Source organism: Streptococcus suis (assembly GCF_902702775.1).
GTDB lineage: Bacteria > Bacillota > Bacilli > Lactobacillales > Streptococcaceae > Streptococcus > Streptococcus hashimotonensis.
In genome coordinates this window covers 634,385-749,727 of the sequence record NZ_LR738724.1, presented here as the reverse complement: position 1 = coordinate 749,727, position 115,343 = coordinate 634,385, and the positions used below count along the sequence as shown (strand labels likewise).

General features: G+C 41.4%; 93 protein-coding genes, 1 tRNA gene, 2 pseudogenes and 1 CRISPR repeat array (2 of these 97 running past the window's edge). Of the genes and pseudogenes, 25 read left to right on the top strand and 71 right to left on the bottom strand.

Going from position 1 to position 115,343, the window contains the following annotated elements:
- Positions 1 to 1,443: a CRISPR direct-repeat array (repeat unit 36 nt; unit sequence GTTTTGAAACCATTCGAAACAGCACAGCTCTAAAAC) (it extends 243 nt beyond the left edge of the window).
- Between the two features lie 98 nt (positions 1,444 to 1,541).
- The 4 genes from csn2 to cas9 are packed head-to-tail and all read right to left on the bottom strand — an operon-like array spanning position 1,542 to position 7,549.
- Positions 1,542 to 2,207 (bottom strand): type II-A CRISPR-associated protein Csn2, encoded by a 666-nt coding sequence (csn2, locus tag GPW69_RS03760; protein WP_074391451.1) that lies wholly within the window; start codon positions 2,205 to 2,207, stop codon positions 1,542 to 1,544.
- Between the two features lies 1 nt (position 2,208).
- Positions 2,209 to 2,541 carry a CRISPR-associated endonuclease Cas2 gene (gene cas2, locus GPW69_RS03755; RefSeq protein WP_024381495.1) on the bottom strand — a complete coding sequence of 111 codons (333 nt, stop codon included), beginning with the start codon at positions 2,539 to 2,541 and terminating at the stop codon, positions 2,209 to 2,211.
- On the bottom strand, positions 2,538 to 3,404 hold the full coding sequence (cas1, locus tag GPW69_RS03750) for a type II CRISPR-associated endonuclease Cas1 (protein ID WP_074391452.1): 867 nt from the start codon (positions 3,402 to 3,404) through the stop codon (positions 2,538 to 2,540). Before cas1 ends, cas2 begins: the two co-directional genes overlap by 4 nt.
- Positions 3,404 to 7,549, bottom strand: coding sequence for a type II CRISPR RNA-guided endonuclease Cas9 (cas9, locus tag GPW69_RS03745; protein WP_074391585.1), 4,146 nt, complete (start codon positions 7,547 to 7,549; stop codon positions 3,404 to 3,406). The genes cas1 and cas9 overlap by 1 nt, the downstream gene beginning before the upstream one ends.
- A gap of 896 nt (positions 7,550 to 8,445) precedes the next feature.
- Here cas9 and mnmE point away from each other — a divergent pair.
- Positions 8,446 to 9,819 carry a tRNA uridine-5-carboxymethylaminomethyl(34) synthesis GTPase MnmE gene (mnmE, locus tag GPW69_RS03740; RefSeq protein ID WP_074391453.1) on the top strand — a complete coding sequence of 458 codons (1,374 nt, stop codon included), beginning with the start codon at positions 8,446 to 8,448 and terminating at the stop codon, positions 9,817 to 9,819.
- A 203-nt stretch (positions 9,820 to 10,022) separates the two neighbouring features.
- On the top strand, positions 10,023 to 11,099 hold the full coding sequence (locus GPW69_RS03735; protein WP_079848514.1) for a hypothetical protein: 1,077 nt from the start codon (positions 10,023 to 10,025) through the stop codon (positions 11,097 to 11,099).
- 122 nt (positions 11,100 to 11,221) lie between these two features.
- Here GPW69_RS03735 and GPW69_RS10705 read toward each other — a convergent pair whose 3' ends face one another.
- The 14 genes and pseudogenes from GPW69_RS10705 to cdaA form a co-directional block, all read right to left on the bottom strand.
- On the bottom strand, positions 11,222 to 11,530 hold the full coding sequence (locus GPW69_RS10705; protein WP_029186757.1) for a hypothetical protein: 309 nt from the start codon (positions 11,528 to 11,530) through the stop codon (positions 11,222 to 11,224).
- 71 nt (positions 11,531 to 11,601) lie between these two features.
- Entirely contained in the window at positions 11,602 to 13,071 is a 1,470-nt protein-coding gene (locus GPW69_RS03725; protein WP_074391456.1) for a flotillin family protein, read from the bottom strand.
- Positions 13,072 to 13,082: 11 nt separating this feature from the next.
- Complete coding sequence (locus GPW69_RS03720; RefSeq protein ID WP_024413347.1) at positions 13,083 to 13,664, bottom strand: LemA family protein; 582 nt, start codon at positions 13,662 to 13,664, stop codon at positions 13,083 to 13,085.
- A 71-nt stretch (positions 13,665 to 13,735) separates the two neighbouring features.
- The gene (locus tag GPW69_RS03715) at positions 13,736 to 14,521 is read right to left on the bottom strand and encodes a TPM domain-containing protein (RefSeq protein ID WP_074391457.1); all 786 of its coding nucleotides are present in this window, start codon (positions 14,519 to 14,521) and stop codon (positions 13,736 to 13,738) included.
- Positions 14,522 to 14,592: 71 nt separating this feature from the next.
- Positions 14,593 to 15,171 (bottom strand): uracil-DNA glycosylase family protein, encoded by a 579-nt coding sequence (locus tag GPW69_RS03710; protein WP_074391458.1) that lies wholly within the window; start codon positions 15,169 to 15,171, stop codon positions 14,593 to 14,595.
- Positions 15,158 to 15,616, bottom strand: a complete 459-nt coding sequence (locus GPW69_RS03705) for a GNAT family N-acetyltransferase (RefSeq protein ID WP_074391459.1) — start codon at positions 15,614 to 15,616, stop codon at positions 15,158 to 15,160. Before GPW69_RS03705 ends, GPW69_RS03710 begins: the two co-directional genes overlap by 14 nt.
- Positions 15,617 to 15,656: 40 nt before the next feature.
- Complete coding sequence (pepV, locus tag GPW69_RS03700; RefSeq protein WP_074391460.1) at positions 15,657 to 17,057, bottom strand: dipeptidase PepV; 1,401 nt, start codon at positions 17,055 to 17,057, stop codon at positions 15,657 to 15,659.
- Between the two features lie 100 nt (positions 17,058 to 17,157).
- Positions 17,158 to 18,363 (bottom strand): serine/threonine transporter SstT, encoded by a 1,206-nt coding sequence (gene sstT, locus GPW69_RS03695; protein WP_074391461.1) that lies wholly within the window; start codon positions 18,361 to 18,363, stop codon positions 17,158 to 17,160.
- 295 nt (positions 18,364 to 18,658) lie between these two features.
- Positions 18,659 to 19,438, bottom strand: a complete 780-nt coding sequence (locus GPW69_RS03690; protein WP_079396499.1) for a trypsin-like serine peptidase — start codon at positions 19,436 to 19,438, stop codon at positions 18,659 to 18,661.
- Positions 19,439 to 19,611: 173 nt separating this feature from the next.
- Positions 19,612 to 20,274 (bottom strand): annotated as a pseudogene (locus tag GPW69_RS03685) (class I SAM-dependent methyltransferase); the annotation flags it as partial.
- A 393-nt stretch (positions 20,275 to 20,667) separates the two neighbouring features.
- The gene (locus GPW69_RS03680; RefSeq protein ID WP_009910410.1) at positions 20,668 to 22,212 is read right to left on the bottom strand and encodes an ABC-F family ATP-binding cassette domain-containing protein; all 1,545 of its coding nucleotides are present in this window, start codon (positions 22,210 to 22,212) and stop codon (positions 20,668 to 20,670) included.
- A 162-nt stretch (positions 22,213 to 22,374) separates the two neighbouring features.
- Positions 22,375 to 23,724 (bottom strand): phosphoglucosamine mutase, encoded by a 1,350-nt coding sequence (glmM, locus tag GPW69_RS03675; protein ID WP_024385421.1) that lies wholly within the window; start codon positions 23,722 to 23,724, stop codon positions 22,375 to 22,377.
- A gap of 12 nt (positions 23,725 to 23,736) precedes the next feature.
- Positions 23,737 to 24,441 (bottom strand): CdaR family protein, encoded by a 705-nt coding sequence (locus tag GPW69_RS03670; RefSeq protein WP_024399761.1) that lies wholly within the window; start codon positions 24,439 to 24,441, stop codon positions 23,737 to 23,739.
- A complete protein-coding gene (cdaA, locus tag GPW69_RS03665; protein ID WP_024399762.1) occupies positions 24,431 to 25,285 on the bottom strand; it encodes a diadenylate cyclase CdaA in 855 nt (284 codons plus the stop codon). Before cdaA ends, GPW69_RS03670 begins: the two co-directional genes overlap by 11 nt.
- A 181-nt stretch (positions 25,286 to 25,466) precedes the next feature.
- Between cdaA and murT the strand changes: the two genes are divergently transcribed.
- Positions 25,467 to 26,810, top strand: a complete 1,344-nt coding sequence (gene murT, locus GPW69_RS03660) for a lipid II isoglutaminyl synthase subunit MurT (RefSeq protein WP_074391462.1) — start codon at positions 25,467 to 25,469, stop codon at positions 26,808 to 26,810.
- Positions 26,810 to 27,598, top strand: a complete 789-nt coding sequence (gene gatD, locus GPW69_RS03655) for a lipid II isoglutaminyl synthase subunit GatD (RefSeq protein ID WP_074391463.1) — start codon at positions 26,810 to 26,812, stop codon at positions 27,596 to 27,598. The genes murT and gatD overlap by 1 nt, the downstream gene beginning before the upstream one ends.
- 140 nt (positions 27,599 to 27,738) lie before the next feature.
- Here gatD and GPW69_RS03645 read toward each other — a convergent pair whose 3' ends face one another.
- From GPW69_RS03645 to licT, 15 genes are all read right to left on the bottom strand, one after another.
- Positions 27,739 to 28,566 carry a putative RNA methyltransferase gene (locus GPW69_RS03645; protein WP_074391464.1) on the bottom strand — a complete coding sequence of 276 codons (828 nt, stop codon included), beginning with the start codon at positions 28,564 to 28,566 and terminating at the stop codon, positions 27,739 to 27,741.
- 1 nt (position 28,567) lies between these two features.
- On the bottom strand, positions 28,568 to 29,044 hold the full coding sequence (locus tag GPW69_RS03640; RefSeq protein WP_074391465.1) for a helix-turn-helix domain-containing protein: 477 nt from the start codon (positions 29,042 to 29,044) through the stop codon (positions 28,568 to 28,570).
- 198 nt (positions 29,045 to 29,242) lie between these two features.
- On the bottom strand, positions 29,243 to 31,141 hold the full coding sequence (locus tag GPW69_RS03635; RefSeq protein WP_074391466.1) for an ABC-F family ATP-binding cassette domain-containing protein: 1,899 nt from the start codon (positions 31,139 to 31,141) through the stop codon (positions 29,243 to 29,245).
- Between the two features lie 100 nt (positions 31,142 to 31,241).
- Positions 31,242 to 31,607 carry a hypothetical protein gene (locus GPW69_RS03630; RefSeq protein ID WP_014638331.1) on the bottom strand — a complete coding sequence of 122 codons (366 nt, stop codon included), beginning with the start codon at positions 31,605 to 31,607 and terminating at the stop codon, positions 31,242 to 31,244.
- A 10-nt stretch (positions 31,608 to 31,617) separates the two neighbouring features.
- Positions 31,618 to 32,313: a M57 family metalloprotease gene (locus GPW69_RS03625; protein WP_074391467.1), complete on the bottom strand. Its 696-nt coding sequence runs from the start codon at positions 32,311 to 32,313 to the stop codon at positions 31,618 to 31,620.
- A gap of 65 nt (positions 32,314 to 32,378) precedes the next feature.
- Positions 32,379 to 33,155 (bottom strand): alpha/beta hydrolase, encoded by a 777-nt coding sequence (locus GPW69_RS03620; protein WP_024406881.1) that lies wholly within the window; start codon positions 33,153 to 33,155, stop codon positions 32,379 to 32,381.
- A gap of 64 nt (positions 33,156 to 33,219) precedes the next feature.
- Entirely contained in the window at positions 33,220 to 34,881 is a 1,662-nt protein-coding gene (locus GPW69_RS03615; RefSeq protein WP_044678343.1) for a ribonuclease J, read from the bottom strand.
- A gap of 338 nt (positions 34,882 to 35,219) precedes the next feature.
- On the bottom strand, positions 35,220 to 35,624 hold the full coding sequence (locus tag GPW69_RS03610; protein ID WP_024413333.1) for a hypothetical protein: 405 nt from the start codon (positions 35,622 to 35,624) through the stop codon (positions 35,220 to 35,222).
- Between the two features lie 5 nt (positions 35,625 to 35,629).
- Complete coding sequence (locus GPW69_RS03605) at positions 35,630 to 36,115, bottom strand: prolyl-tRNA synthetase associated domain-containing protein (RefSeq protein ID WP_074391468.1); 486 nt, start codon at positions 36,113 to 36,115, stop codon at positions 35,630 to 35,632.
- Positions 36,116 to 36,297: 182 nt separating this feature from the next.
- Positions 36,298 to 37,056: an ABC transporter ATP-binding protein gene (locus tag GPW69_RS03600; RefSeq protein ID WP_002935681.1), complete on the bottom strand. Its 759-nt coding sequence runs from the start codon at positions 37,054 to 37,056 to the stop codon at positions 36,298 to 36,300.
- A complete protein-coding gene (locus GPW69_RS03595; protein WP_074391469.1) occupies positions 37,053 to 37,919 on the bottom strand; it encodes an ABC transporter permease in 867 nt (288 codons plus the stop codon). Before GPW69_RS03595 ends, GPW69_RS03600 begins: the two co-directional genes overlap by 4 nt.
- Before the next feature lie 22 nt (positions 37,920 to 37,941).
- Complete coding sequence (gene trpX, locus GPW69_RS03590; protein ID WP_074391470.1) at positions 37,942 to 38,943, bottom strand: tryptophan ABC transporter substrate-binding protein; 1,002 nt, start codon at positions 38,941 to 38,943, stop codon at positions 37,942 to 37,944.
- A gap of 685 nt (positions 38,944 to 39,628) precedes the next feature.
- On the bottom strand, positions 39,629 to 41,053 hold the full coding sequence (locus GPW69_RS03585) for a glycoside hydrolase family 1 protein (RefSeq protein ID WP_044678341.1): 1,425 nt from the start codon (positions 41,051 to 41,053) through the stop codon (positions 39,629 to 39,631).
- A gap of 14 nt (positions 41,054 to 41,067) precedes the next feature.
- Positions 41,068 to 42,909 carry a beta-glucoside-specific PTS transporter subunit IIABC gene (locus tag GPW69_RS03580; RefSeq protein WP_074391471.1) on the bottom strand — a complete coding sequence of 614 codons (1,842 nt, stop codon included), beginning with the start codon at positions 42,907 to 42,909 and terminating at the stop codon, positions 41,068 to 41,070.
- Between the two features lie 10 nt (positions 42,910 to 42,919).
- Complete coding sequence (gene licT, locus GPW69_RS03575) at positions 42,920 to 43,759, bottom strand: BglG family transcription antiterminator LicT (RefSeq protein ID WP_012775252.1); 840 nt, start codon at positions 43,757 to 43,759, stop codon at positions 42,920 to 42,922.
- Between the two features lie 305 nt (positions 43,760 to 44,064).
- On the opposite strand from licT, the gene GPW69_RS03570 reads away from it, so the two are divergent.
- Positions 44,065 to 45,723, top strand: coding sequence for an Rqc2 family fibronectin-binding protein (locus tag GPW69_RS03570; RefSeq protein ID WP_074391472.1), 1,659 nt, complete (start codon positions 44,065 to 44,067; stop codon positions 45,721 to 45,723).
- Positions 45,724 to 45,748: 25 nt separating this feature from the next.
- On the opposite strand, the gene budA is transcribed toward GPW69_RS03570, so the two are convergent.
- The 3 genes from budA to GPW69_RS03555 are packed head-to-tail and all read right to left on the bottom strand — an operon-like array spanning position 45,749 to position 48,854.
- A complete protein-coding gene (budA, locus tag GPW69_RS03565; RefSeq protein ID WP_024377075.1) occupies positions 45,749 to 46,465 on the bottom strand; it encodes an acetolactate decarboxylase in 717 nt (238 codons plus the stop codon).
- Positions 46,466 to 46,468: 3 nt separating this feature from the next.
- Entirely contained in the window at positions 46,469 to 47,698 is a 1,230-nt protein-coding gene (locus GPW69_RS03560; protein WP_074391473.1) for a tetratricopeptide repeat protein, read from the bottom strand.
- Positions 47,688 to 48,854 carry an AI-2E family transporter gene (locus GPW69_RS03555; protein ID WP_002935690.1) on the bottom strand — a complete coding sequence of 389 codons (1,167 nt, stop codon included), beginning with the start codon at positions 48,852 to 48,854 and terminating at the stop codon, positions 47,688 to 47,690. The genes GPW69_RS03560 and GPW69_RS03555 overlap by 11 nt, the downstream gene beginning before the upstream one ends.
- Before the next feature lie 135 nt (positions 48,855 to 48,989).
- Between GPW69_RS03555 and GPW69_RS03550 the strand changes: the two genes are divergently transcribed.
- Positions 48,990 to 49,994 carry a lactonase family protein gene (locus GPW69_RS03550; protein WP_015647107.1) on the top strand — a complete coding sequence of 335 codons (1,005 nt, stop codon included), beginning with the start codon at positions 48,990 to 48,992 and terminating at the stop codon, positions 49,992 to 49,994.
- 63 nt (positions 49,995 to 50,057) lie between these two features.
- The gene (locus GPW69_RS03545) at positions 50,058 to 50,243 is read left to right on the top strand and encodes a hypothetical protein (RefSeq protein WP_024385441.1); all 186 of its coding nucleotides are present in this window, start codon (positions 50,058 to 50,060) and stop codon (positions 50,241 to 50,243) included.
- A 32-nt stretch (positions 50,244 to 50,275) separates the two neighbouring features.
- Here GPW69_RS03545 and GPW69_RS03540 read toward each other — a convergent pair whose 3' ends face one another.
- Positions 50,276 to 50,917 carry an HAD family hydrolase gene (locus GPW69_RS03540; protein ID WP_074391474.1) on the bottom strand — a complete coding sequence of 214 codons (642 nt, stop codon included), beginning with the start codon at positions 50,915 to 50,917 and terminating at the stop codon, positions 50,276 to 50,278.
- Positions 50,918 to 51,340: 423 nt separating this feature from the next.
- Positions 51,341 to 52,648 (bottom strand): surface-displayed alpha-enolase, encoded by a 1,308-nt coding sequence (gene eno, locus GPW69_RS03535; protein WP_002935704.1) that lies wholly within the window; start codon positions 52,646 to 52,648, stop codon positions 51,341 to 51,343.
- Positions 52,649 to 52,797: 149 nt separating this feature from the next.
- On the opposite strand from eno, the gene GPW69_RS03530 reads away from it, so the two are divergent.
- On the top strand, positions 52,798 to 53,250 hold the full coding sequence (locus GPW69_RS03530; RefSeq protein WP_024393679.1) for a DUF1694 domain-containing protein: 453 nt from the start codon (positions 52,798 to 52,800) through the stop codon (positions 53,248 to 53,250).
- Positions 53,251 to 53,256: 6 nt separating this feature from the next.
- Here GPW69_RS03530 and GPW69_RS03525 read toward each other — a convergent pair whose 3' ends face one another.
- Both GPW69_RS03525 and GPW69_RS03520 read right to left on the bottom strand, forming a co-directional pair.
- On the bottom strand, positions 53,257 to 53,487 hold the full coding sequence (locus GPW69_RS03525; RefSeq protein ID WP_044670086.1) for a hypothetical protein: 231 nt from the start codon (positions 53,485 to 53,487) through the stop codon (positions 53,257 to 53,259).
- Positions 53,478 to 54,605 (bottom strand): glycerate kinase family protein, encoded by a 1,128-nt coding sequence (locus GPW69_RS03520; protein ID WP_074391475.1) that lies wholly within the window; start codon positions 54,603 to 54,605, stop codon positions 53,478 to 53,480. Before GPW69_RS03520 ends, GPW69_RS03525 begins: the two co-directional genes overlap by 10 nt.
- 107 nt (positions 54,606 to 54,712) lie before the next feature.
- Between GPW69_RS03520 and GPW69_RS03515 the strand changes: the two genes are divergently transcribed.
- Entirely contained in the window at positions 54,713 to 55,363 is a 651-nt protein-coding gene (locus GPW69_RS03515) for an HAD family hydrolase (RefSeq protein ID WP_024395074.1), read from the top strand.
- 30 nt (positions 55,364 to 55,393) lie between these two features.
- On the opposite strand, the gene serB is transcribed toward GPW69_RS03515, so the two are convergent.
- From serB to GPW69_RS03475, 8 genes are all read right to left on the bottom strand, one after another.
- Complete coding sequence (gene serB / locus GPW69_RS03510; protein WP_002935723.1) at positions 55,394 to 56,029, bottom strand: phosphoserine phosphatase SerB; 636 nt, start codon at positions 56,027 to 56,029, stop codon at positions 55,394 to 55,396.
- Between the two features lie 51 nt (positions 56,030 to 56,080).
- The gene (gene ezrA / locus GPW69_RS03505) at positions 56,081 to 57,805 is read right to left on the bottom strand and encodes a septation ring formation regulator EzrA (RefSeq protein WP_013730450.1); all 1,725 of its coding nucleotides are present in this window, start codon (positions 57,803 to 57,805) and stop codon (positions 56,081 to 56,083) included.
- Positions 57,806 to 57,893: 88 nt separating this feature from the next.
- Positions 57,894 to 59,846, bottom strand: coding sequence for a DNA topoisomerase (ATP-hydrolyzing) subunit B (gene gyrB / locus GPW69_RS03500; RefSeq protein WP_074391476.1), 1,953 nt, complete (start codon positions 59,844 to 59,846; stop codon positions 57,894 to 57,896).
- Between the two features lie 181 nt (positions 59,847 to 60,027).
- Positions 60,028 to 60,567 (bottom strand): DJ-1 family glyoxalase III, encoded by a 540-nt coding sequence (locus GPW69_RS03495; protein WP_015647132.1) that lies wholly within the window; start codon positions 60,565 to 60,567, stop codon positions 60,028 to 60,030.
- 13 nt (positions 60,568 to 60,580) lie between these two features.
- Positions 60,581 to 61,810, bottom strand: a complete 1,230-nt coding sequence (locus tag GPW69_RS03490; protein ID WP_012027447.1) for an FtsW/RodA/SpoVE family cell cycle protein — start codon at positions 61,808 to 61,810, stop codon at positions 60,581 to 60,583.
- 501 nt (positions 61,811 to 62,311) lie between these two features.
- Positions 62,312 to 62,554 (bottom strand): type B 50S ribosomal protein L31, encoded by a 243-nt coding sequence (locus tag GPW69_RS03485; protein ID WP_012027466.1) that lies wholly within the window; start codon positions 62,552 to 62,554, stop codon positions 62,312 to 62,314.
- A 118-nt stretch (positions 62,555 to 62,672) separates the two neighbouring features.
- Positions 62,673 to 63,701 (bottom strand): FAD:protein FMN transferase, encoded by a 1,029-nt coding sequence (locus GPW69_RS03480; protein WP_074391477.1) that lies wholly within the window; start codon positions 63,699 to 63,701, stop codon positions 62,673 to 62,675.
- Positions 63,688 to 64,632 carry a DHH family phosphoesterase gene (locus GPW69_RS03475; protein WP_074391478.1) on the bottom strand — a complete coding sequence of 315 codons (945 nt, stop codon included), beginning with the start codon at positions 64,630 to 64,632 and terminating at the stop codon, positions 63,688 to 63,690. The genes GPW69_RS03480 and GPW69_RS03475 overlap by 14 nt, the downstream gene beginning before the upstream one ends.
- Before the next feature lie 94 nt (positions 64,633 to 64,726).
- Between GPW69_RS03475 and GPW69_RS03470 the strand changes: the two genes are divergently transcribed.
- The 4 genes from GPW69_RS03470 to GPW69_RS03455 all read left to right on the top strand — a co-directional run bounded on the left by GPW69_RS03470 (position 64,727) and on the right by GPW69_RS03455 (position 67,131).
- Positions 64,727 to 65,188: a flavodoxin gene (locus GPW69_RS03470; RefSeq protein WP_024396312.1), complete on the top strand. Its 462-nt coding sequence runs from the start codon at positions 64,727 to 64,729 to the stop codon at positions 65,186 to 65,188.
- 139 nt (positions 65,189 to 65,327) lie between these two features.
- Complete coding sequence (gene rpsN / locus GPW69_RS03465) at positions 65,328 to 65,597, top strand: 30S ribosomal protein S14 (protein ID WP_002940393.1); 270 nt, start codon at positions 65,328 to 65,330, stop codon at positions 65,595 to 65,597.
- 81 nt (positions 65,598 to 65,678) lie between these two features.
- A complete protein-coding gene (locus GPW69_RS03460; protein WP_074391479.1) occupies positions 65,679 to 65,957 on the top strand; it encodes a chorismate mutase in 279 nt (92 codons plus the stop codon).
- Entirely contained in the window at positions 65,947 to 67,131 is a 1,185-nt protein-coding gene (locus GPW69_RS03455) for a chloride channel protein (RefSeq protein WP_074391480.1), read from the top strand. The genes GPW69_RS03460 and GPW69_RS03455 overlap by 11 nt, the downstream gene beginning before the upstream one ends.
- Positions 67,132 to 67,237: 106 nt before the next feature.
- Here the strand turns inward: GPW69_RS03455 and GPW69_RS03450 are convergent.
- The 11 genes and pseudogenes from GPW69_RS03450 to GPW69_RS03410 all read right to left on the bottom strand — a co-directional run bounded on the left by GPW69_RS03450 (position 67,238) and on the right by GPW69_RS03410 (position 85,010).
- A tRNA-Arg gene (locus GPW69_RS03450) sits at positions 67,238 to 67,309 on the bottom strand.
- A 260-nt stretch (positions 67,310 to 67,569) separates the two neighbouring features.
- On the bottom strand, positions 67,570 to 67,881 hold the full coding sequence (locus GPW69_RS10790) for an LPXTG cell wall anchor domain-containing protein (protein WP_269472410.1): 312 nt from the start codon (positions 67,879 to 67,881) through the stop codon (positions 67,570 to 67,572).
- Positions 67,882 to 67,905: 24 nt separating this feature from the next.
- Positions 67,906 to 70,041: pseudogene (locus GPW69_RS10850) on the bottom strand (DUF445 family protein); the annotation flags it as partial.
- A 438-nt stretch (positions 70,042 to 70,479) separates the two neighbouring features.
- Positions 70,480 to 70,656, bottom strand: a complete 177-nt coding sequence (locus GPW69_RS10780) for a KxYKxGKxW signal peptide domain-containing protein (RefSeq protein WP_269472408.1) — start codon at positions 70,654 to 70,656, stop codon at positions 70,480 to 70,482.
- A gap of 293 nt (positions 70,657 to 70,949) precedes the next feature.
- A complete protein-coding gene (locus GPW69_RS03440) occupies positions 70,950 to 72,974 on the bottom strand; it encodes a surface-anchored 5'-nucleotidase (RefSeq protein ID WP_074391481.1) in 2,025 nt (674 codons plus the stop codon).
- Positions 72,975 to 73,237: 263 nt separating this feature from the next.
- Positions 73,238 to 73,843: a superoxide dismutase SodA gene (gene sodA / locus GPW69_RS03435; RefSeq protein WP_074391482.1), complete on the bottom strand. Its 606-nt coding sequence runs from the start codon at positions 73,841 to 73,843 to the stop codon at positions 73,238 to 73,240.
- Positions 73,844 to 73,955: 112 nt separating this feature from the next.
- Entirely contained in the window at positions 73,956 to 74,987 is a 1,032-nt protein-coding gene (gene holA, locus GPW69_RS03430; protein WP_074391483.1) for a DNA polymerase III subunit delta, read from the bottom strand.
- 358 nt (positions 74,988 to 75,345) lie between these two features.
- The gene (locus tag GPW69_RS03425; RefSeq protein ID WP_074391484.1) at positions 75,346 to 81,144 is read right to left on the bottom strand and encodes a ZmpA/ZmpB/ZmpC family metallo-endopeptidase; all 5,799 of its coding nucleotides are present in this window, start codon (positions 81,142 to 81,144) and stop codon (positions 75,346 to 75,348) included.
- 168 nt (positions 81,145 to 81,312) lie between these two features.
- Positions 81,313 to 83,550 (bottom strand): DNA internalization-related competence protein ComEC/Rec2, encoded by a 2,238-nt coding sequence (locus GPW69_RS03420; RefSeq protein WP_074391485.1) that lies wholly within the window; start codon positions 83,548 to 83,550, stop codon positions 81,313 to 81,315.
- A complete protein-coding gene (locus GPW69_RS03415) occupies positions 83,534 to 84,196 on the bottom strand; it encodes a helix-hairpin-helix domain-containing protein (RefSeq protein ID WP_074391486.1) in 663 nt (220 codons plus the stop codon). Before GPW69_RS03415 ends, GPW69_RS03420 begins: the two co-directional genes overlap by 17 nt.
- Before the next feature lie 67 nt (positions 84,197 to 84,263).
- On the bottom strand, positions 84,264 to 85,010 hold the full coding sequence (locus GPW69_RS03410) for a lysophospholipid acyltransferase family protein (protein WP_074391487.1): 747 nt from the start codon (positions 85,008 to 85,010) through the stop codon (positions 84,264 to 84,266).
- Positions 85,011 to 85,421: 411 nt separating this feature from the next.
- On the opposite strand from GPW69_RS03410, the gene GPW69_RS03405 reads away from it, so the two are divergent.
- The 5 genes from GPW69_RS03405 (at position 85,422) to GPW69_RS03385 (ending at position 90,783) form a co-directional block, all read left to right on the top strand.
- The gene (locus GPW69_RS03405) at positions 85,422 to 86,867 is read left to right on the top strand and encodes a UDP-N-acetylmuramoyl-L-alanyl-D-glutamate--L-lysine ligase (RefSeq protein WP_074391488.1); all 1,446 of its coding nucleotides are present in this window, start codon (positions 85,422 to 85,424) and stop codon (positions 86,865 to 86,867) included.
- A gap of 151 nt (positions 86,868 to 87,018) precedes the next feature.
- Positions 87,019 to 87,804, top strand: a complete 786-nt coding sequence (locus GPW69_RS03400; protein ID WP_074391489.1) for an ABC transporter ATP-binding protein — start codon at positions 87,019 to 87,021, stop codon at positions 87,802 to 87,804.
- 12 nt (positions 87,805 to 87,816) lie between these two features.
- The gene (locus tag GPW69_RS03395) at positions 87,817 to 88,746 is read left to right on the top strand and encodes an ABC transporter substrate-binding protein (RefSeq protein WP_074391490.1); all 930 of its coding nucleotides are present in this window, start codon (positions 87,817 to 87,819) and stop codon (positions 88,744 to 88,746) included.
- Positions 88,747 to 88,759: 13 nt separating this feature from the next.
- The gene (locus GPW69_RS03390) at positions 88,760 to 89,785 is read left to right on the top strand and encodes a FecCD family ABC transporter permease (protein ID WP_074391491.1); all 1,026 of its coding nucleotides are present in this window, start codon (positions 88,760 to 88,762) and stop codon (positions 89,783 to 89,785) included.
- Positions 89,782 to 90,783, top strand: a complete 1,002-nt coding sequence (locus GPW69_RS03385) for a FecCD family ABC transporter permease (protein ID WP_074391492.1) — start codon at positions 89,782 to 89,784, stop codon at positions 90,781 to 90,783. Before GPW69_RS03390 ends, GPW69_RS03385 begins: the two co-directional genes overlap by 4 nt.
- Before the next feature lie 18 nt (positions 90,784 to 90,801).
- On the opposite strand, the gene GPW69_RS03380 is transcribed toward GPW69_RS03385, so the two are convergent.
- Together GPW69_RS03380 and GPW69_RS03375 are read right to left on the bottom strand one after the other, a co-directional pair.
- Positions 90,802 to 91,281 (bottom strand): glutathione peroxidase, encoded by a 480-nt coding sequence (locus tag GPW69_RS03380; RefSeq protein ID WP_074391493.1) that lies wholly within the window; start codon positions 91,279 to 91,281, stop codon positions 90,802 to 90,804.
- A 13-nt stretch (positions 91,282 to 91,294) separates the two neighbouring features.
- Entirely contained in the window at positions 91,295 to 92,011 is a 717-nt protein-coding gene (locus GPW69_RS03375; RefSeq protein WP_074391494.1) for a pseudouridine synthase, read from the bottom strand.
- 131 nt (positions 92,012 to 92,142) lie between these two features.
- Between GPW69_RS03375 and GPW69_RS03370 the strand changes: the two genes are divergently transcribed.
- On the top strand, positions 92,143 to 93,105 hold the full coding sequence (locus tag GPW69_RS03370; RefSeq protein WP_074391495.1) for a glutathione S-transferase family protein: 963 nt from the start codon (positions 92,143 to 92,145) through the stop codon (positions 93,103 to 93,105).
- A 565-nt stretch (positions 93,106 to 93,670) separates the two neighbouring features.
- Positions 93,671 to 94,786 (top strand): low temperature requirement protein A, encoded by a 1,116-nt coding sequence (locus tag GPW69_RS03365; RefSeq protein ID WP_074391496.1) that lies wholly within the window; start codon positions 93,671 to 93,673, stop codon positions 94,784 to 94,786.
- Positions 94,787 to 94,841: 55 nt separating this feature from the next.
- Here GPW69_RS03365 and GPW69_RS03360 read toward each other — a convergent pair whose 3' ends face one another.
- A complete protein-coding gene (locus tag GPW69_RS03360; RefSeq protein WP_074391497.1) occupies positions 94,842 to 95,549 on the bottom strand; it encodes a glucosamine-6-phosphate deaminase in 708 nt (235 codons plus the stop codon).
- A 347-nt stretch (positions 95,550 to 95,896) separates the two neighbouring features.
- Between GPW69_RS03360 and queA the strand changes: the two genes are divergently transcribed.
- From queA to GPW69_RS03335, 5 genes are all read left to right on the top strand, one after another.
- Positions 95,897 to 96,925, top strand: a complete 1,029-nt coding sequence (queA, locus tag GPW69_RS03355; RefSeq protein WP_024400153.1) for a tRNA preQ1(34) S-adenosylmethionine ribosyltransferase-isomerase QueA — start codon at positions 95,897 to 95,899, stop codon at positions 96,923 to 96,925.
- Positions 96,926 to 96,988: 63 nt separating this feature from the next.
- On the top strand, positions 96,989 to 97,462 hold the full coding sequence (locus GPW69_RS03350; RefSeq protein ID WP_024385490.1) for an arginine repressor: 474 nt from the start codon (positions 96,989 to 96,991) through the stop codon (positions 97,460 to 97,462).
- Positions 97,463 to 97,542: 80 nt separating this feature from the next.
- Positions 97,543 to 98,529: a J domain-containing protein gene (locus GPW69_RS03345; RefSeq protein ID WP_074391498.1), complete on the top strand. Its 987-nt coding sequence runs from the start codon at positions 97,543 to 97,545 to the stop codon at positions 98,527 to 98,529.
- Complete coding sequence (locus tag GPW69_RS03340) at positions 98,526 to 100,187, top strand: Hsp70 family protein (RefSeq protein ID WP_074391499.1); 1,662 nt, start codon at positions 98,526 to 98,528, stop codon at positions 100,185 to 100,187. The genes GPW69_RS03345 and GPW69_RS03340 overlap by 4 nt, the downstream gene beginning before the upstream one ends.
- A 3-nt stretch (positions 100,188 to 100,190) precedes the next feature.
- The gene (locus GPW69_RS03335; RefSeq protein WP_074391500.1) at positions 100,191 to 101,711 is read left to right on the top strand and encodes a hypothetical protein; all 1,521 of its coding nucleotides are present in this window, start codon (positions 100,191 to 100,193) and stop codon (positions 101,709 to 101,711) included.
- A 52-nt stretch (positions 101,712 to 101,763) separates the two neighbouring features.
- On the opposite strand, the gene GPW69_RS10775 is transcribed toward GPW69_RS03335, so the two are convergent.
- From GPW69_RS10775 to whiA, 9 genes are all read right to left on the bottom strand, one after another.
- Positions 101,764 to 106,044: a family 16 glycosylhydrolase gene (locus GPW69_RS10775; RefSeq protein WP_074391501.1), complete on the bottom strand. Its 4,281-nt coding sequence runs from the start codon at positions 106,042 to 106,044 to the stop codon at positions 101,764 to 101,766.
- A gap of 369 nt (positions 106,045 to 106,413) precedes the next feature.
- On the bottom strand, positions 106,414 to 107,754 hold the full coding sequence (locus GPW69_RS03325) for a dipeptidase (protein ID WP_074391502.1): 1,341 nt from the start codon (positions 107,752 to 107,754) through the stop codon (positions 106,414 to 106,416).
- Between the two features lie 118 nt (positions 107,755 to 107,872).
- A complete protein-coding gene (locus tag GPW69_RS03320; protein ID WP_074391503.1) occupies positions 107,873 to 109,375 on the bottom strand; it encodes a YfcC family protein in 1,503 nt (500 codons plus the stop codon).
- 342 nt (positions 109,376 to 109,717) lie between these two features.
- The gene (gene arcC, locus GPW69_RS03315; protein WP_074391504.1) at positions 109,718 to 110,665 is read right to left on the bottom strand and encodes a carbamate kinase; all 948 of its coding nucleotides are present in this window, start codon (positions 110,663 to 110,665) and stop codon (positions 109,718 to 109,720) included.
- A 117-nt stretch (positions 110,666 to 110,782) separates the two neighbouring features.
- Positions 110,783 to 111,796, bottom strand: a complete 1,014-nt coding sequence (gene argF, locus GPW69_RS03310) for an ornithine carbamoyltransferase (RefSeq protein ID WP_011922164.1) — start codon at positions 111,794 to 111,796, stop codon at positions 110,783 to 110,785.
- A gap of 18 nt (positions 111,797 to 111,814) precedes the next feature.
- Positions 111,815 to 112,255, bottom strand: coding sequence for a GNAT family N-acetyltransferase (locus tag GPW69_RS03305; RefSeq protein WP_074391505.1), 441 nt, complete (start codon positions 112,253 to 112,255; stop codon positions 111,815 to 111,817).
- Positions 112,255 to 113,484 carry an arginine deiminase gene (arcA, locus tag GPW69_RS03300; protein ID WP_029694042.1) on the bottom strand — a complete coding sequence of 410 codons (1,230 nt, stop codon included), beginning with the start codon at positions 113,482 to 113,484 and terminating at the stop codon, positions 112,255 to 112,257. Before arcA ends, GPW69_RS03305 begins: the two co-directional genes overlap by 1 nt.
- A gap of 260 nt (positions 113,485 to 113,744) precedes the next feature.
- A complete protein-coding gene (locus GPW69_RS03295; protein WP_029171850.1) occupies positions 113,745 to 114,440 on the bottom strand; it encodes a Crp/Fnr family transcriptional regulator in 696 nt (231 codons plus the stop codon).
- 286 nt (positions 114,441 to 114,726) lie between these two features.
- Positions 114,727 to 115,343, bottom strand: partial view of a DNA-binding protein WhiA gene (gene whiA / locus GPW69_RS03290; protein ID WP_074391506.1) — the 3' portion only. It continues 301 nt past the right edge of the window; the window shows 617 of its 918 coding nt (coding positions 302-918); its start codon lies off the right edge, out of view; it ends in the stop codon at positions 114,727 to 114,729.

The window sequence follows — 115,343 nt, the reverse complement described above, 5'->3', positions numbered from 1 at the left end:
CGACTGTATCTTTAAAATGCTGTTTTGAAACCATTCGAAACAGCACAGCTCTAAAACTATCCGGATTTGCAAATAGCGGTATAGATTGTTTTGAAACCATTCGAAACAGCACAGCTCTAAAACGATATCGGACATATTCGTGAAAATGGTGACGTTTTGAAACCATTCGAAACAGCACAGCTCTAAAACTTATCATTGATTTCAGCAACTGCCAATTCAGTTTTGAAACCATTCGAAACAGCACAGCTCTAAAACTTTAAAACCGTGTATCGTTATCCCAAACAAGTTTTGAAACCATTCGAAACAGCACAGCTCTAAAACATGTTACCCCCAGTTTTGATTTTAGGGTTGGTTTTGAAACCATTCGAAACAGCACAGCTCTAAAACTTGAACATTAGTCTGAACACGCGCATACGTGTTTTGAAACCATTCGAAACAGCACAGCTCTAAAACTGTGCCTTTTGCTTCTTGGTCTTGTCATCTGTTTTGAAACCATTCGAAACAGCACAGCTCTAAAACCCATCGGACTGTGTAAATAGTTATATTTACGTTTTGAAACCATTCGAAACAGCACAGCTCTAAAACCGGCTTATACTTTGGGTTAGGGTTGTAAAGGTTTTGAAACCATTCGAAACAGCACAGCTCTAAAACGTAATACCTTCAAGATAATCTGGATCACCTGTTTTGAAACCATTCGAAACAGCACAGCTCTAAAACTTGGACGTTAAACAATGGGAAAAAGATAAAGTTTTGAAACCATTCGAAACAGCACAGCTCTAAAACATCATTACTTGCAGAGGGGCGATTTTATTAGTTTTGAAACCATTCGAAACAGCACAGCTCTAAAACATTTTCGCCTATTTTCGCCTATTTTTCCGGTTTTGAAACCATTCGAAACAGCACAGCTCTAAAACACCGCAAACGGGTATGCCATAATCCACAATAGTTTTGAAACCATTCGAAACAGCACAGCTCTAAAACTCTACGCTTTCAAAATATTCTCTTGATTCAGTTTTGAAACCATTCGAAACAGCACAGCTCTAAAACCGGAAATCCTTGAACACTACGGTGTGAAAGGTTTTGAAACCATTCGAAACAGCACAGCTCTAAAACGTATTTAGCGACTTTGTCTTGCCAGGTTTTGTTTTGAAACCATTCGAAACAGCACAGCTCTAAAACTAGCCCTGCAATACATCTGTGCTCAGCACAGTTTTGAAACCATTCGAAACAGCACAGCTCTAAAACGCGGCGGTACCCATACCTATCATACCCTTAGTTTTGAAACCATTCGAAACAGCACAGCTCTAAAACTGAGGATATCGTACAAGAACAACCTTATCAGTTTTGAAACCATTCGAAACAGCACAGCTCTAAAACTCTTATGCTGCTAGTCCTTTAACTCTTAAGGTTTTGAAACCATTCGAAACAGCACAGCTCTAAAACCTCGTAGACTATTTTTTGTCACAAAATCTCGTAATCGCGCCATTCGTCTCAGCCAGACTTCAGTTTCGAATAGTTTCTAATATTTGTACTATATGTACTTATTTTACCATATTTTCCGATAGTAAGAAATAGTCTTTATCCAAAACATACTGAGGGAAATCTTTTCTTTTTCTCGGTTCTAGAAAAAGAACATCCATATTGGAAAGTTCAATATACTCCCTAGTTTTCTGAATTTCATCCACCGTCAAATAAGATAACACATTGATAAAGACAAGAAATTTCTTCTTATTCAAAAATTGATAAACTTGTAAAATCTCAAAAATTTTATCAAAAATCGTATCACTGATAGTTTCAATTTTGACTCCTAACGCCTTTATCAACTCCAAAACCGTAATCTCATCATACTCCAAATCAAGCTCATTCTCTAGACATTCATAAGAGATTAGTTCAGTAATAGAATTTGCTAATTTTTCAATAATTGATTTTACTTCTGGTTTTTCATTTAATTGATTTTCTAAATCAGCATAGATGAGCTTCAGTATTGGTGCAGCATTAATGTCATATCCTAAAATATCTGTCACCACCATCAGCTCAGAATCTTTAATGGACCTAAATTGTTCGTCGAAAATTTTTAATTCTATTCCATCTTGATATTGATATAAATTCCTAACCAGTCGGGAAAATACTGTCGTATCCTCTACAACAAAAATAGTTGCTTTCTCGACCGTCAGAGCTTCGTCTAGTAACGGAAAGTTCAATTTCATATCAAATCTCCTCTCCTAAAAAGACTATTCGAGAGTCCGTATTTCCTATACAGTCATCTCGCTGACCATGGAGATAAATCATACGAGCAAATTGTTTTTCTGTAACTGTCAGAAGTGTGATATTACCTTTCTTGGGATTATTTGCCTTTAGTCGCTCCAACATAGCATTACTGGCTGAATTGTTCAGGAGTAACTTGCTATAGACTGAAAATTGATGCATAATAAACCCTTCGTTGATTAAAAATTTACGGAATTTACGATATGCCTTTCTTTCATCAACTGTTTCTGTAGGCATATCAAACATCAATAGCATTCTCATATACCGGTAACTCATATCCTAAATTCAGGAACTCCTTTCCCTTTATTATTGAGCGCCTTAATCACTTTCTTCGTATAATCGCTAACAATATTAGTCAGGTACATTTCCTTATTGTTATATTGAAATGTATCTGAGAAAATTGTAAACAATTCACGCTTAATTTTAACAAAACTATAATTTCGATTTTCGTAAACAATCTGATCTATGATAGGCCGAAAAGGTTCCATGATGTCGCTAGCAAGATTGAATTGATTGAATTGGTTAGCGTGTTTTAAACCAAATTGTGTCATGCAGCCAGAAAGAACAACCTCACGCGCAAACATACTAAGTAACAGGGTATAGCCATAATCTAGACTTGCGTTGATATCATTATCAAGTTCTCGATTAAAATCGTTTCCAAACAAAGTATTAAAGTAAATCCTCGCAGAATGTCCTTCACGATTGCTAGGGTCAAAGAGCTCCAAACTATGGTACAAATTCATGACGGATTGAGATTTTTCAATGAATCCACACTTACTGAGATAGATACTTTGGTTTAGTATTTTCTGGGAAATGATATGTGTCCAAACTTCAGCTTTGATTGCTTCTTCCCAGTCAATTTGCCTCGAAAGCTGTAAACTGGAGTCATGCCGAGCATAATAAGGCATCAAGTGTGCTGTTGGTAGTCGCTTATCATCACAAAAAATAACCAGAATGTTTTCATCTACTAATCGCTTGATTAACATCGTAGACAGCACAATATCAGTTGTTTCCAGCAATAAGATGTCAACCTCGGACAGATGAATCATTTCTGTCCGAGTAGCATCTTTAAAAATCAAATGATTATTTTTATATGATAGTTTGGAGTGTGTATTTACAATAACAGTCCGCCAACCCATTAGTCTCCTCCTAATTTGCTCAAATCAATACGTGTTTCATAGAGACCAGTCACAGACTGATGAATGAGGGTAGCCTTGAGAAGTGAGGATGGGGTGTAATCTCTATAGCGTGGGATTTTAGTGCCTAAAAATTCAAAATCAACAGCACTACCTAGGGCAGTTAGATTCAACAAGTTGATGAATGAATTGCAAAGTTCCTCAAGGTTATCAGTATCTTTTCTAGCTGAATATGCTTCTACAATCCGTTTTCCATTAGCTTTAGCTCCAACAATTTTTTCATTGTATTCGAGGATGTATGTCAGTAATTCATCAAAAACATAACGATTAGTTTCCACATATTTCTTATGTCCAGGCTCCAGCGTTCGATTTACTCTCATTGCATGGTAAAGTAAAGTAACAAATTTATCTGGCAGATACATCTCATTGCCCTTATGAATTTCTCCACGTTTATTATTTGTTGACAAGATGCTTGCAAGCATTCGTCTGCTGCCGTTTTCCAGTTCAAAAAGGCTATATTTTGGTAATTTAATAATGGATTTAATATCTTTATATCCAAGATTCAATAAATATTGTTTTGGATTTTTCTCAAAATCCTTCCTAGCTAGAATGGAGATGCCTTGAAACTCTGTTACTTCCGCTTTACTTTTCTTTTTCCCCTTCTCAATAATTCCATTCACTAGAACGGCATAAGAATTTGAAATGCCTGCATAGCCACCGTAACGCTTTGTATCAAAACTTTGTTTGGCAGGAACCAGATTTTCAACACTTCCTTCTTTAGGCCTTGGTGAAAGATTTGCATTATAGAAGCCTTTAGGTTTCCCTCTATCTAGACCATGGTTTTGAACCTCTGTCTTTTTAACAACATTCACTTGCGGATAAGATAAGACTTTTCTAACCGTTCTAAAGTCCGACTTTTTGTCCCAAACAATTTCCCCGGTTTCCTTGTTTACCTCAATAATAGGTCTAATTTTTACCGTCCCTGTTTTAGAAGACTTCACAACTCGCTTGAAAAAGTTCATGATATTAGAATAAAATAAGACCCTCTCGGTTGCCGATTTACGAGATTTATAGCTATTGTATTTTGGATAGTCTCCATAAACAAATTCTGGTGCTAACTGAGGGTACTTTTTCAATAAAGCTGTTGCTACCACTGCATTCAGATAGGCATCATGAGCGTGATGGTAATTGTTGATTTCACGTACTTTATACAATTGATAGTCTTTTCTAAATTGGGATACTAAACTTGATTTTAAGGTAATAATATTGACTTTCGGATCACGAATTCTATTTCCAGCGTCATCCAACTTCGTATTAAAGCGCGTATCCAAAATTCTAGCCACATGCTTTGTGATTTGTCTAGTTTCCACTAATTGTCTCTGGATAAACCTTGCCTTATCCTCATTAGTCAATCCACCTCGCTCCGCTTTGGTCAGATTATCAAATTTACGCTGCGAAATAAGTTGAGAATCTAATAACTGTTTCCAGAAGTTTTTCTTTCTATGAACAATCTCGAGGCTTGGCACATCATCAGACTTGCCTCTGTTTTTAGCAGATTTAGTCAATACCTTATTATCTAGTGAGTCATCTTTAATAAATGCTTGTGGGATAATATGGTCAATATCATATTGACTGAGCTGATCGATATCTAATTCTTCGTCAGTATACATATCCTTCCCATTTTGAAGATAATAGAGAAAAAGTCGATCATTCTGAAGAGCTTGATTATTTGTCGGATATTCTTTAAGAATTTTTGAATTCAAGTTGCTATCCAAATTCTTAATCGCATTCTCTATTTTCTTATAGCGCTGTTGCGAACTACGGCGACCTTGATTCGTAAACTGATTTTCACGCGCCATTTCAACAACGATATGTTCGGGCTCATAGCCCATTACCTCTATCAATTCATCCACAATTTTTAAACTTTGTAGGATTCCTTTTTTTATAGCTGGACTTCCGGCAAGATTTTGCACCTCTGTGCGATAATCTTCCGCTTCTCCAGAACCTTGCGCTAGTCTGATTTCATCTACAAATGATAGAGTATCATCATGAATCAGTTGCATAAAATTACGATTACTGGTTCCGTCATCTATTAGATAATCCAAAATCGTTTTTCTCGTAGTTTTATTTCGAATGCCATTAATTAACTTAGCAGATAATCGACCCCAACCAGTATAATGCCGACGTTCCAGCTTTTTGCGTTGTTCTTCTGTCAATACATCCTTATACTTCTCTAGGCGTTTTCTAATCATTTCTCTATCTTCAAATAGAGTTAAGGTCAGCACAACATTTTCCAAAATATCTTCATTTTCTGGATTATCAAGTAAATCTTTAGATACTATTTTTTTCAAGTCATGGTAAGTACCGAGTGAGGCATTAAAACTCTTATTGTCCTTATCTAAACCCATCAAGTCTACGATGCGGAATTCATCAAATTCCTTACCAAGGAAATCCATTAATTTTTCCTTGGTAACTTTTCGATAAACCTTAAATACGCCATCAAAAATTTCTTGCTTCATACTAGCATCAAAGAAGAATGAATTACCTTGTTCTGTTACATACCTTACCTTAGTCAACTCATTATATACAGCAAACTTTTCGTATAGTAAACTGTGTTTTGGAAGAACCTTTTGATCCGGCAAGTATTGATCATAGTTTGTCATACGAGTGATGAAGTTTTCGGCGGAAGTTTCCTTATCAACCATTTCATCAAAATTCCAAGGCCTAATCTTTTCGTCTGATTTACGATTTAACCAAGCAAACTCACTCTTTCCTCGTGCCAACGGGCCTACATAATAAGGAATACGGAAAGTTAGTATTTTTTCAATCTTATCCTGATTCTCTACTAAAAACGGATAAAACTCGGCCTGTCTACGAATGATAGCATGCATTTCTTGGAGATGAATTTGGTGAGGAATAGAGCCATTATCAAAGGTACGTTGTTTTCTAAGGAAATCTTCTCTATCAATTTTATCAATGAAATAATTACTTCCCTCAATCTTCTCTATTGCTTTTTTTATGAATCTATAAAAATTCTCCTGCGTCGTTTTCCCCTCAATATAACCTGCATAACCATCTTTTAGCTTATCATTGAAAACTTCTTTATAGGAATCGGACAAATTCTGATGAATAAAGTTCTTAAGTAAAGCTAAATCTTTTTGATGCTCCTCATATCTATTAACCATTGAACTAGAAAGCGGAGCCTTTGTTGTAGAATCAGTTGTTGACAAGATACCTGCCAACAATATCCCATCGTATAAGGATTTTGTCGCGATAAACAGGTCAGCATAATCATCCCCAATTTTACCTAATAACTCCTCCAAATCTTCTTCGTACGTTTCTTTAGAAAATTGGATTTTTGCATCTTCAGCCAGCTCGAAATTTGTTTTAAAATTAGGCTGTAGCCCTAGGGCAAGTGCAAGAAAATTACCAAAAAGTCCATTTTTCTTTTCATTTGGAAAATAATGAAGAACATTTTCTAAACGTCTAGACTTACTGACTTTTTCAACTAAAACATCTGCAACATTTGGTAGATTCTCTGATAAATAGCTACCTTCAACAGTTTTGGCGAACATCTCAACAAAGTCATTAAATAAATGTTGAACCTCTTTATTTTCAGATTTTAAATCCCCTTCAAACAGAAAATGCCCTCGATACTTTATAATGTGAGCCAAAGCAAGATAAATTAAACGAATATCTGCTTTTTGAGAAGAATCTGCTAATTGTTTTCTTAAATGATAAATAGTTGGAAACTGTTTATGGTACTCTTTTTCCTCCTGCAAGGTTCCGAAAATTGGATGCTTACTTCCTTGCTTATCCTCAACAATAAGAAAAGAATCATCAAGACGTTGGAAAAAACTGTCATCAATTTTATTGATTTCTTCTGCAAATATTTCTTGCAAGTATAAGATACGATTTCTGCGGCGTGTATAACGTCGACGAGCTGTTCGCTTTAGTCTGCGATTTTCTGCTGTATTGCCCTCATCAAACAGCAAGGTGCCAAGTAAGTTTTTCTTTATGTACCGCTTTTCGGTATTTCCAAATACCTTCATTTTCTTGGAAGGTACTTTGTAGTTCTCTGTATACATAACACAGTGCCCAACGCTGTTCGTACCTATATCTATTCCTATAGCGTAACTTTTCTTCATCATAGTTTTACTCCTTATAATTTGATTATTATATTTTGATGCTTTTGTGAAATTTATGAGATTAATGATTTTTTCAAAAAAACAATCTCCTTAAATATAAATTGATTATATATATTTCAATGGCTTATTTCAAGAAATTAGCTATTTTTAGAACAAAAATTTTATCATTCTTGAAAGATTTGTTATACTTATGGAGATTTATATTTAGTTTTAGCGCTATGTTAGTTTAGAGTGCAACAATTTTTTTATAAAAACTCTTGCAAATATTTGTAAGATGCTATATAATGATTTTGTTGAAACCATTCGAAACAACACAGCGAGTTAAAATAAGGCTTTGTCCGTACTCAATTTTGCGCACCGATTCGGTGCTTTTTTGTTTCTATTGTTATTATATCAAATTTTAAATCGTTTTCAATACATATCTTTGTATCAGCATCTCTAAAATGTGCTTTTTTTATCATTCCATGTTAAACTTATAAGTAAGATTTAAGAACCTGTATTCACAGTTCAGCACTTCCATCTAAGGCTAGTTTATCAGCTATTCATCGTTAGTTTTTTGGGAGTGAGAAAGAACTCGATTGATCTCAAAACGAGTCTCCCTCACTTCCAATACCGTAGGTTCGACTCCTATGGTCACTTTCTAGTTTTAAGGTGACCAGCTGAAACAGTTCCCCAAACTGTTTCACTCCACCGGACTATTTTACTCCCACCCCCGCACAGCTCCAACAGTCAGAGTAGTGACTGTTAAACCCAATCAACCGCTGCGCTGAGATGTTGACACGAACCGCTGGGCTTGAGCCCATCACTCAAAAACCTACCTTGATTAGCGAAAAACTATCTCTTATATTAAAACATTTTACTTGTGAATACAGATTCTTGTTAGAAAGCACATTATTATGATCACCAAAGAATTCGATACAATAACTGCCATTTCAACTCCTCTCGGTGAGGGTGCCATTGGGATTGTCCGCCTGTCTGGGACGGATGCATTTGCCATTGCCAGCAAGGTTTTCAAGGGCAAGGATTTGGCGACTGTTCCTAGCCACAGCCTCAACTACGGCCACATTATTGACCCTGCGACAGGGCAAGTGCTTGACGAGGTCATGCTGGGTGTCATGCGTTCTCCACGTACCTTCACGCGCGAAGATGTCGTTGAGATTAACACCCACGGAGGCATCGCCGTTACCAACGAAATCCTTCAACTCCTGATTCGCCAAGGTGCTCGAATGGCTGAGCCGGGCGAGTTTACCAAGCGTGCCTTTCTCAACGGCCGTGTAGATTTGACCCAGGCCGAGGCCGTCATGGATGTTATCCGTGCCAAGACCGACAAGGCCATGCACAATGCCGTCCGCCAGCTTGACGGCTCCCTCTCACAGCTCATAAACGACACCCGTCAGGAGATTCTCAACACACTGGCACAGGTCGAGGTCAACATCGACTACCCTGAGTATGACGACGTCGAGGAGGCGACGACAGAGCTGGTCCGCGAAAAAACCCTCCAGTTCCAAGCCCTTTTGGAAAATCTCCTTCGTACTGCCCGCCGTGGAAAAATCCTGCGTGAAGGCATCGCTACTGCTATTATCGGTCGTCCCAATGTGGGAAAATCCAGCCTGCTCAATAACCTCCTCCGCGAAGAAAAAGCCATCGTTACAGACATCGCAGGAACAACCCGCGACGTTATCGAAGAATACGTCAACATCAAAGGTGTCCCCCTCAAGCTGATTGATACCGCAGGTATCCGTGAAACAGATGACATCGTTGAAAAAATCGGTGTGGAACGGTCTAAAAAAGCCCTTGAGGAGGCCGACCTCATCCTGCTAGTCCTCAACGCATCCGAGCCACTGACCGAACAAGACCGCAATCTCCTAGCCATTTCCGATTTGGCCAACCGCATCGTCCTGCTCAACAAGACCGACCTGGAAGAGAAGATTGAAGCAGACCAACTGCCCGAGGATGTCATTCGCATTTCCGTCTTGAAAAACCAGAATATCGACCAAATCGAAGAAAAAATCAACCAGCTCTTCTTTGAAAATGCTGGTCTGGTAGAGCAAGATGCCACCTACCTCTCCAATTCTCGTCATATTTCCCTGATTGAGCAAGCCGTCCAAAGCCTGCAAGCTGTCAACGACGGTCTGGAAATGGGCATGCCCGTAGACTTGTTACAGGTGGACCTGACACGCTGTTGGCAGATTTTAGGAGAAATCACAGGCGATGCTGCTCCAGATGAACTCATTACCCAACTCTTTAGCCAATTCTGTCTTGGAAAATAGAAAGAGGCTAGGCAAGTCTTAAAAATAGAAAATAGCTTAGAATTACGTCGTAAGAAACCGTGATTCTAAGCTATTTTTAATGATTCAAATTGTGATTGAAGACGAAAGGTTCAGTTTTTTCACACTTTTTGTATATTAACAGATTAAAACTTGTCCTTCTCTAAAAAATAAACTATACTATGGATAGAAAGGAGGCTTACCCTATGAAAAAAATGATAATTGCTTTACTTGCCGCTTTTTGCCTTATTTTTTCCTTTATCGCTTGGAAATTGGAAACCTATCAGCACGCCAAAGTAGAACTCGATTCAAATGCTGACTTCTATCTCGTTTATCCAGGTAAAATCGAAGCCTTTCAATTATCTAATGACCAGCCAAAGCTCATTCACACTCAAAAAATGAATTCGGACAACTATTTCGGCTCTGGAAAAAACCACATTATAGACAATCAATATTTAGTTTTTGCCAATGACCAGCAGAAATTTACCAATGACAATTTGGTTTCTATTGATTTCAAAACAGGAGAAATTCTTCGTAAGCCAAGCAAATACGCTACCTACATCAGCGGAACTGATGGACAACATTTTTATACAGCAGGTCCTTTCCATGCCTTATCACAGTTCGATAATACGTTCAAATTAAAAAATCAATTAAAACTAGATGATGATTTTTTCCCACTTCCATATGTCTATGCAGATGATACATCCATTTATTTAAACGGCAATCAAATAACCACTGGTCAATCAGATTCTCAAAAAAATGTTCTCTATATCATCGATAAAACAAGCTTTACAAGATCAGATATAGTCGAATATGACAAAAATCTAGTAACTCATGAAGGACTCCTTGCAAAGGATACACTCTATCTTCCAATCACTAGTCACCATGCTTTAGATTACAAGGATATTGAGACTTCCTATGATATTTTGTCCTTCAATACAAAGACACGTACATTTTCCTCCATAACCTTATCACAGCCTACACCAGGAAGCATCCAACCACTCAAGGAAGATAACCTATTATTCATTGAGCACGAAAGCGATTGGCTATCTGCAATCTCTTTCACCATTTATAATACCCAAACAGGTCAAGAGAGCTACCATCGTCTAGACGAGCTTAATCCTCGTCCTTATTATATTGACCATGTCCGCCAACTAGACGGTAATAGATTATTATTGATTCTGGCTGGTAAGGCACTCATCTATGACTGGCAAGCAAAAAAAGTTTTAAGTCAAACCATTCTATCTGAGGATTATGTCAGCGGAGTGTGGGTAAATGACTGATAAACAAAAACGAATCTCAATCAAAGATTGTAAAAGTCCCAAGATTAGTCTTTCTTGGGACTTTCTTATATTCTATCGAAGTTGCACAGCACAATCAATGTACTTACAAATCCTCAGAACCACTATCTAATCGAAGTAAACGCCATTCCCAAAGCAGAACCAAAATAATATTTCCACCTTTCTTGCTCTAAATAGCGCTTAAACATCTTTAATTTATCCGATTGAATCCTATTCAAAGCTAGTTCTTCCGATACACATGGATATATTTTATGGGAAAGATAGCTAATCTTACTACCTTTTTCACACAACTCCATTGCTTCCAACAACTGGAATTTCAATGCTTTGCTCAACTTTAATTCTGAATCAGATAATAGTTCATTTATTTTTTGTATAAACAACTTACTTTTTTTACTGTTTCTAAACATTTTCATTTTTAAAGACAATCATGCGATGGAAATGATGGGGGAAACCTACTCAGTCCCCCATCTCTTCCAACTGCTTATTATTTTTCATTGTCCTCTTCCGCTTCTTTTGTTTCTTGGGCAGTCAGTAAACCTGTTGACATGGCACGACCAGTTAGGGTTGCGCTGATTAAATCACGGACATTGAGGCCTAGACCTTCTGTTGTCTTGTCCATGGTCGTCATCAGGTCTCCTACCATTTTTGAGGCATTCCCTTCGCCGTACATGGTAATCTTATCAACATTTCCAAGTGGTGCTGCAATATTCTTGGCGATTTCTGGAAGGACATTGACCACCATTTCAGTCACGGCTGCATCGTTGAACTTGGCCATGGCATCCGCTTTCTTGCTAAGACCTTCTGCCTCTGCTTCGAGTTTCAAACGGATGGCTTCTGCTTCGGCACGTCCTTTGGCCTCAATACCTGCCGCTTCTTGCTCCGCAGCATACTTGGCAGCTTCTGCACGCGCTTTTTGAGCTTCCGCTTCACGCTGCGTTTCGTAGAGTTCTGCTTCTGCCTTGCGTTGACGTTCAATCAAATCTGCTTCTGCAGCTTGCTGGCGAGCATATTTTTCTGCCTCTGCCTGTTTGCGGATAGTAGCTGAGAGCTCTTGTTCACGGACCTTAACTTCCTCTGCTTTTACTTCTGCTTCTTTTTGTTGCTTGACAATATTGGCTTCAGCAGTTGCACGCTCGATTTCTTTCCGTTGAGCTTGTTCCTCAATGCCATAGGCTGCGTTTGCCTGTGCCAGTTGGACATCTGACTGACGTTTTAGATTAGCTTGCTCAATAGCTAGTTCATTCTGTTTCTTGGCGATTTCTAAGTCTGCAGCGACACGCGCATCATTAGCCGCCTTATCCTCACGGGCACGGACTTCTGCTTGTTCCCGCTCTGCTTTGGCACGAGCATTTGCGGCATCCTTCTGGATGGTCACAATATTGTCAATACCTAGGTTTTTAATGACATCGTTGTCATCTGTGAAAGACTGAACCGTAAATGCGATGATTTCCAGCCCCATTTTAGCCAAGTCAGGAGCTGCGTTGGATTGGACTTTTTCTGCAAAAGCCTGGCGGTTATTGACCATGTCACGCAGTTCCATCTGACCAATGATTTCACGCAGATTTCCTTCCAAGACATCTTGAATAGAGGCAGAAATATCTGCAGTTTTCCAGTTAAGGAAGTTTTGAGCTGCCGCATTGAGCAATTCATCAGATACCCCAACCTTTACTTTTACGACCGCATCAGCTTTTACGTTGATAAAATCAAGAGTCGGTACAAAATCTGTGGTCTGCACATCTGTTGAAAACTGCTCAATAGAGATATAGGAGCGTTTTTCGATAAAGGGAATCATAAAACCAGAACGGCCAATTAAGGTCCGAGGCTTGCCCAAGCCGGTAATGACAATTGCTTCGTTAGGCTTAGCCGACACATAACCACATACAAACAATAAAACAAATAGTACAACAACAATAATTGGTATCATAATCGCCAATATATCAAATCCAAAGTCCATATTTATCTCCTTTATTCCTTATCACTCAAATCAACACTTGGTACAGTCGTCGCCGCATCATTTGTTGCCTGGAAGAGCTCTACTTTTTCATATCCGAATAGACCTGCATAGATGGAGGTCGGGAACCGCTTGATTTTTTTATTGTAGGTAGTTGCCACAGCATTATAGTCTTTACGGGCTACCAGTATCCGATTTTCCGTACCTTCAAGCTCTGTAATCAGGTCAGATACCTGTTGATTGGCTGTCAATTGAGGATAATTCTCAGCCACTACCAACAATCTAGATACTGCAGAATCTAGCTGACTTTGAGCTTGATTATAGTCACTCGTTCCCTGTTGACTGGAACCGATTTTAGCACGCGCTTCTGCAATAGCAGTAAATATTTCTTCCTCGTGTTCCATGGCGCCTTTGACAGCTGCGACTACATTGGGTATCAAGTCATAGCGACGTTGCAACTGTGTGTCTACATTGGCTTGTGCATTTTCAACCTCAGCATAACTGTCAACTAAGCCATTGTATTGCCCAACTGCTCCCATTCCTAAAAACAGCAGAGCTAGGACTGGTATGAGGATGACCAACCATTTCTTTTTCATAAGATTTCCTTTCTAACTACGATTAAATATTCGTAAAAAAGCAAACAACTATCAGAAGCCCTATACGAGCCTTACCATCCAGAAGAGGCTCCGCCACCGCCGCCTCCACCACCTGACCAACTACCTCCACCAAAACTAGACGATGAGGAATTAGACGAGTGATGATTGTGATAATGATGATGGTCATCAACCAACATCCAGAGTAGATTACCTGGTCCGCCACCACCACCACGACTAGATTTGTCAATAATACCAAATAGGATAGCGATCAGAATAACTACGAGAAACAGCCAGAAGCCATCATCCTCCTCACTTGTACCTTCTTCTATAGCAGCTAACTGATTTTTACCGATGCTTGTACCATAAAATCTATCCCCAATGGAGTTGACGATATAGGAAATTCCTCCACTGTAGTCTTCCTGTCGAAAGAATTCCCTTGCATTCTCTAGAATATCCTTGGCTTCTATATCCGTGATGACTGTGGCTGCATTGTCTGAGGTTTCTATCCGAGATGCTCTGTCAGCTATGGCAACCACTAAAAGAACTCCGTTGTCCGTTCCTGCAAAACCGACCTGCCAGTGACGAAAGGTTTCATTAGCCAAACTTTCAATATCACTAGACAGACTTTCTGTTACATAAACACCAACCTGTAAAGCTTGCTCGGTGCTTGCCCAACTTCGATTGAGTTGATCAATTTCTGCAATGGTCTCACTCGAGAGTAACTGCGTCTCATCCACTACCGTTGTACCTGTGGGTCGGTCTGGAATCTGATTTGCTCTAGCTAGTGTGGGTGCAAATAGCAAGCAAACCGTTAGAATAGCGAAACAGCCGATGATAATTTTTTTCCATTTTCTCATCAGAACACCTCCTTCGATGAACAAAGATAAGAAAAATTTATTAGGTATATATATACAATTATATCATATTATCATTTTCCCAACAATATATTTATGTTGTTTTTCAGTAACGGTAGAGTCTGTTCAACAAACCAGGGATGTTTAGCTTGCCAGATATTGTTCCTTGGCGATGGATGAGGTAGGGGAAAATAGGTGGGTAGGTAATCACCTGCATTCTCCACTCTCTCGGTCACAGTCCTATGGGATTCTCCTAAATAATAGTCCTGAGCATACTTACCAATCAACAAGGTCAGCTCAATCTGGGGTAGTTGCTTCATAATGAGCGGGTGCCATTTGGGCGCAAAATCCTTGCGAGGCGGCAAATCCCCAGACTTCCCTTTTCCTGGATAATAGAAATCCATAGGAAGAATAGCAAAATGGCCAGATTCATAGAAGATTTCCCTATCTACTCCCAACCATTTCCGCAGATTCTCTCCACTAGCATCATCAAAGAGGCGACCTTTTTCTTGTGTTTTTAATCCCGGCGCCTGTCCAATAATGAGGATTTTTGCAGTAGACGGTGCTTGGAAAAGTGGCTTTATCCCTTTTTTCGTAAAAGGTTGATTGGTTAAATCCTCCATAATCGCCTGACGAATATCAGCAAGTTCCATGACGTCCTACTTTCTTGAACATCGTCACATCTTCTTCCAGGGCATGAAAACCACATTTTTTATAGAAGGAAAAAGCTGGTACATTGCGTTCGGTTTGCAGGAGAATATGATCAATCTTTCTCTCAATCAACTGCTCCTCAATTCTTTTTAGAAAGGCTTGTCCGATTCCTCGTCCTTGGTAGTTGCGAGCAATACAGAGCTCTTCAATACGGTATTCGGTCCCCTCATACCAGTAGCGAATGTGCCCTAGAGAAAAGGCTATGAGGCTACCTTGGTCAAGCAATCCAAAGCAAAGTGCTCTGGGATGTGACAGCAAATCGCCTAGATAGCGGTCCAGTTGTTCCTCGTCAGACCAATCATCATTCCATGGCTCCTGACTAAATACAGATAAGAAGAGCTGTTTGACCATTTCTATATCTGCAAGTGTGAGTTCTTTCAGTTCCATTTTCCCTCCTAAAAAAGACGGGCGAACCCGTCTTCATGTATTACTTAATTAGTTCGTAGATAGCTTCTGCGTAAATGGCAGCTGCGCGGTAGAGTTGCTCAACTTCGATAAATTCGTTGGCTTGGTGCATGGTATTGACATCGCCTGGGAACATAGCTCCGTAGGCAACACCACGTTTGAGCAAGCGTCCGAATGTTCCGCCACCGATCACTTGTTCGTGACCTTTCAAGCCTGTGTGTTTTTCATAAACAGACAAGAGGGTCGCAACCATTGGGTCATCGATTGGGCAATAATGTGGAGTGTGACCATGCTCAGACAGGCTAACAGCTTCTACGCCAAGTTTTTCCAAACCAGCCTTGATAGCTTCAGGGTTGGTATTTTTTGGATAACGGAAGTTGAGGGCAATGGTGTTGTCAGATGAGGTTTCATCAAACTTGAAGACACCTGCGTTCATAGAAAGAGCTCCCATTTGCTCATCGTAAATGGCTACGCCAAGTTTTTTAGCGTCATGGTCTTCTATAAGGACTTGTCCTGCCAAGTCAAGATAGGCTTTGGCTGCTCCGTCAAAGACGAATTGGCTGAGGAATTTAGCCAAGTAAGTTGCTCCGTTGACACCTTCTTCTGGGGTTGAACCGTGGGCTGATTTTCCGATGACGGTCACTTGTACTTGTCCGTTTTCAAGTTTTTCCGCGTCAGCTTTTAGGCCATAGGCTGCTGTGAAATCTGCCAACTTGCTGTCCAGATCTGCTAGGTCGCCAGAAATAATAGCTGTCGCAGACTCAGGCACCATGTTCTCACGCAAACCGCCTGTGAAGGAATGCAGTTTAGCAGCTCCGCTATTTTCCCCCGCAAAATGAAGATAAGCTGTGATATTGCCCTTTTCGCCATTGATAATCGGGAACTCAGCATCTGGAGAAAATCCGAAATCTGGCAGGGGAAGGCCGACGTGCTCGAAGTAGTAATCCATGTCCGCCCAGCCTGACTCTTCGTCGGTACCGACGATGAAGCGGACTTTTTTCGAAGTCGGAAGGTCCAACTCCTTGATGATTTTCAAGCCGTAGTAGCAAGCCATGGTCGGTCCTTTGTCGTCAGAGGATCCGCGGGCAAAGAGCTTGCCGTCGATGATTTGCGGCTCGTACGGGTCGGTGTTCCAACCACTTCCTGCTGGCACAACGTCCAAGTGACCGAAGATACCGAGGACTTCGTCGCCCTCGCCAAACTCAAAGTGACCTGCATAGTTGTCAACGTTCTTGGTCGGATAGCCGTCACGCTGAGCAATTTCGAGGAACTTGTCCAAGGCACGCACTGGACCAGGTCCAAATGGGTGCTGGGTATCTGCCTGGCTGTCGTCACGCTCAGAATTGATGCGGAGGAGGTCAAAGAGGTCCGCTAGAAACTCGTCTTTGCGTTTGTCAAACTCTGCTCTAAAATTTACTGTCATAATTTCTCCTTTTCAGTATCAAAGTAAGTCTATTTTATCACAAAATGAAAGAGATTTCAGAATTGAAACAACGAAAAAAAGTTGGTCTCCCAACTTCTTTCTATTTTTTCCAAGCAGATCGTTCTGCTACAACTGTAAACAAAACATCGGTTGATGAGTTGAGGGCTGTTTCACAAGAGTCCTGAATCACTCCGACAACAAATCCGACTCCAACTACTTGCATGGCTAACTCATTTGGAATGCCAAAAAGACTACATGCTACTGGGATGAGGAGAAGCGAGCCACCTGCTACCCCAGATGCTCCTGCTGCTGATAGTGATGCAACAACGGATAAAAGAAGAGCTGAGCTGAAATCAACACTGATGCCAAGTGTATGAAGAGCTGCCATTGTTAAAATATTAATCGTAATAGCCGCGCCAGCCATATTAATTGTGGCACCGAGCGGAATGGATACTGAGTATGTATCTGGATCCACTCCTAAACGTTTGCAGAGCTGCATATTGACAGGAATATTAGCTGCTGAACTTCTTGTAAAAAATGCCGTAACCCCACTAACCCGAAGACATTCAAACACCAGCGGGTAAGGATTTTTCTTCATTACAAGAAAAGCGATCAAGGGATTGACAACAAGCGCGACAAAAATCATGCTTCCAACCAAGAGTAAGAGCAGTAAACCATAGTCTTTTAAAGCTGTCAGACCATTATTTGCAATAGTATCGAAAACCAAGCCCATGATACCAAATGGTGCCAGACCAATAATCCAGCCTACAACTTTAGAAGTTACTTCCGCAGCAGATTGCAATAAATCTTTGGTTGTCTTGCTTGCATGACGAAAGGCCAAGCCAAACACTGCCGCCCATGTCAAAACACCAATATAATTAGCCGTTGCAAGTGCATTGATTGGATTGTCAACGACCTTCAACAAGAGGTCTTGGAATACTTCAGCAATCCCTTGTGGAGGAGTAATGTCCGTAGTCGTTGTAGTAGAAAGAACCAATTTAATAGGGAATAAATAGCTTGCTCCTACAGCAATGAAGGCCGCAGCAAAAGTGCCAAATAGATACAAGCAGATAACTGTCCTCATATTCGATTTTTGACCAGCAGGAGCTTGTGATAGAGCATGCGCAACTAGTGTCAGAACCAAAAGAGGGGCTATAGCTTTCAATGCTCCTACAAATAGACTACCAAATAGAGCAATGACCGTTATTTTTGGAGCAATTAAGCCTAGTAACACTCCCAAAACAACACCAATTCCGATTTTTCGGATTAAATTCATTTTTTTCCATACAGATATTATTTTATTCACTCATTTACCTCCAAACAAACATTTTTCAATCATAGCAGAAAAATCCAGTCAGGTCAATAGCCTTCGCTTCTAAAATCTATTGTCTGCATGATGCAATCTATGTGTGGCGCCCATATTTTACGAATAAATATACATCTGTAATCAAAACAAAATACTTTATAAGCTTTATCTACTTACTGCCCAGACCTCAACGATTTACCGCAATCATTTTTTTATGTGCGAAAAATGTGTTAGGATTGCAATTAAAAGCCCTGCCTTATCAGTAAAGCAGGACTTTGATGACTCAAGAATATCACTAGTAAATATCAATATTTTTGATACCATTCTTATCAAATAATTGTGTTTTCATCTCCATAGTCAACGGAGTAATAACGATTTTTGAATTAGAATCAATATTGGATACGACACCAATGATGCGACCATCTACAACAACAGGCGATCCGGATTGCCCCTTAACACCTGTGATATTGGTTTGAAGCAAACCGTCATAACGGACTTCCGTAATGGTTCCATATTCGTATTCCCAACGTCCGTAGAGATTAATGCTGTTGCTGACCATTAGAAATTGGCGGCCAACTAGGTCATAGGTGTTACGGTAAATTCCTAGCCGAGCATTTGCCGTATTGGCTGTCTGTGTTTTTCTGCTAGGAGTGGTGATTTTCACAAGGGCTACGTCACGACTAGCATCCCATGTTCCACCATATCCTGGCATCGGAATGAAGGGATTAAAGGTATTGGTTCTCTTAATTTCTGACAGTTCATAGTATGGTGAAGCATCACCCCAAACAGCATTTCCAGACCAAGTTTGGCTGGTCACACGTCCAGTCCCATCATCAGCCACTACGTGAGCTGCGGTTAATAAAGTATTCGGAGCTATCAGAATGGCTGAACCTTTTTTGGTTTGACCGGAACCAACATTTACTTCCAAATAATGAGATAAATTATATGGATAACTATTGCGTAGAGCTGGATCTGAAACGTGAGTCGTCTGTGCTTCAACCTCTACTATTGTAGGAGGAGCCACCGATAGACCGACACTAAGAAGGGCTACGCCAAGCAGTAATTTCGTTTTCATTTGAAAACCTCCTGTTTTTCTTTCATTATATCAATCCTAATTACAAAATACAAGCGTTTTCAAGTTTTTTATTCAACGATTTAGGCTCATCTCATCCATTGACAATAGCTCAAAAATAGGACTAGTACTTATCTAACTAGCCCTGTTAAAATACTTTCTGTCAGAAGATTTGCCTACCACTTTATCGATAAATTCGCTATATAATCTGAGGCAAATTGAGTCAAGCGATTGCGACTATCTTTGGATTCATAAAAATCAATCATGGCAAAACCAGCTCGTAATTGCCCAGCAATCTGCTCTTCTAAGGTGTGGCTAAATTCATAGCCATATTCTGGGTCAATTGTAATTTGTCCTGTTTCTTCTAATTGTCGTGCATTGAAAGGTAGGCTGTACATTGGAACCAATGCTCTGTCTGGATGCTCCCAAACATCATCAGCATCAAAGACATAAATCCAAGGGTTCATGTAACCAACCATGAGCAGTCCACCTTTTTTCAAAACCCGATAAGACTCCTGCCACATATTTTCCAAGTCTTCGATATAGACATTTGAAACAGGGCAAAAAATGATGGCAAAACTCTCGTCTTCAAAAGGAAAAAGCTGTGTCATATCTGCCTGCACCGTTTGCAAATCCAGATTTTCTCGCTCAGCAACTAGCCTATCCTTGTCCAACTGTTCCTTGGAGAAGTCCATAATGGTCGTTTGGTAACCATGAGCCGCAAACATCGGCCCCTGTTGACCACCACCACAGGCCAGCCCCAACAATTTCTTGCCTTGGGCCTTTTCAAACCAGTCCAGCGGCACAGTCTTTCCAACCGTCAGGGAAACGGGAGTGGGAACTCGACTGGTCAAAAATAGTTCGTCAACAAGTCTTTATTTCTAGTTGTTGAGCTAAAACGGTCTATCCCCAGACCGTTTTACTCCCTCTGGAGAGGCCTAGCCAATATGACCTCGTTCTGTTCTTTTCATATTTTTATACTCATTTAAAATCAAAAATAGCCACCTACCACTCCAAGTGGATATGGAGCGTTTCGATTTTGTTATTTTTTAGAAGAAAACAGCTACTTGAAATCCACAATCCTCAACTCAAACTTATAAATTAAGGTTTCACATGTTATAAGTAGCTTAGACTTGCTATTTTTGATTTTTATTGAGTATTACCTCCTTTACTATGCTCATTCTATTATAGTATAAGCACAAAGAAAAAGCCACCTTTCGGCAGCTAGTTTCTTAAGTCAATTCATTAAAATCCCATACATCGTCCACCCAGCCTTCATAGAAATCAGGTTCGTGACAGACCATGAGAATTGAGCCCTTATAGGCTTGAAGGGCACGTTTGAGTTCATCCTTGGCATCCACATCCAAGTGGTTGGTCGGCTCGTCGAGAACCAGGACATTGTTTTCACGGTTCATAAGCAAACAGAAGCGAACTTTGGCCTGCTCACCACCTGAAAGAACTTGGATCTGGCTTTCGATATGCTTGGAAGTCAGACCACAACGAGCCAAGGCTGCCCGTACTTCCGCCTGGTTAAGGGCTGGAAAGGCATCCCAAACGGCTTCCAGCGGGGTCTGACGATTGCCGCCAGCTACTTCTTGCTCGAAATAGCCTAGTTCCAGATACTCCCCGCGCTCCACAGAACCGCCTAGCGGTGGAATAATCCCCAGCAAACTTTTAAGAAGAGTAGATTTACCGATACCGTTGGCACCGACAATGGCAATCTTCTGGTTGCGTTCAAAGGTCAAATTGAGCGGTTTACGTGTCAATACACGGTCATAACCAATTTCCAAATCAGTCGTTTGGAAAATAAAGCGACTTGGAGTTCGAGCCATTTTGAAATCAAATGACGGCTTTGGTTTCTCTGCTTGAAGCTCAATAATCTCCATCTTGTCCAATTTCTTCTGACGAGACATGGCCATGTTTCGAGTCGCAACTCGGGCCTTGTTACGGTTAACGAAGTCTTGCAAATCTGCGATTTCCTTCTGCTGGCGCTCATAGGCTGCCTCCAACTGAGCCCGCTTCATAGCATGGACTTCTTGGAATTGATAGTAATCGCCCGTGTAGCGAGTCAAAAGCTGATTTTCCACATGGTAGACAATGTTAATCACATCATTCAAGAAAGGAATATCGTGCGAAATCAAGACAAAGGCATTTTCATAATTCTGCAAGTAACGTTTAAGCCAGTCAATATGCTCTGCATCCAAGTAGTTGGTCGGCTCATCCAGAAGCAAGATGTCAGGTTTTTCCAAGAGCAATTTTGCCAAAAGAACCTTAGTCCGTTGTCCACCCGATAACTCCGTCACATCCTTGTCCATACCATAGTCCATGACACCAAGCGCACGCGCTACTTCGTCAATCTTGGCATCAAGCGTATAGAAATCACGGCTTTCCAAACGATCCTGCAGTTCGCCAACCTCTTCCATGAGTGCATCCATATCGGCACCCTCTTCTGCCATAGACATGTAAATATCATTGATACGAGCCTCTGTCTTGAAGAGTTCGTCGAAGGCTGTCCGCAAGACATCACGGACTGATTGACCTTTTTCTAGTTTAGCATGCTGGTCTAAATAACCTGCTGTTACATAACGTGACCATTCAACCTTGCCTTCGTCTGGCTGCAGCTGACCTGTCACGATAGACATAAAGGTCGATTTCCCTTCTCCATTGGCACCGACAAGACCGATATGCTCTCCTTTCAAGAGACGGAAGGAGACATTCTCAAAAATCGCACGGTCACCAAACCCATGACTTAAATTCTTTACTTCTAAAATACTCATAATTTCCTCATAACATCAAAGAACTGGAGTAACAAACCCCAGTTTTTACTTTTATTTTCGCAGTCTTGAGTGGAATTTCTTCGCCTATCAGCTGTGAAATTCCTACTCAACCTTGCGGGGGTTAGACAACGAAATCAAACTCTACGAGTTACTGATTTCTATCTAACTCCCGATTTCCGCACGGACCACATCGGCAATGGTGTCCACGTAGTAATCGACTTCAGCATCCGTTGGCGCTTCTGCCATGACACGCAAGAGGGGCTCAGTACCACTTGGGCGAACCAAGATACGACCGTTGCCAGCCATTTCTGCTTCCATTTTTTCAATGATAGCTGCAATAGCAGGCACTTCCATTGCCTTGTCTTTCATGCTGTTTTCCACACGGATATTGACCAATTTTTGTGGGTAAATGGTCACTTCTGCTGCCAATTCTGACAACTTCTTACCAGTTTCTTTCATGATTTTGGTCAATTGCACAGCGGTCAACTGGCCGTCTCCTGTGGTGTTATAATCCATCAGAATCACATGTCCTGACTGCTCACCACCGACATTGTAGCCTTCCTTGCGCATTTCTTCGACCACATAACGGTCACCAACTGCGGTCACAGCTTTTTCAATACCTTCACGATCCAAAGCCTTATGGAAACCAAGGTTGGACATAACTGTAGTCACAATTGTATTTTTGGCCAATAGACCTCGATCAGCAAGGTATTTACCAACGATGTACATGATACGGTCGCCGTCTACTAAATCACCATTTTCATCGACGGCAATCAAGCGGTCACTGTCACCATCAAAGGCAAGTCCAATTTGACTACCTGTTTCCTTGACCAGTTCTTGCAATTTTTCAGGATGAGTTGAACCAACGCCCTCATTGATATTCAAGCCATCTGGCTTTTCAGCCATTACTGTCAAATCTGCTCCCAAATCTACAAAAATTTGACGCGCAGATGTTGCTGCAGCACCATTGGCTGTATCGAGTGCAACTTTCATACCGTCCAAATCTGTACCAGTTGACACCAAGAATTGCTGGTACTTACGTAGACCTTCTGGATATTCTACCACATCTCCTAAACCTTGAGCGGATGGGCGTGGCAATGTGTCTTCCTCAGCATCAAGAAGAGCCTCAATTTCCGCTTCCAATGCATCATCCAATTTGAAACCATCACCAGCAAAGAATTTGATACCGTTATCTTGCGCTGGGTTATGACTTGCAGAAATCATGACACCTGCACTTGCTTTTTCAGTTTTGACTAGGTGAGCAACACCCGGTGTCGCTAAAACTCCCAATTTATACACATGAATCCCTACTGATAGAAGTCCTGCAATCAAGGCAGCCTCTAACATTTGACCTGAGATACGTGTGTCACGCGCCACAAAGACACGAGGAACATCCGTCTCATGCTGGCTAAGGACATAACCACCAAAACGACCCAATTTGAATGCTAATTCTGGCGTTAATTCTACGTTTGCTTCTCCACGGACACCATCTGTCCCAAAATATTTACCCATTTTCATAACCTCTTATTTTGTTTTTGTAAGTATAATTTGCATATTTGCTTCCGTCTGAGACAGTACAACTGGCAAGACATTGCCATCGCTGTCTACAGCCTGTAATTTAGCTGTGCCACTATAATTCTCAGACAGATTGCTCACATCCATCGCAACAGCTTCGACCCGATCAATCTTAGCCATTGTTTCTTCATCCGTTGTCACTTTAACGGTATCTACGTTGACTGAAACCTTAGACAGACTGTAACCTTCTGCCAATTGATTACTATAGACTCGACCTGCTACTGGGAATGCCTTGCTAACTTTTTTACCAATCTTGACGGTAATCGCATCTGGTGCTAGTGTCGCACTCACTCCTGCCGGCAAATTGGTCAATTGTAGCTTGACAGTTTGTGTCCCATCACTCAACTCTCTCAAATCCGCAGTCACTTGAAAAGTCCGAGTTGACTCATCTGATTCTCTCTGTAGGAGAACACGATTAGAGCCCCTTAATTCAACTGCCACCGTCGAAGAAAATCCGGAAATAAAATACTTATTTGTATCATATTCAATCTCAATCGGTACATTGTTAAGTGTGTGAACATAGGTTTCTGACTCCGTATTCTGTGCAGCTGATTCTGAATTTTTATAGTTGGTGGTTGTTGCATAGAAAAAGAGCAACAATGCTAGGAAAATAGATAGGGCTAAGTGACCTACAGCTTTAAACTTATCGTTCATGTTTGCCACCTCCTAATCGCTTCCAGATGGACTTTTTCTCTACATTTTCAGAAATAAAAGTCGCTCGCAACTCTGCTTCAAACTCATCCAAAGTCAAGTCATGTTTGAATATCCCGTTTCGTGCAATAGAAATACTGCCAGTTTCTTCAGAAACAATAAACACAAACGCATCAGATACCTCCGATAAGCCAATGGCTGCACGGTGTCGTGTTCCAAATTCCTTTGAAATTCCTGCGCTCTCTGACAGGGGCAAATAAGCACAAGCAACCGCTACCTTGTCTTCCTTGACAATTACGGCCCCATCGTGTAGCGGTGTATTCGGGATGAAAATATTTATTAATAATTCCTGAGATATATCCGCATTAAGAGGAATCCCCGTTGCTCTATATTCTTGTAATGTTTGGGCTTGTTCTACTGCCACAAGTGCACCAATTTTACGCGGAGACATATAAGCAACAGATTTGAGAAAAGCAACAATTAGCTTTTCTTCTGCACTCACAGTATTTGCCCCAAAAATCTGAGTTGTCCTGCCGAGTTTTTCAAGCATGGCACGCAACTCTGGTGCAAAAATAACTACTGCTGCAATAACTCCATACGTGATTACTTGATTAATCAGCCAAGCAATCGTCTGCAGACCGAATAAACTAGCTATAATCTGGACAATAATGAAGAGAAAAACCCCTCGAATCAATGTCATAATTTTAGTACCTGCAATAGCCTTACTAAAATTATAAATCAAATAAACAACTATACTAATATCAATTAGGTGCAACAGTGCGGTCCAAGGACTGGCTATCAAACTCGACCAATACCCTGTATCCAGTAACTGGTTTAGGTTTAACATATCATTCTCATACTTTCTAACTCATACATAGTAATGTACTCATTATACCATATTTTTTCCCCTTTTCTTTAGAAAATAGTGACCTTCCTGTTAAAAATATTACAGATTTACTGCAGGAATATATCACATTCCAACACACTCCATTCTAGAAAATCAGTGACCTTTATGATAAAATAGTCCCATGAAAATAAATACAGCTTTGGGTATTCTAGCAGGAAAAAGTTCCCAGTTCATTTTGAAAAAACTAGGACGTGGTACTACCCTGCCTGGAAAAATTGCCCTCAAATTCGATAAACATATTTTAGATAGTTTGGCTAAGGATTATGAAGTCATTGTTGTGACAGGTACTAACGGTAAGACCCTGACCACCGCCCTGACAGTTGGTATCCTCCAAGAAGCCTTTGGAGAAATTACGACCAATACCAGCGGCGCCAATATGATTACAGGGATTACAGCCACCTTTTTATCTGCCAAGAAAAATAAAAATGGCAAGAAGATTGCCGTCTTGGAGATTGATGAGGCCAGCCTGGCCCGTGTCACCGACTTTATCAAGCCTAGCCTGATTGTCTTTACCAATATCTTCCGTGACCAAATGGACCGTTACGGCGAGATTTATACCACCTACCAGATGATTTTGGATGGGGCTGCCAAGGCACCTCAGGCGACCATTCTCGCCAACGGTGACAGCCCGCTTTTCAACTCGACCACCGTTATCAATCCAGTAAAATACTACGGTTTTGCGACGGACGAGCATGAGCCACGTCTGGCCCATTACAATACCGAAGGCGTTCTCTGCCCGCATTGCCACCAGATTATCCAGTACAAGCTCAATACCTACGCTAACTTGGGTAGCTATATCTGTAACAACTGTGGCTTTAGCCGACCTGAGCTGGACTACAAGTTAACAGAGTTGAAGGAAATCACCAATACTTCTTCTACCTTTGCTATTGACGGTCAGGATTACAAAATCAACATCGGTGGGCTTTACAATATCTATAATGCCCTAGCAGCTGTCAGCGTAGCAGAATTTTTCGGCGTATCTCCTGAGAAAATCAAGGCAGGTTTTGACAAGTCTAAGGCTGTCTTTGGTCGCCAAGAAACCTTTAAATTGGGCGATAAGGATTGTACTCTGGTCTTGATTAAAAACCCTGTCGGTGCAACCCAAGCCATTGAAATGATGAAACTGGCTCCTTACGATTTTAGCCTGTCCGTCCTTCTCAATGCCAACTACGCTGACGGAATTGATACCAGCTGGATTTGGGACGCCGACTTTGAACAAATCACCCAAATGGACATTCCTCAAGTCTTTGCAGGTGGTGTTCGTTCGTCTGAAATTGCCCGTCGCCTCCGTGTGACTGGCTATCCAGAGGACCAGATTACTGAAACGCCAAAACTGGAAGACATCATGACCTTGATTGAGCAGTCTAGCAGTCAGCATGCCTATATCCTCGCAACCTATACGGCGATGCTGGAATTCCGTGACTTGCTGGCTCAACGCCAAGCCGTTGGAAAGGAGATGAAATAATGGTCTATACATCATTAAAAAGTCCTGAAAAAGACTACACTTACGATCTCCACATCGCTCACCTCTACGGCGATTTGATGAATACCTACGGTGACAATGGCAATATCCTCATGCTCAAGTATGTGGCTGAAAAGCTCGGTGCTCGTGTCCAGGTGGACATCGTTTCACTGACAGATGAATTTGACAAGGATTTCTACGATATCGCCTTTTTCGGCGGTGGACAGGACTATGAACAATCCATTCTAGCTAAGGATTTACCGACTAAAAAAGACAGCCTAGCAGACTTTATCGAAAACGATGGTGTCATGCTGGCTATCTGCGGTGGCTTCCAATTGCTCGGTCAATACTACATCGAAGCTGGCGGCCGCAAGATTGACGGACTGGGTATCATGGGCCACTACACCCTCAACCAAACCAACAACCGCTACATCGGTGACATCAAGATTCACAATGATGAATTCAACGAAACCTACTATGGTTTTGAAAACCACCAAGGCCGTACCTTCTTAGCTGACAACCAAAAATCGCTGGGCAAGGTTGTCTATGGTAATGGCAACAACAAGGAAGACGGTGGCGAAGGCCTGCACTACAAAAACACCTTCGGCAGCTACTTCCACGGACCAATCCTGTCCCGCAATGCCAACCTAGCCTACCGCCTGGTCACAACTGCCCTCCGCAAAAAATACGGACAAGACATCCAACTTGCTAGCTATGCCGATATCCTCAGCAAAGAAGTCGCTGAAGAATACGGCGATGTAAAAAGTAAGGCAGAATTTGATACTCAATGAAAATCAGAATCAGACTAGGCGACGCAGATGCAGATAGAACTGAAGTTCATCAAATCAAGTCAACAACGTCTGACTTTGATTTTCGAAGAGTATGAGAAATAAAGCAAAACCGCTTCTGAAATCAGAGGCGGTTTCATTTTTTATATCGTTCCAACCAAAAGCACTCCCTCAACCGTAATCTCGGTCAACTGGCTCAAATCCAGCTTGGACTGGTCCACTTGGAAAAAAAGGGGCGTCATGTCTGCTAGGACTTGAGCATAGGCGGCTGTAATCGGCAGGGTCCGGCTGACCAGCACTTGCTCCACCTGCCCCACGTAAGACCTGAAATGGTCCACGATATCTTGGTTATCATAAGACTCCTTGCGGAGTTGGTCCTTGGCTAAATGGCGGAGCTCCTTGAGGTGATTGGGGCCTGGGACCAGCTTGAGGATAGCCCCACCAACTTTCAACACTCTGGCAAACTCCTGATAATTGGCTGGGGAAAAGATGTCCAAGATGCCGTCAATGGTCTTGTCTTGAATAGGCAACTTTGTCAAGTCACCGACAAACCATTTGACCGACTTAGTGCTATCTGTCCTTGCTGCTAAGAGAATGGAATCCTTAGAAATATCAAAAGCAAGAATGTCAAAGTCCATTTTCTCGGCTAACTTACGGGAATAAAAGCCCTCCCCGCAACCGATGTCCAAGACAGACCGCAAGCCTAGCTCTGCTATTTTCCCCTCCAAAGCCTCATAGAGATGATCGTAATAGCCCGCCTCTAAAAAGGCCTGGCGGTTTTCAAAGCTAGACTTGTGGTAGTTGGCAGACTGCTTGACCTGAGGTGCCAGATTGACGTAGCCTTGCTTGGCGATGTCGAAGGTGTGACGGTTGGGACAGCGGAGGCTGTTTAGGTCAAGACCAAGAGCCTGCCCACAATGTGGACAGGCGAAAAATTGGTCGCTATTAAGGAAACGTGGGTGTTTGGTCATCTTAGGTATTTTCTTTTCTAAAGCGGTTCAGGGCTAGTCCTGATAGGAGGGTGGCAAGGGCTCCTGTAAAGACCAGCAGGTAGCCGACTGGGAGCAGGTAGAAGTTTTCATGCAAGATGCCGTTGGCATCGACATATTCGACGGAATTGGCCTTGATAAGAAAGCATACAAGGCCTAAAACCATGAGAAAGCTTCCGATAATGGTAATGGTCAGGTGCATCTGGGTACGACGGCCTTCGCGACCGTCTTTGACAAGTTTTTCTGTCATGTTGTTCATGTCAGTTCCTCCTAAGATAAGTTGATCTAGGGAGATTGAAAAGACAGAGGACATGAGAATCAAGAGTTCCAAGTCGGGTAGGTTTTTGTCATTTTCCCAGTTGGAAACAGCCTGCCGTGTCACATTGAGCTTGAGGGCAAACTGCTCCTGGGTCAAACCTTCCTTCTTCCGTAAGTCCTTGATTTGTTGTCCAAAGTTCATTTCGTTCTCCTCACTAGGCCCTGTCTGGCAGGTCCTAACTTTATCTTAGCTTGTCGGTCGATCTTTGCCAAGAAAGGCTTGCTTGCAAATAAGATTTTTGGCCGCAAGAGAATTTTGCGGCAGAGTTTTTTCATTGCAAGACCTGCTTGCAAGCTTGATTTGATAGCGTTTCTGACAGATTGTCAACTTCCTGTCAACCTACCCCATCTGCTCAGATAATGCTTCCCATTCTTCCATGAGGCTTTCTTGTTGGGCTGTCAGTTGGTCGATTTCTTTCTGGTAATCGGTCAGCTGGCCGATGTCGTTGGTTTCTAGCATGGCTTGGTTGAGCTCGCTCAGGCGGTTTTCGATGTTGTCAATTTCTGCCTCGATTTGCTCGATGCGGCGGGCCAATTTGCGTTGCTCTTTTTGGTTTTCCTTTTGGGCTTGGTAGTCCATAGCTCCGGCTGATTGGCTGGTACTTTCTAGCTGGTCAGGCTGGACTTCTACTTCCAGCTCTGCCTTTTTCTCCAGATAATAATCATAGTCGCCCAAGTAGAGCGTGGAGCCCGTTTCCGAGATTTCCAGCACCTTTGTGGCGACGCGGTTGATGAAATAGCGGTCGTGGCTGACAAAGAGCAGGGTGCCGTCAAAGTCGATGAGGGCATTTTCCAAGACCTCCTTGCTGTCGATATCCAAGTGGTTGGTCGGCTCGTCGAGGATGAGGAAGTTGTTGTTTTCCATGGACAGCTTAGCGAGGAGCAGGCGGGCTTTTTCCCCACCAGATAGCATGGAGACAGACTTTTTGACATCGTCACCTGAGAAAAGGAAAGCTCCAAGGCGGTTGCGGATTTCCACTTCAGGCGTGGTCGAAAAGGCTGACCAGAGCTCCTCCAAGACGGTATTGGAAGGCGTCAGGGCCGACTGGGTCTGGTCATAGTAGCCCACTTCCACATTGGCACCGAGCTTGGCTTCCCCTTTGATAAATGGCAGAGCTCCGATGATGGATTTGAGCAGGGTTGTTTTTCCGATTCCATTCGGACCGACAATGGCAATGGCATCCAGCTTTCGTTGGTCAATGGAAATGGGCTGAGAAAGTATTTCTCCATCGTAGCCCACCGCAGCATTTTCCACTGTCAAGACGATATTTCCTGAAGTCTTGTCTGACTGGAAGGTCATGTTGGCAGACTTCTGACCAGTTGTTGGCTTGTCCAGTTGCTCCATCTTTTCCAGTTTTTTCCGTCGAGCCTGAGCACGCTTGGTGGTCGAAGCACGGACGATATTTTTCTGGACAAAGTCTTCTAGTTTGGCAATTTCCTTCTGCTGCTTTTCATAGTTTTGCAATTCCGTTTGCAACTTCTGTTCTTTGAGCTCGACAAACTGAGAATAATTGCCCACATAACGGTCCAAGGAATGCTTGGTCAAATCCAGTGTCAGTGTCGCCACCTTGTCCAAGAAATAGCGGTCATGGCTGACGATAATCAAGGCTCCCTTGTAATGCACTAGGTAGTTTTCCAGCCAGGCAATCGTGTCAATGTCCAGGTGGTTGGTCGGCTCATCCAGCACCAATAACTCTGGGCTTTCAAGAAGCATTTTTGCCAGTGCAAGTCGAGTGTTCTGACCACCTGATAACTCAGAGATTTTCATGTCCCACATAGTCTGGTCAAACTTAAAACCATTCAAAATGGCACGAATGTCCGCCTCATAGCTAAAACCACCTGCCAGACGAAATTCCTCTGACAAACTATCATAAGTTTTCATCAGCTGGTCAAGTTCATTACCAGACAGACTGCCCATTTGTTCTTCCATAGACCGCAGACGTTTCTCCGTCATCCGCAGGTCGTCAAAGACATGGAGCATTTCATCATAGATAGTATTTTCCGACTCAAAACGGCTGTCCTGTGCCAGATAAGAGAGGGACAAATCACGCTTAGTTGAAATGTCACCGCTGGTCGCTGCTTCTTCTCCGACAAGGATTTTGAGCAGAGTAGACTTGCCTGCCCCATTTTTTCCGACAAGGGCAATCCGATCCCGCTCATCCACTTGAATATTGATATTATTAAATAAAACCTCGCCCGCAAAAGAGCGTTCAATCTTGTTTCCACTTAGAATAATCATAAAAATATTGTACCATAATTTAGGGTAACAGTGCGGAATCCTTTTTCTGATTTCAACAAAAAACAGCGACTTTCCCGTCACTGTCCTTCTCAAAAAATATTTAGACCAAACCGCTAAGCAATTCCCTATTCTGCCAAAGCAGATAAAGACCACCGCCGATAATAATCAGCATGATGACAAACTTAATCAAGCCCTTGACAAAGCGGATGACCAGCATCAAAATCATCGAAACAATCAGCCATCCCCAAGCGGAAGAATTGAGTAAGGTTTGCATACTCTCTAGACTTGCACCTGTCCAGGCCTTGATTGGTTCGGGGATTTTATCAAACCAGTTGCTATCTATACCGATTTGTTCCATGATCGAATGACTGGTAGACTGCATCCATGCAAAAATCCCAGCATTATAGAGAAAGAGCAGAGCTTGCTCAGGATAACGTTTTATTGTGTTTGTAATTGTTCGAAGCATATTTTCCCTTCTATTCTGAATACAAGGCAAGGACCGCATCAATATCTGCCTGCTGAATACCATGATTAGAACCTGCCGATTCCATAACGGAGGTCTGACTATCTTCATGATCTAGGCCAATAGCATGGCCCAACTCATGCTCAGCTGTATGGATAATTCTATCCATATCATAACCATATCGGTCGTTTGATAAATAAAAACTATTCAGACGCACCGTTACAGAGCTATAATAATTGGTTAATAAGTTAGTCGTTGAATTGGCCTCGCCTGCTGCCTGGGTATTTCCATCATTCATTTCTGTTGCAATAATATCGGCCTGACTTGGGTCACTTGTCATCACAAAAGTGAAGGTCCCTGTCGCATTCCAATTGGCAATAGCTGTTTCATAGGCAGCTACAAATGTTGGATTCTGGGTTTCAATGTAAACAGTCGCAGTATTGCTTTCCCATCGACCATGATCAGCTGTATTGACCGTATCCGTCGTCAGGTGCTTAATGGTATTAACACCTTCTTCAATCGTCACTTCAGACTGCCCTTTGACCATCAATTGCACTTCTTGAGCTAGAGTTTGTAACATCTGAGGCGCTGCTTCCTGTTGAAAATAGAATAACAGACCTAGACCACAAGCTAATAACACCAGTGATAACCAAATCAGACCACAAAATGTCCGCCAAATCCACCGTAGAATATTTCCAATAAGTTTCATAGACTATACCTCTTTCTAGAAATAGGTTTTAGTATAGCCATAATTTCTGAAACTTTTCTTAAACACTAGGACAGTCTTTCTTCCAATTTGAAATCAATTGGCAACCAAGCCAATACTTTCTCAATCTGCTGATTCCAGTAGTACCACTCATGTTTACCAGGACCGAAACTCGCTTCGATATCAAAGCCTAGCTCTTTCAGCTCTCCAACTGCCTTTTGATGTCCTTCAAAAAGAAAATCTTCCTCACCACACCAGGCATAAAATTTGGTCTTTTTATCGGATTGTTTAGCAATTTCTAACAAATTATTTGGATTCTGTTTATCAGAAATGTCACCAAATACTCCTCGCCAATACGAAAGACTTCCCAATTCTGCTGCCGCTGGATTATCAAAATCAAAATACAATGCGCCTGAAAGCGAAGCTGCGTGTGAAAAACGATTGGTCATCATGGCAATCTTGAAGGTCCCATAACCACCCATAGACAAACCAGCGATAAAATTCTTCTCCCGCTTGTCAGACATATTTGGGAAAAATCGTTTGAGAATTTGAGGCAACTCTACTGCAATAGCATCATAATAATTCATGCCATAGGTGGTATTGGTATACCAGCCTTTATCTGTATTGACCATAACCACGATAAGATTGGTATAACGAACCAACCGTTCCACTGTAGAACGATTCAGCCAGGAATCCTGATTTCCTCCCATACCGTGCAAAAGATATAGGACAGGAATGTCGTTGTCATCAGGATTTTCCACACGATTTCGATCTGGATATAAAACCGTAACCTGTCTAGACATATCTAGAGCTTCTGAGTGGTATTCAATTTTCATTATTGCCATAAATCTTCTCCTTATGGTAAAGAGCCTGAGTTTCCCTCGGCTCTTCTTATGTATATAAATCAGCTTACTTGACTTCCATAATTACCGGTAAAATAGCTGGGCGACGTTTGGTTTGGTCAAAGAGGAATTTTGCTAAATCATCGCGAACAGCACTCTTAAGCTCTGTCCAGTCAAAGCTATCCTTTGTAAAGTAATTTTCCACCGTTGTATTCACCAATTCTGATGCCTCACGCAAGATGTCCTTGCTCTTTTTCACGTAGACAAAACCACGAGTATTGACCTTGGCTTTAGAAATGATTTTTTTCTCACGGCGGTTGACAGTGATGGCCACGATAAAGATACCGTCTTCTGAGAGGATCTTACGGTCACGAAGGACGATATTTCCAACATCGCCCATGGCATTTCCGTCAATCATGACATCACCAGCAGGAACCGCTCCGCTATGGACAAAATCCCCCTCTTCAAAAGCCATGACATCCCCACGCTTAACGATAATAATGTTTTCTGGATACATACCGATTTCAAGCGCAGCCTTAGCGTGAGCATCCAATTGACGATACTCCCCTTGAACTGGGAAAAGATATTTAGGCTTCATGATGTTGAGCATGAGCTGCAAATCACGCGCATTCCCATGCCCAGAGACGCGAAGATTCTTTGTGATAGATTTTACGGTACCACCAGCCTTGTAAATCAAATTCTCCACGCGAGCAACAACCGCTTCTTTTGAAATACTTGGAGTGGTAACAATATAAACTAGATCACCTTCTTTGATTTCAACATAGCGATGTCTACCGATAGACATTTTACGCAATCCATTTAACGGCTCGCCCATACGACCAGTTTCTAAAATAATCAATTCATGGTCTTCATACTTGTTCATATCCTTTGGTTTTACCAACAAGCGTTCGCTGACCAAACGAAGTTTTTTCAATTGAATCGCTGTTCGGACAATGTTTTCCACATCATGTCCTGTCAACACGACACGACGACCAGTTGCTTCTGCCGCGTCAAAAATCTGTTGAATACGTACAATATTGCTGGCAACTGCTGCCACAATAACACGCCCATCACAGTCAGCAATCGTATTGAGAATTTCCTCCCCAGCCTCATGCATGCTCGCTACTTGAACATTGCTATCTGCGTTAGCTGAGTCTGACAAGAGGGCCAACACACCTTCGTTACCGATTTCAGCCAATCGCCCAAAATCCGTACGATAAAACTTATCTGCCGCCTGGTCAAACTTAAAGTCACCTGTGTAGACAATATTTCCTTCATCCGTCTTAACGACAATTCCTAAACTCTCTGGAATAGAGTGAGTCGTCTGAAAGAAAGATACCACTGAATCCCCGAAATCAATTTCAGTTTCAGCATTGATAACATGGAAATCATTAAATTTCTTAGTAGCATTATTCCCCTTGACAAGTAGCTTAGCCAATTCGATAGTCAAGTGCGAACCAAATACTGGCACTTTCACTTTCTCCAAGAGATAAGGAAGCGCTCCGATAGCATCTGCATGCCCGTGAGATAAAAAGACCCCTGCTACACGATGCTTATTTTCTTCCAAATAATCGAAATTTGGGACGACTACATCCACACCTAACTGTTCATTCTCAGGATACTTTGCCCCTGCATCCAAAACAAAAATATGTTCATTCACTTCGGCAATGTACAGGTTTTTTCCATTTTCCCGCACACCCCCAAGAGCCATAATTTTAATTGTACTCATCTTTACTCCTTTTGGACATCCCACAGGTGTCCATTTTATTTTTCTTACCAACGGTCCTTGGGATGCCCAAGTCGAATTACAGTCTGCTATTTATCGTCATTTAGTTTTTCTTTTATTACTTCGACGTACGAGGAAACTTCGTTTCCCTATTTCCAACTTCAAACACTCCACAGGAGTATTTGAACTCGCCTTGCCTAACTCCAGTTATGCTTGCGGCTCGTTGCCTAGTACTAAAAGTAAACTAAAAGACTATATTTTAGCTATCGCTTCTATTATACATTTTTTCAAGAAAATTTACAAAAAACTCCGCTGAAAATCAACGAAGTTCTACATATACATTAGTAACCATGTCCCTTATGTTCCCACTTACCACCAACATTCCGCACTAAAATCCATTTCCAATCCGTATGGGTACTATTAGGCTCTAAAGTGGGCTCTGCCCCCTCAGCTGCTACCTTAAAAGACGAAGTTAGGATAATAGCTTCCTCTGCACCATAGTGCTCCGCCCACTCATCAAATTCCTTTTCATTATCACCACTGTAACCGATAGTCAGCAATTTACAACTGTTAAAATGGTGATCAAAGTAATCTTGAACCACAAGAATAGCCGCCTCAATCTCTTTTTCCGTATACAATTCTGATTGTTCCATCGGTTCAATCTCTGCCTGATAAGCTGCGCCTGTCCGACATCCTATCAAAAAAAGACAACACAACAGACTACAAATAGCTAAACATTTTCTCATCTTTGTTACCCCAAGTCAACAATCGTTGCTGAAAAGCCAATCTCTTCGACAAAACGTAAAATATCCTCTGTCTTTACAAAAATTGTTTTCGTATTAACATTGGGGTGGAAGGTTAGAATGGGTTCAGAAAGGATTTCTTTATCAAAAAAGACTTGAATATCCTTATCAACATTATGTAACAAGCCAAAAACAGATACCACTCCCGCAGGCAAGTGCATTTTTTCCATCAAGCTATCACTCGAGGCCATCCGGATGCGGTTGACTCCCACCAAATCACGAAACTGGTCCATATCCAGCTGCTTCTGGTCATCCATGATCAGTAAATAAAATGCAGTCTTTTTCTTATTAGTCAGAAACATGGACTTGGTCCGTACTCCTTCTAACCCTTCAATGTAACGGTCTGCTTCCTCAGTTGTCAGAGCTGGTGGATGCTCTACAATGGTGTAGTCCATTCCTAAGTCAGCTAAGCTTTCAAAAACCAATTTATCCATGACAGCACCTCTTGATATATTTAGTATATTATACTGCTTTTTAACTAAAAATTCAAAGGATAATAAAAGCCTGGATTACTCCAGACTTTAGACCTGTATTCACAAGTGATGTGTTTGATATAAGATTCAGTTTTAGCCAAAACCAAACTTGGTTGGAAGTTGCGAACTATCCACACAGGTTCTTAATCAAACAACTTATAATAATCTTCCAGTTTCATCTTGGATTTTTCTTCAGCCGTTTGGTCCTGAATAATCTGACCATTTTTCATGACAATCAAGCGATTACCGTGACGCAGAGCATCTTCCATCTGGTGAGTGACCATGAGGGCCGTCATTCCCTTAGTCTCAATCAATTCATCCGTCAGTTGCATCAAGGATTGGCTGGTTTTAGGGTCAAGGGCTGCAGTATGCTCATCCAAGAGTAAAAGTTCAGGCTGTTTCAAACTCGCCATCAACAAACTCAATGCCTGGCGTTGACCACCTGATAAGAGCCCTGCTGGCGTGTCCAAATGTTTTTCCAAACCATTTCCCACTCTCGGCAAAAGCTGGGCAAATTCTTCCGTCTGTTGGGCCAATCTGCGTGGCACTAAGCCCCGTCCCTCGCCACGGTACTTAGCTATCAGTAGATTTTCTGCCACCGTCATCCGTGGCGCTGTACCCATTTTAGGATCTTGGAAAACACGTGCCAGATACTTAGCACGTTTTTCCGCAGGCCAATTGGTCACGTCCTCACCGAGAATATGGACAGAACCACTAGTCAAGGGTAGGGTTCCAGCAATGACATTAAAGAGGGTTGACTTCCCAGCCCCATTTCCACCTAAAATAGTAATAAAATCCCCTTGGTAGATGGTCAGATTGACATTGTCCAAAATCACACGTTCTTCATCAAAACCGTTTGTCACCACCTTAGTGGCATTTTTTAATTCAACAATTGCTTTCATCGTGACAGACTGGCTCCTTTCAAGATTTTATTTTTCAACTCAGGAACCATGAGGCAAGTTGCCAGAATCATGGCCGAGAAGATACGGAGGTAGCTGGTATTGATACCGAGGGAAATGACCACCAAAATTAAGAACTGATAGAAAATCGCTCCGACAACAATGGCCAAGAATCGTTCTAACATAGTAAGGTTACCATAAATTACCTCACCGATAATCAGACTAGCCATACCGACCACAATGACACCAATACCACGCGACACATCCGCATAGCCTTCTTGTTGTGCAATCAAGGCACCTGCAAGAGCGATGATTCCATTTGAAAGAACAAGGCCTAGCAACTCCATTCGACTTGTATTGATACCAAAACTGCGAGCCATATCTGGATTATCCCCGGTTGCAATAAAGGCCTGTCCAAGGCGAGTATAGAGGAAGAACATCAAGGCACCAATCACCACCGCTAGGCTACCTAGACCTAGCAAGAGACCATTAATTTGCTCAGAAAAAGGAAGGAAATCTTGTAAACGTTTGGTATTCAGTAAGCCTAGATTTGCCCTACCCATGATAAATAGAATGACAGAGTGACAGGAAGACATGACCAAGATACCAGCTAGGAGAGTGGGGATTTTCCCCTTGGTATAAAGCAAGCCTGTGACAAAGCCCGCCAAACAGCCAACAAGAACTGCTGCTAGAGTAGCCAAGATAGGATGGACTCCTTGCGTCAATAAGGTAACAGCAACCGCTCCTCCAAGCGGGAAAGAGCCCTCTGTCGTCATATCAGGAAAATTCAGAATCCGAAAGGTAACGAATATTCCCAAACCTAGTACAGCCCATAAAAGAGCCTGTGAAACTGTTGATACAATCATATTTTTCCTTTTCTCTTATCTCTTATTCGATAACCTTGCTTGCTTTACTAATCACATCATCTGACAAGATAATTCCTAATTCTTTAGTAACTTTTTGGTTGACAACAACGGTACCCTCGTTAAAGATTTGTACAGGTGTATCCGCTGGATTGGCACCATCAAGAATTTTCGCAGCCATCTTACCAGTTGCCACACCCAAGTCATATTGGCTAAGGGTAACAGATGCGATACCTCCGCCTTCTACCATATCTTCTACGCTGGTGAAAATCGGAGTTTTGGTTTTATTTGCCACAGATACGACAGTTGAAAATGCTGAGGCAACTGTATTGTCTACTGGTGTAAAGAGAACATCTGCTTTACTACTTGCGATCTCTACTGTCGCTGCAATTTCATTACTAGAAGCAACTGCATATTCAAGAACAGTATAGCCAGCCTCTTCTGCTGCTGCCTTAAATTCCGCTACTTGAATTTTTGAATTGTCTTCGTTTGAAGAATAGAGGACACCGATAGTTTTAGCGTCTGGTGTAATTTCTTTAATGAGAGAAACTGCGTCTGCTACTGGTGTTTGGTCAGATACCCCTGTGATATTTCCACCAGGATTTTTCAAGTCAGTTACCAGGTTGGCTCCGACTGGATCTGTTACAGCCCCCATGATGATAGGTAATTCTGTCGTAGCGTTTGCTAATCCCTGTGCAGCAGGTGTTGCGATACCAATCAATAATTCATTGCCATTGTCCACCAATTTTTTACTCATGGTTTGAACTTGGGATTGATCACCCTCAGCATTCATAAAATCAATTTCTAAATTATCCGTTGTGGTATAACCACCTTCTTTAAGGCCTGCCTTGATTCCCTTATAAATCTCATCTAATGAATCATGTGTCACAAATTGGAGGACCCCAATTTTGACTTTCTCCGTTGATGTAGATGAATTGCTCTGCTCTTTCTGTGTCATAAACAAAGCAGCAACTACCATAATAGTAAGGGCAATAATTGTAGCAAGTAAATTTTTATTTTTCAACATATTCATTCTCCTTTTAAAAATGCACAATATCCAATTTCTACGTCTTCAATACTCTATTCCACCATCGCCATCGTTTCATCATGATTACCTCATTTTGTTAATAATTGTCAAAGTAGATTGCTTTTAGATAAGGAACGGAGGCGCAGACATAACTCAAGTTAGGCAAGCCGAACGTGACGCAATATAAAAGCACTCTACGAAGACAAGTAAAAAGCCCCCGCATACTGATAAACAGTATGCGAGGGCGTCAATGACACGGTGCCACCTCACTTATGGAAATTGTCTAGAATCCTCCCATATCTCATCTCCTCTAACAAGGAGTTGCACTGTAAGGTGTGCGGACCGAACTATCATTGTTTTAAGTTCATTTGCGTGACTGTTTTGGCTGATTACTGAAAGTATGCTATGCCAAACAATCCATGTGAATTTAGGGTATTTTAGGACTAGGCAGTCGGGCGAAGGCAGTACTGGTGGTACGGCAAGCACGACTAACGACGTCATAAAATAGACATAAATGCACATCAGCCCATTTCATAAAACTCCGCCACCCGTTCTCAGTACCACAGGCTCCCTGAAGACTTCTGCTTTACTACTTCTTCTGATTACAGACGATTATACGGTATCCAACAATCTTTGTCAATACTTTTGATTAAATTTTCTGAAAACTTTTTAATACCTTAAGAGTCTATTTTGAGCTATTGCCCAGGATACTGCCATTGGATTGAATAACTTCTTTATACCAGTAAAATGATTTCTTTCTATATCTAGTTAGACTGCCGCTTCCATCATCATTTCTATCAACATAAATTAGTCCATATCTTTTAGATAATTGTGCGGTAGACATAGATACACAATCAATACAGCCCCAAGAAGTATAACCCATGACTTCTACGCCATCCTGTATCGCCTCAGCAACTTGTAAAAGGTGTTCTTGCATGTATTGAATTCGATAATCGTCATGAACAGTCAAACCACCAGCCTCATCCTTGACTAGCTGATCTTTAGCTCCCAAACCATTTTCAACAATGAATAAAGGAATCTGGTATCGATCATAATAACGATTTAGTGTCAATCTTAAACCAATTGGATCAATCTGCCAACCCCAATCAGAAGCTTCTAAATAAGGATTGACCAAACCACCCAAGATATTTCCTTTTCCAGATGAATATTTTGATGGATCTGCTGCCTGAGTAATACTCATATAATAACTGAAGGAGAGAAAATCAACCGTATTATTTTTTAATAACTCTTCATCACCTTCCACGAAAGTAATCTTTATGCCATTTTCTTTAAAGTATCTTTTGGCATAATTAGGATAATATCCTCTAACATGTATATCCGAAAATAAATAGTTCAAATTTTCATAGGCATGAGCCGCCCAAACATCTTCAGGATTGGGTGTCATTGGATAGGTCGGCATAGCTAAGACCATACAGCCAACCTTACAGTCAGGAATAATTTCATGAGCAATTTTGGTAACAAGACTAGAAGCTACAAGTTCATGGTGAATGGCCTGATATAAATCTTGTTTTGAAAGTTCTTCATTCGACAAGTCAATTCCACCACTCGTAAAAGGAAGTTCTAAGACAGAATTGACCTCGTTAAATGTCAACCAGTACTTAACCTTATCTTTGTATCGCTCAAAAACTGTACGAGCAAATTTTTCAAAAAATTGAATCATTTTTCTATCCACCCAGCCATGATATTTCCTTGCCAGATACAGGGGAGTTTCATAGTGAGAAAGAGTTACAAGAGGCTCTATACCATTTTTTAGAAGTTCATCAAAAAGTTCATCATAAAACTGTAGCCCTTCTTCATTTGGAAATTCTTCATCTCCATTCGGAAATATTCTACTCCAAGCAATTGATGTTCTAAATACCTTAAATCCCAACTCTGAAAACAGGGCTATATCTTCCTTGTATCGATGGTAAAAATCAATAGCTTGTAATTTCAAATTATCTTCCGTTGGTTCTTGGGTAGCTTCACCCAGTCCACCATTGGGGAGAACATCTTGAACGGATAATCCTTTTCCTCCCTCATTATATGCACCTTCTACTTGGTTTGCAGCTACTGCTCCTCCCCATAAGAAATTGTCTGGAAAAATTGACATATACCCTCCTCGAATTATAAGACTGCTAATAAATCATCAGCATAGTTGACTTCCTCTTTTGTCGAAAGCAAGAGAACATCCAGATATTCCTGTGTATTTGTAACAACTACAGGAGTCACTATATCGTACCCTTCTGCGACAAGCATTTCTACATCCACTTCCAGCATCAGTTGACCCTTTTCAACTTTTTCCCCATCTGAAACATGGTTTACAAAACCTCTTCCTTTTAGCTCGACAGTTTCTAATCCAAAGTGGATAAGCAACTCTACCCCTTCATCACTTGTTAAACCGATTGCATGTTTTGTTGGAAAAAGACTGGTAACAGCCCCGTCAAATGGAGCATAGACTTTTCCATCCTTAGGGATAATTGCAACTCCTTCTCCAAGCATTTTTTTTGAAAACGTTGCATCATTTACTTTTTCTAAAGGGAGAATTTGACCTGAAAGAGGAGAGAAGACATTTTTTCTACTTGAAATGCCAGGTGCTACTTTTTCTAAATTAACTGTTGACGTTTCTTCATCGATACCTAGGAAATAGGCCAAAATAAATGTGACAATAATTGAAATTGCCGCAGCAATCATAGCGTTAGTAATGTTTGAAGCTGCTTCAGAGTAAATAAATTGTGGCAAAGCAATGAGAGAAGGTACTGCAAAAAGGTATGCTTTTACACCTGTCAAACCAACAAATAATCCTGCTAGACCACCACCAATCATTGCTGCATACAATGGTTTTTTATACTTTAGAGTAACACCATATAAAGCAGGCTCAGTGACACCAGCAAATAAAGCTGAAAATCCAGCTGCAAAGGCTATTTGTTTCGTGTTACTATTTTTACTCTTAAATGCAACTGCCATAGAAGCGGCACCTTGTGCCAAGTTAGAACCTAACATCGCTGGTAGAATCAATACATCAGGTGTCGCGATTGAAGCTGCCAAGAAAATCGGTGCAAAAGCCCAGTGCATACCGGTCATAACGATAAATGGCATGATTGCTCCAAGAACTGCTAAAGTTAACCAACCAGCTACACCATGCATTTGTTCAACCAATTGCGATAATCCTTCACCAACAATAACGCCGAGAGGTCCAACAAGAACTAAAGCTATGAAACCTGAAACAAGCAGGACCAAGGTTGGCTGTAAGAAACTTTTCGTTACAGCTGGAGTGACCTTGTTAAAAACAGCTTCAATATACTTCATTAGCCAAACCATAATAAGAATTGGAATAACTGATGAACCATAGCTAGCAGGTGTAACAGGGGCACCTAAAAAATGAAGTGGATCACCTGTAGATACCATTTGAACAAAATTAGGATGTAGCAAAATACCAGCAACCGACATAGCTAAAGCAGGTGTAACTTTGAGTTTTTGTGAAGCTGAGTAGGCCAAAAAAATCGGCATAAAGTAATATGGTGCATCTCCAAAAAAGGCTAAAAATGAAATAGATTGGGAATCAGCTTTTAAAAGCCCCAACATCGGCAAGACAATGACTAGAACTTTTATCATACCTCCACCAAGCATAGCTGGAATAAGAGGTGTCATAGAGCCAGCGATATACTCGATGACTTGTTCTAAGACATTTGCTTTTTTAACCTGTTGAACTGAATCAGAATCAAATTTTCCTAATGCAGTAAATTCTTTATAGTAATTAGCTACATCATTACCTAAGATAATTTGATACTGTCCATTTTTCTTCATAATACCGAGTACTCCAGAAATGGATTTAACACGTTCATCGGACACGATATTCTCATCTTTCAATTCCAGTCGCAATCTAGTAACGCAATGGGTTGCACGAAGAACATTCTTTTCTCCTCCGACTGCCTCTAGGATTGCCAATGCAGTATTCTTGTACTTCATAATAGACTCCTTATGATAAATTTTTTGTTAAACGCCGAATGTGAGCAATTAAATAGACTAATTCACTTGGACTCAGTAGATAATCATATTCTAACCGAATAAAGTCCGCTACTCGAGTTCCACATTGGTACTCTCTTGGATACTTCTTTTTCATTAACTCTAAAAGATCCACATCATCTTCATCGTGGTATTCATTCCCCTCTACCAAACGATGAGCAAACAATTTAACATGTGTGATGAATCGGTAGTAATCAATAGAGTCTTGATTGAATTCTGTAGAATAATAGTCTTGAATAATTTGTTCAATCTTCATGATAATTCCAGTAATACGATAAGATTCTTGAAAAATATTTTCCAAATTCGCATTGACAAAATGCAAAGCGATGAAGGCTGCTTCATCAACTGGGAGTTCGACATGTAAATCTTTTTTTATGATGGATAATGCTTTTTTCCCCAGTTCAAACTCCTCTTTATAATATTTGGCAATTTCCCATCTAAGAGGGTTCGTAACGACTACTCCTTCCTTATGTCTTTCTATACTAGAATTGATATGATCTGTCAAATTGATGTAAATAATCTCATCAAAATGATTTCCAAGTGTTATCTTTCCTAAATTTATTATTTTCTCACAAACATAAACCAACTCAATAGGAACATCGATAAATAGTTCCGTAAAGCGATTCATATTATCGCTATTCTTGAGCAAAAAACTTTTTTCTATCGAAGAAGGTGGGATCGCATCTCCGACCTTCTTTCCAAATGCAATTCCTTTACCAAACAACAAGATATCAACGTTCTTATTATTTTGTGCTATGACTGCATTATGATTTAATACACGCTTTATGATCATAAATTTTCCTTTAAACTTAAAATAAAAGAACCTACTTAAAAGAAATCGACATATATCGTATCGATTCATTTAAATAGGTTCCTGCTCGCCTTAAAGCGATAACATCCTTTTATTTCAATTATTAGTTGGTACTTCTAGCTTAAAAAATTTAATAACTCTGTAACCATTTTCAATTTTAATATAAATTAAAGAATTTGTCAATAATTTATAAAAATATAAGAATACTTCTTTTAGTCCCCTTCGTTAAAAAGTCACTGATTTATGATATACTAGACTGAGTTATAGCTATTAGAAAGAGGAAAACCATGTCTTTTGACGGATTTTTTTTACATCACATGACGGCTGAGTTAAGGGCCAATTTAGAAGGTGGGCGGATTCAGAAAATCAACCAACCCTTTGAACAGGAGATTGTCCTCAACATCCGCAGCAACCGTCAGAGCCATAAGTTGCTCCTGTCCGCCCATTCGGTTTTCGGGCGGGTTCAGCTGACCCAGTCGGACTTTACCAATCCAAAAGTGCCCAATACCTTTACCATGATTTTACGAAAATACTTACAGGGTGCCATTATCGAGGAGATTCGTCAGTTGGACAATGACCGCATCTTAGAATTTTCGGTGTCCAACAAGGACGAGATTGGCGACCATATCCAAGCTACCTTGATTGTGGAAATCATGGGCAAGCACAGCAATATCATCTTGGTAGATAAGTCTGAACAGAAGATTATTGAGGCTATCAAGCACGTTGGTTTCTCGCAAAACTCCTACCGAACTATCTTGCCAGGCTCCACCTATATTCGTCCACCGGAGACACATTCTCTCAATCCTTATACGGTGTCTGATGAGAAATTGTTTGAAATCTTATCGACTCAGGAACTGAGTCCAAAAAATCTCCAACAGGTCTTTCAAGGTTTGGGGCGGGATACAGCTTCTGAACTGGCCAGTCACTTACAGACGGACCGCCTCAAGAACTTCCGTGCCTTTTTTGACCAGGCTACACAGCCTAGCCTAACGGACAAATCCTATGCTGCTCTGCCATTTGCCAATAGCCCTGAAAACCAGCCACACTTTGAGAGCCTGAGCAGTCTGTTGGACTTCTACTATCAGGACAAAGCAGAGCGGGATCGGGTGGCCCAACAGGCCAATGAGTTGATCAAGCGGGTGGCCAGTGAGTTAGAGAAGAATCGCAAGAAGCTGGTCAAGCAGGAGCAGGAATTGGCGGATACTGAGACGGCGGAGTTGGTGCGGCAAAAGGGTGAGCTCCTGACCACCTATCTGCATCAGGTACCCAACGACCAGCCGAGCGTGCGGTTAGACAACTACTATACGGGCCAGGAACTGGAAATTGAGTTGGATGTGGCTTTGACTCCTAGCCAAAATGCCCAGCGTTATTTCAAGAAGTACCAGAAACTCAAGGAGGCGGTCAAACACCTAACCAACTTGATTGAGGAGACCAAGGCAACCATTGTCTATCTGGAGTCCGTTGACACCATGCTGGGACAGGCTAGTCTGGCAGAAATCGATGAAATCCGTGAGGAATTGATTGAAACAGGCTACCTCAAACGTCGCCACCGTGAGAAAATCCATAAGCGTCAGAAACCTGAGCGATACTTGGCGACGGACGGGAAGACTATTATTCTGGTCGGGAAAAATAACCTGCAAAATGATGAGTTGACCTTCAAAATGGCCAAGAAAGGTGAACTCTGGTTCCATGCCAAAGACATTCCAGGCAGTCATGTGGTTATCACAGACAACTTGGACCCAAGCGACGAGGTCAAGACCGATGCGGCGGAGTTAGCCGCCTATTTCTCTAAGGCCAGACATTCCAATCTGGTCCAAGTCGATATGATTGAAGCCAAAAAACTCCATAAGCCAACAGGTGGCAAACCAGGCTTTGTGACCTACCGAGGTCAGAAAACCCTCCGTGTCACCCCAACTGAAGATAAAATAAAATCCATGAAAATCTAGTTCATGGATTTTTCTGTATTGAAACCTACTCCGCCTTATCAATATCTTCTCTAACTTCCTTAGCGTTGAACTTAGCAAAAAGATACTGGCGGTCTTGAACAGGAAAACGTTGGTCTAGTTGATCTACTGGCCCCACTTCCACCATTCCTTCTGAGATAACATAGTCCATGACATGCCCGCCAAAGGTCAAGTCATCCGAGATAAAATGCAAATGATAACCAGCCACACTGACACCATGGAAAATCTCTGGCGTCCAAATACCAACAATGGTACCTGAAATATTCTCAGCGGTATACTCAGGCTGGCGACTAGCCACCTCCGCAAATCGAACATCCGAAGCCGATTTAGGAATCATACGAACATGCATCCGTGAAAATGTCCCTTTGATTTTGATAGAACGAAAAAGATTTTCGCCATCATAATAGGATTCAATCCTCTGGTGCAATTCATCGCTAGTCATTTCAAAGCGTTGTTTGAAAATGACTTCTGCTTCATGAAAAATAACCGCTGCATAGGGAACCTTCATATCAGCAGGAACTTCAACCACTTCTGGTTTCTCCCCTGCCCCCTTTGCCTGATAAGCCTTTCCATCCAAGACAATCAGCTCACCGTCAATGGAATCCAGGGTTCCCAAACCCAAATCACCATGTTCCAACAATTCGCCAACCGTCAAGGAGCCGCCATACAGTCCAGCCATTAAGGCACCTAAGGTATTGTATTGAAATAATCGATTTACTTGCATAAACTACTCTTCATTCAAAAATTCTTGCATGGCTAAATCGTCTGGCACCAATTGGATAAAACGACTAGCTTGCTTTTTTGCCTCATCCAAACGACCAAGTTGACGTAAAATCGCTACGTAATCAGCCAAAAATTCAGGATTCTCAGCCAATTCTCCAGCCAATTCATCGTAAAGCTCAATAGCTTCATCATCTCTTTCTAGAGCTTGATAGGCTTTGGCCATATTCCAGCGAGCTAGAACGTTATCTACCTCTTCATCAAATAAAGCCACAACCTCTTCAAATCGTTCCTGCTCAAGATACAGATTGGACAAGCGCAGAGCTAGTTCGTTACTATCATCTGCCACCTCTTTTGCCTTGAGGAGATATTCTTCCGCAGACTCCTCGTCATGCAATTCATAGGCATACTGAGAAGCTTGAAGCAAGAGATTGGCATCAAAATCATTTTTGGCCAAGCCCTTTTCTGTCATTGCCAAGGCTTCTTCAATCTTATGCTCGGCATGAAGCGACTGAGCATAGGCATATTCATAGCCCTCAAAATCAGGATTGATGGTATCCAACTGCTTGAAATAGAGATTGGCCTTTTGGTATTCTTCTCGTTCAAATAGCAGAGCAGCTAACTCAAAAACCGTCTGATCATCGTATTCCAACTCAACAGCTTTTTCCAAAAATTCAATGGCCGCTTCAAATTTCCCTAAACTTGCATAGGCAATACCAATTCGCTGATAGGTAGAAACTCCCGTTAATTCGTAGATTTCACGATTATCCAGCTGGGCATAGTAGGAAATAGCCTCATTAAAAAGCTCCAGTTCCATATCCAATTCTGCTAAGCCAAAGAGGATGATGGGTTCATCTGATAAGTAACTTGCTTCTAACAATTTTTCACGCGCCACATCCGACAAGCCTTCTGCCTGATACAGGTCCGCCTTAACCAACAAGGCTTCCACATAGACAGAACTGTCTTCCGAAATTTCCTCCAAGTATCCGAAAGATTCTTCAACCAAGCCATCTTCAAATGCTATTTGGGCAAGATTGATCAGTACTTCGGGAAATTCTTCTTTGACCTGTTCATAGATTTGTCTAGCCTGTGGGAAAAAACCAATGCCTTCTAAGTAGGCTGCCAAGGACAAAAGCGTTTCGCTATCATCTTGCACCAAGGCGCGCTTGAAATACTTATCTGCCTTGTCTAAATCCTGTTGGTCCAAACAAACCAACATTTTTTCACTATTGTTCATTCACAACCTCATTTTCTTCATCTTCATACAAACTACTGTGTGCCTTGTACCATTCAAATGCCGCTTTCACTAAAACCTTAATAGAGGCATATATTGGAATTCCCAGAAGAACTCCTAGGACACCGTACATCTGACCAGCTGTCAATAATACAAATAAAATGGTAATCGGATGAATACTTAGGGAGCTTCCGATAATCAATGGTGTCACAAAACGACCTTCTATAGTCTGCTCAATCATAAAGACTACTAAAACCTTTATCAGCATGATTGGACCAGCAATCAATCCTAAAATAACAGCTGGAATCATGGCCAAGAAAGAACCCAAATACGGAATTAGATTGAGAAAACCAGCCATCACCCCCAAAGTTATTGGATAACTAAGACCAATGATTGAGAACATCACTGAGAACATCAGGGCAACAATAATCGCAACGGTCACCTGACCACGAACATAGTTTGATAATTGCCCATTCACATCTGATAGTACTGTTCCAATCGGTTCTCTCCACTTGGTTGGTAGATATTGGGTAATGTGTTTATTCAAATACTGACCATCCCGTAATAGATAAAAGAGAATAAAGGGCATAATCAAAATAGCAACAATAATCTGTGAAGCGGTTGAAATCAAATTACTTGCCCAGTTCACAGCGCTTGAAGAAAACTTCTGAGCATAGGCAACGATCTGATCATTGACCTTATTTAACATCTCCAGAGCTGTTGGTCTAAATTGTTCAAAGCGCTGATCCTGTAGGAGCCCAGTTACCTGTCCTTCGATTTTCTGGATATTCGAAGGAAGATTTTGCGCAAAAGATGTCACTTGCTCTTGAATACTCGGAATTGCCACCGCCAGTCCCCAGATAATGAGAAGACTGATTAAAACAAAGAGAATGGAAATACCAACTGTACGAGAAATTTTATGCTTTTCCATCCAGTCAACCATCGGATTTAATAGGTAATACAAAAGACCTGTTAAAATCATCGGTAACAATACAATTTCTAAAAAGCTTCCTATTGGTCTGAATAAAAAACTAATTTTACTGAAAATAAATATGGTCAAAAAAGTCAGCAAGGTTACTAATAAAAATGTCACCGCTTGACTATTTAAAAACAAGCGGAAAAACCAAGTCAGACTAAATTTTTGATGCTTATCCTCCATCTAATACACTCCTAGTCTTTTTTTCTATTGTAACATGGAGAAAGGATTTTTGTAAAAATCAACTACAGAATTTATACGACTTTCTCAGAAAAACATGGTATAATTTTATCAATCATTTCCAAAAAGGAGAATCCTATGACTATCTATTTCGGTACCTATACAAAACGTGAATCAAAAGGAATTTATAAAGCAAATTTTGACTCTGAAACAGGACAACTTAGCAATCTAGAATTGGTCACTGAAGAACCTAACCCTACCTACCTTGCCTTTGATAAGGCCGGACATCTATACTCCGTCGGCGCTGAAAATGGTCTAGGAGGTATCGCTGCCTTTAATGCTGACTATACTCTACTCAACCATGTTGTATCAGAGGGCGCACCACTTTGCTATGTCGCTGTAGATGAAGCAAGAGATTTAGTTTATGGCTCCAATTTCCACAAAGGGCAACTACTTGTTTATAAACGTTTAGCGGATGGTTCTCTAGAATTAGCTGATGTCGCTCAACACGAAGGATCTGGTCCGCACGAAAACCAAGCTTCCGCCCATGTTCACTTTTCTGATTTGACACCCGATAAATTTTTAGTAACCTGTGATTTAGGATGTGATCAAGTGGTAACCTATAAGGTATCTGACCAAGGAAAAGTAGAGAAAATCGCAACCTATCAGGCTGCGCCAGGAAGTGGTCCACGTCACATTGTCTTCCATCCTGTCGCAAAAATCGCCTATCTCATCTGTGAACTCAATTCAACTATTGAGGTGCTTATCTATGACGGCTGGGGACAATTTGAACACCTACAAACTGTCTCTACTCTCCCAGAAGACCATACTGGTTTCAACGGAACTGCCGCTATTCGCATCACAAAGGATGGTAAATTTATTTATGGATCCAACCGCGGAAACGACTCTATCGCAGTCTACAAAACGCTTGCTGATGCCAGCTTAGAATTAGTTGAAATCGTCCCAACAAATGGAAAAACTCCTCGCGATTTCACGCTTAGTCCTGATGAAAAGCATTTGATTGTTGTCCATCAAGATTCTGACAATGCAACTGTATTCGAAAGAGATGCCGAAAATGGCTGTTTGACTGAGCTTTCACACGATTTCTATGTTCCTGAAGCAGTTTGCGTTACATTTTTATAAGTCGTTTCAGTTGTGAAATCCGTCCAGTTTTGGTTTAATAGTCTCATAGGAGGTGATTTCAACATGAATCCAGTAGATCTTTTTAACCAAGTAAAAGAATTGATTGCAAACAAAGACTTTGATGGTGCAAAACAATTTATCGAAGAAAACAAGGACCAATTCGGTGAATACTTGGAACAAGCAAAAGGCTTGTTATCAGGTTCTGAAGGTGTTAGCGGTCTTTTAGATAAAGTTAAAGGCTTGTTCTAATACACGTAAAAACTAGGCTGAGAATGTTCAGTCTAGTTTTTTGTTTGTTCAAAAATATTTGTTATCCCTTGCAATGAAGGAATTACCCAATCACTCTTCAATTTTTCATTTTCACGGGCATGCTTTCCAAAACCTGTCAGTATCCGTACAGTCCACATTCCCAAAGATTTAGCAGGCAGAATATCATTATCATACCTATCCCCGACATAGACAACTCTATCTGCAGGGATGTTTGTTTTTTGCAAGGCAAGTGTGAAAATAGCTGTATTTGGTTTAGATAAACCAACCTCTTCAGAGAGGATGATGAGTTGAAAATAAGACTCAATTCCCCACTCTTTAAGCAGTTCTCTAATACTACTAGACTGATTGGCAATAATCCCCAATCGATAGTTTTGTGATAACTTCTCTAGAGCATCTATTGTGTCAGGATACAAGCTCACACCCTCATTTGTCCACAAAGGACGTGGCTCGGTCGGTGCAAAATATTGCCAGGTCGAACGAATGGGATCCAGCGACTTATGAGCATACTCCACCATTTTCTTTTTATAAGAATCTGATGAAACCTCTATATCCAGAGACTCTAACTTCTTCACACATTTGTCTATATAATAACCATAAGCCGCCTCTTCATCTAAAAGCGTCGAACCCAAATCAAAAAATATCCACTCTATCATCCCACTCTCCATCTCTTTTCAACATGAGAATACTTAAGTTGATCCGCCTTTTTAGAATATCATTTTATCAATATCAAGGCAAAGAAAATTCCCTAGGAAAACCTAGAGAGTTTTACTAATCCCTCGCTATTCTAGCTCAGGGATAAAACAGTCTCCCAGACATTGAAAAACAAGTCCGAAAATTTTCGGACTTGTTCTTACTATAACCCTCGCTATGCTAGCTTGGGGATAAATTAGTACACTGTACTACGAAAAACAAGTCTGGAAATTTCCAGACTTGTTCTTATTATAACCTTCGCTATTCTAGCTCGGGGATAAAACAGTCTCCCAGACATTGAAAAACAAGTCCGAAAATTTTCGGACTTGTTCTTACTATAACCCTCGCTATGCTAGCTCGGAGATAAATTAGTACACTGTACTAATTTATTTTTTCAAGTTGTAGAATGAGTTCAAGCCTTTGTAGACTGCAACTTCACCAAGTTGATCTTCGATACGAAGCAATTGGTTGTATTTAGCGATACGGTCTGTACGTGACAATGAACCAGTCTTGATTTGGCCTGCGTTAGTTGCAACTGCGATGTCAGCGATTGTTGAATCTTCAGTTTCACCTGAACGGTGTGATACAACGGCAGTGTAGCCAGCTTCTTTAGCCATTTCGATAGCTTCAAATGTTTCAGTAAGAGTACCGATTTGGTTAACTTTGATAAGGATTGAGTTAGCAGCACCTTCTTTGATACCACGTGCAAGGTAGTCAGTGTTTGTTACGAAGAAGTCGTCACCAACCAATTGAACGCGTTTGCCAAGACGCTCAGTAAGAGCTTTCCAGCCATCCCAGTCGTTTTCATCCATACCATCTTCGATAGTGATGATTGGGTATTTGTTAACCAATTCTTCAAGGTAGTCGATTTGCTCTGCAGATGTACGAACAGCAGCGCCTTCACCTTCGAATTTAGTGTAGTCGTAAACTTTACGCTCTTTATCGTAGAACTCAGATGACGCACAGTCAAAACCGATCATGATGCCGTTTTCGCCAGCTTCGTAACCAGCAGCTTCGATAGCTTCGATGATTGTTTCAACACCGTCTTCAGTTCCTTCGAACTTAGGAGCGAAACCACCTTCGTCACCAACAGCTGTTACCAAACCACGAGCTTTCAAGATTTTCTTCAAAGCATGGAATACTTCAGCACCCCAACGAAGACCTTCTTTGAATGAAGGAGCGCCAACTGGCAAGATCATGAATTCTTGGAAAGCGATTGGAGCGTCTGAGTGAGAACCACCGTTGATGATGTTCATCATTGGAGTTGGCAATACTTTAGTGTTGAATCCACCAAGGTAAGTGTAAAGTGGCACTTCAAGGTAATCAGCAGCAGCACGCGCAACAGCGATAGAAACACCGAGGATTGCGTTTGCACCCAATTTACCTTTGTTAGGAGTACCGTCAAGAGCGATCATAGCGCGGTCGATAGCTTGTTGATCACGAACGTCAAAACCGATGATAGCGTCAGCAATCACGTTGTTCACGTTGTCAACAGCTTTTTGAGTACCAAGACCAAGGTAACGAGATTTGTCACCGTCGCGAAGCTCAACTGCTTCGTGCTCACCAGTAGAAGCTCCTGAAGGAACCATACCACGTCCGAAAGCACCTGATTCAGTATAAACTTCAACTTCAAGTGTAGGGTTACCGCGTGAGTCAAGGACTTCGCGAGCGTAAACATCAGTAATAATTGACATTATATTACTCTCCTTTGAGTTTAAAATTGTTACATAGCTATCATACCCTAAAAGAAGGGATTTTTCAAGAAAAAACAGGTTATTTTACTGAAAGAAATAATGTAAACGCCTTCCTTTTCAAAGTTAACTGAGTATGTTATACTGAAACCATGAACGATTTAAATACTACCATACTACAGAAAGCCTCTGGCGAAACACGATTGAATCCAGATGAACAACGTCTATACATGGGAACCTATCGCGAACGGGTTGTCCTGATCGTTTCCTTTGACGATTTGAGTAGTGAAGTCGTCGGAAATAAGTTCGATACAATTTGCCAAAAACTAGCAAACAGCTACTCTCCTCTATTCCTCAAACTCTCGCCAGCCCTGTCTGACAAGCAACAAATTTCACTACTAAAAATTGCTCAGAACTTCGGCATTACTACCGCTATCATCGATGAAAAAATAGGACAGTCTCCCTACGCACTTGTCTTTCACACAAATCACGCTGTGGATAATGAAGAAGTTAGCTTAGAATCCATATTTCCAAATCTTATCTCAAAACCAGAAGAAAAAAAGGAAGATGCAAAACCTTCCTTCTGGAAAAAATTATTTGGTTAGACTTATTTATCGATAAAGCAGTATAAATATTAAAGCAAAAATAATACAGGTTAGACAAAAGATTCCTAGCAATCTGCCTCTTTCATTTTTTTCATTGAAAAAGAACATTGCTCCGTTTGCCTTTATTACATTCATTTCCATTCCTCTTTCTTTTTCGGAAAGTCTCATAACGGACACTAGCTTTGCAAGACAAATAAAAATAAATAAGATAATAGTCACATATTTCACTAATTCCATCTTTGTTGGCCTCCTAACTGAAGAATTCTTGCCACCTGCTCTGCCGTGCGGACCAGGTTTTTTTCTGCTTTTTGAAGCGTATCCTCCAAACTTTCAACGCTTGCAATTATCGGAAAAGCGGCGCAGATATTTTCAAAAGGAAACTCGGGAAGATCGTCTTTGAGGCTACCACAAATTGCAATGATGGGAATCCCAGTCGGTGTACGTCTAGCTACTCCTATCGGAGTCTTCCCTGATAAGCTTTGGGCATCCATCCGCCCTTCTCCGACCACAACCAGATCCGCTTTGGTGACGCGATGATCAAAGTCCAACTGATCCAAGACAAAGTCGATGCCTTTTTGAATGCGAGCACCTGCAAATTGAACTAGACCTGCTGCCATACCTCCTCCAGCACCCGCTCCTGCCAAATCGAGTAGCATTGGATTAACCAATTTATAAAAGGACTCCATTTTCTTGTCTACTAGTTCAAATTCAGCAGGGGCAAGACCTTTCTGACCTGCAAAAACAAATGTGGCACCCGCTGGTCCGCAAAGCGGATTCTCCACATCCGTTACCAAATCAATCCTGACCTGAGATAGATCTACCAACATATCCTCTGTGGAAAAGCTGACAATCTCCCCGATATGAGCTCCAATTGCCTCTACTTCTTTTCCCTCTCGATTATAAAATTTCACTCCTAAACCTCCCGCCATTCCGATACCACCATCATGACTGGCAGAGCCACCTACTCCTATAAATATGCGTTTAACACCATTTTGAACGAGCTCCACAATCAGCTCCCCAACCCCTTGTGTCTTAATAAAGAGAGGACTCCTTCTTTCATGCGGGATGCTTGCCAGCCCTACAATCTCAGCCATTTCAAAAACCGCAAGATCATCTTTAACCGCATAGGAAACCTTAATTTTATCTCCAAATGGACCTGTCACCCAAGTCTGGGTCCCATCCAAGGATAAGGCCTGCATTAGACTCTCAACTGTCCCTTCGCCACCATCTCCTAGGGGAATTAAGTCATACCCTGCTTGTGGGTAAACCTTAGAAAATCCTTTTTTAATCGCTTCAGCAACCTTTGTAGCTGAAAGAGACTCTTTAAATGAATCTGGAGCAATGAGAATATGCATGGTACTAACCTCCTTTATATTATTAGTATATCACGCCCCTATTCAGCTTTCAATAAATCTTTTCTGTTTTTCATCGTCTGTGTTATACTGAAAGAAAGGAGATAAGTATGTATCAAACTATATTATTTGACTTAGATGGAACACTTACTGATTCTGGACAAGGAATCTTAAACTCCGTCGCCTACGCACTAGAAAAAATGGGAATCGAAGAACCAGATACAGCCAATTTAAACCGATTCATCGGCCCGCCACTCTATGAATCTTTTTCACGATTCTACCAACTCAACCCTGAAGATACACAAAGTGCAGTTGATGCTTTCCGTGTCTATTTTAAAGAAAAAGGAATGTTTGAAAATCAACTCTATCCTGGAATCATCCCTCTGCTTGAAGAATTGAGAACGGCTGGAAAAACACTAGTAATTGCTACCTCAAAGCCAGAAATATTTGCCAAACAGATTCTAGAACATTTTGGTATCGCTCACTACTTTGATGTCATTGCCGGTGCTAGTCTGGATAGTAGTCGCATCAGTAAGGCGGACGTCATCGGCTATGCTATAAATCAATTAGAAGCATTTCCAAAACATGCTGTGATGATTGGAGATAGGGAACATGACATTGAAGGAGCACGCATGCACCAACTTCCCGCCATCGGTGTTCTTTACGGCTATGGGAGCAAGCAGGAATTTGAAAAGGCTGGGGCCACCATGATAGTCGAAACCGTCCAAGATTTGAAAAGGGTTTTACTGACAACAGAATAGAAGAAAAGTCAGCACTCAGCTGACTTCTCGTTATTTACTATCTAAAATCTCTATTAGTTTATAGAGATTTTTTTCATTTATTTGGTAGGGCGCCTGTTCTTGGACAATCGGTTTAGCACAGAAAGCTACTCCAATTCCTGCTCGTTGAATCATTGGTAGATCATTTGCTCCATCCCCCATAGCAATCGTTTGAGATAGACTCAGCCCATTTTCTGCCGCCCATTCTTCTAAACATGCTTTTTTAGTATCTTTCGTTACAATTTCACCCAATACTTGTCCCGTCAATACTCCATCCACTACTTCTAATCGATTAGCCCGAACATAGTCTAACTCTAACTGTGCAGCTAGTCGATCGACTGTTTCATGAAACCCGCCTGAAACTACTGCTACCTTATAGCCTCGCATTTTTAATTCTGAGACTAATTCTGCTGCTCCAGGCGTAAAGTGGATTTTTTTGATAATTCGATCAAACACAGAAACAGGCAGTCCCTTTAACAACGCCACACGTTCACGTAAGGCTTCTTCAAAATCCAATTCCCCACGCATAGCACGTTCGGTAATTGCTGCAACTTGCGCTCCTAAACCGGCCTCTTCTCCAAGTAAATCTATTCCTTCTTCCAAAATTAATGTTGAATCAACATCCATAACTAATAATCCAGTTGTCATCTCCAATATTCCTTTCAAAGTATAAAAATAAAAAGCCAAATGGCTTTTTATCTAGTAGCGAATGGCTTCGCGAGTTTTTTCGTATGAACGTACAAAACGCTCTGTTACACCAGGTTCAACTGTTTCCAGAGCAAATGAAATTTCTTCAAATGCTGCTTGGTAATCAAAATCCTTTTCAAAAATTGATAATGAACGGTTAAATGCTTTTTGCACACTTTCATCGAATGAACGATAACGGTTAGAGTATTGTAGCAACTGCTCTGTTAAAGTCGCATTTTGCACAATCAAATACGCCAACTCTTCCAATTGATTCATATCATACGTTGCATTTTCCAACAAACGGTTAACAACTTCGATATTGATTCGTTTATAGTCTAACTCGGCAATCAAGGCTTCCACATGATCGCTCGTTCTAAAGAAGTTTGTTAAAAATTCAGCTGGAATTCCTGGAAGGTTGCGTTTTTCCATATAGCGCTTAAGGGTATGCAATTTGTTGATATAAAGTGTAGCTTTCTTACGCGCTGTGTTCTCTGACAATTCTTGTGATTTAAGATAGTCAGCTAAAACAAGCTGCTCCTCTTCGATTTCTTTCAAGCTTGCCAATGAATGATCCAAACGCTCTTCTAAAATAGAATATGCAACTTGTGGATTTTCAATGTCCTCCACACTTTCTGTAACAACAATTTCAATCGATTCCAAACGAGCTTTAAGCTGATTGATCCGTGAAAGTTTGCTATCTGCCAGCAAGTAAGTTGCATTTAGGCGTTGGCTTTCCTCATCCAAGAGCTGTGTATTTTGGACAACATGCTCCAAGAATTTTGGCAAGTTTTTACTAATCTTAACAGCTTCCTTATTCGCTTCGATTTCACGATTGAAGACTTTATACAAATGATCAATTTTTGCTTGAATTCCCTCATTTTCAGCTTCTGCGGCATCCAAATCAAAGGAAACAATCAAAGCAGTATTTTCACGAATTGAAACGCGAATATTTTGGAACTGTGACTCGATGTTAGCTTCTGTGAACAAATAATTCTGCTCAACCAGTTTACGATAACCCGACTCCAAATCTTCCAATTGCTCTGGGAAATCTTTTGTAACTCGTTCAATCAAACTTGGAATGCGATCCATGATTTGATTGAGGGCAATCATATGCTCTTCAGTCTTATCAAGGATTTCAGAAGCTTCAATCGGGTCACCAGAGGAATTGAGCATCACAAATTCAGAAAACTCGACTTCAATATTTTTCAATTGTTTCTCAAGTTCTGGTAGTGTCTCACCGTAGCTATCTGGATTTTCACGAACAGCTTCCTGTAAACTATCGAACAAGTTTAACGCATGTTTTACGCGACCAGAGTTTTTCTCTTCTTGCTCCTTCAACTCCATCAAACCATGACGGATAGAGGCGATGTCTTCTTCAATTAAATCGATTTGGCTTTCGATACTGTCGATAGCGTTCTTTGCACTCACAAAGCGAAAGGCATTGTTATAGCCTTCTGCCTCAAAGATATGATTTTCAATGTCGGCAAATGAATTGAGCGACAAATCAACCCATTTTTGATTCCATTCACGGAATGACACCTGACTTTGACCAATCAAATGAAGTGCTTTGACAGCTTCGACTTCTTCATTAACTGGAAGGTTAAATAGCTCTTCCTTACGTTCTTCCAATGCAACCAAAAGGTTGTCATTTCGTTTACGAACAATCAGGCAAGCTACATAGGCAATGATTAAAATAATAACAATCGAAACGATTAAGATGATTGTTCCTGTAGGCATGTAAATCTCCTTAGCTCATAGTAATTACTAGAAAATATCGCTTAATTATACCATAAATCTCTAGTATATGCACTTGTTTTTTTAGTTTTTAGACATCCAATGTTGAATAAACAGCATTTTCCTCGATAAACTCTCGACGAGGTTCAACCTTATCCCCCATTAACATGTCAAAAATCTTATCGGCTTCTGCCGCATCATCAACTGAAACGCGTGCCATGAGACGATTTTCAGGATTCATCGTAGTTTCCCACAACTGATGATCATCCATTTCTCCCAAACCTTTGTAACGTTGAATCGTTGGCTTGGACCGTCCCGTACTATGTCTTTCTAAGGCATCTTGCAATTCTTGCTCTTGATTAACCCCAGGTTGAATATATTCTTTTATCTCACTTCCAACCTTGATACCGTAAATAGGTGGTTGAGCGATATATACGTATCCCGCTTCTACAACAGGACGCATGTAGCGGTAAAATAATGTCAGAAGGAGTGTCCGAATATGGGCACCATCGACATCGGCATCTGTCATAATGACTAATTTTTGATAACGTGCCTTGCTAACGTCGAAATCAGCACCAAAGCCAGTTCCCATAGCTGTAAATAGACTACGGATTTCTTCGTTGGCCAAAATCTTGTCCATGCTGGCTTTTTCTACGTTCAAAATCTTACCACGAATCGGTAAAATAGCCTGAAATTCACGGTCGCGACCGGATTTAGCTGAACCACCGGCTGAGTCCCCCTCCACGATGAAAAGCTCTGTCTTCGTTGCATCATTTGAGGAACAATCCGCTAACTTACCTGGGAGATTTGAAATCTCAAGACCCGATTTCTTACGAGTTACCTCACGCGCACGCTTAGCAGCAATACGAGCCTTGCTTGCCAAGATCCCTTTTTCAACAATCCGTCTAGCAATCTGTGGATTTTCCAAAAGAAATTCTGCAAAGGCATCAGAGAAAAGGCGGTTGGTAATTTTGACCACTTCGCTATTCCCAAGTTTTGTCTTAGTTTGTCCCTCAAATTGAGGACCTGGGTGCTTAACAGAAATGACCGCTGTCAAGCCTTCACGCACATCCTCACCAGTCAAATTATCCTCATTTTCTTTGAGAATTCTATTTTTCTTGGCGTAGTCGTTGATAACACGTGTCAGAGCTGTACGGAATCCTTGCTCATGGGTACCACCTTCATGTGTGTGAATATTGTTGGCAAAACTCACTACGTTTTCATGATAACTCGTCGTATATTGCATGGCAACCTCAACGGTAATATCATCCATTTCACCTTCTGTATAGATAGGGGTCTCAAAAATGACATCCTTGTTCTCATTAAGATACTCAACGTAGGAAGCAATACCGCCTTCATAGTGATATTCCTTTGTTTGCTCTACTCCCTCACGTTTGTCCGTAATAGAGAGATTTAAACCACGATTTAGGAAGGCCAATTCTTGGATCCGCTTATTTAATTTTGCAAAGTCGAACTCAGTCGTCTCAGTAAAAATTTCTGGATCAGGTGTAAAATGTACAGTTGTACCAGAACGGTCTGTTTCTCCAACAACCTCCAAATCTGCAACGACTTCACCTCGTTTATACTCTTGGAAATATACCTGACCATTTTTGTAGACATGGACGTCTAGCTGAGTAGATAGGGCGTTTACGACTGATGAACCTACGCCGTGCAATCCACCTGAGACCTTATAACCGCCTCCGCCAAATTTACCACCTGCATGGAGCACTGTAAAGACAGTTTCTACCGCTGGACGACCAGTTTTTTCCTGAATATCTACCGGAATACCACGTCCATTATCAATAACCGTGATGGAGTTATCTGGCTCAATATAAACTTCAATTTTATCCGCAAAACCAGCCAGCGCCTCATCGATTGAGTTGTCGACAATTTCCCAAACCAAGTGATGGAGACCTTCTTTAGATGTTGAGCCGATATACATCCCTGGACGCATTCGAACAGCTTCAAGACCTTCCAAGACTTGAATCTGACTGGCATCATATTCTTGAGCCTTCTCTTGTAAATCTTTGATTTCTTCTGTCATTTCTTTTCCTTATTTTCTATTTGTTGCTCCTTAAAAATAGAAAAGCCAATCCATCTGGATAAAAGCGAGACATATTTTTAGAGCAAAAATCATTCTAACGAACACCCTTTATTATACCATATTTTCTAATATTTTGATAGAAAAAAGAAGAGGAAACGTTAGCTCCATCTTCTTCATTACTTTAACTATGATAAACCATTGTTTGAGCTAGGCTTTCCCCATCTCCACCAAATAAATCAACCAATTTATAGGCGAAATCCAAACTTGTTCCAGCACCTCGGCTAGTGATAATTGGACCATCAACGACCACATCCTCTTCCAGATGAATACCTGACGGAATGTCTTTTTCTTTCCCTGGGAAACATGTATAGTGACGACTATCTAACAAACCGGCCTTATCCAGAACAATTGGTGCCGCACAAATTGCTGCTACTGATTTTCCTGATGCAACCGCTCTTTGCAATTCCGTAATCAGTGACTCTGAATCTCTAAGGTGAACAGAACCTGGCATTCCTCCTGGTAAAACAATCAGATCAAAGGAAGACAGGTCCCCATCAAAGACTTGGTCAGTTTGAACACGAATACCGTGCGATCCCTCCACTTCATGACTATCTAAACCAACAATCTGACAGTCAAAATGAGCTCGACGGAATACATCTACAGGGGCCAATGCTTCGATTTCTTCAAAACCATCGGCTAAAACAACCGCAACTCTTGTCATATAAACCAACTTTCTAACGTTTTATCGTAATTTTTCTATAGCGACGTGATCGATTTGTTTCCTTCTCATCAGCTAGTCGTGACTGATACCCCATTGACAGCACTAGACCGACACCAATCAGATTTGAAACCATGGACGAACCACCTTGGGAGATAAACGGCAAAGGAATACCTGTCAAAGGTAACAAACCAGTTGCAGCGCCAACATTTTCAAACACATGGAACAACAGCATCATGATATAGCCAGTTGATATGTAAGTGTAGTATCGATTGTTTGACTTCAACGTTACCCGCAGCATTCGATAAATGAGCAACAAGTATAGTCCAATCAATACCGTCCCTCCAATAAAGCCAAAGTCCTCGCCAATCACCGTAAAAATCATATCACTTTCTCGAACAGGGATAAGAAGATTTGTTTTATTGAAACCTAGTCCTTTTAAGCCACCACTTCCGATAGCTATCAGACTTTGAGCTTGCTGGTAGGTCGTTGATTGGGCATTTTTAAAGGGATCAAGCCAGGCTGCAATACGATTGATTTTATAAGTATCCATCCCCAAATTGTGGAGGAATGTTGTTCCACCAGGAGAAATAAAAATCAGCATAAATCCACCAACCAAAACGATCCCCGTTAAGGCAGTCGGTAATAGAATTTTCCAAGAAACTCCTGATAACAGAAGCATTCCGCTAAAGATTGCTACAAATACTAAGGAAGTTCCTAAATCTTTCTGTAAGGCCAACAAAATCAGGACAGGGATAGTAAACAGTGTCATATAACCAATCAACATAAAATCCTCACGAATTTTTCGATTTGGATAATACTTATGAAAGGTGACAATCACCCTTGACAGCATAATGATGTAGGCTATTTTCATAAATTCGGATGGTTGGAAAAGAGTCATTCCACCAATCGTTACCCAGTTTTTTGCTCCCGTTGACGCTACTAAGTCTGGACTGTAGAAAAACAAAGGCAATACCATAAGTCCTAGCCCAAGCACGTACAAGTAAGGTGTGATTTGCCACAGAAACTTAGTGGAAAAGAACATGACCAAAAAAGCTGCCACTGTTCCAATTCCTATCCAAGCAATTTGTTGACCAACCATCTGTACAACATTATCCGGATAATCTTGACTAACCGCAATGTAGAGAGAAATAATCCCCACAACTAATAAAAAAAAGACTGGTAAAATAAGTGAGTAGTCTACTCGACTATCGATTGTTCCCCTATTTTTCATCAATTTCCTCATACTTTCACTTCAAATTCTTACTCGTTCCATTATAGCAAAAATCATCTCTCATTGAAACTAAAAATCTAGTCACTTCTAAGGGGATACGATTTATACTCAACGAAAATCAAAAGTAGCCTAGGAAACGAAGTCGAAGATAGAACTCTGTTACTTTCTTATTTCAAGGTAACAGGCTGAAAACCTCCACTGGAGCTTTTCACTCATCAAGGCAAGTTGACAACGGATAATTTTGATTTTCGAAGAGTATTACTAGTGCACAAATCATAAAATACGTATATCTTCATACCTTCGAACAGGCTGAAATATAATGCTTTACCTTCACACACCCCTTAAGTTTGCCAAAGCCATGAGTATGTAAACCAATGGCAATCATTTTGGCAATCACGCACCAAAAAAGCCCTCTCCAATTTCTAGAGGCAAAGAAAAAATGGTCCACTGGACCATAACTCGCTCTTTTATTTTCAAGCTCGTGAAAAAACAGTCCGTTAAGGACTGTTTTTTTTATTTGAGACCGTATTTTTTGTTGAAGCGATCCACACGTCCATCTGCTTGAGTGAACTTTTGACGTCCAGTATAGAATGGGTGTGAGTCTGATGAAATTTCCACACGGATCAATGGGTAAGTTTCACCTTCGAATTCAACTGTTTCGTTAGATTTCTTAGTTGAACCGCTAAGGAACTTGTAGCCAGTAGTTGTGTCCATGAAGACAACAGTGCGATATTCTGGATGGATATCTTTTTTCATTTTAAAATTCCTTTCTGCCATGGACTCTTTCCGAGCCATAGATTATAACCATTTAAGTTTACCAAAAGTTTGTTCTTATGGCAAGTCTTTTTACCTATTTTTTTAATATTTTTTCAAGTTATAGTACGGAAGCACCTGAAGCAAGGTCAGAAGTTACTCTGGCGCCAAATCCACCTCTTGAAGGACTGCCCAAGCTGTCAGAAATCCTTTCTTTACCAGCAAGAACTTTTTCAGAAAGCCCTGAGGTCACTAGAATCCTGCCATCCAGCCCAATCAGAACCGCCTCGATACCATCAGTTTCTTCTACCATCTTATAAATCCGAGTTATTTCCTGACCAAACAGTCGAGTCGTCCAAATCTCACCATCAACAGATTGTTTGGACACAATGGTCAAACTAGCCAGTTGCGACTCGATTGGATATCCGGTCTCGGAACTCAAAATATGATGATAGGTCTTTCCATTCACGGTAAGGGTTCTTTCGTAAATACCAGAGGTGACTACCGATTCTTCTCCTATTTTGAGGACAAGGGCATTTTCACCACGTGGTTTCTGAGGATCCTGTATACCAATTCGCCAATAGCCATCGGCATTGTGAGGAGCTTGACCAAAGGTCAGGACGTTGCCACCCAGGTTAATCAGTCCAGCCTCCACACCTATTCTTTTAAGGAAGTCGACAATCTTATCTGCCACATATCCTTTAGCAAGAGCACCCAAGTCGATCGCCATGCCTTCTTTTTTCAAATAGACTGTCTGCTCCTCATCATCTAATTCAATGTCCCTTGGATTGATGAGTTGGAGTTTTTCACTGATCATTTCTTGGGTTGGAAGTTTGGCATCGCTAAATCCAATCCGCCAGCTTTGCACAAGGGGGCCAATGGTAATATTCAAAAAACTTCCCTCAGCCAGACTGTGTTCTTTGCCCAACTTAATCAATTCATACAGGTCATCGGCAACTGGAACTGCTTGAACACCTGCGTTTAGATTGACTTCCATCAATTCAGACGTCAAATCATTGGCAGAGAATCGATCCTTGTAGAGATAGAGAAGCTCTTCTACCTGATCCAAAATCGGTTCTGCCTGAGGATGCCATATTCTGGTTTCAATGATGGTTCCCATAAGACGAAAGGAGCGACTACTTGCTTGCATTCCTCACTACCTCTTGGATTTCTTGGTATATTTGCTCATTTTCGGAGAGTGAATAAGAGTTAGCACCACTTGCTAGTGGGTGACCACCGCCATCGTGGCGTTTGGCAATCTCGTTGATTGGAAGATACTTACTGCGCAAACGGACTCTGTAATTTCCGTCAGTTTGTTCCACAAAAATCCCCCAAGATTGAACGATTCCAATCCGTCCTGGAGCCCCAACGATAAAGGAAGTGTCCGCATCGGTCACCCCGTATTTTTCGAGAATGTCCTGTGTCAAAATAACACGTGCCGCACCATGTTCATCCACTTCCAAGTTGTCGTAGACGTAACCTGTCAACTTGGCAATCTTGAAATCAATGGTATCCATCTGGCGAGACATCCTTGCAAAGTCAAAATCTTCTTGGCGGAGACGAGCAACAATCTCAAAGGTGCGCGAGCTGGTTGCCGGATAGAGAAAGCGACCTGTATCGCCCACAATTCCTGCATAGAGTAGACGAGCAATATCTCCATCTAGTTCCAGTTGGCATTGGATAGCCAGTTCCGTAATCATTTCACTGCATGAGCTGGCTTCTGTATTGACCCAGAGCAGGTCACCATAAGGCTCTTCATTGGGGTGATGATCGATTTTAATCAAGAAATCTCCTTGAGTATAACGGTCGTCATCCACACGCGCCGTATTGGCAGTATCTGTCACGATAACCAAGGCTCCTTGATAATCTTGGTCTGCAACTACATCCATTCCTGCCATCCAAGCAAGATTTGGTTCCTCAAAACCGGTTACCTTGATGGTTTTTTCAGGAAAATTCTTCCGCAAGAGTTTCTGCAAGCCAACTTGACTACCAATGGCATCCGGATCTGGTCGTTTATGTCGGTGAATAATAATCGTGTCGTATTCGTGAATTTTTTCAATAATTTTACTGTAAATTGTCATAGCAACTCCTTTTCATCATTTTAGCATAAACTTCCCCTTTTGAAAATGATGGGAGTGTGGTATAATGGAATTACTATGTAATTTGGAGGAAATTATGGCACTAGCAAAAATAGTTTACGCTAGTATGACTGGTAACACAGAAGAAATTGCTGACATCGTCGCCAGTAAGCTAGAAGAGTTAGGTTTGGAAGTACAGGTTCACGAATGTACGACTATTGAAACCGAAGAAATCTTGGATGCGGACCTCATCGTGGTAGCCAGCTACACCTATTCTTACGGTGGAGACGGTGAGCTTCCAGATGAAATTGTTGATTTCTATGCTGACCTAGCTGACTTAGATTTGACCGGTAAGGTCTACGGTGTTTGTGGTTCTGGCGATACCTTCTATGATGACTTCTGTAGTGCAGTAGATGACTTTGATGTCATGTTGGGTTCACGTGGTGCAACTAAGGGTGCCGAAAATGTTAAGGTAGACCTTGCCGCTGAAGATGAGGATATTGTTAACCTTGAGCAATTCGCAACTGACCTTGTTGCAAAATTAGATACTTTGAATTAATTGACAAACAGACTGGCTTATCAATAGGTCTAGTCTGTTTTCTTTTAGCCATTTATTAAGATTGTACACCTATTGTTTGCAATCTTTATTTTTTTGATATATAATTAACTGGTTAAGTTTTTTAAAAAAGGAGAATTTTATGGCTAAAAAATCAAAAATGGCACGCTATCAGAGACAGTTGGAGTTAATCGAGCGCTATGCGGATTTACGTAAAAGTCTCAAAGAAAAAGGTGACTATCAAGCACTTCGAAAATTGCCTCGCGACTCAAATCCAAATCGACTGAAATACCGCGACAGGACCGATGGCCGTCCGCATGCTTATATGCGAAAATTCGGTGTGAGTCGGATTACCTTCCGTGAATTAGCCCATCTTGGTCAACTTCCTGGAGTAAAAAAAGCAAGTTGGTAACTTCCTCAAACAAGGCTAGTATTCTGCCTTGTTTTTTGCTATACTAAAAAACAACTGAAACAATATACGGAGGTCTATAAGATGAATTTGGAGTGCATCCGCAAACAGATTAACACGATTGATAGCCAATTGGTTGAACTACTTGAAAAACGAATGGAGTTGGTCGACCAAGTCACAGCCTACAAACGAGCAACAGGTAAGCCTGTTTTGGATACCAGCCGAGAAAATGCTGTCCTTGAAAGAGTTGGAAAATTAGTTCAAAAGGATGATTACCGCTCTGCCATTCAAGCAACCTTCAGCGATATTATGGCCCAATCAAGAACCTATCAATCTTCCAAGTTAGCGAATCATGAGCAATAAGATGAAACAAGCCATCCAACTCCTTTTCTTTTCCAGCTTAATTGGAGTCGGTGCAGGAATAATCACCACACTTTTTGGGAAAATTCTACTAGGGATTGGAGACTTACGGTCTGAATATTTTACTTTTCTAATCCCCTTTCTGCCACTTGCAGGGGGGGTGATTGTTTTCATTTATCAAAAATGGGGAAGGAAAGTCCAAGCAGGTATGGGCTTAGTCTTCAAAGCTGGACAAGGGGAGCTAGTGCAAATTTCTCCAGTTCTCATTCCACTCATCATCTCTACAACTTGGCTCAGTCATCTTGCCGGTGCTTCCGTTGGCCGCGAGGGGGTAGCTGTCCAACTTGGAGCCAGTCTCTCACACTGGTTAAAAAAACATGGTTTCACACACTTGCCCAAAGATATGATAACAAAGATTGGTATGGCCGCAGGTTTTGCAGGGCTATTTCAAACACCATGGGCCGCTAGTTTCTTTGCCATTGAGGTATTAATCGTTGGCCAATATTCTTGGACTAGTCTCCCCTATTGTCTAGTTGCCGCTTTCACGGCTTCTACTACTTCCCATTTATTGGGATTAGAGAAATTTTCGCACACTATTTCATCTTTTTCATTCCAGTTTACAGATAGTTTCAAATGGCTATTTATTGCCCTTTGCTTCGGTTTCATCGGTAATCTATTTGCCTGGTTTTTGGTACAAGCAAAAAATATCTCAACTCGATGGCTTCCAAATCCTTACATTAAAATAGCTATCATGGGAGTCGGACTGACCGTTCTACTATTCTTCTTCCATCAAGGTCGTTATGCTGGTTTAGGAACCAATTTGATTGATGCCAGTTTAGCTGGGGAACAGGTGTTTGCTTACGATTGGCTACTAAAACTCCTGCTCACCTGTCTTTGTTTGGCTGCAGGTTTTCAAGGAGGCGAAGTTACTCCCCTCTTTGCGATTGGAGCAAGTGCTGGGGCTGTTTTAGCAGGATTACTAGGACTACCAACTGAACTTGTTGCAGCCCTTGGGTATTGTACCGTATTTGGAACAGCCACCAATACCTTACTGGCTCCTCTCTTCATTAGTTATGAAGTATTCGGCGCTAATATCCTGCCCTATGCTATTCCTGTACTTGCCATAGCTTATCTTATAAACAGAAAACAGACTATTTATGGGGTGCAGGTGCGATGAACTATTGGATTCATAGTTTGCCCCTTTCTTGCCCCTCGCTCACATTTTAGAAAAAAACAAAACCCTTGAAAACATTGATATTTCAAGGGTTTTTGTTGTATTTTTATCTCCCCTGCAGGAATCGAACCTGCAACTAATTCTTAGGAGGAATTTGTTATATCCATTTAACTAAGGGAAGTCTGCCTCTCTATTGTAACCCATAAGAGAGCAGATTGCAAGAGTAGATTATACTAGCAATACTACCATGATAAAAATTTAATGATAGTTCACTACTTGCTACTTCTGTAATAATCTTCCTCTACATTCTTTATAATTATTACTATATTTCATTTGTTTTACCAATGAATCTTTTCACTACATATTTCAATTAAAAAATAGCGAAGCTTCCTCAAAAAGGGAACTTCGCCATTTTGGATTTATTTTCCGAAATAAACTAGATTATTTCACACCATCTTGTTCTTCCTCTTCTTTTTTACGGCGTTTATACAAACCACCAAGAAGAAGACCTGCCCCAAGGATTCCAGCCCAAGCTGAAGACTGTTCACCTGTATTTGGCAATACGCCTTGTCTACGTGGAGTTTGAGACTGACGAGATGGAGTTGATTCTGACTCAGAAATTGATTCAGAGACTGATTCAGAAAGGGATTCGCTTACCGATTCGGAAATAGACTCACTTACCGATTCTGAGATAGACTCAGATGTAGATTCTGAAATCGATTCGCTGACGGATTCTGAAATTGATTCACTCACCGACTCGGAGATAGACTCAGAGACGGATTCGGAAATCGATTCACTTACTGATTCTAAAATTGACTCGCTTACCGATTCAGAGATAGATTCTGAGACGGATTCGGAAATTGACTCAGATGTGGATTCACTTACTGACTCTGAGATAGACTCGCTAACTGATTCTGAAATTGACTCACTTACTGACTCTGAAAGAGATTCAGATACGGATTCAGAAAGAGATTCGCTCACTGACTCTGAGATAGACTCAGATGTAGATTCCGAAATAGATTCGCTAACCGACTCGGAAATTGACTCAGATACAGATTCGGAAATTGACTCAGATGTGGATTCAGAAATCGACTCGCTAACCGATTCAGAGATAGATTCTGAGACTGATTCTGAAAGAGACTCGCTTACCGACTCTGAAATTGACTCACTCACTGATTCTGAGATGGATTCAGATGTAGATTCCGAGATAGACTCACTCACTGATTCTGAGATGGATTCAGATGTAGATTCAGAAATCGACTCGCTGACCGATTCTGAGATAGATTCTGAGACGGATTCGGAAATTGACTCGCTGACTGATTCTGAAAGGGACTCAGAGACGGATTCAGAAAGGGACTCACTTACTGACTCGGCGACTGATTCGGAAATCGATTCGCTAACTGACTCGGAGATAGACTCAGATACGGATTCGGAAATCGACTCGCTGACCGATTCTGAGACGGATTCGGAAACCGATTCGCTAACTGACTCGGAGATAGACTCAGAAACTGATTCTGAAATCGACTCGCTGACTGACTCGGAAATTGACTCAGAGGTAGATTCAGAAATAGATTCGCTGACTGATTCTGAGATGGATTCAGAAACTGATTCTGAGATAGATTCTGATGTAGACTCAGAAATTGATTCGCTCACTGACTCAGAGATAGACTCGCTGACTGACTCGGAGATGGACTCAGAGACAGATTCGGAAATTGATTCACTCACTGACTCTGAGATGGATTCTGATACAGATTCGGAAATCGATTCGCTGACTGACTCGGAGATGGATTCAGAGACGGATTCTGAAAGGGACTCGCTGACCGACTCGGAGATGGATTCAGATGTAGATTCTGAGATAGATTCTGAAAGAGACTCGCTGACTGACTCTGAGATAGATTCTGAAACTGATTCTGAAACGGATTCACTCACTGATTCTGATAGCGATTCAACTACTGACTCACGAACTGATTCTGATACCGATTCGACTACCGACTCACGAACCGATTCTGATACCGATTCGACTACCGACTCGCGCACTGATTCTGATACCGATTCGACTACCGACTCGCGCACTGATTCTGATACCGATTCGACTACCGACTCGCGCACTGATTCTGATACCGATTCGACTACCGACTCGCGCACTGACTCAGAAATAGAGGTTGAAATTGAATTGGAAAGTGACTCTGAATTTGACACAGACTCAGAAACAGATTCTGCAACTGACTCAGAAATAGAGTCTGAAATCGAATATGAAAGCGACTCTGAATTTGACACAGACTCAGAAACAGATTCAGTAATCGACTCTGAAATAGAGGTTGAAATTGAATTGGAAAGTGACTCTGAAGTAGAGATAGATTTCGATTCACTTTCAGATGCTGAAATACTTTGTGAGATGGAAGTGCTATCTACCTTCGTAACTGAAAGACTAGCTGTAACAATATCTACCTGTCCATCAGGTTTTGTATAATGTGAACCCGTAGAATTATCAATAATCGTGAAATTAAATTGATATGTCCCGGTCAAACCTTTTTCAATAGCTTCAGCAAGAGTTTGTACGTATGTTGATCCAACTCTAATATAGTTTAGTTGAGCACTATAGCCTGATTCAACAATCAATAAATCAGTTGCACTAAAACTTTTTAATTCATCCAATGATTTGGATGTCACACTAGTATTTAAAGAAGCTTTGGAACCATTAACTGCTGCACGTAAAGCAGTATATGCACTAGATGATACCGTACTTGTCGTTTCAGCTTTTTCTATGCGAAATTGAATAACATTCGTATGTTTTTCAACAACTTCTTTTTCTGCAACACTTGACTGATTCTCAGCCAAGCGATAGCCTGATGGGATTTGTGTTGCTGTTTCGGTCACAGTTGTTTTGGCAATCAAATCAGTAGTGGTTACCATTGCTGAACGTGGATATTTTTTAACCACTTTTCCTGTTTCATCTACATATTCAACACGATAAATAATACCAGTAGTTCGGCTAGTCGTACTAGCAGTTTCCGAACTTAGGGCTGATTCACTAGCTGATACTGACTCACTTGTGGAAATTGCTTCACTTTCTGAAACAGACTCACTTCCCGAAACAGATTCACTTGTAGAAATTGATTGACTAACCGATTCTGAGTTGCTTGTCGATTCAGAGATACTGTGCGATTGTGAAGTTGTATCTGAATCAGCATTAACATTGCTCATGCTCACGGTATCTTCATTAACCAACACAGACGTAGTTACTTCGGTTGCCATCACCGCATCTTCTGCAAGGACTTGATCTACAGAGACCCCACCACCAACTACAGCACTCGCAGCTATCAAACCACGTAATACTTTTGTTGCAGAAACTTATTGTGGTGTTGGAGACAGTTTCACCTTAGTTTTTTCAGAAGTAGTTTGTTTGCCTAATTGGATAAGTCCAATTTGCGACATCACCGTACGCACCCAATGTTTTCCAGATTTATGCATCTTTACTCGGCTTTTGCGCGAGACTTCTGTATAATCGTTCCTTTTTTTGCTACTCATGTTAGCTCCCCCATATAACTTCTCCTAAGTTGAATAAACAGCTACACCTTTATACTCCTATATATATTTAGCATAGATATTTTAACACTCAGCATCCCATTCTATCCCAAAAACACTAGTTTGTCAATTGATTATACGTACTTCAAATAAGAATATGTTTACATTATATATATTAACATAGCATTTTGTTTTGTGTAATCATTTATTCATCATGAATGAAATTAAAAAGCCAGGACAAACTACCCTGACTTTTTGCATGTAAATATTAACAAAACTGTTATATAATCTAAAAATTATTCCCCTTCCTTACGTCTCATTGAGACAGCCATTCCGAGTGAAACTAAGCCACCCAAGCTAATAAGAAGTGAGCTTAGGGCTTCTTGACCGGTATTTGGAAGTGTTTGATTTCCTGATGCTTTTTCAGTTTTCTTATTTGAAATAGGAGCCACACTTCCAGATGGTGCCGGTTGCTCATTTGCTTTCTGATTTGCTACACTATCGCCACCGTCGCTTGCTTTTTCAGGTGTTTTCGTATCGGTAGTTGTCCCAGCAGTATCTCCTTTTTCTTCTGCTTTTGGTTCTTCTACGTATTCCTCGACAAATGCTTTTCTACCTGTAATAGTGGCACTAATCGTTTGACCTGCTTTTTCTAAATCAGTCAAATACTCCACAAATACTTCTGTATCTGGATTGATAGCACCAATCAGCTTAGCTTCTTTGAAAATCGAGAAACCATCCCCACCACCAAATAGGAAGTCGTTGATGACAAGTGTATAGGTTTCTGTCGGAACAATCTCTGTTCCATCTTCTTTGAAGGCTTTAACAACCTTGTAAGGATTTTCTTCCGTTGGATTATCTGCTTTCGTGTAGATATATTTAATTCCAGACATTTGAAGGAAATATTTTTCGCCTTCATCGTATTGTTGATTTAAGGCTGTATAAATCTGTTCGCCTGTCATTTGAACGACTTGTAGGATATTCCCAAATGGTTGAACAGCTTGTGCTGCTCCCCAAGTAACTGTTCCATCCTCTTGGACCTTCAAATCCGCCCGAATCCCGCCATTGTTGGTCATTGCAAAGTCAACATCATAACCTGATTTCTTAGCAATAGCTAATTGAGCCGATGTTACTAAATTGCCCACAGCACTTTCTTTAAATTCATTTACCTCGCGAGAAATATCTGTCGCTTGACTAGCCGTACCAATTTTTTGCTCTGTTACTTTTTTAACAATGGTATTTGCTTCGTCTACAATCGCCTGAATTTCTGGACTTGGTGTTTTTTGCCCTGGTGCCACTGCAATAATTTTCGCAGTCGGAACATCTTTAAAGTCGACAATATCTGTATCATAAACAGCCCTAACATCTGCATAAGCCTTACCTTGTGAGGTAGCTTGTACAATCAATGTTTTGCCTGTTGTACCGTTTGTATAGACATGGTTGTGACCGGCAAACACAAGGTCAACTGAGTGTTCAGGATAGATTTCATTTAGCTTAGCAATCATATCTGCAGCTTCGCCAGCAGCCACACCATCCTTGCTTGTAGCTGGGACGTGAGCCAGTACAACTATCGCATTTACACCTTTTTCAGCTAACTCACGCGCATATTTAGCAATCGTTTCTGCCTCATTCAAAAAAGTGTACTGCTCATAGTTTTTCTTCAAAACAAGATTAGGAATTTCTGTCGTAACTACACCAATAAAGCCAATATTTGCTTCTTTATCATTTACAGGAATAGTCTTAATAGCATATGGTTTCCAGCCATACGGAATTTCACCCGTCTCTTTGTCAATAACGTTAGCGATAACAATCTCCTGTTTGGCAGCTTCATGAGTATAATTATCCACAATCTCATTAAACTGACCTTCTTTTGGAGCTTCACCAGTCATGATACGGTTATACTCATCAAGTCCCTCATCAAATTCATGGTTCCCCAAAGTACCGTATTCAACATCCATTTTGTTAAAGACTTTTACAGTTGGTTCATCTTGTAAAAGTCCAGAATTCGATGGACTTGCACCAACCATATCTCCGGCTTGAACACGGATAGACTCTGCAGGTGTTTCTGTTTCTGCTGCTGTTTCTTCAAATTCTGCTTGCGAATCATCCATGTAAGCATCAAGCAAGGCGGCAGTTCCTGCATTCCGAACTGTTTCCCCCTCTAATCGCGCTGTCCCTGTCGTATCAAGCGCACCATGGAAATCATTAACTCCCATAATTTGGACAGCTAATTCATCTGCTAAAACAGCCTGTGTTGTAACGACACTAAAACCAGCTACAAGAGCTAGTACACTGCTTTTCAACCGAATATTCTTTTTCATAAGCAAATCAATGCTCCTTCTATTTTTTGTCATATTGACATATCTATAATAATCCTTTTCCTACGGCTTTTCAATATTAAATCAGTCATTTATAACAAAAAATTATAAAAATATTCGTTTATTCTTACTTTTACATCATTTTTCTGAAAATATCTTGTTATTTTTATCTATAATACGAAAAATTAGCCCTCTTTCCTTACACAATTCTCTCCAAAGTACTCTTCGCAACTAAAAAATCTCTTCCAAACGGAAGAGAACTGTTCTTATTTAGCTACCTTATAAAGTTCGTTAACCTTGTCCCAGTTGATTACTTCAAAGAAGGCTTTGATATAGTTTGGACGGACGTTACGGTAGTTGAGATAATAAGCATGCTCCCAGACATCCAATGCCAAGATTGGTTTCAAACCTTGCATGATTGGTGTGTCTTGGTTAGCAGTTGAGATAACTTCCAACTTGCCTTCTTTATTAACAACCAAGAAAGCCCAACCTGAACCGAAACGAGTTGTTGCTGCTGCAGTGAAGGCTTCTTTGAAAGCATCAAATGAACCAAAAGTTGCATCAATGTCTGCTGCCAATTCTGCTGAAATTTCTGTTTTTTCAGGTGAAAGCAATTCCCAGAAAAGAGCATGGTTCAAATGACCACCACCGTTGTTGATCAAAGCTTGGCGGATGTCAGCTGGAATTTGCTCCACATCTGACAAAAGAGCTACCAAGTCTTCGCCAATTTCAGGGTGTTTTTCAAGGGCAGCATTAGCATTTGCAACATAAGTCGCATGGTGCTTATCGTGGTGAAGGGTCATTGTTTCTGCATCAATATGTGGTTCCAAGGCATCGTATGCGTATGGAAGGTCTGGTAAAATAATTGCCATTTTCGTTTTCTCCTATACTAAGTGATAGTTCTATTCTACTCCAATGTGAGAGCCTTTTCAATTTATTTGTCTGAAACTACGGTTGACCCTCGGTCTAAAAATACTCTTTTTACTATGTGGTCGCAATTTTTAATAATGCCAAATCAAATAAATAATCCTTATCAAATTGGCCTGTTTTAATTTGAAAATCTGTATCGATTAGGAGCTTAACGACTTTTTTCAAAAATCCAATGGACAGATGGCGTGAATCACGCAAAGCATACTTTACTTGGTATGGATTCACCTTACGCCCCATAATAGTCGATAACTCAGCTACTATCTGCTGTTCCCCTCGGCCTTGCTCTAGTAGTATTTGCACCTGTAGATAGGTTCGAAATTGAGTTAGCATGATGGCAATCAACTTAACCTCTTCCTCCCCTTGCAACCGCAAGTCACGAACTAAGTTGCGAGCCTCGTCTACCTTGGATTGTAGAATTAACTGTGTTAAATCAAAGATATTATCTTGTAGTGTTTTGGGGATAGCCGCATCAATATCTGAAATTTCAATCGTCTCTTTTCCCTTATAAGATTGAAGAAAGACCAGGTTCTTACTGATTTCTGAAAAATCAAAATTGGACTTTTCTAAAAGATATTGAAAAACCTCTCCTCCCATCTGCAATCCAAGACGCATTATCTCTTTCTGGAAATGATTTTTCAAATCCAGCTCCTTCAGGGGATTGGCTTCTAATACTAGTCCATCTCGTTTGAGGAGTTTGACCAGACGACGCTTACTGTCCAACTTACCCGGTGCTAGAATGACCAAACGTGTTGTTTCGACAGGATTTTCCAAATAGGCCTCAAACTGTTTGAGTTCATCATCCGTCAAATGCCGTTTTTTATCTGTCGTTAAATCTGCAAAATAATCAAGAATCACTATTTTTTCATCTGAAAAGAAAGGAAGAGAAACTAAGTCCAAATCTACCTGATGATAATCAGCCTCCGACATATCAAAATAGGCAAAACCTAAATCTGCCGCATCAAAATCAAGCTTCCTCAGAAGTAAGTCTTTCGCTATTTGGTATTGTCCGATGTCTTCACCGCATAAAACGGTCAGAAGCTCTAATTTCTCTTTTTTTAATTTTTCAATCTGTTCAATAACTAACATGTATACCTCTAATTCTTAATAAATTATACCATGTTGAAATAAAAATAGAAAACAAACTCATTAATAAAAATAGATTAGTCATACTCAATTAAAATCAAAACCAAACCGTTTTCAATGGTCGGGGAATCATTTCGAAGTTGGAGCTAAAACGAACAGTTCGTTTCGACATGTGCGAATAGAACTTTTGTTTTCAGCTAGCAAGGTTTGTTTTTGATTTTTGAAAAGTATCAATTCTTCTATCAATTATAAAAAAGGGCAGAAACTAATACATTTAGCTTCTGCCTTCAAAATTAGGATAGAATTCGATTTGTAGTATTTAAGGGAATGAATACTCAGTCGAAACTGGGATTCATTGCTACTATTTCTCATCTCCTCTATAAAGAGAATGATGAGATTTCTTACCATGCTTCAAAAAGACCAGATTAAAGAGTGCAAGCATTAAGCCAACCAGGACAAGATCATTCTTGTCTCCTGTTTCAGGTAACTGCCTATTAGACAATTTTTTCTGTTCAACAGCACTCACAGGGACTGCCATTTCTTTTGCGGCTGGCTTTGGACTATTTTCTCCTGTCCCTTTCTCTGAAACCACAAAAGTTCCTTTAGCTACTTCTAGCGGGGGAAGAACGCCGACTGGCAATTCATGGGTAACTCCTTCACCCTTGCCTGTTTCTAACGGGGGAAGAACGCCGACTGGCAGTTCATGTTTGACGCCCTTGCCATTTTCTACAAAGAGAATATGAAGAGGAACAGCGACTTCTTCTTGACTACGATCATCATAAACCACTCGAACGGTAATAGAATAATCACCGCTGGACTGTGGTAGTGAGCCTACAACTTCAAAATCAACTTGACCGGCTGCGGTCGGAAGACTGATTTGCTTCAAAATTTCAGCCGTAGTTGCTTCACTAGTGCTAGTTGGAAGAACTTGGGCTGTTCCTGTAACCTGAGCTTGATAGAGATCGGATTTTGGAAGAACACCTTCTGGCAGTTCATGTTTGACGCCCTTGCCATTTTCTACAAAGAGAATATGAAGAGGAACGGCGACTTCTTCTTGACTACGATCATCATAAACCACTCGAACGGTAATAGAATAATCACCGCTGGACTGTGGCAGTGAGCCTACAACTTCAAAATCAACTTGACCGGCTGCGGTCGGAAGACTGATTTGCTTCAAGATTTCAGCCGTGATTACTTCACTAGTGCTAGTTGGAAGGGCTTGGGCGGAACCTGTAACCTGAGCTTGATAGAGATCGGATTTTGGAAGAACACCGATTGGCAATTCATGAGTGACTCCCTTGCCATTTTCTGTTTTCTGGACAATCACTTGAACAAATACCTGCTCCTGACTGCCGTCATCAAATCGAACAAGGACTGGAATAGTATGTTCACCAAGGGTTGTGGGAAGAGGATTTACAAGACTCCTTTCAACAGGACCTGCCTGGGCATCAACCTGAACCTTGGCCAAAATAGCAGTTCCCACCGCAGTCAAATCGTCATCTGTTTCATAGACATACTTATCTCCGACAGTAACCGAATAAACATCTGCTTTCCATGGGGTAACCTGAATTGGAATAGCCACCTCATGAGTGTCCTTACGGAGTTGCAGACTAGTAACTTGTGGGGTCAGGGTAACAGGCGCCACTTCCACACCGTACTCCTTGAATTGGTCTGGAGTGATGGTTTTGGATAGACCTTGATTGTCCACTAGCTTCACTTGAAGACCTACCAATTCCACTGTTTCAGCTGGACGATAGTCTGTCTTAGTCGGTGGGGTCACCAATTCAAGACCTGTAACCGCAGTTTTATCGAATACTTTAACTGGTAGGGCAGGGGTGATTAATTCCAATGGAATCTCAATTGTCTGAGATATTTGCAGGTTGTTCAATTGAGTCTGGTCAAAACTTGATGCAATTTCATAATGTCCTTGGGCTGGTTGAGGCAAACGTGCTACCAAATCTGTCACAGAGGAACCTACTTGCAAGGTCAAGTTTTCTTCTTTGACTACTGTTTCACCTTCTTTGAAACGAAGGTTGATTTGGAGGTTCTGTGGTGTCTGAGTCGGCTCTACCAAACGATAGGAAATTCCCTCATTGCTCAAGCTAAAACGGTCCGATTGGTTTTCCAAGGCAATTCGAATAGTATCTGCAAAGCCACCTTCAGCAGTCACGAATACCTTATCAACATGAGGACTTAGATTATGCTCAAATCCTCTAACAAGAACTTCAACAGTACCTTCAATGCTACCTGTTACTGCTAGGCTAGCTGTAGCTGGGACAATGACTTTTCCTTGACCAGATAGATTTCCCAGAGTTACTGGATCATTGGCAATGATCAACTGCGTGCCAGTTGCAAGTTCTACACCTGTTGAAATCTCAGATACCTGACTGGCTAAACTAACATCTGCCTTATTGACCAATTCTAAAGTTTGGATATTTTGTACATTCAATCCGTGAATGCGTGCAGTGTCAATCGTAACCTTATTATCCAAACTACCATTACCGTCAATTGATTTCAAACTACTAGATTTTGAAATAACAGACACTGGTCCCTCAACAAGCTCCCCATTAACACCTGACAGTTTAATACCTTGATCGGCATTGACAAAATCCGACAGGATTGAAATTGTCACAGGAATGCTGCTTGCTGAATCTGCATTTCCTGCGTAGATTGTGTTAAATCGTGTATCTGAACTTCCGTTGGTAATAGTAATTTGCCCATGGCTTCCTGCTGGATCGCCCGTACGAGAGCCGGCAACCAGGCTTGGACGGAGATTGCTTTGAGCTTGACTTATGGTTGTAGAAACTCTATCAAAGGTCAAATGGTAACCATTGGCATAGAGCGTTGCTTGTTGACTGGCATCTACAATCATATTCAGCGTCATGTTGGCAAAGGTTACATCATTACCCAATTCTACATTTGGACCTCGGAAGGTGAGGCGATGCCCTTGACCATCAATTGTGACCGCCTTATTGATAAGGAAAGGCGTTTCTTGACGATGTTGAACATCACTTACCAATTTGATGGTATCACCATCCCTAGCTTGAGAAAGTGCATAAGTCAAGCTATGATATAGATTACCTTCTGTTCCTTGACCGTCTCTGGATTGCTCATCTCCCTGAGTGACATACAGGTCACGCGCCTGAACTTCTTGATAAATACTTGAACGGAAGTCATCTGTATCCTTCAAATAAGCCTGGAAGATGCTCTTTTTCAATTCTTGAACAGCTGAAACTCTGGTTGACAAGGCTACCTTGTTGGTTGCATTAAGTTTCATCTGTTGCAAATCTTTGGCAATGGCTGCATCCATCAAACTCTGAATAGCAGCGAAATCGCTGGCTACACTAGTGGATTTTAGTTCGGTAACCTTGGCGATGCGACGGTCAAACATAGCTTTCTTAAAGGTTGCTAGGTCTCCTCCATATTCTGGCATAATGGCATTCAAAGCTGCCTGATCATTGGCATGCTGGCCAGAAACATAGGCTACCATTCCTTTTTCATAACCATATTCTCCTAGAATATCATAGGCATTTCTTCTAAAGCTAATATCACCTACTGTTCCTGCATTGTTTTGCAGACCTGCATAGATAGGCTCAAAGAGAGGAATGGTGTAGTAAGAATTGGTTCGAGCTATTCCTGTGGTATTGAGACCATCAAACTTGTAGCGACCGGAAATCAATTGATTATCTACAAAATCATGGACAGATTGCAAACCTGCTGCTAAATCTCTCGAAATCGGTTGAGATTGATCTGTCTGACCACCATTGGCACTTGCGACAAGGCTCAGCTGATTAAGTAGGACCGCCCTGTCTTCAGGTATCTGACCCAAGATAGACTGAGCTTCTGCGTAGTCTAAAGTGTACAAGACGTCCAAGATACCCTGCATATAGGTCTTGAGGTCATCACTTGTTTGGAAACGGTCTGGACTAGCATTTTGTGTCCGATTGTCTCCCATGCGAAAGGCGGTATTGATAATAAAGCTCGGGTCTTGATAGGGTGTTTTGGCAACATCCATAGACTCAAACATTCCTCTGGCAAAAACTTCTTGTAACTGGCCAGCTCGTCTATCATAGCCATTTAACCAAACGTTCTTATCAAACATATGGGTCAATTCATGGGTATAGACAGACTGACCTGCCTCAGACAGGGATTTTTTCAAGAAGAGGTTAATAGAAGTCTTTCCATTGGCCTGACCATCAGCTTGTAAAAAGTTGGCATAAAGGTTGAGCGGTCTGATAAATTTCTCGACCCCTTCTAAAACACTTGAACCATATTTTGGTGAATAAAGTTCTTGAACGCGCTGAGTAGCTGTCCCTAGTTTCTGCGGACTATCAATCACAATAATGGTTTCATGATTGGCTAGAATATCCTTGTTCTGACTGATACGATGCCAGAATTTCAAAAAGCTTTCCTGGTCATCAGCATAGGATTGTAAGTTAGCTTTAAATGTTGCCAAGCCGGTCTGGTCACCTGGTCGAACATAGGATTCCGTCAAACCGTAGTTGACTGTGTTTGAAGTGCTAATGGCATATATGGGATCACTAGGTAGGGTCAGGAGAGGAATGAGGTGGTTATTTAGACGTGCATTGCTCTTTAATTTCTGATAGAGTGAAGAATCGCCGTAAGGAGATTGGGACTCTGCCAGATGAGCCTTACTGGTCTCCTTAAACCATTGCTCCCCTGTTTTACTTGGCTCAAAAAGGCTAACTCCCTTCTCCACAAAGGAGAAAATATCAGCTTGATTTGTAATTGGAGCTAGTTTGGTTTGGTAAGTAGTCGCTGACTGTCCCAAGGTCAAATCACGATAGGTCAGGGTATTCAAGATAGTAAGAGTTCCAAGAGGACTCCCGCCACCACCAAAAACCTGAGGGTGATACAAGATTAAATCTTGGGCCTGATGTTGACCAAATTCAAAGGAATATTGACGATCCAGATAGGAAAGACCTGCTAAAATCTTCTCCTTATTACGACGGATATCCTCTACATTGACTTGGCTTGATTTCTCAAAAATACCCGTCAGACTCGTTTCAATCTTAGCCTTTACTCGCTCAAAACTCTCCCTCATATCCAGCATATCCATATAAGCTGTCTGCTTGAGAGACTGCAGCTGGTCGGCTGACAGAGCATTTCCCCCATTTTCCTTCCGAATGGCCGTCTCTAGAGCATTTTTTTCAAGAAAACTTTCTTGATGGCCCAAGTAAGGATAGAGTGAGTCATAGGTCACAGCCGCAAAATCATTTTTCAGCGAAGCAACCTGCTGCGCAACTGCCTCTCTGGTCTGGCTTGTCGTCGGCTGAGTCGTCGCAGGGACTATCTGACTACTACCATCCGAATAAACCACTTGAAACTGCTGAACTGTTTTTCCATTGACGGAGGTCATAAGCTCCCCTTGGTCATCTAGTGGCAATTTAGCAACTTCATTGGCAGCTACACTACGAGCCATGGATACTGAACGAAGTACGGGTTGGACTACTTCTTTTGCTAGCTGGTCAGTCGGAGCAGATTCTACTGCTGATGTTTCTGCTAGCTGGTCGGTCGGAGCAGATTCTACTGCTGATGTTTCTGCTAGCTGGTCGGTCGGAGCAGATTCTACTGCTGATGTTTCTGCTAGCTGGTCGGTCGGAGCAGATTCTACTGCTGCTGTTTCAGTTGGTTGAACTGGTTGAGTAGCCTCGTCCGTTGAACCTGCTGGTTCTTGTTTCGTTTGAATAGGATCTGGTTCTACTGGCTCAGCAACCTGATGAAAATTTTCGGCTGGGAGAATGTTCTCATCACCAGCTGGATTTGACTGCTCTTCTGCAGGAAGTGCTGCTTGGGGTGCTGAAATGCCTTGAGAGACCACTTCCTTCTGAATAGCTGGTTCTACTTCTACAAGCTGGCTTTCTTGAGCTAGGTTCTCCTGTGTAGCTTCGTTTAGTAGGGAACCAAGGGTTTCTGGAGTTTGAACAGCTACTTCATTGGTTTCCTGCTGTTGACTTGGCTCATCTGTTACTGACTGACTAGTTTGTTGACTACTAGTAGGCACTTGACTTACCTCTTGCGCAGCCGCAACCTGCCCTCCAAGGACGCTAAAGCTAATGGCCAGAGCAACTGACACGACACCGATGGAAAACTTACGTATACCAAAATGGTGCTTCTTTTGTAAAAAATTTAAATTCATTAAAATATAGTCTCCTTTTGAGCCAAATAAAAACTCTACTACAATTATATAAGTAAGAAGAGTGAAATGCAAAGAAAACGCTAGCAATCTCACCAAAACAAGAAAATTTCCTAACAATAGTTGTTAGGAAACTAAACAAACTATAATTATATAGCTTACTACCAAAATCTACTCCCTCACCGTTTCAATCCTCCACTCTTTCCAACCTCGGAAGCGAATGGCTCCTTGCTGGTCGGTGCGATAGACTTGGATATTTCGACTGTCAAAGCGGTCCAAGGTTTCTTGGTGAGGGTGCTTGTAGCGGTTGTTTTCTCCTGCTGATACCAGGGCAATCTTGGCTCCGATATGGTCTAGAAATTCAGGATAGGAAGAGCCTTGGGAGCCGTGGTGACCAGCTTTGAGGACATCAACAGGTAGCTGCGGATAGCTTTCTATCAAATCCAGCTCCCCCTGCTCCAAATCCCCTGTAAAGAGAAAATTAGTTTCCAACAAGCGACCGTAAAGGACAACAGAGTCATTATTGCCACCGTCGCCTGTCCCGTCTGGATAGAGGACCTCCAGATAAGAGTCAAAAATCGGCAAGCGGTCGCCCACTTTCACTACATGAACAGGGACATTGATTTCTTTCAATGTGGCTACAAAGTCAGGCACCGTCAGGCTTCCAGGCGACACGTAAATTTGACCAATTTGGACCTGCTTAGCCACTTCCAGCACATCGCCCACATGGTCCGTATCGGTATGGGTCAGGACCAAACTATCAATCCTGTCCACGCCCTGACTATGCAGATAGGGAATCAAGGTCCGCTCTGCATTTGCCTGCGAAGACCGCTCCTGCCACTCCTCCTTGGCCGCAAAATCGACCCGACCACCCACATCAATCAGGACCGTCCGCCCCCGCATATCCCGCAAAAAGATGCTGTCCCCCTGCCCGATGTCCACCACCGTCACCTCGTTTTCCAGCGGGTGTTTGGTCGTGAAAAATAGCAGAGCGAGGACCAGGCTTAGTCCTAGAAGCCATTTTTTCTTCCTGTGGAAATCGTAGAGTAAGAAGAGGCTGACCAGCAAAAGCAAGAGAACCAGCCCAGACGGTTTGCCCAGTATCCAAGACCGAAATCCCAAATCTGCCACCCAGACAATGATTTTTTCCATAAAAACAAAAAATCCGTTGACCCAAGTCATCTTGACCAGAGGTGACAGGAGAAAAATAACTGACAAACCTGGCAAGAGCAGAACATCAAAGACAAAAGAAAAGGCAAAGGTCAGGAGAATGGACAGAGGCTGGAAGGCATAGAAATAGGTCATGAGCACAGGTAGAATCCCCAGCGAGATACTGAGACTTTCCACCACAGCCTTTTTGACCTGCCCCAAGTCCTCAAAATCAAAGACCGTCAGCAAGAAAGCATAGGTAAAAGTCAGCACTCCTCCTGCTGTCAGTAAAAATCGGGGCAGCATCAGCAGACAGACAAAGACCGTCACCGCAAAATTATCCAGCTTCCGCAAGCCCATATTCCCCAGAATTTTTTGGACCAGCGACCGCACCACTGACACCGAAAAGCCTGTCAAACCAGCATAGACAAGAGAAAAGGGAATCTGCAACTTATCTACGATTTCCTTGGTCAAGCTCAAACGCAACAAAATCCAACGAAACTTGTCGATGAAAAAGCCCACCTGCATACCAGACAGGGCAAAAAGATGAATGATACCCAAACTGGAATAGAGGTCACTCATCTGGTCAAACTCACTATCCAGCTCCCCAAACAAGAGCCCTGTCATGTAGTGGCTCATGGGAGCCGGAAAATTGGTTTTGATATAGACCAAGGCCTGCCTCCGCCAGCTTGATAGCCAGTCAAAAATGTTCCAAGACTGGACAGGAACAATCTTCTTAATCGCTGTTAGCTTGACAGTCCGATAGATGCCCTGTGTTTTCAGATAGGCTTGATAGTCAAAGCCATTAAAATTCCGCTGACCTGCTGGCAGACTGACCTCTGCTTCCACTTCTAGCTGGACCAGACCTGTCAGCTTTTGAAAATAGGCCTGCTCCTCTTGACTGGCTAACTTGTAGAAAACCTGATAGGTTTGTCCATCAGCCCGACCCCGAAAAGACAGGCTGTCGCCATTGATGTCTATGGTATCGGGAATAGCCTGCACAGTCGACACTTGCTCTGGGGCTGACTGGGCTGCCCGCTCCCATTGGACCTTCTGGCATCCGAAAAAGAGACCGCACAGGGCTAGAAGCGGCAGCGTTCTGAGGAACACCGCCTTACCTTGCCGAAACCCAAAGACAACTAGTAACAGACTCAGTAGGCCCATTGTCAAGAGGGAAAATGAGTGGACTGTAAAGTAGGCCGCCACCGCCAAGACTGCCAGGTGAATGGGCTGGCAGGGGAGCTTAATCGACCGTGACATAAGGTCGGATGCTTTCCATGGTCTTGTCGCCGATACCCGATACATTGTTGAGGTCGTCCACCGACTTGAAGCCACCGTTTGTCTCACGATAGGCGATAATGTCCGCCGCCCGCTTGGCACCGATACCCGAAATGGTCTGCAGGTCAGCCTCGGTCGCCGTGTTGAGATTGACTAGATCAGTGTTTTTTTCTTCTTGGGACATGGCAGAGCTGGCAGTCGTGCTGGCAACCACCGAGATATTTTCGTCCTTACTAGCCACGTAGACCACCGCTTCGTCGCTGAGCTTCTGAGCCAGATTGATAGACTTAGGGTCTGCCTGACTGGTCAAGCCGCCAGCTGCATCAACTGCATCATTAACACGCGCATCAGCTTCTAAAGTGTAGAGCCCTGGCTCTGTCACCGCTCCTTTGACATCAACGACCAGCTGGCTGGGCTCCTCACTTACTTCTGTACTGGTTTCCTCGACCAACTCAGAGCTATTAGAAGTTTGCTCGGTCTGTGGAAAGTCTGTCAGTCCTGTCTGATCAGACTTGGCAGGTTGGCTGAAAATTAAGAATGTTGTCAGAAGCAAACCTGCAGCTGCTGGTAGAGCAATCTGCCACTTGTATTCTTTAAACATTTCTATATAAGTTTTGATTGTATCCATAAATTACCTCCACCTATATAGTTCGCAAAAGATAGAAAAAAACCCGCAAGTTGCGAGTTTCATTTACTTATTTTTTATCCAACTGAGTACTTGGTTGCCAGAAGAAGCTGGCAATATAGCTAAAAACATAGGTCAGACCTAAGATAAGAGCAACCAGCAAAAGAACTGGGATACGATAGATATAGGTCAAGATATTTGGTTTCTTCTTGGTTTGGAAGGATGCCGCATGGTCATCTAATCGCTTGAACTCTGCTTCGATACGACTAGTCACTTCTGCCGTACCTGCATCATCCATGCGCTTGATATCCGAAACATCGATAGGATTGCCAAAAGCCACATCAATTCGCTCACCAGCTAAGAGCCCCTTGATAGTCATTGGACCCACATAGGTTGCTGGCATGAGTTTGACCTTGGCAGACTTGGCAATGACCGCCACACCACCTTTGAGCTCAGATGAATGACGACTTCCTGAAGGAAACATGACCAGCGAACGGTCACTTTTTTTCAACATGTTAACTGGATACTTGATGGCTGCCATACCAGGATTTTCACGGTCAATCGGAAAGGCTCCACATTTTGAAATCCACCAGCCAAAACCGCGGTCCTTGAAAAGTTCTTTTTTAGCCATAAAGATGAACTGCTTAGGAGCAGCTGCGTAGCCAAGAAAGACTGGATCCCAGAAGGTTTTGTGCGGAGCGATAAGAATATAATTTTCCTCCTGTGGCAAAATCTTCTCCCTATCATGATAGTGAATATTGCCATTGATGGCCCACAACAAGAATGTTAATAGTGTTCGTAGATAAGAATAAAACATAAACTTCTCCTTTTTCAATCCCTCCTATTATAGCACAAATTTGCGTCAGAACGAAATGTCATATACATTCAAATTTACAATCAAAAAGCCTGTATTTATAGTCTTTTAGTTTACTTTTAGTACTCGCTCCAACTATCTGGGAGAAAGTTGGAGGTTGGAAATAAAGCGAACAAAGTTCGCGTCAGAAGCCGCAGGCATAACTCAATGCTTTCTTGTTTCTAGGCATTGACTTGAAACAGTCCCCCAGACTGTTTCAATCAGGCAAGGCGAGTTCAAACACTCCAATGGAGTGTTTGAAGTTGGAAATAAGGAAACAAAGTTTCTTCATTCGTCGAAGTAATAAAAGAAAAACTAAATGACGATACAAAGTCCCGACTTGTAAAAACCACTAGATAGGTTTACAATAGAAGCATGATTAAAATTGAACGTGTAGTAGACATCTTAAAAGCGGATGACAACTTCCGCCATATCAAACAGAATAACCAGACTGACAGCACGTGGACGGATGTCCAGTTTGATGCCCTCAGCTATGACAGCCGGACTGTTAGCCCAACGACTCTCTTTTTTGCCAAGGGTTTGGCCTTTAAGAAGGAATTTCTGGAAAAGGCTATCGAGGCTGGGCTGGCTTTTTACGTGTCTGAAATCGACTATGAGGTCAGCATTCCTGCTATCATCGTCCACGACATCAAGCAGGCTATGAGCCTGATTGCCATGGATTTTCATGGTCATCCCCAGAAACAGCTCAAACTCCTGGCCTTCACCGGTACCAAAGGTAAGACAACGGCGGCTTATTTTGCTTTTAACATCCTTAAACAGAGCAAGAAACCTGCCATGCTTTCGACCATGAACACCACGCTGGACGGCAAAACCTTCTTCAAGTCCACCTTGACCACGCCTGAGAGCCTGGACCTCTTTGCCATGATGGCGGAGGCGGTCAAGAACGGCATGACTCACTTGATTATGGAGGTGTCTAGCCAGGCCTATTTGGTCAAGCGGGTTTACGGGCTGACCTTTGATGTCGGCGTCTTCCTCAACATCAGCCCCGACCATATCGGCCCCATTGAGCACCCGACCTTTGAGGACTATTTCTACCACAAGCGGCTTTTGATGGACAATAGCAGAGCAGTTATTGTCAATGCTGGAATGGACCATTTTGAGGTGGTGAAAGACCAAGTCAGCTCCAAAGACCATGACTTTTATGGGCCGACTTCTGAAAACCAGATTAGTCAGTCAGCAGGTTTTGACTTCACAGCGACTGGCAAATTGGCTGGCCATTACGACATCCAGCTGATCGGAGGCTTCAACCAGGAAAATGCCATCGCAGCAGGACTGGCCTGTCTCCGTTTGGGAGCAAGTCTGGAAGATATTCACACAGGAATCGCCCAAACCAATGTCCCTGGTCGCATGGAAGTCCTGACCCAGCAAAACGGTGCCAAGGTATTCGTGGACTACGCCCATAACGGCGATAGTGTCAAGAAGCTGATTGATGTCGTCTTAGAGCACCAGACAGGCAAGGTCATCCTAATCCTTGGGGCTCCTGGCAACAAGGGAGAAAGTCGCCGCAAAGACTTCGGTCTTCTGCTCAATGACTATCCGCAGATTGATGTTATCCTGACAGCTGATGACCCCAACCGTGAAGATCCAGCTGCTATTGCAGAACAAATCCGTGCCCACATGACCCGTCCAAGCGACTTTATCTTGGACCGGGAAGAAGCTATCCAAACAGCAATGAACCAAACAAACTCTCCAAAAGATGCGGTCATCATCGCAGGAAAGGGGGCTGACGCCTACCAGATTGTCAATGGCGAAAAGGCCGCCTATGACGGTGATTTGGAAGTAGCAAAACAATATTTGTAACATAGGGTCCTTGTTCACAGACAAGGACTTTTTTATAACGATTCTCATTAAATTAAAATTTTCAGAAAACTCTTTGTTTTGGTAAATTTTTTTGATATAATACTGGTCGGAACAAATTATTAATGAATCATATTCTGGAAAGGAGGAGTTTGTGTCTTCTATTCAAGCGGAAAATATCCAAGTCTCTTACGACAATCGGATTATTATTGATGAATTATCAACAAGTATTCCAAAAGGAAATATAACGACGATCATTGGTGCCAATGGCTGTGGAAAATCGACCTTGCTTAAGGCGTTGACAAGGATTATCCCTGTCCAAAAAGGGACTATCTATTTAGATGGACAAGCCATTTCACAACTGCCAACCAAAGAAGTCGCAAAAAAATTGGCCCTGCTCCCTCAGGTCTTAGAAGCGACTGAAGGGATTTCCGTCTATGAACTAGTCTCCTATGGTCGCTTTCCGCATCAAAATGGGCTGGGGCATCTCACAGATCAGGATAGAGAGAAAATCAACTGGGCCTTGGAGGTTACTCAGACCGCTCCCTACGCTAGGTTCCCAGTTGATGATTTATCAGGTGGTCAGAGGCAACGTGTTTGGATTGCGATGGCACTTGCCCAAGATACGGATACCATTTTCTTAGATGAACCAACAACCTATCTTGATCTCAATCATCAATTGGAAGTCTTAGAACTTTTAAAAGAACTGAATCAAAGCCGACAGAAAACTATTGTGATGGTCCTTCACGATGTCAATTTATCAGCTCGATTTTCAGATTATATGATTGCCATGAAAGAGGGAGATATTCGCTACCATGGGTCTGTGTCCAATATTATGACAACTGAGATACTGAGGGACATTTTTAGCATTGAACCTCAATTGATGCAGGTTGCTGGTCAAGATTACCCTATTTTGCTAACTTACGATTTAAAAAAATAATAAGGAGAAAAAATGAAAAAGTTTTTAGCTATTTTTAGTTTATTTGTTGGGCTGGTTTTCTTAACAGCTTGTTCTACCTCTTCCTCTTCAACAGACGTAGAATTGTCTAGCATGCCAAAGATTGAAGGAATTACTTACCACGGTGACATTCCAAAAAATCCTAAAAAAGTTGTCAACTTTGCTTACTCTTACACAGGCTATCTCTTACAATTAGGAATTGATGTATCTAGCTATAGTCTAGATTTAGAAAAAAATAGTCCGGCATTTGGAGACAAACTAAAGGATGTTCCACAATTGACAACGGCAGATACAGAAGCAATTGCCGCACAAAAACCAGATGTCATTCTAGTATTTGCTGGTGATGATAACTTAGAAACACTGAAAGAAATTGCTCCAGTTATTGAAATCACTTATGGAAAGAGTGACTACCTGAAAATGCTGACAGATGTTGGTCAGATTTTTGGAAAAGAAAAGGAAGCACAAGCCTGGTTAGATCAATGGGATAAGAAAGTTGCTACTGCGAAAGAGGAATTGAAAGGATTGATTGATACAAGTTCAACATTTACTGTCATGGACTTCTTCGATAAAAACATCTTCCTTTACGGTAACAACTTTGGTCGTGGTGGAGAATTAGTCTATCGCGCTCTCGGTTTTGCTGCTCCTGCAAAGGTTCAAGAAGACATTATCAGTAAAGAAGGCTGGTTTGGGGTATCTCAGGAAGCTCTTCCAGAATACGTTGGCGACTATGTGCTTGTTAACGTCAATGATAAAACAAAAGAAGCAGCTGCATCTCTCAAAGAAAGTGATATTTGGAAAAATCTACCTGCTGTAAAGAATGGTCACGTCATCGAGGTAGACTACAACCTCTTCTACTTCTCCGACCCGATGTCTTTAGATTTACAAATTGACGCCTTTGTCTCAGCAATTCAAAAACTTCAGTAAAAGGACTGGATATATGAACAAACTAGTGAGTTCTCATTATCCCAAAACAAAGCCAAAGAATATTTGGCTTGTTTTTTTCATCATCTGTCTTTCTTTCATAGCTGGAGGCTATCTTAGTTTACGCTTTGGAGCTATTTCTTATAGCCACCAACAACTGATAGAAACCCTAAAGCATCCACTGACAGATTCTTCCGCTCAGGATGTTATCATCGATTTGCGTTTGCCTAGAATGGTAGCCGCCATCTTGGTGGGAGCTGCCATGGCTCAAGCTGGGGCAATGATGCAAGGAATTACACGCAATCCGATTGCCGATCCTGGCTTATTAGGAATCAATGCTGGCGCAGGACTTGCTCTCATTGTTGCCTATGCTCTATTCGGTGGTTTGCACTACAGTCAAATTTTATTAATATGTTTACTGGGCTCCTATCTGGCAGCCGGTCTAGTCTTTGGTCTAGCTTATCAGGTACAAAAAGGCTACAATCAACTACGTTTAATTTTATCTGGTGCCATGGTAGCAAGTCTATTTTCTGCTATTGGTCAGGCTATTACTATCTACTTTGATTTATCAACTGCAGTGATTGGCTGGCAAGCAGGGGGATTGGTACAGGTAAACTGGAAGATGCTGGCCATCATCGCTCCTCTTATCATCATTGGCCTCATCCTTGCTCAACTCTTTTCGCATCAGCTGACCATCCTGAGTCTCAACGAAACTGTTGCTAAAAATCTAGGGCAACGAACCTTACTGATGACTTTGGTTTTGTTGGGAATTGTCCTTCTACTCTCAGCTTCTGCGGTAGCTCTTGTGGGCTCACTTTCTTTTGTCGGGCTCATTATTCCTCACTTTATCCGCATGTTTACAGGGAAAAATTACAAGCTACTCTTGCCATTAACTGCCTTTGCAGGGGCTAGTTTCCTCATCTGGGTAGATTTGGTTTGCCGTTCTATCAATCCACCTGTTGAAACTCCCATTAGCGCAGTCATCAGTATCATTGGTCTCCCTTGCTTCCTATGGTTGATTAGAAAGGAGAAACACTTTTGATAAGACATCACAACTCTCTAAAAATATTCACATTCCTACTAATCCTTTTATTTGTCATTTTCCTACTTTCCTTATCTATCGGCTATAGCAATTCATCCTTTTCGGATCTCATTGACATCATGAGTGGTCGTGCCAGTTCATCGACTCTACTTATCATTGGGAGAATTCGCTTACCTAGAATAATCGCCTCCATTATCGGAGGGGCTTCTCTGGCTTTAGCGGGTTTGTTGCTACAAACTTTGACCCGCAATCCTCTGGCAGATTCTGGAATATTAGGAATCAACGCAGGAGCTGGTCTTGTTGTGGCACTATTTGTCGGTCTCTCTTCAAAAATCAGCCCTGTCTTATTGAGTCTCATGCCTCTATTTGCTATGATGGGCGGTGGATTAACCATTTTTCTAGTTTACTGGATTGCACGCAAGAAGCTGTACGGCATCCATCCTGCACGCTTAATTATCACGGGAGTTGGAATTTCGAGCATGTTATCTGGTATCATGGTTAGCATCATCAGCCAATTAGATGACTTTAAGATGGAATACATTGTCCAGTGGCTCAGTGGTCGAGTAAATGGTGGAGATTGGAAAACTATCGCAATCTATACTCCTCTTCTTCTCTTGGTATGGCTGGCAACATTTAGTCGAAGTCGCTCACTCAATATTATGAATCTAAACGACCAGACAGCCATGGCTTTGGGACTCCACTTACAGCGTGAAAGACGGATTACCTTGGTATTGGCTACCGCCCTAGCCTCTCTTAGTGTCATTTTAGTTGGTAATACCACCTTCGTTGGTCTCATTGCTGGTCACATTGTGCGCAAATGGTTAGGAAATGACCATCGTGTCATCATTCCAGCTACTATGATAATAGGAAGCTTCATTCTACTTCTAGCGGATACCATAGGACGAGTACTACTTGTCGGAACAGGCATCCCAACCGGCATCATCGTCTCCCTTATCGGCGCTCCCTATTTTCTGTGGTTACTAAAACAAGAAGGCTAGATGACTCCAGCCTTCTTATTATTTTTCTAGGTAAAGTCCAATATCCTCTTTAAGTTTTAATGGACTAGTCGTTGGTAAATAGCGTTTGACCACACGCCCTTGTCTATCCACCAAAAACTTGGTAAAATTCCACTCGATTCGACCTCCTAATAAGGTCGATTTTTCTTTCTTAAGATAGCGATATAGCGGACTAGCTTCAGATCCATTCACAGCAATTTTAGCAAATCGTGGGAAACTTGTTCCATAAGTTAAACTACATGTCTGATTGATTTCTTCATCAGAACCAGGAGCCTGATTTAAAAATTGATTGCAAGGAAAATCGAGCACAACAAAACCTTTGTCTTTATAAATATCATAAAGTTCTTGCAATTCCTTGTATTGAGGTGCCAACCCACAACCTGGCGCCGTATTGACAATCAAAAGCACCTGTCCTTGATAATCAGCCATGGACTGATCTGTTCCATCTTGTTTTTGTACTGTAAAATCATAAATGCTCATTATATATCCTCCTCTAGTCAAAATAAGTAAATAAATGTTCCATTTCATTTGGAGTGAGTTGTCTGTATGCCCCTCGTTCCAAATCCCCCAGCTCAAAACCTCCAAAAGAAATCCGCTTGAGATAAGTGACCTTGACACCATAGGCTAAAAACATCTTTTTGACCTGATGAAACTTACCTTCTGCCAGCTTGATGGTCGCTCTGCTATGGTCCAAAGAAGCCTCCAAAACAGTCAAATCTGCGGGCTGGCAACGGGTGCCGTCCAAAAAGGTAACGCCTGATGCAAAGAAAGTCGGGGCATCCGGACCCAAGGGGCCGTTAACCTCCACATAGTAAACCTTGTCCACATGGTGGCTGGGATGGAGCATACGATAACCGAGCGGACCATTGTTGGTAATGAGGACTAGGCCCTCGGTATCCCTGTCCAGGCGACCGACGGGGTAGAGACCTTCCCTACTGTCTCGCGAAGAAATCAAGTCGATGACTGTCTGATGCTCCTGGTCTGTCACAGCAGAAACGACTCCTGCTGGTTTGTTGAGTAAATAGTAGACCGAGCCTTTTAGCTCGATTTTTCGCCCTGCCACCTGAATCTCTTGGAGTTCAGGATCGACGATTTGACTGAGACTTTGAGCTGCTTGTCCGTTAATCTTGATTTGCTGGGCTTTAAAAAGTTTTTTAACTTGCTTGCGCGAGCCAACTTTGGCTTTCTCTAAACATTTGTCCAATCTCATATCTCTATTCTAGCATAAAACCTAGGTCTTGACTTTGATTGAAAAAAGACTATAATACTAATTAGTGATATGTATACAAATGAAATCCAGTTTGCTTGGATTTCCTACTTTTTATAATAAAGGAGAACTTTATGGGACTTTTACAAGATGGTAAATGGGTGGATCAATGGTATGACACCAAGTCAACTGGTGGCAAGTTTGTCCGTACTGTCACACAATTTCGCAACTGGATTACACCTGATGGACAAGCAGGACCGACAGGTGAGGGTGGTTTTAAGGCTGAATCAGGACGTTACCATCTCTACATTTCTTTGGCCTGTCCTTGGGCTAGTCGGACCTTAATCATGCGAAAATTGAAGGGGCTGGAAGACCATATTTCCCTATCAATCGTCCATCCGCTCATGTTGGAAAATGGTTGGACTTTTGCGGACGGACCTGGTGTGATCAAGGATTCCCTCTTTAACAGCGACTATCTTTATCAAGTTTACTTGAAAGCAGACCCAAATTACACTGGCCGTGTAACCGTCCCTGTCCTTTGGGATAAGGAAACAAATACCATCGTCAGCAATGAATCTGCTGAAATCATGCGCATGTTTAACACTGCTTTTAATGATATTACTGGAAATTACGATGACTACTATCCAGCAAACCTGCAAGCCGAGATTGATGCCATGAATGACTTTGTCTATCCAAACATCAACAATGGCGTCTACAAGGCTGGATTTTCAACCAACCAGGCAGTCTATGAAAAAGAGGTCAAGAACCTTTTTGCCGCCTTGGATAAATTGGAAAAGCATTTGGCAGACAAGGACTATCTGGTGGGCAATCAATTAACGGAAGCAGACCTTCGTCTCTTTACTACATTAGTGCGGTTTGATCCAGTTTACTTTGGGCATTTTAAGTGCAATATCAAGGCCTTGGTTGATTATCCAAACCTATGGAACTATACCAAACGTCTTTACAATCATGCTGGTATTGCAGAAACGGTGGACTTCGACCATATCAAACAACACTACTACGGTAGCCATAAGACCATTAACCCAACAGGTATTGTCCCAGTCGGCCCTGACTTGGACTGGACACTTGAAAACTAAAGACACATATGTTATAATCATTGTGCTTAAAAGTTCGGTAAAGTTAAGCATAAAGTAAAACACCCACAGTTGCCGCCATGGGTGTTTTTTTGTGCTTGCTCAAGGCACGCAGGCTAAGTGACGATCATTTAGTTTACTTTTAGTACGAGGCAACGAGCTGAAGGCTGTACTAAGGTACGGCAAAGCGAGTTAACGAAGTAATAAAAGGAAAAATAAATGATTGATTGTCGCTTTTGTTTTGCCACTTACAAATTAGCCACTCCGCAATAAGTTCTGCAACTACGCTGACTAACAACGGTAGCAAAACAAATTCGGTAAAGTATTGTAGCATAAAGTCTCACCTCCCAACTTGCGCTGTTTAGTGATTGCGACTTAGATATTATACCCTAAAATGAATAAACCATGCTATTATAAACAAGTTTTTATCCACTAATGAAACAACTATTAAATAGCTCCTACAGATATTTTCCACGATTTTCAGAACATCAGTTCCAAAAATAACTGGTTTGCTCCCTCACAATTTCTGTGGTATAATATTTCAGATTTTCAGAAAGAGGAGATTAACATGTCTGACATTAAGGCAAAACGTGTATCCAACTATGAATTGTTTTATGATTTGGTCTTTGTCCTTGCTACTTCTTCACTGACGGGCTTGCTACATGGTGACCATATCGGTTTCAAGGAGATTGTCACCTTTATCACTGCTAATTTGATTATCATGACCTTGTGGATGAATGAAACTATCTATCTTAATAAATATGGCGAACGAGATTTTCTGGATATTTTCACCATTATTCCATCCATGTATCTGATTGGTAACATGTCACTCAACTTCAGCAATGATTTTGAAAAAACAGCTCTGCCATTTAATGCCTTCTTGACCCTGTCTTATATCCTCATCTTCCTGCAATACTATCTGAGAGGAAGACGGATTGGCTTTAATGAGGACATTAAGGCAACCTTGCAGATGTTAGCCTCTTATATTGCTATCTTTGCTGGTGCAACCATTTTAGTCGTTTTCAAGCTCTGGACCAACGATGAGAGAATGTTGATTGTCTATATCATTCCCTTCTTGATTTCCTTTTTCTTTCAAAAGAGAATAAGTCATGACCCCATCAACTTTCCACACATGGTGGAACGCTGTCAGCTGATTACCATTATCACCTTCGGTGAAACAGTCATTGCCATTATCAAAAATTATCCGCTACTAGACTTGGCTCTGGAAGGAATTTTGCTTTTCTTCGCTATGGCGACCCTTTTCATCTTCTACATTTCCCAAACCTACCTATCCATTGATCATCACCATAAGGCAGATGTGACCGTTTTGCTCTATGCCCACTTGGTGATTGTCCTTGGTTTAAATTTCTTCACCGTGGCAATGGAGCTATTCCCTAGCCATCACAATGATTTGGCCTTGCCCATGCTGGTTGTAGGAAACTTACTTTTCTACGGAGGCATCCTTTCGACTTCCTTCTATAATCAACAAATTCACCAAGTTGGTAGAAAAGGACTGTTCATCTACGGTCTGATTTTAGTGATTGGAAATGTTGCCTTACTGCTAGCTGGACATGCAAACCTACTCATCTTTATTATCCTCAACCTGCTCTCGCATGCCATGGTCGCCTATCATGTCATTCGTTTCCGAAAAGCTCGTCAGAGTTTGATTGGGGAAGAGGTATAAAAATAAACCACAACAGACCGTTCTAACGGCTTAAAACTGTTGTGGTTTTTAACTCTTATTTTGTCAATTTACTTGCTGTGGCTTGGTCGAGGATAAGAACGACATCGTCATGGTTTTGGAGGACGCTTGCTGGAACTTCCTCCGTCACAGGACCTTCCACAGTCGCCTTAATGGCGTCAGCTTTTTCCTGACCATAAGCCATGAGGACAATGGTCTTGGCTGATAAGATGTTGGCGATGCCCATTGAGATAGCTTGTTTTGGTACATCTTCTGGATTGTCAAAGAAGCGTGCATTGGCTTCGATGGTTGATGGCGCCAATTCAACCAGATGGGTCTGACCATCAAATGGAGCACCTGGTTCGTTGAAACCGATATGGGCGTTGCGACCGATACCCAAAATTTGGAAATCAACTGGATGTTCAGCCAGAATTTTATTGTAACGCTCTGTTTCAGCAGCTACATCTGTCGCCAAACCATTCGGTAAATAAGATTGTTTAAACGGTTTGTCATTGAAAAGATTTTCCTTCATAAAATGGATATAGGATTGGTCGCTCTCCTCACCTAAACCAACATACTCATCCAAGTTTACAGATGTCACATCCGAAAAGTCTAAATCCGACTCACGAATCAATCTGTAAAATTCTAACGGACTGGAGCCTGTTGCCAAACCTAATACCTTGGCACCTCCGTTCAATTTTTCTCTCAAAATATCTAATGCTACACTTGCTCCTTCAACTTGATTGTTTACTACATGAATTTTCATAGCGCACCTCTTTGGTCTATACCATTTCTTATTTTTCTTTATTATATGGTATAGACCAATTTTTGTCAAGAATTTATACTTATAAAGTATTACATCAACACGAATAATTTTAATTCTCTTCCCATCCATCAAGACTTAAGTGTCTAACTATGATATAATACAATTATGACAGATGTGCTTTTTTACTTATTTTTTATTGGTATTCTGTTCTGCCTTACTGGCTATTTTATTTCTAAATCAAAGGTCCTAAAGTTTATTTTCTACCTGATTGGTAGTTTATTGGTGGCTTTGCCATTTGCCCTATTGATTTATTTTACCTATATTTTATTTTAGTCTAAGGAGTGAATATGAATACTGCAGATTTTGATTTTGATTTACCCGAAGAGCTTATCGCTCAAGTTCCCCTTGAAAAGCGCGACAGCTCTAAACTATTGATCCTCGACCGCGAAAAACGGAGCATGGTTGACAGTCACTTTGACCATATCATCGACCAGCTGAATCCCGGTGATGCTCTGGTCATGAACAATACGCGTGTTCTACCTGCCCGTCTCTATGGCTACAAGCCTGAAACTATGGGACATGTTGAGCTTTTGCTTTTGAAAAATACCCAAGGTGATCAGTGGGAAGTGCTTGCCAAACCAGCAAAACGCCTGAAAGTCGGTACCACAGTTGCCTTTGGTGACGGACGATTAACTGCTACTATCGTAGAAGAATTAGAACACGGTGGAAGAATTGTTGAATTCTCCTATGAAGGTATCTTCCTTGAAGTCTTGGAAAGTCTAGGCGAAATGCCACTTCCACCTTACATTCATGAAAAATTAGAAGACCGTGAACGCTATCAAACAGTTTATGCCAAGGAAAACGGTTCTGCCGCAGCCCCAACTGCTGGACTACATTTCACCCAAGAATTACTCGAAAAAATCGAAGCTAAAGGAGTGAAACTAGTCTATCTGACCCTTCACGTTGGACTTGGGACCTTCCGACCAGTCTCTGTTGATAACGTTGATGAGCATGAAATGCACTCGGAATTCTATAACCTATCAGCAGAAGCTGCTCAAACCCTCAATCAGGTCAAAGATAGCGGTGGTCGTATCGTCGCAGTCGGCACGACATCCATCCGCACCCTCGAAACCATCGGTAATAAATTTGATGGCCGTTTGGAAGCTGATTCTGGTTGGACAAATATCTTCATCAAACCTGGCTACACCTTCCGAATCGTTGATGCCTTCTCAACTAATTTCCACCTACCAAAATCTACTTTGGTTATGCTAGTTTCTGCCTTTGCAGGTAGAGAATTTACCTTAGATGCCTATAAACATGCTGTTGAAGAACGTTACCGCTTCTTTAGTTTTGGGGATGCAATGTTTATTCAATAGGCTGTTATCACCAAATTATTCTGAGTTCAGATTCTATTTTCCTTACATCTCAAGGAGGGCCCTATGAACAAGATTGAAAGCCGCCATCAGCTGATCCTGTCTCTAATCATGGAGAAGAAAATACATACCCAGCAGGAATTACAAGAATTACTAGAGGTCAACGGAGTCTCCGTCACCCAATCTACCCTCTCCCGTGACATCAAGATGCTCAATCTTGTCAAAGTCAACGAAGATGATTCTTCTCACTATATCATCAACCCCATTGCTCCTACTCGCTGGGAAAAACGACTGCGACTCTATATGGAAGATGCTTTAGTCATGCTAAAACCTATCCAACATCAAGTGGTGCTCAAGACCCTACCTGGATTGGCCAACTCATTCGGTTCTATTTTGGATGCCATGGAGATTCCTCAAATTGTAGCGACCGTCTGCGGTGACGATGTCTGTCTCATCATTTGTGAAGATGTCGAAGGGGCACAAGCTTGCTTCGAGCACTTGAAACAGTTTACTCCACCATTTTTCTTTAGTAAATTATAAGCCTAGAAATACCTAGGCTTATTAATTTTTCGCAACAAATATGCTATAATAATTTAAGTATCCATAAAGGAGTAATGAATATGAAAAGTTGTTGGCAAGAGTTGCAAATTGCTGCAACAACAGATCAACGTACTATAAAATTAGCCTACGCGGAACGGATTAAAAAGGTCCATCCTGAAGAAGACCCCGAAGGTTTTAAACGCCTACAGCATGCTTATAAATCAGCCTTACAATACGCTAAGCAAGCAAGACCAAAGCCAAAACAAACATTTACTGAGTTTGGAGAGCAAAACAACCTTGAAAATCAGCAGAGTGCGACATCGTTTGATTTCTTTGATGATCGCAATGAGAATAAAACCGAAGATATTTCTCATTCCACTTTTGATTTCTCTACTTTCTCACATTCGGAAGAAATTCCCGAACAGGATGCAAGCGAACAAACCATCACTGCCAACAACCAACTATTTGAAAATACCAACTTTGTAGACAATATAAAAACTGCCTGCAAAAACTCCCCCTACTACCACCTTCTATATCAAATTTTAATTTCCGATGAATTCAATTTCCATATCAGAGATATAGAAATACAAAAGCAACTAATTGCTGAACTCAGTCAGCTTACTTTTTACGGGGAAGAATTTGAACGCAAAAAGGTCATTGAGCAGTGTGAACTACTGGGATTAGATGAACTGGCTCTTTATCTATCACAAGATAAACAAAAGCAATTAGAAGATCAATTTAATACCGATACAGAATCAATAGCACAAGCAGCAGAAGAGTATCTAGCAAAATTATTGTCTTCTCTCGAATTGGTAAGCGATTTTTATTTACTATTGAAAGCCTTTCGCAGTGATAACTTCCGCTATTTTGTAGCCAATGAACAATTCTGTAACAAACTAACAGCCCATCTTTTAAACTACTACTTCTTTGGCCCTTGGGAACACCGTATTGAACTTGTTCAACTCTGTCAAAATTATGGTTTAAATGAACTGGCTGGATACATTTATTGGATAGGATTAAATAATCCTGAGACTCAAAAAGGTTTATCAACGGAGAGATTAGTATGATTATTGGAATCGATTTAGGAACAACAAATTCACTAGTTGCAACATGGCGTAATAATAAGGTAGAACTCATTCCCAACAATTTGGGCGATTTCTTAACACCTTCTGTAGTCGGTTTATCTGACAACGGAGACATCATCGTAGGAAAATTTGCCAAAGAACGGTTGATGAGTCATCCTCATCTTACACAATCAAGATTCAAACGCCTAATGGGAACTGGAAAAAAATTACCTCTAGGTGATCAGATGTATCTACCTGAGGAGCTTAGCGCCTTCATATTGAAAAAATTGATTGAAGATGCCGAAGAATTTCTAGGTGAAAAGGTTGATGAAATTATTGTCAGCGTCCCTGCCTATTTCAGCGATGATCAGCGCGCAGCAACAAAAATTGCTGGTCACTTAGCAGGGGTCAAAATTGAACGAATTATCAATGAACCATCTGCTGCCGCCCTTGCTCTCCACCACAGTCGAGAAGAAGATGCCACTTATATGATTATTGACTTCGGTGGGGGAACACTTGACATTTCAATTGTTGATGCTTTTGCCAATGTTATTGAAATCGTATCGGTTGCTGGAGAAAACCACTTAGGTGGGGAAGACTTCACTCAACAAATTGTTGAAGACTTCATCCAAAATCTTCCTTATAAAAAATCAGACTTGTCTGACGAGGTAATGGGATTCCTTTACCAGGAAGCTGAAAAAGCAAAATTGGCCCTCAATAAGGAAGATATCGTTCGAATGTCTGTAAACATCAACGATAGTCTTCATGTGTATAAATTAACTAAGGAACGATATGTGGAGATTTGTCGTTTTCTCCTTGCAAAAATGAATGCCCCTATTCAAAATGCTCTACGAGATGCCCAGATACATGCTGAAGACTTAACCGATGTCATCCTAGTTGGCGGCTCAACTAAAATGAAACTCATTCAAGACTATCTAATTTTTCTGCTCAAACGTCCCATCTCCGTTAAAGTTGATCAGGATAAAGCCGTAGCTATGGGGTGTGGTATTGTAACGGGTATTAAAAAACGTGACAAGGATATCAAAGATGTTGTGTTAACAGACATTTGTCCTTTTACATTAGGTACTGCCATTGTTGGAAATGTCTTCTCACCCATAATAGAAAGAAATACAACACTCCCTGCCTCCTACGTCGAACGCTACTGGACGAATGAATTAGGGCAGCAACATGTTCTATTTACCATTTATCAAGGAGAAAACTACCAAGCCGACACCAATCTTCTTCTCGGTTCCTTGGATATTCCAATCCCTGTAAATCATGAAGAACATGAAGCAATAGACTGCCGCTTCTCCTATGATATAAACGGTATTCTCGATGTAGATATTACCGTTCTTTCTACCGGAAAAGTGTACAACAAAACAATACTACGTGATCGACAACAGCTATCCGCCGAAGAAATATTGGAAAAAAGAGCAAAACTAGCCTCCTTGAAAATCCATCCTCGAGATAGTGAACATTACCAATTATTACGAGCACGCGCAGAACGTCTATTCCAGACCCTATTAGCCGAACAGCGTGATTATTTGATGAACTGTATTCAGCGATATGAAAAAGTGATTGAGACCCAAGATGCAAAACGCATCGCGAAAGCTAATAAAATCTTTGAAAACCAGCTAGATGGACTAGAGGAAAGTTGGTAGGACATGCTAGATGTACAGACTCTATTAACAACCTTAGCTTCTAGCACAAATCGCTCCTATGCGCGCTGGAAGGCCCTACTATCATATCATCCAGGTCAGATGGCTTTGATACTCGAACAACTGGACGAATCAACCCTTGACTCAATATATGATATTAAAGTCATACGTCTCATTGAGCGACGAGCGAAATCCTGTCGTAAAGCAAGTAACAGAGCCTATCTTTTAGAATGGTGCAAAACGCGGCGAGCTCAATTCGAAAATAAAAATGATAACCAACTATTATTGGCACTATCAATATTTATTGGAATTGCGCAATTCTTATCTCTTCTCACTTTGCTTATTTCTCTTACCTGTCTTACGGGAACTACAATTGAACTAGGAGATGAACAAATCAGCTTCCTTCTCAGCAATATTTGGGGTTCCTTCTTGACCTTGCGGGTCCTAAATCGTCTACAAAAAAGAAGATGCTCCTTAGACTACGAACCTGTATTTCAGAAGGATTTTAATAGGCATTTGTATATCCTAGGAGGCATTATTGCTCTATGTATGATTCCTAGCTTTATAGGTTCATATCTGGATATTTTTGAATACCATGTTTTTAGTCTTACCAGTATCTTTAGAGGATTTGCTTACGCCTCAGCTATCTACTTATTATTCCAAACGACTAAGACCGAGTTTATTCCATCAAAATCTCGTCATAATATAACGACTATCTATCTGATACTATTTACACTATTCACTTACCTACTTAGTATTTTTGATTATGACTACCGCTTCCTTTTCTTTATTATTCTATGGAATCAGCTGAGTCTACTCTTTAACTATAAATACCTTGGTTCTCCCGAAGTTGAAGAGGTAGTGAAGCCATTACGTTACTTGAATAAGCGAGTACATCCGCTAATTAGCGGTACGTGTCTTTTATTAATCCATTATTCCATCCTGACAGGTTTTCCCATTCAATATGGCTTTTTAGGTCTAACATTCTTTATTGCCTTTATGACTTTCTTAGCCACTTATAACGCAAAACTTTCCCTAGGTGATAGTCATTTAAAAGGAGCACTGCGGGATATTCCTAACTTTTACTTTGCAAATCAGATTATCTTTTACCGCCTTCAATACAAAAATAAACTTTCTTTTAAAATCGAAAGATTTCGCTGTGTTCCCAACTATTCTGAACAGAACATACAATCTTGGAACGAACTATATTTATTGATTACCTCTATTGAGCATAACGGTATCTACAAAACACTATCCTCTCGATATTTCGTTCAAAAAATCCCTTTGTTTGTAAATCATTTAAAGAAATGGCAGATTTCCTACTTAGTTGATGAATTAGAATCTCTCCTGCCAGTCCTACAACAGGGAGAAGAAATCGGATGGTCTAAACAAAACCTTAAAAAGTTCCTTTTACTGTATCAGCAGCAGTTACTTCGGGTTGATGATGCCTTTTTACAACAGTCAGCACTCATCCAATGGCACCTTTATCAGGAATACCAAAGTTTTGAAGACGCTTTTAATATATAATATAACACCATCCCAACTTAACTTCTGGGATGGTGTTATTTGTAAACAATACTTATTTACCGTCTGTTGCTTTCCTCCGACGACTAGCAGCTGCTAGGCCGATAAGTCCAAGAAGAGTGAATCCAAGACAATCTACTGCGCCTGTATTTGGCAATTCTTTCTTCTGAGAAGCTGCTTGCTTGGAATCTGACTGCTCACTGCTTGGTTTTGATACAAGGGATAGAGGTGTGACAGAGGGACCATAGTTTGGTGTCAGGTATCCCTTAAAGGCGGGACGCGGTTCTGCTTGGACACTTTTGCCTTTAGCGGTAATCAAAGGTAGCTGCCCTACTGGTAAGGGCTCCGCTTTGACGCCGTCTCCTTTTGCTGTCACTAGTGGTGGCAGAGGAACTAACGCTTCACGCGCAGCTTTTACCTCTGCTAAATAACCATCTACAAATGCCTGGTTATTTTTACTGAGTTTCCAGTCAATCTTGTCCAAAACCTCTTTTAAGTTTGCTACGCTCTCTGGACTATAATCACTCAAATCAGCAGGAAGCTTACCAATTTCTTCGTGCAAATCAACATAATCAGCTAAAAAGTAAGTTGGATTCGCCATTACAAACTCGTACATGAGGCGATGAACAGAATCATAACTGTATTCTTTGCTTGGATCATCTGCCCAAACAGCAACCATACTACCAATTACCGGTATCTCTGAGTTTTCATTTTTGTGAACAACTTCCAGTGGTGTTGATTCAATTCCACGCAAACCTTGATCAAGATTATACCATCCCCAACCTTCTGCTTCACGTCCAATAACATAGTACCAAGCATCATTGGTATTTAAAATCTTATGGCCTTTGTCAGCAAGAAACTTAGATGAGGCAACGTCATATCCTCCCCAGCCACCAGTCCAGAAAGAAGCAATAATGTCCTTGTCAAAAGTACCTGAACTAGTATCGTGGTTATAATAGATACCGTCATTGAAAGCCATTGGCTCTAAACCATGCTTCTTGACGATAGCCGCTAACTCATTGGCATATTGAATAAATTTGCCATAGTCTCCCTGAGATTGAAGGATACGCCAGCCCGACGCATTTGTAGCATCATTTGCATATTCGTCCAGACCGATATTGAAAATTTTGGCCTTATCTGAAAAATATCCAGCATATTTATCAATTAATGCTTTGGTAAAAGCAATCGCTTCTTTGTTATTTAAGTCAACTGTTCGCGCAGAAGTTTTACCGTTGTAAGTAAACTTAGGAGCTGGGATACCAAGCTCTTCCATGGCTTCTAAAATAGCATCCATGTGTCCCGGGCTATTTACGGCTGGAATCAAACGAACATTACTTGCCTTAGCATAAGCAATCAGTTCGTCCATCTCTGCCTGGGTAAGATGATTTCCATTTGGATCGTTGTAATAATGATTATTTCCATTGATAAGGGCCTGCTTTACCGCATCGCTGGTATAGGTCTTATCACCAACCGTCAATTCCATATCGTCCAATAGGAATCGCATGCCATCATTACCCACCAATAAATGCAAATCTGTATAACCATAATAAGAAGCCAAATCAACAATCTCTTTTAATTGGTCAACTGAGAAATATTTACGCCCAGCATCTAGAGAGAAAACTTTGGATAAACTTAATTTACGTTCGTCAACAATCGGTTTTTCTGGCTCTGCACTAGGGTCTGCAGCTACAAAGGTAACTTTTGCCAGTTGAACATCACTAGCAACCACTGCTTTTTCAGCACCGCTTTCCAATTTATAGGATATACCTGATAATTCTGGAAAGACAATCTTGATATACTTGGTTCCTCTTCGGATGTCTCTAATATCAAATGTCGTACGTGCATAGGCTGGTGTCGCCTCTACAAAATTATCAACTACACTTGTTGTTTCCTTATTCCAAGTTTTCCCATCAACCGATGAATAGACGGTAAAATCAATTGCCCCTTCAGCTGCTCCAACCAAGTGTTTACGAATAGATTTTCCTTCCTTGGCCCATGCCTTATCATTGTATACTGCATAATCTTCCAAGGTTTTATAATAGGTTGTAAGATGGAGTGCTTTTGGATCATTCACCTTATAAATGAGTGCATTCTCACCTTGACCATCTGCATATAGACGACTTGTTTCGTAACGTGGTTGCCCTCCATAATAAAAGTTATTTTTATTTTCATGCGCAGCCTGACCGTGTGAAACTGATACTAATTGACCACGTTTCTCACTTGGTTTAATTGTATAGTCACTAGCAGTTGCATCGTCTAGATTATCAAAGTAAACCTTGTCTTGTCCTGCTTTTTGGTAAACGCGTACCCAGTCAATCAGGTATTCACTATCTTGCTTGGTCATATTTTTGCTGTAGTCAACGTCACCAACCCAGCCATCACCAACTTGGGTTTCCAGTATTGGGAACATAGGGCGGGTGTGCATACCATCCCTATCCTTACCGCGCATGGTTTGGAAAACAAATTTTCCATCAATATACCATTTGATGACATCTGGAGTCCACTCTACTTCATAGACGTGGAATTCCTGACTCCAGGCCTCATAATTCTTAATCGGTACACCGTGAGATTCCTTATTTTTAGCTAGAATACCAAAATGATTGGTTGTCCATGCCTCCCATGGATTTTGCCCTAGATATTCCAAAACATCAATCTCATCGTGACCAGTCTCATCCTGTGCCAACATCCAAATAGCCGGCCAGATTCCCTTAGAGTCATTTACCTTGGCGCGAACAGCCATCCGACCAAATTGGAAAGAATATTTATCCTTAGATTCTAGACGGCCAGATGACCAGGTTACTTTTTCTGGCAATTTCGTATCATTATAGCGGTCCAAACCAACTGCTTTTATCAGCTCATCTGTCGTATTATGATTGGTAGTGCGAATAGATAAATAGCTCTTGTCTCCTTCTTTTTTAATAGAAACAGCTTTCCGATTGTAGATAGCTGCGTGGTTCCACATGCCATCAATAATCTGCCACTTGCTTTCGTCAATCTTATCTCCGTCAAATTCATCAGACCAGACTAAGGTATCGTAATCAGATTTTGGCGGAAGGTATTCAGGTGTGGCTTCATCATATGATTTTCCATGTCCCATAATTTGGATTTCTGAATAACGGAGTGCTTCTCCGTCAGCAGATTCCCCTGTAAATCGAACGTATCTTGCTTTAGAGCCTTTCGGAACCGCAATCGTCAAAATCTCTCCTTCATTCACAGAAAGATTGCTTGCTTGATAAACTGTTTTATAGGTGTTCCATGCATTGTAATCATCATCTAAATCTACACGAAAATGAGAATAGGTACCTGGAGCTAATTGAACCTTGATTTCCTCGATAGTGTAGACATTTTTAAATTCATACTGGAGATAGGCTCCCATGCCTTTTGATTCCTGAGTAGTATAATTCTCATCAAATTTGCCATCATTAATGGCTTCTGGATTGGTGGGAGCTTTTCCATAAAAATATGGCTTCTTCAATTCGGCAAGATTGATTAGCTCGGTCTGTGGATTTTCGTTTGCGCTTTCGTCTGTTTCAACCTGCGCCAAGACTTCTATCTCGTTGAAGAGAACGCCATTACTATATCCCTTCCAGGAACTGTTTGTATTTTGGATATAATGCCCCCGTCCCCAAATACGCATATAACGTGCATCAAACGGTGACAAGAGTTGAATAACTTGTGGTTTCCCCTTGTTTGTTACTGTCTCTTCTACATCTGCCTGTTCGAAGATGACCCTAGTAGTTTCAGGAGAGAAGTCTTCGCTGGTGGACAACTCGACCTTAACATCTTTAAATGTAGAGATTGCATTTTCATAGGTATTACGGTAAATATTTACAGTATGGACAGGAACTTCCTTTTCAAAGTCATACTGAACATAGACATGGTCCCACTGAGAATAGCCATTATCAGCACCTCCCGTTTCTTCACCTGCAATAATTTTTGTATTGTTGCTGGCATCATCTGAACTACCGTAAGCCACACCATCCGTTGCTTTCTCTGGATTTTTTATGGCAACCGAAGGAATGGTCGTCAATTCTGAAGCCATCAAGTGCTGACTGTTGGTAGTCGGCTCTTTTCCTTCTATCACATTTTTCTCAGCTACCTTTGGTTCCTCCTGTTTTTCTTCTGGAGTTGAAGGTTCTGTTTCAGTTGATGGAGTAGCTTCCACAAGTCGTTTTGCTTCAATAGTAGGGGGAACATCATTGTTGATTGCTACTGGTTCTCCCTGAGATACCTCCTCTGCTGCTGCAGTCTGCCCTGCCCATACCAAAAAACTGGTACAGATGAGAAGCTGACCAAGAATGACTTTTTTCGTAAACTTACTTGTTTCTTTTTTCATTATTTCCTCCTATAAAATCTGCAAGTTTATCCTACCTATAGCCAAAATAAAGCAGTTTGTAAACCTATTTAGTCTCGTATAAGACTCAAAATTCAGTTTACTGGTTGATGTGCGATCGCATTTCTGTCACAAATATAACATGTAAGCGTTTTATTGTAGAATAGTCTAACTTGACTTATTCTATATGCAGATGGGGTCTATTTCTAAAACAGCATATAATAAGTCACACTTTCATATATTTTTGTCCACTTCTTGTAAACAGTGACACATTTCTATCTCATCTTTCAATGTTATTCTTCATAAGAAAAGCCCTTAGATATTTCACTAAGAGCTTTTAAACTGTAATTTACTATTCAATACTGATAATGGCTATTCCGCAGCTAGGCGATAGACTGCCTCAGCATAAATATCCATTGTTTTATATAAGTCTTCTAATGGCATGCGTTCATTTTCCTGATGCTCTGTTTGTTCTGTATCTGGGAAACATGCACCAAAGGCCACACAGTTTGGCATGGTACGAGCAAAGGTAGCCCCACCTGACGAGATTGGCTCGCTTGTCAAATCTCCTGTCTTATCTTGATAAACAGACATGAGCGTAGATACCAGCTGGCTGTCTAATGGCACATACAAGGAAGCAAGGTAGTCGTACTCTTCATAGGTCAAGCCACATGATTGCGCTTTGGCTTGTAAAGTAGAAACTAGGGCTTCTTTATCCGCAGTGACAGGAATACGAATATCCAAGCGAATTTCTGATTTTTTTGCGCTAATGGTTAGACCTGCAATATTGAAACTGAGGGTCCCTGATGGTTCATCGGTCACATCACCAAAAAGCTTAAATCCTGTGGCATCTTCACCAACTGCATTGACGATAAAGTCCAAGGCTGGATGATTTTCGAAATGTTCCAAAGCCTTTGCCAAACGAACGATGGCATTGACCCCCTCAGCAGCATCCTTGGCGTGCCGCGAAATACCAAGAACCGTTACTTGATCATCTTTGGTTTCATAATCAAAGCCTAATTGATCTAATTCCGCAATAACTCCTGCTAATAAATGACCAGAATAGCTTGCCTTAGCAGGTACTACGTTATAGGCAGTTCCCGCTTCGATACTCAGACAAGGGTGACCTGGACCATGCAATTTGGCCTGTAGCAATCCTTTTTCAGCATAAGTCAAAGGGAAGGAAGAATCTGGTGCAAAGCCCATAGTTGCCACTTCTTCCAACTGATTGTAGCGGTTCATACACCGCCATAAGGTCTCTTCATCTGTTCCAAAAATGAAACGAATCCGTTTGTTAAATTGGACTCCCGCATCAAGAAGTGCTTTTACTGCAAATAAAGCCGCCATCGAAGGACCTTTATCATCCTGAACCCCGCGTCCAATAATATAATCTCCCTCTACCACAGCCTCAAAAGGCGGCGTCTGCCATTGACTAAAATCACCAGCAGGTACCACATCTAAGTGGCAAAGGATAGCTAATAATTCTTCGCCTTGCCCAATTTCAGCATAGCCATAATAGCCAGCAGGGTCTAAATAAGTTTTAAAACCCATTTTTTCCGTCAAAGCCAATGTGTGCTCCAGAACATCCTGAATCGCTTGACCAAATGGCGTATCTGCCTGATGTTCTTGCAAAACAGAAGGAAAAGCAACCAGTTCTTGGATGGCTTGAATACATGCCTCCTGATGCGATGACTGAATAAAACTTGTTCTCATTGTGTCCCCTTTCAACATAATAAGATATGATATATTTTCTAGCACTATTCTATCATAAAAGGAAAAACTGAGCCAAATTTTATCTGTATTCATGATAAAATCTGACCCAGAATTTCGATTAGAAGAATGTCGCAATGACCAAAATAGCTATGGAGGCAATCATGATGCCTACGATTAACTTACCTACAAATTTATACCAAGTACCAATTTCAACACGACCAAGTGCCAAGGCTCCCATTACAATACCTGATGTTGGAGCTACCAAGTTCAAGAGACCTGATGCAGCTTGGAAAGCTGTGATAACCAAGCTCGCTGGTACATTTACAAACTCACCAAGAGGTGCCATGATACCCATAGAAGCCCCTGCAAGACCTGATGAAGATGGGATCAAGAAGGACATTGGTAGGTAGAAGAGATAGGTCAAAATGATGAATACTTGTGAAGACAAACCTTGCAATCCTTCTTCGCCCATGTGGAGAATAGTGGCAGTAATCATACCATCGTTCATGATGACTTGAATACCACGCGCGATAGCACAAATCAAAGCTACGCTGAAAATATCAGCCGCACCGAACATGAAGGATTTTACCAAACGTTCTTCACTCATACCATAAACTAAACCAACTACAATCCCTGCGATACCAAAGAGCATTGCTCCTTCTGGGAAGTACCAAGTACCAAGAGCAGCTGTTGAAGAACCAATCACTTGACCGATGAATGGAAGACCAATCAACCAATCATTAAATTGTGTAAAGATAGTCACACCCAAATCTTCCCATGGAATAAAGCTACAAATCATGAGAACAAATGTTAATACAAATACCCAGAGAACACGTTTTTGAGCTGGTGATAATTCTGCATTCACTTCTTGAGTTGCTGTTACATTAAAGTGTTGCATGTCCGCTTCACGTTGTTTATAAACCAAGGACTTAGTCGGATCATTTTTCACTTTCTCAGCATAGTTGGCTACAAAGAGAACCCCCATCGCGAGAATGACAACGAAGAAGACAAAGCGCCAAATCATACCATCCGCAACACTTACACCTGCTGCGTCAGAAGCAACAACTGTCGCAAATGGGTTTACAGTAGAAGCCAAACAGCCGATTTGAGACCCTAGCAAGATGATGGCTACACCAGTAATACTATCAAAACCAACCGCCATCATAACAGGAACAAGGAGCGGGAAGAAAGCCATGGTTTCCTCACCCATACCGTAGGTAGAACCACCCAAGGCAAACAAAGGCATGAGAATGTAAATCAACATTTTTTCACGACCCTTGAAGCGTTTCACAATGGAGGCAATCCCCACATCAAGCGCACCTGTTTCGTTAACTACACCAAGAAAGGCGCCAACCATGATGATGAAGAATGCTACGTTAATCGCTGCTTCAGTCGCACCGTGACCAAGCATGGCACGAACTGGAGCCATAAAAACATCGTAAATCCCTTGTGGATTTTGAGCAACCTTCTCATAGGTACCAGCCACCAAATGTCCGGCTTCATCAACCTGATACTGACCAGCTGGAATAATCCATGTCATCACTGCCATAAAGGCAATAATGAGCATCAATATTGTATAAGATGAAGGCAATTTAAAGCCTTTTTTCACTTTTTCGCTCATCGCAAAAACCTCCTATAATATTTTAAAAGTTTATCCCCTATTTAAGGGAAATTGTATCCGTAATAACCGTATCAAATATCCACCTATCTTCAAGAGATGTCTATCTCCTTCAGTCTATTATCTGAAATCATTGCTTATAGATAGATACTTGATAGGAAATGGATGAGAGGGGAGGGAGCTTAGACGCCCAGACCTTCATGTTTAGATAAAAGGGAACCCTTATGGGACTATCAACACTTCCACTCCCCTAACTCCATCAATAAATAACCCGTCTAGTTTAAAAACTATATTTGCATGCAGAGTACATCAATAAATAGAAGCCTCAACGATACATACAGCTGCTTAGCCTTTGACAATGATCGTGCCGCTATCGGATTCAATCAAAGCGCCTAAGTTTTCTAATGAGGTAATGACTGCTTTTGATTGCGGCTTATTGTTTACAAAAGCAATAGCAGCTTCAACTTTCGGTAGCATGGAACCTGGTGCGAATTGATTTTGTTTGATATATTCTTCCAATTCAGCTACGGTAACTGTTTCTAATTTTTCTTGGTCTGGTTTGTTGTAGTTAACAAAGACATAGTCTACACCTGTCAAGACGATAAACAAGTCTGCATCAACCAATTCTGCCAAACATTGAGAAGCAAAGTCTTTATCAATAACTGCTTCCACACCGGTCAGGGTGCCATCTGCTTCTTGGACAACTGGAATACCTCCGCCTCCAGCAGCTACGACGACCTCACCTGCATTGAGAAGGGTACGAATCGTACCTATTTCTTTGATTCCTACAGGTTTTGGCGAAGCAACGACTTTGCGCCAGCCACGACCGGCATCTTCTTTGAAGGTTGCTCCAGTCTTTTCTGCTTCTGCCTTGGCTTCTTCTTCTGTGTAGAATGGTCCAATCGGCTTGGTCAAATTTTCGAAGGCTGGATCATTCTTATCCACGATAACCTGGGTCACAATAGATGCTACATCTTTTTCAATGCCTTCCTTGAGCAATTCATTTTCCAAGGCATTTTGCAACCAGAAACCAATCGAACCTTCTGTCATGGCTACCAAACTGTCTAGTGGAAAAGCTGGGTTCTTTTCCGAATCAGCAGCAAGGTTTTGAAGAAGTAAGTTTCCAACCTGAGGACCATTACCATGCGTGATAATAAGGTCGTCCCCATTTTTTATCAATTTTACAAGGTGCTTGGCTGTTTGTACCAAGGCCTCTTTTTGTGCTTTAGCCGATGGGTCGGACGATAAAATGGCATTGCCACCCAAGGCTACTACAATTTTACGATTTGCCATATCTCTTGCTTTTTCCTCACTTTCGCGAAATAGTAATCGCTTACACATCTATCCTCAAAATAAGGGGGCTGGGTGCCAGCCCCCGGAGGTTGCGATGCGTTATTAGATAGTTAATTATTACACACGTGGAACAAATGGATCCCCTAAAGTAGCCGCCATCACTGCTTTAATAGTGTGCATACGGTTTTCAGCTTGGTCGAAGTGACGAGCATATTTGCTACGGAATACTTCGTCTGTTACTTCCATTTCTTCTACACCGAATTTTTCAGCGACATCTTTACCATAAACAGTGTTTGTATCATGGAAGGCAGGCAAGCAGTGCAAGAAGATGAGATTTTCATTTTCTGCTTTTTTCACCAATTCCATATTCACCTGGTATGGTTTCAAGAGGGCAACGCGTTCAGCAAATTTATCTTCTTCACCCATTGATACCCAAACGTCTGTATAGAGAACATCTGCACCTTTGACTGCTTCGTCAGCATTGTCAGTAATGAGAACACGTGCTCCACTTTCTTTCGCAAAACCTTCAGCCAAGGCAACTACTTCTTCTTCTGGGAAGAGTTCTTTTGGAGAGAAGATATGGACATTGACACCAAGGATAGCGCCTGTTACCAAAAGTGAGTTGGCAACGTTGTTGCGGCCATCACCACAGTAAACCAGAGTCAAGCCTTCCAACTTGCCAAAGTTTTCTTTAACAGTCAAGTAGTCCGCCAACATTTGAGTTGGGTGCCATGCATCTGTCAATCCATTCCATACTGGCACACCAGAGAATTCTGCCAATTCTTCCACCATTTTTTGACTGAAACCACGGAATTCAATACCGTCGAACATACGTCCCAAAACTTTAGCAGTATCTTCTGTAGATTCTTTCTTACCAAGTTGGATGTCATTTGCACCAAGATATTCTGGATGGGCACCAAGGTCAATAGATGCTACTGTGAAGGCAGCACGAGTACGTGTTGATGTTTTTTCAAACAAGAGAGCAATATTTTTACCTTCCAAATAACGGTGTGGAATATTGCGTTTTTTCAAATCTTTCAAATGAGCTGAGAAATCAATCAACCATTCCAATTCTGCGCGTGTGAAATCTTTCTCTGCAAGGAAATGTCTACCTTTAAATACGTTTGTCATTGTCTCTTCTCCTAATGTTTAAATAAATTTTGTCAATGTCTGGCACCATTCTCCATCTTCTTGATAAACTTCAGAAGTTGCTTGGTAGCCAACTGACTCATAAAAAGTCTTTGCAGTTAACTCCGAATGTATATTCAACTGATGAAAGCCTGCTTCACGTGCATAAGCTTCCAAAGAGCTGATAATCATTTTTCCATAGCCTTTTCCACGAAAATTCGGTAGAGTGGCTATTCGGGTTAGACGAGCTTGACCAGGACCGACAGGAAGAAAACGTCCCGTTGAAACAGGCTCTTCACCAATAAAGAGATTGGCGTAAACTCTTCCTTCCGTATCATTCCGGTCAAATTCATCTTCCTTTGCAATACCACGCTCAAGAACAAATACCTTATAGCGGACATAGATAGAGGCTGCACGTTGCCATTCTTCCGAACCGATAGTTGTTCGTTCTATACTTTGCATTAGATGTCTTCCCGTTCAAACGGCATTGACATACAACGAGGTCCACCACGACCGCGAACCAATTCGCTTCCGCCAATCTTAATCAAACGAAGCCCTTTGGACTCGAGGATTGCATTGGTAATCGTATTGCGTTTGTAAACAACTACCACACCTGGTGCAATGGTCAATGTATTTGAACCATCATTCCATTGCTCACGACCAGCAGCAACCATATCACCGCCACCACAACGGATCAATTCTACTTTTTCAAGACCAAGGTTCGCAGCCAAAAGTTCTGCCAAGTCACCATGTTCTTCTTCAATATGAAGTGTATCATTTTCATAGGTTACAGAGAAGACACGAAGGTCACCTTCAATTTCTGGGTGGATAGTAAACTTATCATAGTCAACCATGGTAAATACCGTATCCAAATGCATGAATTTACGGTTGTTAGCAAATTCGAATGCCAATACTTTCTTGAAGCCAACATGCTGTTCAAAGATATTTACCAATAGTTTTTCAATTGATGCAGCATCGGTACGTTGTGAAATACCTACTGCCAAAACATCTTTTGAAAGAACCAATTCGTCCCCACCCTCGATACGAGTAGTTTCTTCACGATTGTAAACCAATGGAACTTTTCCACCATATTCTGGGTGATGAGTGAAGATATATTTACCATACAAGGTTTCACGGTTCCGTGTTTCTGAATACATGTGGTTAAGAGAAACAGCATTACCAATCGTAGCAAATGGATCCCGTGTGAAGTAAAGGTTTGGCATTGGGTCTATTGCAAATGGGTAAGAGGATTCAACCAAATCTGTCAAACCTTTTTCTTCAGCAGGGATTTCTGGCAATTCTGCCTTTTGAACACCGGCCATCGTTTTCTCAACCAGTTCTTGATTATCTTCAATAGACAACAACAACTTGCGAATTGCCTTCTTAGTCGCCCGACCACGAATGTTAGCTTCTTCGAGATATTCATCAATAAATTGTTCACGAATTTCAGGTGTAACAAGTGACTCAGCAGCTAATTTTTCCAAGTAGAGAACTTCGACACCTTCATCACGAAGAGCTTGAGCAAAAGCATCATGCTCTTTCTGTGCATCTTCTAAGAATGGAATATCATCGAAGAGTAGGCGTTCTAGATAGTCAGGCATCAGGTTTTCAATTTCCTTACCTGGTCTGTGTAACATAACTTTTTTCAGCTTACCAATTTCTGAAAAAACATGAATTGGATGGTTTGACATGATCTGTCCTCCTTGTAGATTTATACATGATGGGAAACGAGGAGGACCGTACGCTTTCCTGCCTCTCATTTCCTCTTTACATCCATAGTTTAACAGAGCAAAAAAACAAAAACTCGAAAACGCTCACATTTATTTTGAGAAATTCTTCACATTTTTAACCTTATTTATAAATAATTATCGATTATATCGCCTATATTCTGCATAATTCTTTCCGTTATATCATTATATGAATTTTTATTTTTTATAAAAAAACAGAAACTTCAATGAGTTTCTGTCAAATTTTCTAAGAAATAATGAATATCTAAATAAGTTAACTGTTTATGGCTATAAGCAATTTTACCATCCTGTTTCAGTTGCTTCAAAACATGGCTAACCGTTTCCCGTGTCGTAGCGGCTAAACGCGAAATCTCTTGAATATGAATTTCAAATGGCAAGGTAGCAAACTGATCGCGCTGGCACATATCCCAATAAAGAAGAGCCAAGGCTTGAACGACTCGATCTGATGCCTTGGAACGCATCGCATTTCGCAAGCGCAACTCTTGAAAACGAAGCACTTTGGATAATTTTTGACAGATATAAGTCATTTGACTAGGATTTATCTTCGACAAGGTTTCAAACAAGACCATCGGCACAATAAAATACTCTAGGTCCGTTATGGCAATGGCAGTATAATGGTAAGGTTTGTCCTGAAACATATCTCCAAAAGGAAAGGCACCGCCCTGCCGAATATAGTCTAAATACGTAAAACTATCCGTCTCATCATATTGCTCAATCCGAGCATAGCCCTTATACAATACAAATAGATAATCTCTAGGATCCTCTGCGTAAAAAAAGATTTGTCCCTTAGGAATCTTTCGAAAACGAATATGCTTAGCTAATTGATCAAAGCTATCACGTGTCAAACGTTCAAAAGTTGGATGTCCCCTTAGATAATCATATTGTTCGTTGCTTATCATCAAAACTCCTTTCTAGCTAAAGTATCCTTCTATCTATTTTAACATATATTAACGTTCTATGCTAATCATTACTGAAAAATTCATAAAACAGGATCATTCCTATGAAGAGGAATACTATTACAGCTAATACAAAAAAACTGGTCCTCTCGAACCAGTCTTAGTATCGTCGAATGAATGAACTTTCAGACAAGGAACTGAGGTGCAAGCAATACTAGAGTACGGCAAGCCGAATGTAACGATGTATCAAAGTTAATTCAAATGACTATAACATTCTATGTATACCTATCTATTCAGCCAATTCATCCGCAATCTTATTGATTTTCCGCAAACGATGGTTGACGCCACTTTTAGTGATCGGTACCGTTAGACTATCCGCCAATTGCTGAATGGAATAGTCTGGATGCTGAATTCGCAACTGGGCAATCTCCTGCAAGTCACCTGACAACTGATCTAGACCGATAGTATCCATAATTTTGATAATATTATTAATTGTTTTCATACTAGCATTGACCGTCTTTGCAATATTAGCAGCTTCCGCATTGGTAGCTCGATTTAGATCATTTCGAGCCTCACGAAGCAATTTAACATTCTCAAACTCTGTCTTTGCCTCTTCTGCTCCAATCACCAAAAGAAAATCCATAATGTCCTCTGCACGTTGCAGATAGGTAATGGTTCCCTTACTTCGCTCAATGACTTTGGCATCCAAAAGAAATTTCTGCATCAGATTGGCCAGGTCATTGGCATGGTCACTATAGACAGAAGCTATTTCAAGCTGGTATTTTCCTTTTTCAGGATCCTTAACAGAGCCTGCCGCTAAAAATGCTCCACGAAGATAGGCTTGACTCCATGAATCATTTTCCAAAACCAAGGGAGAAATCCCCGTCTCTAATCCAAAGAAACTAT

Coding starts and splice junctions, on each gene's coding strand:
- csn2 (WP_074391451.1), bottom strand. CDS start 2,207: ATGAAATTGAACTTTCCGTTACTAGACGAAGCTCTGACGGTCGAGAAA.
- cas2 (WP_024381495.1), bottom strand. CDS start 2,541: ATGAGTTACCGGTATATGAGAATGCTATTGATGTTTGATATGCCTACA.
- cas1 (WP_074391452.1), bottom strand. CDS start 3,404: ATGGGTTGGCGGACTGTTATTGTAAATACACACTCCAAACTATCATAT.
- cas9 (WP_074391585.1), bottom strand. CDS start 7,549: ATGAAGAAAAGTTACGCTATAGGAATAGATATAGGTACGAACAGCGTT.
- mnmE (WP_074391453.1), top strand. CDS start 8,446: ATGATCACCAAAGAATTCGATACAATAACTGCCATTTCAACTCCTCTC.
- GPW69_RS03735 (WP_079848514.1), top strand. CDS start 10,023: ATGAAAAAAATGATAATTGCTTTACTTGCCGCTTTTTGCCTTATTTTT.
- GPW69_RS10705 (WP_029186757.1), bottom strand. CDS start 11,530: ATGAAAATGTTTAGAAACAGTAAAAAAAGTAAGTTGTTTATACAAAAA.
- GPW69_RS03725 (WP_074391456.1), bottom strand. CDS start 13,071: ATGGACTTTGGATTTGATATATTGGCGATTATGATACCAATTATTGTT.
- GPW69_RS03720 (WP_024413347.1), bottom strand. CDS start 13,664: ATGAAAAAGAAATGGTTGGTCATCCTCATACCAGTCCTAGCTCTGCTG.
- GPW69_RS03715 (WP_074391457.1), bottom strand. CDS start 14,521: ATGAGAAAATGGAAAAAAATTATCATCGGCTGTTTCGCTATTCTAACG.
- GPW69_RS03710 (WP_074391458.1), bottom strand. CDS start 15,171: ATGGAACTTGCTGATATTCGTCAGGCGATTATGGAGGATTTAACCAAT.
- GPW69_RS03705 (WP_074391459.1), bottom strand. CDS start 15,616: ATGGAACTGAAAGAACTCACACTTGCAGATATAGAAATGGTCAAACAG.
- pepV (WP_074391460.1), bottom strand. CDS start 17,057: ATGACAGTAAATTTTAGAGCAGAGTTTGACAAACGCAAAGACGAGTTT.
- GPW69_RS03690 (WP_079396499.1), bottom strand. CDS start 19,438: ATGAAAACGAAATTACTGCTTGGCGTAGCCCTTCTTAGTGTCGGTCTA.
- GPW69_RS03680 (WP_009910410.1), bottom strand. CDS start 22,212: ATGAGTATTTTAGAAGTAAAGAATTTAAGTCATGGGTTTGGTGACCGT.
- glmM (WP_024385421.1), bottom strand. CDS start 23,724: ATGGGTAAATATTTTGGGACAGATGGTGTCCGTGGAGAAGCAAACGTA.
- GPW69_RS03670 (WP_024399761.1), bottom strand. CDS start 24,441: ATGAACGATAAGTTTAAAGCTGTAGGTCACTTAGCCCTATCTATTTTC.
- cdaA (WP_024399762.1), bottom strand. CDS start 25,285: ATGTTAAACCTAAACCAGTTACTGGATACAGGGTATTGGTCGAGTTTG.
- murT (WP_074391462.1), top strand. CDS start 25,467: ATGAAAATAAATACAGCTTTGGGTATTCTAGCAGGAAAAAGTTCCCAG.
- gatD (WP_074391463.1), top strand. CDS start 26,810: ATGGTCTATACATCATTAAAAAGTCCTGAAAAAGACTACACTTACGAT.
- GPW69_RS03645 (WP_074391464.1), bottom strand. CDS start 28,566: ATGACCAAACACCCACGTTTCCTTAATAGCGACCAATTTTTCGCCTGT.
- GPW69_RS03640 (WP_074391465.1), bottom strand. CDS start 29,044: ATGAACTTTGGACAACAAATCAAGGACTTACGGAAGAAGGAAGGTTTG.
- GPW69_RS03635 (WP_074391466.1), bottom strand. CDS start 31,141: ATGATTATTCTAAGTGGAAACAAGATTGAACGCTCTTTTGCGGGCGAG.
- GPW69_RS03630 (WP_014638331.1), bottom strand. CDS start 31,607: ATGCTTCGAACAATTACAAACACAATAAAACGTTATCCTGAGCAAGCT.
- GPW69_RS03625 (WP_074391467.1), bottom strand. CDS start 32,313: ATGAAACTTATTGGAAATATTCTACGGTGGATTTGGCGGACATTTTGT.
- GPW69_RS03620 (WP_024406881.1), bottom strand. CDS start 33,155: ATGGCAATAATGAAAATTGAATACCACTCAGAAGCTCTAGATATGTCT.
- GPW69_RS03615 (WP_044678343.1), bottom strand. CDS start 34,881: ATGAGTACAATTAAAATTATGGCTCTTGGGGGTGTGCGGGAAAATGGA.
- GPW69_RS03610 (WP_024413333.1), bottom strand. CDS start 35,624: ATGAGAAAATGTTTAGCTATTTGTAGTCTGTTGTGTTGTCTTTTTTTG.
- GPW69_RS03605 (WP_074391468.1), bottom strand. CDS start 36,115: ATGGATAAATTGGTTTTTGAAAGCTTAGCTGACTTAGGAATGGACTAC.
- GPW69_RS03600 (WP_002935681.1), bottom strand. CDS start 37,056: ATGAAAGCAATTGTTGAATTAAAAAATGCCACTAAGGTGGTGACAAAC.
- GPW69_RS03595 (WP_074391469.1), bottom strand. CDS start 37,919: ATGATTGTATCAACAGTTTCACAGGCTCTTTTATGGGCTGTACTAGGT.
- trpX (WP_074391470.1), bottom strand. CDS start 38,943: ATGTTGAAAAATAAAAATTTACTTGCTACAATTATTGCCCTTACTATT.
- GPW69_RS03585 (WP_044678341.1), bottom strand. CDS start 41,053: ATGTCAATTTTTCCAGACAATTTCTTATGGGGAGGAGCAGTAGCTGCA.
- GPW69_RS03580 (WP_074391471.1), bottom strand. CDS start 42,909: ATGAAGTACAAGAATACTGCATTGGCAATCCTAGAGGCAGTCGGAGGA.
- licT (WP_012775252.1), bottom strand. CDS start 43,759: ATGATCATAAAGCGTGTATTAAATCATAATGCAGTCATAGCACAAAAT.
- GPW69_RS03570 (WP_074391472.1), top strand. CDS start 44,065: ATGTCTTTTGACGGATTTTTTTTACATCACATGACGGCTGAGTTAAGG.
- budA (WP_024377075.1), bottom strand. CDS start 46,465: ATGCAAGTAAATCGATTATTTCAATACAATACCTTAGGTGCCTTAATG.
- GPW69_RS03560 (WP_074391473.1), bottom strand. CDS start 47,698: ATGAACAATAGTGAAAAAATGTTGGTTTGTTTGGACCAACAGGATTTA.
- GPW69_RS03555 (WP_002935690.1), bottom strand. CDS start 48,854: ATGGAGGATAAGCATCAAAAATTTAGTCTGACTTGGTTTTTCCGCTTG.
- GPW69_RS03550 (WP_015647107.1), top strand. CDS start 48,990: ATGACTATCTATTTCGGTACCTATACAAAACGTGAATCAAAAGGAATT.
- GPW69_RS03545 (WP_024385441.1), top strand. CDS start 50,058: ATGAATCCAGTAGATCTTTTTAACCAAGTAAAAGAATTGATTGCAAAC.
- GPW69_RS03540 (WP_074391474.1), bottom strand. CDS start 50,917: ATGATAGAGTGGATATTTTTTGATTTGGGTTCGACGCTTTTAGATGAA.
- eno (WP_002935704.1), bottom strand. CDS start 52,648: ATGTCAATTATTACTGATGTTTACGCTCGCGAAGTCCTTGACTCACGC.
- GPW69_RS03530 (WP_024393679.1), top strand. CDS start 52,798: ATGAACGATTTAAATACTACCATACTACAGAAAGCCTCTGGCGAAACA.
- GPW69_RS03525 (WP_044670086.1), bottom strand. CDS start 53,487: ATGGAATTAGTGAAATATGTGACTATTATCTTATTTATTTTTATTTGT.
- GPW69_RS03520 (WP_074391475.1), bottom strand. CDS start 54,605: ATGCATATTCTCATTGCTCCAGATTCATTTAAAGAGTCTCTTTCAGCT.
- GPW69_RS03515 (WP_024395074.1), top strand. CDS start 54,713: ATGTATCAAACTATATTATTTGACTTAGATGGAACACTTACTGATTCT.
- serB (WP_002935723.1), bottom strand. CDS start 56,029: ATGACAACTGGATTATTAGTTATGGATGTTGATTCAACATTAATTTTG.
- ezrA (WP_013730450.1), bottom strand. CDS start 57,805: ATGCCTACAGGAACAATCATCTTAATCGTTTCGATTGTTATTATTTTA.
- gyrB (WP_074391476.1), bottom strand. CDS start 59,846: ATGACAGAAGAAATCAAAGATTTACAAGAGAAGGCTCAAGAATATGAT.
- GPW69_RS03495 (WP_015647132.1), bottom strand. CDS start 60,567: ATGACAAGAGTTGCGGTTGTTTTAGCCGATGGTTTTGAAGAAATCGAA.
- GPW69_RS03490 (WP_012027447.1), bottom strand. CDS start 61,810: ATGAGGAAATTGATGAAAAATAGGGGAACAATCGATAGTCGAGTAGAC.
- GPW69_RS03485 (WP_012027466.1), bottom strand. CDS start 62,554: ATGAAAAAAGATATCCATCCAGAATATCGCACTGTTGTCTTCATGGAC.
- GPW69_RS03480 (WP_074391477.1), bottom strand. CDS start 63,701: ATGCAAGCAAGTAGTCGCTCCTTTCGTCTTATGGGAACCATCATTGAA.
- GPW69_RS03475 (WP_074391478.1), bottom strand. CDS start 64,632: ATGACAATTTACAGTAAAATTATTGAAAAAATTCACGAATACGACACG.
- GPW69_RS03470 (WP_024396312.1), top strand. CDS start 64,727: ATGGCACTAGCAAAAATAGTTTACGCTAGTATGACTGGTAACACAGAA.
- rpsN (WP_002940393.1), top strand. CDS start 65,328: ATGGCTAAAAAATCAAAAATGGCACGCTATCAGAGACAGTTGGAGTTA.
- GPW69_RS03460 (WP_074391479.1), top strand. CDS start 65,679: ATGAATTTGGAGTGCATCCGCAAACAGATTAACACGATTGATAGCCAA.
- GPW69_RS03455 (WP_074391480.1), top strand. CDS start 65,947: ATGAGCAATAAGATGAAACAAGCCATCCAACTCCTTTTCTTTTCCAGC.
- GPW69_RS10780 (WP_269472408.1), bottom strand. CDS start 70,656: ATGAGTAGCAAAAAAAGGAACGATTATACAGAAGTCTCGCGCAAAAGC.
- GPW69_RS03440 (WP_074391481.1), bottom strand. CDS start 72,974: ATGAAAAAGAATATTCGGTTGAAAAGCAGTGTACTAGCTCTTGTAGCT.
- sodA (WP_074391482.1), bottom strand. CDS start 73,843: ATGGCAATTATTTTACCAGACCTTCCATACGCATACGATGCCTTGGAA.
- holA (WP_074391483.1), bottom strand. CDS start 74,987: ATGTTAGTTATTGAACAGATTGAAAAATTAAAAAAAGAGAAATTAGAG.
- GPW69_RS03425 (WP_074391484.1), bottom strand. CDS start 81,144: ATGAATTTAAATTTTTTACAAAAGAAGCACCATTTTGGTATACGTAAG.
- GPW69_RS03420 (WP_074391485.1), bottom strand. CDS start 83,550: ATGTCACGGTCGATTAAGCTCCCCTGCCAGCCCATTCACCTGGCAGTC.
- GPW69_RS03415 (WP_074391486.1), bottom strand. CDS start 84,196: ATGGATACAATCAAAACTTATATAGAAATGTTTAAAGAATACAAGTGG.
- GPW69_RS03410 (WP_074391487.1), bottom strand. CDS start 85,010: ATGTTTTATTCTTATCTACGAACACTATTAACATTCTTGTTGTGGGCC.
- GPW69_RS03405 (WP_074391488.1), top strand. CDS start 85,422: ATGATTAAAATTGAACGTGTAGTAGACATCTTAAAAGCGGATGACAAC.
- GPW69_RS03395 (WP_074391490.1), top strand. CDS start 87,817: ATGAAAAAGTTTTTAGCTATTTTTAGTTTATTTGTTGGGCTGGTTTTC.
- GPW69_RS03390 (WP_074391491.1), top strand. CDS start 88,760: ATGAACAAACTAGTGAGTTCTCATTATCCCAAAACAAAGCCAAAGAAT.
- GPW69_RS03380 (WP_074391493.1), bottom strand. CDS start 91,281: ATGAGCATTTATGATTTTACAGTACAAAAACAAGATGGAACAGATCAG.
- GPW69_RS03375 (WP_074391494.1), bottom strand. CDS start 92,011: ATGAGATTGGACAAATGTTTAGAGAAAGCCAAAGTTGGCTCGCGCAAG.
- GPW69_RS03370 (WP_074391495.1), top strand. CDS start 92,143: ATGGGACTTTTACAAGATGGTAAATGGGTGGATCAATGGTATGACACC.
- GPW69_RS03365 (WP_074391496.1), top strand. CDS start 93,671: ATGTCTGACATTAAGGCAAAACGTGTATCCAACTATGAATTGTTTTAT.
- GPW69_RS03360 (WP_074391497.1), bottom strand. CDS start 95,549: ATGAAAATTCATGTAGTAAACAATCAAGTTGAAGGAGCAAGTGTAGCA.
- queA (WP_024400153.1), top strand. CDS start 95,897: ATGAATACTGCAGATTTTGATTTTGATTTACCCGAAGAGCTTATCGCT.
- GPW69_RS03350 (WP_024385490.1), top strand. CDS start 96,989: ATGAACAAGATTGAAAGCCGCCATCAGCTGATCCTGTCTCTAATCATG.
- GPW69_RS03345 (WP_074391498.1), top strand. CDS start 97,543: ATGAAAAGTTGTTGGCAAGAGTTGCAAATTGCTGCAACAACAGATCAA.
- GPW69_RS03340 (WP_074391499.1), top strand. CDS start 98,526: ATGATTATTGGAATCGATTTAGGAACAACAAATTCACTAGTTGCAACA.
- GPW69_RS03335 (WP_074391500.1), top strand. CDS start 100,191: ATGCTAGATGTACAGACTCTATTAACAACCTTAGCTTCTAGCACAAAT.
- GPW69_RS10775 (WP_074391501.1), bottom strand. CDS start 106,044: ATGAAAAAAGAAACAAGTAAGTTTACGAAAAAAGTCATTCTTGGTCAG.
- GPW69_RS03325 (WP_074391502.1), bottom strand. CDS start 107,754: ATGAGAACAAGTTTTATTCAGTCATCGCATCAGGAGGCATGTATTCAA.
- GPW69_RS03320 (WP_074391503.1), bottom strand. CDS start 109,375: ATGAGCGAAAAAGTGAAAAAAGGCTTTAAATTGCCTTCATCTTATACA.
- arcC (WP_074391504.1), bottom strand. CDS start 110,665: ATGGCAAATCGTAAAATTGTAGTAGCCTTGGGTGGCAATGCCATTTTA.
- argF (WP_011922164.1), bottom strand. CDS start 111,796: ATGACAAACGTATTTAAAGGTAGACATTTCCTTGCAGAGAAAGATTTC.
- GPW69_RS03305 (WP_074391505.1), bottom strand. CDS start 112,255: ATGCAAAGTATAGAACGAACAACTATCGGTTCGGAAGAATGGCAACGT.
- arcA (WP_029694042.1), bottom strand. CDS start 113,484: ATGTCAAACCATCCAATTCATGTTTTTTCAGAAATTGGTAAGCTGAAA.
- GPW69_RS03295 (WP_029171850.1), bottom strand. CDS start 114,440: ATGATAAGCAACGAACAATATGATTATCTAAGGGGACATCCAACTTTT.